The organism is Paenibacillus phytorum (genome assembly GCF_013141715.1).
GTDB classification, from domain to species: Bacteria; Bacillota; Bacilli; order Paenibacillales; family NBRC-103111; genus Paenibacillus_E; species Paenibacillus_E phytorum.
In genome coordinates, this window is record NZ_WHOA01000248.1 from 1 (window position 1) to 115,343 (window position 115,343).

General features: G+C 45.2%; 88 protein-coding genes and 3 pseudogenes (1 of these 91 running past the window's edge). 13 read left to right on the forward strand and 78 right to left on the reverse strand.

The window, feature by feature from the left end; all coding sequences use genetic code 11:
- Positions 1 to 251 precede the first annotated feature (251 nt).
- The 15 genes and pseudogenes from GC098_RS37185 to GC098_RS37255 form a co-directional block, all read right to left on the reverse strand.
- Positions 252 to 2,030 (reverse strand): glycoside hydrolase family 36 protein, encoded by a 1,779-nt coding sequence (locus GC098_RS37185; RefSeq protein WP_171649358.1) that lies wholly within the window; start codon positions 2,028 to 2,030, stop codon positions 252 to 254.
- 51 nt (positions 2,031 to 2,081) lie between these two features.
- Entirely contained in the window at positions 2,082 to 3,071 is a 990-nt protein-coding gene (locus GC098_RS37190; protein ID WP_171649359.1) for a Gfo/Idh/MocA family protein, read from the reverse strand.
- Between the two features lie 15 nt (positions 3,072 to 3,086).
- Positions 3,087 to 3,449, reverse strand: coding sequence for a cupin domain-containing protein (locus GC098_RS37195; RefSeq protein WP_171649360.1), 363 nt, complete (start codon positions 3,447 to 3,449; stop codon positions 3,087 to 3,089).
- A 27-nt stretch (positions 3,450 to 3,476) separates the two neighbouring features.
- A complete protein-coding gene (locus GC098_RS37200; protein ID WP_171649361.1) occupies positions 3,477 to 5,087 on the reverse strand; it encodes an extracellular solute-binding protein in 1,611 nt (536 codons plus the stop codon).
- 52 nt (positions 5,088 to 5,139) lie between these two features.
- Positions 5,140 to 6,015: a carbohydrate ABC transporter permease gene (locus GC098_RS37205; protein ID WP_171649362.1), complete on the reverse strand. Its 876-nt coding sequence runs from the start codon at positions 6,013 to 6,015 to the stop codon at positions 5,140 to 5,142.
- Between the two features lie 24 nt (positions 6,016 to 6,039).
- Complete coding sequence (locus GC098_RS37210; RefSeq protein WP_171649363.1) at positions 6,040 to 6,936, reverse strand: ABC transporter permease; 897 nt, start codon at positions 6,934 to 6,936, stop codon at positions 6,040 to 6,042.
- Positions 6,937 to 7,116: 180 nt separating this feature from the next.
- The gene (locus tag GC098_RS37215; RefSeq protein WP_171649364.1) at positions 7,117 to 8,826 is read right to left on the reverse strand and encodes a sensor histidine kinase; all 1,710 of its coding nucleotides are present in this window, start codon (positions 8,824 to 8,826) and stop codon (positions 7,117 to 7,119) included.
- Positions 8,823 to 10,373, reverse strand: a complete 1,551-nt coding sequence (locus GC098_RS37220) for a response regulator transcription factor (protein ID WP_171649365.1) — start codon at positions 10,371 to 10,373, stop codon at positions 8,823 to 8,825. The genes GC098_RS37215 and GC098_RS37220 overlap by 4 nt, the downstream gene beginning before the upstream one ends.
- Before the next feature lie 394 nt (positions 10,374 to 10,767).
- Positions 10,768 to 11,553 carry a YheC/YheD family protein gene (locus GC098_RS37225; protein WP_171649366.1) on the reverse strand — a complete coding sequence of 262 codons (786 nt, stop codon included), beginning with the start codon at positions 11,551 to 11,553 and terminating at the stop codon, positions 10,768 to 10,770.
- A 345-nt stretch (positions 11,554 to 11,898) separates the two neighbouring features.
- Complete coding sequence (locus GC098_RS37230) at positions 11,899 to 12,222, reverse strand: GNAT family N-acetyltransferase (RefSeq protein ID WP_312880588.1); 324 nt, start codon at positions 12,220 to 12,222, stop codon at positions 11,899 to 11,901.
- A gap of 113 nt (positions 12,223 to 12,335) precedes the next feature.
- The gene (locus tag GC098_RS37235; protein ID WP_171649367.1) at positions 12,336 to 13,814 is read right to left on the reverse strand and encodes a serine hydrolase domain-containing protein; all 1,479 of its coding nucleotides are present in this window, start codon (positions 13,812 to 13,814) and stop codon (positions 12,336 to 12,338) included.
- 47 nt (positions 13,815 to 13,861) lie between these two features.
- Entirely contained in the window at positions 13,862 to 14,971 is a 1,110-nt protein-coding gene (locus GC098_RS37240; protein ID WP_171649368.1) for a HAMP domain-containing sensor histidine kinase, read from the reverse strand.
- On the reverse strand, positions 14,956 to 15,636 hold the full coding sequence (locus tag GC098_RS37245) for a response regulator transcription factor (protein WP_171649369.1): 681 nt from the start codon (positions 15,634 to 15,636) through the stop codon (positions 14,956 to 14,958). Before GC098_RS37245 ends, GC098_RS37240 begins: the two co-directional genes overlap by 16 nt.
- A 401-nt stretch (positions 15,637 to 16,037) precedes the next feature.
- Positions 16,038 to 16,289: pseudogene (locus GC098_RS37250) on the reverse strand (SAM-dependent methyltransferase); the annotation flags it as partial.
- 382 nt (positions 16,290 to 16,671) lie between these two features.
- Complete coding sequence (locus GC098_RS37255; RefSeq protein WP_246359195.1) at positions 16,672 to 17,580, reverse strand: helix-turn-helix transcriptional regulator; 909 nt, start codon at positions 17,578 to 17,580, stop codon at positions 16,672 to 16,674.
- 383 nt (positions 17,581 to 17,963) lie between these two features.
- Between GC098_RS37255 and GC098_RS37260 the strand changes: the two genes are divergently transcribed.
- Positions 17,964 to 19,169, forward strand: a complete 1,206-nt coding sequence (locus GC098_RS37260) for a COG4705 family protein (protein WP_171649371.1) — start codon at positions 17,964 to 17,966, stop codon at positions 19,167 to 19,169.
- A gap of 125 nt (positions 19,170 to 19,294) precedes the next feature.
- Here the strand turns inward: GC098_RS37260 and kynB are convergent, their stop codons facing one another.
- From kynB to kynU, 4 genes are all read right to left on the reverse strand, one after another.
- Positions 19,295 to 19,915, reverse strand: coding sequence for an arylformamidase (kynB, locus tag GC098_RS37265; protein WP_171649372.1), 621 nt, complete (start codon positions 19,913 to 19,915; stop codon positions 19,295 to 19,297).
- A 215-nt stretch (positions 19,916 to 20,130) separates the two neighbouring features.
- Positions 20,131 to 20,979, reverse strand: a complete 849-nt coding sequence (gene kynA / locus GC098_RS37270) for a tryptophan 2,3-dioxygenase (RefSeq protein WP_171649373.1) — start codon at positions 20,977 to 20,979, stop codon at positions 20,131 to 20,133.
- 58 nt (positions 20,980 to 21,037) lie between these two features.
- Entirely contained in the window at positions 21,038 to 22,417 is a 1,380-nt protein-coding gene (locus GC098_RS37275; RefSeq protein WP_171649374.1) for an amino acid permease, read from the reverse strand.
- A gap of 33 nt (positions 22,418 to 22,450) precedes the next feature.
- Positions 22,451 to 23,737 (reverse strand): kynureninase, encoded by a 1,287-nt coding sequence (gene kynU, locus GC098_RS37280; protein ID WP_171649375.1) that lies wholly within the window; start codon positions 23,735 to 23,737, stop codon positions 22,451 to 22,453.
- A gap of 172 nt (positions 23,738 to 23,909) precedes the next feature.
- On the opposite strand from kynU, the gene GC098_RS37285 reads away from it, so the two are divergent.
- On the forward strand, positions 23,910 to 24,524 hold the full coding sequence (locus GC098_RS37285) for a TetR/AcrR family transcriptional regulator (RefSeq protein WP_171649376.1): 615 nt from the start codon (positions 23,910 to 23,912) through the stop codon (positions 24,522 to 24,524).
- Between the two features lie 73 nt (positions 24,525 to 24,597).
- Here the strand turns inward: GC098_RS37285 and GC098_RS37290 are convergent, their stop codons facing one another.
- The 3 genes from GC098_RS37290 to GC098_RS37300 form a co-directional block, all read right to left on the reverse strand.
- Positions 24,598 to 25,476 carry a hypothetical protein gene (locus GC098_RS37290; protein ID WP_246359185.1) on the reverse strand — a complete coding sequence of 293 codons (879 nt, stop codon included), beginning with the start codon at positions 25,474 to 25,476 and terminating at the stop codon, positions 24,598 to 24,600.
- 289 nt (positions 25,477 to 25,765) lie between these two features.
- Positions 25,766 to 25,879: a GrpB family protein gene (locus GC098_RS37295; protein WP_171649377.1), complete on the reverse strand. Its 114-nt coding sequence runs from the start codon at positions 25,877 to 25,879 to the stop codon at positions 25,766 to 25,768.
- Between the two features lie 65 nt (positions 25,880 to 25,944).
- The gene (locus GC098_RS37300; protein WP_171649378.1) at positions 25,945 to 28,173 is read right to left on the reverse strand and encodes an AraC family transcriptional regulator; all 2,229 of its coding nucleotides are present in this window, start codon (positions 28,171 to 28,173) and stop codon (positions 25,945 to 25,947) included.
- Between the two features lie 251 nt (positions 28,174 to 28,424).
- On the opposite strand from GC098_RS37300, the gene GC098_RS37305 reads away from it, so the two are divergent.
- From GC098_RS37305 to GC098_RS37315, 3 genes are read left to right on the forward strand one after another with little or no spacing between them, the layout of a single operon-like run.
- On the forward strand, positions 28,425 to 29,390 hold the full coding sequence (locus tag GC098_RS37305) for an ABC transporter permease (protein WP_246359186.1): 966 nt from the start codon (positions 28,425 to 28,427) through the stop codon (positions 29,388 to 29,390).
- Between the two features lie 12 nt (positions 29,391 to 29,402).
- Entirely contained in the window at positions 29,403 to 30,284 is an 882-nt protein-coding gene (locus tag GC098_RS37310) for a carbohydrate ABC transporter permease (RefSeq protein WP_171649380.1), read from the forward strand.
- Between the two features lie 24 nt (positions 30,285 to 30,308).
- The gene (locus tag GC098_RS37315; protein ID WP_171649381.1) at positions 30,309 to 31,943 is read left to right on the forward strand and encodes a type 2 periplasmic-binding domain-containing protein; all 1,635 of its coding nucleotides are present in this window, start codon (positions 30,309 to 30,311) and stop codon (positions 31,941 to 31,943) included.
- Between the two features lie 103 nt (positions 31,944 to 32,046).
- Here GC098_RS37315 and GC098_RS41900 read toward each other — a convergent pair whose 3' ends face one another.
- From GC098_RS41900 to GC098_RS37420, 22 genes and pseudogenes are all read right to left on the reverse strand, one after another.
- Entirely contained in the window at positions 32,047 to 32,232 is a 186-nt protein-coding gene (locus tag GC098_RS41900; RefSeq protein WP_376774066.1) for a YncE family protein, read from the reverse strand.
- Positions 32,229 to 32,957 carry a YVTN family beta-propeller repeat protein gene (locus GC098_RS41045; RefSeq protein WP_171649383.1) on the reverse strand — a complete coding sequence of 243 codons (729 nt, stop codon included), beginning with the start codon at positions 32,955 to 32,957 and terminating at the stop codon, positions 32,229 to 32,231. Before GC098_RS41045 ends, GC098_RS41900 begins: the two co-directional genes overlap by 4 nt.
- Before the next feature lie 88 nt (positions 32,958 to 33,045).
- Positions 33,046 to 33,393 (reverse strand): alpha-hydroxy-acid oxidizing protein, encoded by a 348-nt coding sequence (locus GC098_RS37330; RefSeq protein WP_216625571.1) that lies wholly within the window; start codon positions 33,391 to 33,393, stop codon positions 33,046 to 33,048.
- Between the two features lie 9 nt (positions 33,394 to 33,402).
- A pseudogene (locus tag GC098_RS42045) lies at positions 33,403 to 33,519 on the reverse strand (hypothetical protein); the annotation flags it as partial.
- Positions 33,520 to 33,581: 62 nt separating this feature from the next.
- Positions 33,582 to 34,553, reverse strand: coding sequence for a formylglycine-generating enzyme family protein (locus GC098_RS37335; RefSeq protein WP_376774069.1), 972 nt, complete (start codon positions 34,551 to 34,553; stop codon positions 33,582 to 33,584).
- A gap of 33 nt (positions 34,554 to 34,586) precedes the next feature.
- Positions 34,587 to 34,841: a chromate transporter gene (locus tag GC098_RS37340; protein ID WP_171649385.1), complete on the reverse strand. Its 255-nt coding sequence runs from the start codon at positions 34,839 to 34,841 to the stop codon at positions 34,587 to 34,589.
- Between the two features lie 181 nt (positions 34,842 to 35,022).
- Positions 35,023 to 36,657: a sulfatase family protein gene (locus tag GC098_RS37345; RefSeq protein ID WP_171649386.1), complete on the reverse strand. Its 1,635-nt coding sequence runs from the start codon at positions 36,655 to 36,657 to the stop codon at positions 35,023 to 35,025.
- A 42-nt stretch (positions 36,658 to 36,699) separates the two neighbouring features.
- Positions 36,700 to 38,460: a sulfatase gene (locus GC098_RS37350; RefSeq protein WP_171649387.1), complete on the reverse strand. Its 1,761-nt coding sequence runs from the start codon at positions 38,458 to 38,460 to the stop codon at positions 36,700 to 36,702.
- 25 nt (positions 38,461 to 38,485) lie between these two features.
- A complete protein-coding gene (locus tag GC098_RS37355) occupies positions 38,486 to 39,373 on the reverse strand; it encodes a carbohydrate ABC transporter permease (RefSeq protein WP_171649388.1) in 888 nt (295 codons plus the stop codon).
- 15 nt (positions 39,374 to 39,388) lie between these two features.
- The gene (locus tag GC098_RS37360; protein WP_171649389.1) at positions 39,389 to 40,336 is read right to left on the reverse strand and encodes an ABC transporter permease; all 948 of its coding nucleotides are present in this window, start codon (positions 40,334 to 40,336) and stop codon (positions 39,389 to 39,391) included.
- A gap of 121 nt (positions 40,337 to 40,457) precedes the next feature.
- The gene (locus GC098_RS37365; protein WP_171649390.1) at positions 40,458 to 41,141 is read right to left on the reverse strand and encodes an MgtC/SapB family protein; all 684 of its coding nucleotides are present in this window, start codon (positions 41,139 to 41,141) and stop codon (positions 40,458 to 40,460) included.
- Positions 41,142 to 41,228: 87 nt separating this feature from the next.
- On the reverse strand, positions 41,229 to 41,873 hold the full coding sequence (gene pgmB, locus GC098_RS37370; protein ID WP_171649391.1) for a beta-phosphoglucomutase: 645 nt from the start codon (positions 41,871 to 41,873) through the stop codon (positions 41,229 to 41,231).
- A 40-nt stretch (positions 41,874 to 41,913) separates the two neighbouring features.
- Entirely contained in the window at positions 41,914 to 43,614 is a 1,701-nt protein-coding gene (locus GC098_RS37375) for a glycoside hydrolase family 3 protein (RefSeq protein WP_171649392.1), read from the reverse strand.
- A 42-nt stretch (positions 43,615 to 43,656) separates the two neighbouring features.
- Positions 43,657 to 44,439: a tyrosine-protein phosphatase gene (locus tag GC098_RS37380; RefSeq protein WP_171649393.1), complete on the reverse strand. Its 783-nt coding sequence runs from the start codon at positions 44,437 to 44,439 to the stop codon at positions 43,657 to 43,659.
- 31 nt (positions 44,440 to 44,470) lie between these two features.
- Positions 44,471 to 45,976 carry an ABC transporter substrate-binding protein gene (locus GC098_RS37385; RefSeq protein WP_171649394.1) on the reverse strand — a complete coding sequence of 502 codons (1,506 nt, stop codon included), beginning with the start codon at positions 45,974 to 45,976 and terminating at the stop codon, positions 44,471 to 44,473.
- Between the two features lie 64 nt (positions 45,977 to 46,040).
- The gene (locus tag GC098_RS37390) at positions 46,041 to 47,666 is read right to left on the reverse strand and encodes a response regulator transcription factor (protein ID WP_216625572.1); all 1,626 of its coding nucleotides are present in this window, start codon (positions 47,664 to 47,666) and stop codon (positions 46,041 to 46,043) included.
- Complete coding sequence (locus GC098_RS37395; protein WP_171649395.1) at positions 47,666 to 49,417, reverse strand: sensor histidine kinase; 1,752 nt, start codon at positions 49,415 to 49,417, stop codon at positions 47,666 to 47,668. The genes GC098_RS37390 and GC098_RS37395 overlap by 1 nt, the downstream gene beginning before the upstream one ends.
- A gap of 243 nt (positions 49,418 to 49,660) precedes the next feature.
- The gene (locus GC098_RS37400; protein WP_171649396.1) at positions 49,661 to 50,605 is read right to left on the reverse strand and encodes a metallophosphoesterase family protein; all 945 of its coding nucleotides are present in this window, start codon (positions 50,603 to 50,605) and stop codon (positions 49,661 to 49,663) included.
- A gap of 30 nt (positions 50,606 to 50,635) precedes the next feature.
- Complete coding sequence (locus tag GC098_RS37405) at positions 50,636 to 51,943, reverse strand: ABC transporter substrate-binding protein (RefSeq protein ID WP_171649397.1); 1,308 nt, start codon at positions 51,941 to 51,943, stop codon at positions 50,636 to 50,638.
- A 28-nt stretch (positions 51,944 to 51,971) separates the two neighbouring features.
- Positions 51,972 to 52,805, reverse strand: coding sequence for a carbohydrate ABC transporter permease (locus GC098_RS37410; RefSeq protein ID WP_171649398.1), 834 nt, complete (start codon positions 52,803 to 52,805; stop codon positions 51,972 to 51,974).
- A gap of 20 nt (positions 52,806 to 52,825) precedes the next feature.
- A complete protein-coding gene (locus GC098_RS37415) occupies positions 52,826 to 53,701 on the reverse strand; it encodes a carbohydrate ABC transporter permease (RefSeq protein ID WP_171649399.1) in 876 nt (291 codons plus the stop codon).
- A gap of 35 nt (positions 53,702 to 53,736) precedes the next feature.
- Positions 53,737 to 54,714 (reverse strand): tyrosine-protein phosphatase, encoded by a 978-nt coding sequence (locus GC098_RS37420; RefSeq protein ID WP_171649400.1) that lies wholly within the window; start codon positions 54,712 to 54,714, stop codon positions 53,737 to 53,739.
- A gap of 189 nt (positions 54,715 to 54,903) precedes the next feature.
- Between GC098_RS37420 and GC098_RS37425 the strand changes: the two genes are divergently transcribed.
- Entirely contained in the window at positions 54,904 to 55,542 is a 639-nt protein-coding gene (locus GC098_RS37425) for a GntR family transcriptional regulator (RefSeq protein ID WP_171649401.1), read from the forward strand.
- Positions 55,543 to 55,786: 244 nt separating this feature from the next.
- Here GC098_RS37425 and GC098_RS37430 read toward each other — a convergent pair whose 3' ends face one another.
- The 8 genes from GC098_RS37430 to GC098_RS37465 form a co-directional block, all read right to left on the reverse strand.
- Positions 55,787 to 57,397 (reverse strand): extracellular solute-binding protein, encoded by a 1,611-nt coding sequence (locus tag GC098_RS37430; protein WP_171649402.1) that lies wholly within the window; start codon positions 57,395 to 57,397, stop codon positions 55,787 to 55,789.
- A gap of 29 nt (positions 57,398 to 57,426) precedes the next feature.
- Positions 57,427 to 58,323: a carbohydrate ABC transporter permease gene (locus GC098_RS37435; RefSeq protein ID WP_171649403.1), complete on the reverse strand. Its 897-nt coding sequence runs from the start codon at positions 58,321 to 58,323 to the stop codon at positions 57,427 to 57,429.
- Positions 58,324 to 58,337: 14 nt separating this feature from the next.
- A complete protein-coding gene (locus GC098_RS37440; protein WP_246359198.1) occupies positions 58,338 to 59,246 on the reverse strand; it encodes an ABC transporter permease in 909 nt (302 codons plus the stop codon).
- A 159-nt stretch (positions 59,247 to 59,405) separates the two neighbouring features.
- Positions 59,406 to 61,673 (reverse strand): helix-turn-helix domain-containing protein, encoded by a 2,268-nt coding sequence (locus GC098_RS37445; RefSeq protein WP_171649405.1) that lies wholly within the window; start codon positions 61,671 to 61,673, stop codon positions 59,406 to 59,408.
- 168 nt (positions 61,674 to 61,841) lie between these two features.
- Positions 61,842 to 65,306, reverse strand: coding sequence for a beta-galactosidase (locus GC098_RS41400; RefSeq protein WP_171649406.1), 3,465 nt, complete (start codon positions 65,304 to 65,306; stop codon positions 61,842 to 61,844).
- Between the two features lie 196 nt (positions 65,307 to 65,502).
- Positions 65,503 to 67,983, reverse strand: a complete 2,481-nt coding sequence (locus tag GC098_RS37455; RefSeq protein ID WP_171649407.1) for a hypothetical protein — start codon at positions 67,981 to 67,983, stop codon at positions 65,503 to 65,505.
- 376 nt (positions 67,984 to 68,359) lie between these two features.
- Positions 68,360 to 68,560, reverse strand: a complete 201-nt coding sequence (locus GC098_RS37460; RefSeq protein ID WP_171649408.1) for a hypothetical protein — start codon at positions 68,558 to 68,560, stop codon at positions 68,360 to 68,362.
- Between the two features lie 94 nt (positions 68,561 to 68,654).
- Positions 68,655 to 69,422, reverse strand: a complete 768-nt coding sequence (locus GC098_RS37465) for a sugar phosphate isomerase/epimerase family protein (RefSeq protein ID WP_246359200.1) — start codon at positions 69,420 to 69,422, stop codon at positions 68,655 to 68,657.
- A 206-nt stretch (positions 69,423 to 69,628) separates the two neighbouring features.
- On the opposite strand from GC098_RS37465, the gene GC098_RS37470 reads away from it, so the two are divergent.
- On the forward strand, positions 69,629 to 70,432 hold the full coding sequence (locus GC098_RS37470) for a helix-turn-helix domain-containing protein (protein WP_171649410.1): 804 nt from the start codon (positions 69,629 to 69,631) through the stop codon (positions 70,430 to 70,432).
- 168 nt (positions 70,433 to 70,600) lie between these two features.
- Here the strand turns inward: GC098_RS37470 and GC098_RS37475 are convergent, their stop codons facing one another.
- From GC098_RS37475 to GC098_RS37485, 3 genes are read right to left on the reverse strand one after another with little or no spacing between them, the layout of a single operon-like run.
- The gene (locus tag GC098_RS37475) at positions 70,601 to 71,881 is read right to left on the reverse strand and encodes an extracellular solute-binding protein (RefSeq protein ID WP_171649411.1); all 1,281 of its coding nucleotides are present in this window, start codon (positions 71,879 to 71,881) and stop codon (positions 70,601 to 70,603) included.
- A gap of 16 nt (positions 71,882 to 71,897) precedes the next feature.
- Positions 71,898 to 73,475: a response regulator gene (locus GC098_RS37480; protein WP_171649412.1), complete on the reverse strand. Its 1,578-nt coding sequence runs from the start codon at positions 73,473 to 73,475 to the stop codon at positions 71,898 to 71,900.
- The gene (locus GC098_RS37485; RefSeq protein WP_171649413.1) at positions 73,475 to 75,277 is read right to left on the reverse strand and encodes a sensor histidine kinase; all 1,803 of its coding nucleotides are present in this window, start codon (positions 75,275 to 75,277) and stop codon (positions 73,475 to 73,477) included. Before GC098_RS37485 ends, GC098_RS37480 begins: the two co-directional genes overlap by 1 nt.
- An 832-nt stretch (positions 75,278 to 76,109) precedes the next feature.
- On the opposite strand from GC098_RS37485, the gene GC098_RS37490 reads away from it, so the two are divergent.
- Positions 76,110 to 78,659, forward strand: a complete 2,550-nt coding sequence (locus GC098_RS37490; protein ID WP_246359187.1) for a glycoside hydrolase family 31 protein — start codon at positions 76,110 to 76,112, stop codon at positions 78,657 to 78,659.
- 280 nt (positions 78,660 to 78,939) lie between these two features.
- Here the strand turns inward: GC098_RS37490 and GC098_RS37495 are convergent, their stop codons facing one another.
- The gene (locus GC098_RS37495; protein WP_171649414.1) at positions 78,940 to 80,748 is read right to left on the reverse strand and encodes a glycoside hydrolase family 66 protein; all 1,809 of its coding nucleotides are present in this window, start codon (positions 80,746 to 80,748) and stop codon (positions 78,940 to 78,942) included.
- Between the two features lie 121 nt (positions 80,749 to 80,869).
- Here GC098_RS37495 and GC098_RS40620 point away from each other — a divergent pair.
- Positions 80,870 to 81,191, forward strand: a pseudogene (locus GC098_RS40620) (transposase domain-containing protein); the annotation flags it as partial.
- A 346-nt stretch (positions 81,192 to 81,537) separates the two neighbouring features.
- Here the strand turns inward: GC098_RS40620 and GC098_RS40625 are convergent.
- The 3 genes from GC098_RS40625 to GC098_RS37510 are packed head-to-tail and all read right to left on the reverse strand — an operon-like array spanning position 81,538 to position 83,200.
- Entirely contained in the window at positions 81,538 to 81,933 is a 396-nt protein-coding gene (locus GC098_RS40625; protein ID WP_246359188.1) for an MFS transporter, read from the reverse strand.
- Entirely contained in the window at positions 81,930 to 83,066 is a 1,137-nt protein-coding gene (locus GC098_RS37505; RefSeq protein WP_312880592.1) for an MFS transporter, read from the reverse strand. Before GC098_RS37505 ends, GC098_RS40625 begins: the two co-directional genes overlap by 4 nt.
- On the reverse strand, positions 83,063 to 83,200 hold the full coding sequence (locus GC098_RS37510; RefSeq protein WP_171649415.1) for a hypothetical protein: 138 nt from the start codon (positions 83,198 to 83,200) through the stop codon (positions 83,063 to 83,065). Before GC098_RS37510 ends, GC098_RS37505 begins: the two co-directional genes overlap by 4 nt.
- A gap of 174 nt (positions 83,201 to 83,374) precedes the next feature.
- Between GC098_RS37510 and GC098_RS37515 the strand changes: the two genes are divergently transcribed.
- A complete protein-coding gene (locus GC098_RS37515; RefSeq protein WP_171649416.1) occupies positions 83,375 to 83,827 on the forward strand; it encodes an Lrp/AsnC family transcriptional regulator in 453 nt (150 codons plus the stop codon).
- A gap of 345 nt (positions 83,828 to 84,172) precedes the next feature.
- Here GC098_RS37515 and GC098_RS37520 read toward each other — a convergent pair whose 3' ends face one another.
- From GC098_RS37520 to GC098_RS37565, 10 genes are all read right to left on the reverse strand, one after another.
- Complete coding sequence (locus GC098_RS37520) at positions 84,173 to 84,874, reverse strand: FadR/GntR family transcriptional regulator (RefSeq protein ID WP_171649417.1); 702 nt, start codon at positions 84,872 to 84,874, stop codon at positions 84,173 to 84,175.
- A 90-nt stretch (positions 84,875 to 84,964) separates the two neighbouring features.
- Complete coding sequence (locus GC098_RS37525) at positions 84,965 to 86,107, reverse strand: glycerate kinase (protein WP_171649418.1); 1,143 nt, start codon at positions 86,105 to 86,107, stop codon at positions 84,965 to 84,967.
- 106 nt (positions 86,108 to 86,213) lie between these two features.
- Positions 86,214 to 87,101, reverse strand: coding sequence for a 2-hydroxy-3-oxopropionate reductase (gene garR / locus GC098_RS37530; protein WP_171649419.1), 888 nt, complete (start codon positions 87,099 to 87,101; stop codon positions 86,214 to 86,216).
- Positions 87,098 to 87,991, reverse strand: a complete 894-nt coding sequence (dapA, locus tag GC098_RS37535) for a 4-hydroxy-tetrahydrodipicolinate synthase (RefSeq protein WP_171649420.1) — start codon at positions 87,989 to 87,991, stop codon at positions 87,098 to 87,100. Before dapA ends, garR begins: the two co-directional genes overlap by 4 nt.
- A gap of 35 nt (positions 87,992 to 88,026) precedes the next feature.
- Positions 88,027 to 89,382: a glucarate dehydratase gene (gene gudD, locus GC098_RS37540; RefSeq protein WP_171649421.1), complete on the reverse strand. Its 1,356-nt coding sequence runs from the start codon at positions 89,380 to 89,382 to the stop codon at positions 88,027 to 88,029.
- Positions 89,383 to 89,643: 261 nt separating this feature from the next.
- The gene (locus GC098_RS37545; protein WP_171649422.1) at positions 89,644 to 90,672 is read right to left on the reverse strand and encodes a mannonate dehydratase; all 1,029 of its coding nucleotides are present in this window, start codon (positions 90,670 to 90,672) and stop codon (positions 89,644 to 89,646) included.
- Positions 90,673 to 90,701: 29 nt separating this feature from the next.
- Positions 90,702 to 91,541, reverse strand: a complete 840-nt coding sequence (locus tag GC098_RS37550) for a carbohydrate ABC transporter permease (protein ID WP_171649423.1) — start codon at positions 91,539 to 91,541, stop codon at positions 90,702 to 90,704.
- Between the two features lie 11 nt (positions 91,542 to 91,552).
- A complete protein-coding gene (locus tag GC098_RS37555; protein WP_216625574.1) occupies positions 91,553 to 92,431 on the reverse strand; it encodes a carbohydrate ABC transporter permease in 879 nt (292 codons plus the stop codon).
- A gap of 39 nt (positions 92,432 to 92,470) precedes the next feature.
- The gene (locus tag GC098_RS37560) at positions 92,471 to 93,808 is read right to left on the reverse strand and encodes an ABC transporter substrate-binding protein (RefSeq protein ID WP_171649424.1); all 1,338 of its coding nucleotides are present in this window, start codon (positions 93,806 to 93,808) and stop codon (positions 92,471 to 92,473) included.
- 29 nt (positions 93,809 to 93,837) lie between these two features.
- Positions 93,838 to 94,839 carry a mannonate dehydratase gene (locus tag GC098_RS37565; protein WP_171649425.1) on the reverse strand — a complete coding sequence of 334 codons (1,002 nt, stop codon included), beginning with the start codon at positions 94,837 to 94,839 and terminating at the stop codon, positions 93,838 to 93,840.
- Between the two features lie 249 nt (positions 94,840 to 95,088).
- On the opposite strand from GC098_RS37565, the gene GC098_RS41405 reads away from it, so the two are divergent.
- On the forward strand, positions 95,089 to 95,814 hold the full coding sequence (locus GC098_RS41405; RefSeq protein ID WP_171649426.1) for a response regulator transcription factor: 726 nt from the start codon (positions 95,089 to 95,091) through the stop codon (positions 95,812 to 95,814).
- Between the two features lie 78 nt (positions 95,815 to 95,892).
- Positions 95,893 to 97,599, forward strand: a complete 1,707-nt coding sequence (locus tag GC098_RS37575) for a sensor histidine kinase (RefSeq protein WP_171649427.1) — start codon at positions 95,893 to 95,895, stop codon at positions 97,597 to 97,599.
- A 107-nt stretch (positions 97,600 to 97,706) separates the two neighbouring features.
- On the opposite strand, the gene GC098_RS37580 is transcribed toward GC098_RS37575, so the two are convergent.
- The 9 genes from GC098_RS37580 to GC098_RS37620 all read right to left on the reverse strand — a co-directional run bounded on the left by GC098_RS37580 (position 97,707) and on the right by GC098_RS37620 (position 115,196).
- Entirely contained in the window at positions 97,707 to 102,638 is a 4,932-nt protein-coding gene (locus GC098_RS37580; protein WP_246359203.1) for a chondroitinase-B domain-containing protein, read from the reverse strand.
- Between the two features lie 214 nt (positions 102,639 to 102,852).
- Positions 102,853 to 104,382 (reverse strand): polysaccharide lyase 6 family protein, encoded by a 1,530-nt coding sequence (locus tag GC098_RS37585; protein ID WP_171649429.1) that lies wholly within the window; start codon positions 104,380 to 104,382, stop codon positions 102,853 to 102,855.
- Positions 104,383 to 104,423: 41 nt separating this feature from the next.
- A complete protein-coding gene (locus GC098_RS37590; protein WP_171649430.1) occupies positions 104,424 to 105,548 on the reverse strand; it encodes a glycoside hydrolase family 88 protein in 1,125 nt (374 codons plus the stop codon).
- A gap of 19 nt (positions 105,549 to 105,567) precedes the next feature.
- On the reverse strand, positions 105,568 to 106,446 hold the full coding sequence (locus GC098_RS37595) for a carbohydrate ABC transporter permease (protein ID WP_171649431.1): 879 nt from the start codon (positions 106,444 to 106,446) through the stop codon (positions 105,568 to 105,570).
- A 13-nt stretch (positions 106,447 to 106,459) separates the two neighbouring features.
- Complete coding sequence (locus GC098_RS37600; RefSeq protein ID WP_171649453.1) at positions 106,460 to 107,353, reverse strand: ABC transporter permease; 894 nt, start codon at positions 107,351 to 107,353, stop codon at positions 106,460 to 106,462.
- 45 nt (positions 107,354 to 107,398) lie between these two features.
- Positions 107,399 to 108,781 carry an extracellular solute-binding protein gene (locus GC098_RS37605; protein ID WP_246359190.1) on the reverse strand — a complete coding sequence of 461 codons (1,383 nt, stop codon included), beginning with the start codon at positions 108,779 to 108,781 and terminating at the stop codon, positions 107,399 to 107,401.
- Between the two features lie 158 nt (positions 108,782 to 108,939).
- Positions 108,940 to 110,820, reverse strand: a complete 1,881-nt coding sequence (locus tag GC098_RS37610; RefSeq protein WP_246359191.1) for a chondroitinase-B domain-containing protein — start codon at positions 110,818 to 110,820, stop codon at positions 108,940 to 108,942.
- A 308-nt stretch (positions 110,821 to 111,128) separates the two neighbouring features.
- Positions 111,129 to 113,453, reverse strand: a complete 2,325-nt coding sequence (locus GC098_RS37615) for a helix-turn-helix domain-containing protein (RefSeq protein WP_171649434.1) — start codon at positions 113,451 to 113,453, stop codon at positions 111,129 to 111,131.
- Between the two features lie 474 nt (positions 113,454 to 113,927).
- Positions 113,928 to 115,196: a hypothetical protein gene (locus GC098_RS37620; RefSeq protein ID WP_171649435.1), complete on the reverse strand. Its 1,269-nt coding sequence runs from the start codon at positions 115,194 to 115,196 to the stop codon at positions 113,928 to 113,930.
- Between the two features lie 85 nt (positions 115,197 to 115,281).
- On the opposite strand from GC098_RS37620, the gene GC098_RS37625 reads away from it, so the two are divergent.
- Positions 115,282 to 115,343, forward strand: the start of a protein-coding gene (locus tag GC098_RS37625) for a helix-turn-helix domain-containing protein (protein ID WP_216625576.1). The gene runs 883 nt beyond the window's last position; 62 of the gene's 945 nt are visible here — the first part of the coding sequence; it begins with the start codon at positions 115,282 to 115,284; the stop codon falls past the right edge of the window.

The following is a 115,343-nucleotide window of genomic DNA, read 5'->3' on the forward strand; positions in this document are numbered from 1 at the left end:
TTCCAATGGAAGTATTCATTTCAAGCAGAATACGTTTCGAATGTTCCTGAAGGTCAAAAGAACTTAATGGGGCTGTCCTATAAGTAGAAATCTACTTATAGGACAGCCCCATTTCTGCAATGACACATCGTACTTCCACAAAACGAAAAGACATGGATCTTGTTGTTTGGATACTGACACCACGATACCTGACGGAACTGATACCGCACAACCGTGTTTGTCATGCGGACTCTCGAAACCTTTACATACATTTATAAGTTCCCATGTACCTCATAATACAATACTTTGGCACAATGAGGTTCTAAGCTTTTAAGTTTCATCGCGTTCGTGAAGTAACCAACTTCCTCTTCCGTACAGAAATCATAAACCCGATAGCTCCCATCCAAGCTTATCTCGATATCTTTAGGCCGATCGTCAAAATTGAAGATGCAAATGAGATAACGATCCTCCAATTTTATTCGTCCAATCGTATAAGTATCATCGTCAAAGCGGGCGGCTTTACCGGTTGGAGGCAAGAGCTTCTTCAATGCCCGAATATTTTCCTCGGACAGAGATGGAATTAAGTCTCCGCTCAGGATCATCCCTCCGGATGCTAGGATAACGGCTTTATGAAATTCGAACTCTTGATCCGAAATATCCGATTTCTTCTCAATGACTTCACCGCTAATCGTCTGGTTATGGAACGTTACTCTTTCGAGGACTATGACATCCGGGTCGTTATACCACAAAGTGTCGTTTTGCCAGTTCCGAGGAAATAGCTCCTTCGCATTGCCGCTGACGTGTTTCCAGTCCCTTGCAATATCGTTAGTCACTCGGTTCCCGTGAACTAATCCAAGAAGCGGCCAGAAAGGAGCATTGCACCCAAGAATAAAGCTATCGTGCCCGACTTCATCAATAATCGCCTTCATTCCACTGCGAAATGCTTCGATTCTAGTCGCTTGTTTGTCGTAACGGCATCCTGGCAAGGCACCATATTGCAGAAAATCCAGCTTAAAATACCGCCAACCCCACTCATCATGCATAACCCTAACAGCTGACCTCAAATAGTTTTGGGCTTCAGGATGCGTTCCGTCCAGCATATACCATTGCTTTTCCGGCAGCTTCTTTTTCTGACCGATTCCATTGAATGGTTTGCCTTCCTGATCTTGAACCAGCCAATCCGGTTGCTCAAGCATCAGCTTCGACCCTGGTTCTACAATAAAGGGAGATAGGTAGCCTGCAGCTTCAATCCCGGTTGCTCGGATACCTTCACTAATTGTTTTGACGTCTGCTCCAAGCGTGACACTTGGAATTAAGAAGTCGCCATCAGCTGCTGCATAGCCCCCATCAATTTGAATTCGCTTCAGTTCAGGTATTCGCTGGACCATACTGCGTGCATTCTCGTAAAGTCCCTCTGCAGTTATTGGACGAAGACAATAATAGGAACACCATCCCGTAGGAATTTCAGGATAAAGCATACGCGGGTGGTTCCTATTGAGGCATTCAGCCAATTCTTGAAAGAGCAGATCGCGGTTCGATCCGGAAGCAAACATGAATTGTTCTAACTCCCACGACTGGCCAGGCCCCAGCTCTAAATCTTCTGTATCCATAATCACTTCTATATAGGAATTTCTAAATCGAAACTCGCCGGAAAAGCGATTGCATGAAGTAAAGGCCATCAGCAGGTGCTCCTCATTATAGGGAGACAATGCCAATAGATTGTAAACCGTCCATAAGTTCTCATGAAACGGAGTTTCAGGGATTCGAAAGAAGTCCCGATCTTTCCCGTAAGCCCCGATCACATAGGGTGAAGAAAGCGTACCTCCGTATTGAGTAAGCATTTGAAAGCCTTCACCGTAAAATGGCGTATCGGGGTCGAGAGGCATATCCCCAGAAAAAAGCACGACCTCTTTAATCCGCAGTGAATGATCAGATCGATTGACAACTCTAGCGTTTAAAAGATTATTCGCCCATGATTTCTCTACAGTAACCTCACGGTCAGCAGCTGTTGTGAAATCGGAAAGTCTAACACTAGGTTTGATTTTTTTCATATCGTCCAAATTCAGCATATTGAGCCTCTCTCTTTCAAATGATTCATAAGCTTACACTTCTTTCATTGCTTCTTCCACGGAAAGCATTTTTCCTGTTCTCGACGATACAGCAGCAGCATGCACCAAGCTTTGCGACTTCAAATAATCTCTTCCGTTTGGTCTTGGCTCCCGCTTTTCCTTCAATGCTGTTAGAAATTCATCGATCGACAACACGTTTCCTACCCCGTCGAAGGTGTACACTTCATCGGCCTTTCCTTCCTTCATAAGCTGCACTCGATTGCTCGTTATCACAATCGCTCCATCCGTACCTTCGAAACGCCAATCACCATACCATTCAGACAGTTTTCCCTTGGCCATCATGCTGCCGTGATAATCCACAACCGTTCCTCCGTCAAGCTCCATCCAAGCGCTAAGGTGGACCGTCGTCGTCTCCGTCCAACTTCCGGGCGGATTGCTGTTCATAGCGAACAATTTCACCGCTTCCTGACCGGTAAAATAACGGATCATATCGAAATGATGAATCGTGACATCTTCCAGCAATCCATTTGCCAACCGACCAAAATAAGGAACGGGTACGACATGATAGCGGTCGAATTCGATATGTACGGATGACAAATGTCCGATAACGCCGCTGTCTAAAAGCTCCTTCGCCTTCAGTACCGGGGCGAAGAAACGGTAATTCTCAGAAATCATGAACGGGATGTTTTTCAGTTCGGCCTGGCCGACAATATATTGTGCATCCTTAATATCGTTCGAAATCGGCTTCTCGCAGAGCACAGGCAGGCCATGCGCGAACGCAATCTCGTTAATCGAAGTGTGAATGTGTGGAGGTGTAACATTAATGACGAAATCGGGGCACTCGCTGATGATCGCATCTTCCAAAGACGAGTAAAACGGAGTTTCCGGATCAATCGTTTCGCGCAGCTGAACGTTCGCTTCAACAACGCATACCGCATCTACGCCAGCATGACGTCTCAATCTCTTGTACCACCCTGAACCGAAGTTTCCTAAACCAACCAGAACCGCCTTCATATTGCTCATCCTCTCTTCGCTTCTTTACATTTGATTTTTATTTCGGGATGGTCCAGCATGACACCAGACAACGACAATAGGATCTTCCACGCTTGAAATGAGATGATGGTCCTCTCCCGGCTCAATAATGACGACATCTCCCGTCTTTACGGGGTACATGTGCTCTTTGTTGATTTCAACCTCGCCTTTGCCCTGCAGGATAAGAAAAGCTTCGCAATCTTCGTGCACATGATAGTCGATGCCGCCCGGACCGTCGTTCGTATGAGCGCGTGCGCCCGGTTTCTCGAAGGCAAGCCCACCGTAAGAGAGGTAATCCCCCGGCATAATGTCTTTCAAAATATGTCCTTCCGTAACATCGGCCAACTGCTGTAAACGATAAGTTCTCATTTAAAATCACTCCTTCTTTTTATTAACTTACTTCTTGAACAATTCTTCGTATTTTTGCTCAGCTTCCTTCATCACTTGATCGCCGCCCATTTTCTTCCATTCCGCAACGAATGCGTCAAACTCGCTGATCGGACGTTTCCCGGTAATGAAGTCAATGAATGCTTTGACGGCAAATTGATCGAGACGATCTTTATTCTCGTTGAACACGGGTCTGGATACGGGCTCCAGAATATCATATTTCCCTCTGCCGATATGCTCGACTTTTTTCCTCAAATCCCGATATTTCGCGTCGGTCATGAATGGAGTCTGGAAATCATAATCGTTAAAGCTGCCCATAAACGGATATTGCGGCCCGATCCCAAACTTGATTCGTTCGCTTTCTTGGTCATATGGAGGTATAAATTGATAGTCGCCCTCCGGCGAAACGTTATACGTTTTTCCCTTTTCCCCGTAGGTGACCGAGGCGCGAACATCCGTGTTAAAGCTGTAGGCATCCATAATCTCAAGGTACTTTTTCAGTTTCCCCTGATCTTTTTCCATTTTTTTGGAAAACTGTTGACCGGAATTGCCTACCGGATTTTTCTGGAGTGCCCCGTAATCTCCATTCGGGCCTTTGGGTCCGGCAAAAAGCGCCCAATCTACGCCGGGTATTTTCTCAAAATATTTGCCTCCGGAGAACGCTCTTGCGGGAAGAAAGTTCCACCAGTTGCTTTCGATGACGCCATATTTCCCGGAAATGATTTTATCATCTATGTTCGCTTTTTTGTTCACGGCAAACTCGAGATCAATGAGATCCTGTTTATACCATTTATTTAATATGGTTAATGCATCCTTGGCGCCGGGCTGAATTTCTCCTTTGATAATTTTCCCGTTTTCTTCGGTGAATGCACCAGGATACACGCCGAATGCCGCGAAGATTGAAGTAAATATATCCGAAAACGGTACCACCCCAGGCTGCAGCTCGGCTTTTGCGGTCATGCCGAACGTATCTTTCTTACCGTTCTTATCGGGGTCGTCGTTTCTGAATTTGATTAACGCTTCTTCCAACTCACCGAGGGTTTCCGGCACTTTGGTAATCCCTACATTTTTCAACCAGTCGTTCCGGATGCCGACTACGGTGGCATCGCTGCCGAGTGTCCAAATAATCGGCATGGAGTAGATTTTGCCGTCCCGGCGTTGATACTTGAACGGATCTTGGCCCAAATTTTTGACCAGCCAATTATAATAATTTGGAGAGTTCTGCTTGATGAAATCCTCTGAAAGCTCGGCCGGAATGCCCTGTGCGACAAATTTATCGTAGTCAGGCATTTTCAAATCCACCCAATAATCGGGCACCTTTCCCGAAGCGATATCCAAAAGCAGCTGCTGCTGATACGTTTCCGCCTTTTCCGGGTCAATGGTGATGTCTACGTTAAACTTGTCCTGTATCACTTTGACTGCATAAGGCTGATCCGTCATTTTGTCACTGGCCCAGCTTAAGAAAGTCAGCTTGTATCGTTCTTCCTTACCTGGGCTACTTGCCGTCGCCACCGCATCTCCTTTGGAGCTTTGATTGCCCTGACCGGTGCATGCGGTCATGACCACAAGCGTAATTGCCATCATACTGCCTGCTAACACTTTCTTCTTCAATTGAATCACACCCTTTTATATAGTGTATGTATCGATAAAGGCTCCCCTGTCCTACAACGGATTAACCTTTAACAGCCCCCAGCATGATACCTTGAACGAAAAATTTTTGCACGAACGGATAAATGATCAGCATAGGCAATATGGACAAGATCACGATAGTCGCATACAATTCTCTGCCCAAATGCTTCGTTGTATCCGTCCTGTTGACCAAAGCTTGCATGGAATCGAGGTTGTTTTCGAGCACGATTTTACGAAGCACGATTTGCAGTACCTGCTTGCCAGGATCCTTGATATAAATCATGGCGTCGAACCATGCATTCCAATGATAAACCGCTACCCATAGCGCAACCGTTGCCAGCACAGGCTTCGACAAGGGGAGCGTGATCCTGCAGAAAATCATAAAATAACCCGCCCCGTCTACCTTCGCTGACTCTTCCAGACTTTCCGGCAACGACCGAAAAAAATTTCTCATAATGAGAACGTTGTACGTACCGACCAAAGACGGCAGCACTAATGCCCACATCGTGTCCAACAGACCTAAATTTTTGATTAGCAGAAATGAAGGAATTAAGCCGCCGCTAAAGATCATGGTAAACAAGATGAGCATCGTGATCGTTCTGTTAAGCGGCAGATCCAACTTGGAAAGAGGATAAGCCAACATCGAAGTAAATAGGAGGCTTAAGGTTACTCCGAGTACCGTCCGCAGCAGCGTGTTTCCATAACCGATCCACAAGCCTGTGAATTCCAGAGCAAGCTTATAAGCGGCTAAAGAAAAATTCTGAGGCACCAACATCAGCCCGGATGAATAAGCTCCCTTGCCTGAAGATAAGGAGATGACAATCTGATTCCAGAACGGCAGTAAAGTAACCACTAGGATCCCCGATACGAGCGCATACAGCAGGATATCAAACCATTTTTCACTTTTCGTTTTCTTCATAAGCCCCTCCGCCAGATGCCGGTTTTACCATAATGCATGTTCTTTTCCACCCATCGTCTTGATGACCTGATTAACAGTTACGATCATGATCAAGGCAACGACCGATTTGAATAATCCAACCGCTGTTGCATAGCTGTACTTCATCTCGACCATGCCTTTTCTGTACACATACGTATCGATAATGTCCGATACCCTGTATACGTTAACACTATACATATTGAAAATTTGATCGAACCCGGCATCCAGAATTCCCGCCATCGACAAAATTAACAGGATGGCCATGACTGGAGCGAGCATGGGGATCGTAATATAAATAACCCTTTTGAATCTGCCTGCGCCGTCGATAATGGCCGCTTCATATAATTCGCCGTTAATGCCCGAAATGGCTGCGAAATAAACGATCGCTCCCCAGCCGAAGCTTTTATAAATTTCCGTCAATACGAGAATGAGCCGGAAATACTGTTCATTTCCCATAAACAAGACAGGATCCATCCCGAACAGCTTGATAACGGAATTAACGAGACCGTCGATCGAGAGGATACTCATGAAGATCCCCGCCATCACCACCCACGAGATAAAATGCGGCAAATACGATATCGTTTGAGCTAATTTTTTAAACTTTGCACTGGCTACTTCATTCAACAGCAGGGCAAACACGACCGGAACAGGGAAGCCGAATATTAATTTGTAAAAGCTGATGATGATCGTATTTTTCAACACTTGCAAAAAAACCGGATCTGAAAACGCATACATAAAATGGTGCATGCCAATCCAAGGACTGTTCCAAATCCCCTTCATAAGCTGAAAATCCTTAAATGCCAGCACAGCACCGTACATCGGAACATAATGGAAAAGGATGTAATAAGCTATTGCTGGCAGCATCATCACATACAGCACTTTATACTTCTTGAGGCTCCTCATACTGCTCTCCAGAACACCCACCTCCTTGTATTTATTATAGGAGTTTCCGTTCTCGCCAACAATTTCAGATTCTTTAGATATGCTTCAATAAATTTCGAACTTTATCCATTCCAATGCAAAAAACACGCACCCGCAGTGACGTTCCAGGCATACGTGTTTTTCATATGATCGTGTTTCGATTCACATGTCAGGCAATAGCTCCTCTCTTTTCGGAAGGCGAATGGTCATTACAGTGCCTTTCCCCAAGACGCTTTCAATCGAGATCCCATACCCCTCTCCGAAGAAGAGCTTCAGCCGGTCATTTACATTTTTCAACCCGTAGCCTCTGGATTCTCGAGACAACACCTCGCGGGCTTTCTCCTCCGTCATGCCGACTCCGTTATCCTCTACTGTGATCTCGATATACCCGTCACGGCTTCGTCCCGTTATGGCGATCTTTCCCCGCCCGTCCGTTTTGCCCGCGATCCCATGCTCGATACAATTTTCCACTACGGGTTGCAAAATCAAATTAATGGTCACATAAAGAAATATGTCTTCATCAAAATCGTAATGAACGTCGAAGCTGCTTTCACTCATAATCAGCATGATCTCCACATAGGATTTCATATTGACGACTTCTTCACGTACAGGAATGATATTGTCCCCTTTGTTCAAAGCCGTTCGATAAAATTTGGAGAGCGAGGTGACGATTTTGCTGATTTCCTCCTGTCCAGCCTGAACGGACTTCCACTTAATCGCCGACAGCGTATTATAAAGGAAATGAGGGTTGATTTGGGATTGGAGAGCCTTAAATTCCGCTTTCTGTTGATCGATCTTGTTCTGATAACCGACCAAAATCAACTCGTTTATTTTTTGCAGCATCTGTCCGAATCGGTTGGTCAGTATTCCAAATTCGTCTATTGAATTGGAAGAGACGACAACATCCAAATTCCCGTTTTCGATCAGTTTCATTTTATGGATCAACCGTTTGATCGGTACAGTAAACATGTTGGAAAACATCCAAATCATCAGAAGCAATATTGAAAAACATACGAGTACGATAATGACAGTCGCTTTAATAATGCTCGTTGCATTGATAGATACCTCATTAAGCGGAATATAATACGATAATGTCCAGCTCGGATGCTGAATTTGCTCGTCGATAATGAAGTATTCATGATTTCCGCTCTTGGAGGATTTGCCCATAGCATCAAAAAGGAGGCGTTGATTTAGGTAGTCGGAATTGCTGTAAACCACATTTGAATTCTTATCTCTTACGACGATGCCGAAATTGTTCATTTCTTTGCTCTGCAAACCTTCGAACATTTTGCTATAAGTAAGATTCATAGAGACAGTGCTCGGATTTCGAAGCTGGAAAATGTCCGGTATTTTCCTGGCTACGATCAAGTTTCCATCTTCCCAATACCATTCCGTATTGACGTTGGCCGAAGCGCTCCGGTACCAATTCGTTTCCGCGACACGGCTGCTGTTTTGAATGAAATCGCCGTATTCCGGCAGTTTGTTTTGCGTGTAAACGGTAAGCTGCATAATTTCCTTGTTCATTCCCTTAATCGTGTTGAACGTAGGATCCAGGTAGCTTCTTAAATCATAAGATAAATTGGATACGTCCGTATAATCGTTATTGAATATTTTGAGGATGCCAGTATTGTACACAATAGAATCCATAATCCTGTTATATTGATCTGCCTTATAGTCCATATTGTCCGAAATCGTTCGAATCGTCTCTCGTATTCCCTGTAGCGCCTGCTTTTGGAGCAATAACTTGGACTGATAATAAGAATACAAGCCCAATACCACAATCGGGATCACGATTAGTAATATATAAGATAAGAACAGCTTTTGCCTAATAGAAGTGAATTGAAATGCATGAATCCGGTTGGCCCGCTTCATTCTACTCTCTCCCTATACTTTGCAGGGGTAAGACCGTAATAGTTCTTGAATAAGGTGCAGAAGTAAGGCAAATTGGAGAATCCCACTTCTTTGCTGATGTCAACGATCTTCATATTCGTATTCCTCAAGTAATGGCTTGCTTCCTTAAGTCTTATGCTTGTAATATATTTGACCATATTTTCACCTGTTTCTTTCTTAAACAGATGACTTAAATAGCTTGGGGACAAGTGAACGCCGGAAGCGATCGTGTCCAAGCAAATATCCTGATTGTACTGTTTGGCGATAAGGTCAACAACTTCCTGGATCACTTTACGATTCTGGTCGATATTGTCATTAGTCGTATCGGAATCCTCATTTTCGAGTAATGTGTAAATTATCTTCTTGATATCTGCGGGCGTCCGAATTAAATAAACGTCTCGAATCACACTTTGAAATTTATGAGCATGAATGGGGTAATTTGCGCAAATTTCTTTTATAATCTCCACGCACAAATGCTTGACGTAAATACTGGAGAAATGATTGCCTTCCTGAAGCTCGTCAAAGAACATGGAGATACGCCGCTTTCCTTCTTTGAGGTTTCGAAATCGAATCAAGCCCTTTATATCCTCCAAATCCCGGTTCATGATCGAGGAAGGCTGCTCTTCCTTGACATAGAACTGATCCACGAACAATAAACTGCCTTCACCATGACCGAAGAGATGGTAATCAAGCATCGTCTCCATATCCATATATGCATCATGAAGATCCTCGATGTTGTTCACCGATCTGCCGAATACGATCCAGGCGGCGGTAAGGTCATTATTAGTAAAAAACTGCTGTATCCGGTTGCCAATCTCCAACAATTCGGAATGTGCGAGCATATAGTGTGATTTTAACAAGATCACGCTTTGATATTCATTCAGATTGACATGGTCATATTGCGTTTGAATCATGATGCGCAAATCATTTTCCAACCGATATGCCACCAAATCAAATATTTTGAAGTTCACTTGGATCAAGATCAATTGGAAACAGTTATATTGGTAATCGAAATCGGATTGCCGCATTCTTGTCTTCATCGGTACATCGACACTTGCCCTATGGATGAGATCCAGCATTATTTTTTCCTTCTCGTATTTGATGCTTCGATGATATCCCGCGAGCAGCTTCTCTCTTCTTTCTTTCTCCATTCTTCCGGCTTCACACGAGCTGAACACTTTTCGAATGACGTCTATAAATTCTTCGATATCGACAGGTTTTAATATATAATGCTCTACCCCAAGCTCGATGGCTTTCTTTGCATATTCGAATTCGCCGTATGCGCTGGAAATGACGATTTTCAACGATTCGTTATGCTTTCTAAGCGATTTCACCAAGCTTATTCCATCCATGATCGGCATTCTAATATCCGTTATCAGAACATCTACTTCATGATGAAGAAGATAATCAAGCGCCTCTTTGCCATTCTGCGCTTCGGTAACGATTACATTAAAGTTGTATTTGGATAGCAAATATTTGATCCCGTCACGTTCAAATTTTTCGTCGTCCACGATCAACACGTTAAACATTGGAATCCTCCCGGCAATAGTTATATGGACTTGTCCTCTTACATTTTTCGGTCATTGATATAGAAAAAGTGGCTGCCTCAATGGCAGCCGCTCCAAGTCAGTGAGAGTAAAAGCATCCGCCAATCCAGGTCGGATGCTTTTGTGCATGTGTTGTACGATGTTGTATTATTTATTTAGGGTATGAAGGCCAAGCTTGCCGGCAAACGCTTTCAACTATCATTATAATGAATTGATGAAATTTCCAGTATAGATTAATTTATGATCCCCATGTCATTTTTTACGGCTTGCTTACTTCGATTATGTGATCAAGGTTGGAACAATGCACGTCATCTCTTTGTAGAGAATGAGATGACGATATGAAAAAGCCCTTCTACATCCAAGTAGAAAGGCTTTTTCATATCAGTCGTTTATTATGTTTTCTGTAATCCGTATATAAATGACCAATTCTTTTAAAGGATGATTTGTTTTTTTGTTTATTAAACAAACCATGCGACGGATTATGAAGATTGACCTCAATGATCCAAATACGTCCATTTTTATCTACTGCAAGATCTATTCCACATTGAAATGAGTAGAAAGGAAACTTCTGAGAGTAGTCCATAATTATATAACTTAATGAGATAAGTTGTTTCTTGATACTTTCGATACGCTCATTATTGAAGAGAAGCGATTGCTTTAACGCATCTTCAATACTTGTTACATAACCTCCACCTCGTTGAACGTTTGAAACAACACTTCCCTGACCAGCTACCTTTACAACCATCCCTGCGTAATTCCACTTACATTGACCATCTCTCATCATCATAACCCGAATGTCAAAAGGCCGACTATTAATCTCAGCTAAATCTATCGCTTTTTGAACAATGTATGTTGTTTGAGGGCTAGTATTTTTTATATGTTGATGGATATCTTCGATGGATGAAGCAAAGGTTGTTTTGCCGCGCACCTTCACAAACTGATAACCCTTTGTTGTTTTCCACGCTTTAATGATGCCTTTACCTGTATGTTGTGTATTCGCTTTGATATAGATGGTTTTATATTTTTGCAAAAATGAAGATAAAGTTTCACGAGTATAAAAAGTTGTAGGCGGTAGATGTTTTGCTATCCATGAATTTTTTGAATAAAAACGATGTAGATTCCATTTTGCTAATCTTGCCAAACTTGGGTGCATTTCATCCATCCTTTAGCTCTGTTTATTAGACATCATATTATGCTTCATGCAAGATGGATACGGCATTCGTGGAGCCCGAAAATTCTTATTTAGTTCTCAAAATAGAATGGATTATTTTGGTGAGATAACCAGATCATTTTCTGTTCTGGTGCATTAACTGGTTATTAATGTGAACTTATGCCATACGGTTAGCCAGGGCTATCCGTGAGGAAGAAGGCAATATCGATCGAATCATTCAAGAAACGGTTCCATCGGCTACACCTGAATCCCATCGAAGTCGAAGACGTCGGATTTTTTATTTGTTTCGGTCCAATAGTTTCTGGAGTTTAAGTTTAAGTATCGTTCTAAGTTAGATCAATAAAGATAGCCTAAAAAATCTAGCTCTCCCTCGCTCCAATCAATCTTTCCTACTTTCTTAATCATTAATTCATCAATTACCTCAAACCCTATGCCATTTGTAATCTGAGTTTCATTATCAACTTTTAACCATTTACATTGGTTCTTTACTAATTTATAACCATTTCTCAAATACAAGGTCATGTTATCTGCAAATAAAAGTATAAAGTCAATATTTCGTCCCACAGAAAACTTATCGATTTCTACAAGCAGCGTTGAAGCAACTCCCTGTGAGCGAGTGTTTTGTGAAACACATAAATCAATTACACCCAGTATTTTCACAGGTTTCCCATATATCATATTCAAATACTTTATCTATCTTCAAATTATGTCTCCAATACTAATATATTTGTTTTAAGCCATTGAAACTCTCGTTTTCCGTTAGTTTAACCCGCCTATCGGGCGTCAGTTTCAAAATTCCTCCTCTTCTTAGTACGGTAATACAATTTGAAACGGCATACCAAAATCGTTATATTTACCAGCGATAATACAACAAGCCATATAATTAGAGATGACATGGTAGTCCATAGTCCAAACCAAGGTAAAACTCGCCCAGCGCCAATAAATGTAGTTAGTGGTGACAGAAACAAGAGAATCAAGATAGGAAGCAGTCTCCCAACCGATGAAAAAATCAATTTTCCGGTCGTGATGCCCTTTTTGCTCCTATTCATACGAATGTGTGTATATAAACCCCAAAGAAACGTCGTAATCACCAGCAGAATCATAACCCTCTCCATGTTTCTGCTGTTAAAAATAGAAGTTTCGGACTTTTCGCCCTTTATAATCCGTGCGATCTCGTCGACAAAAGCTGAATAATCGATAAATGCGTTTAAACCAGAGTTAAACATCATCGTGATGCCCAGATGTTGATCCAAATATATCGTTTCTTCCGCCTTATACGTCCAGAAAATCCCACTATGGGAAATCGTCCGGCCCCCATGTTCATCCTCATCTGCAAGCCACCCCATTCCATACGGGCCGCTCTGTCCGGCTTTATGGTATTGCTCCATCAGCTCTGGGGCTAGAAGGCGACCATTATATTGGGCAAGCATCCATTTTGTCATGTCTTCTGCAGTTGACATAATACCGGCCGGACCGTCAATAAACCAGAAGGGTTCGGCTTGGTTTACAGGATAGCCAAATAATAGATAGTGTCCCCGCGGAATGGCAGGATTCTCATTGATTTGCTGTGTGGTACTGACATTGAAGGTATGGCCCATCCCTAAAGGCTCAAATATATTCTTTTCCAGGTAAGCAAAGAAACTCTGTCCGCTTACTTTCTCCACAAGAAGAGCCAAATATTGATAGTTAGGATTGTGGTAGCTAAAGGCTGTTCCAGGATCAATGGCAAGCTTAACCGTGTTCAACGATTGGTTAATCTCTTGCAGCGATTGATATTGAGGGGAATTTGTCATGTCGGGATTCACTTTGTCATTAAGACCGCTTGTCTGATTCAGCAAATTCCGGACCGTAATATCGTGAACACGTTCGTCCTCAGGTGAGAGGTCGGGAAAGTAAGATGTGTATGGCGCATCAAGGTCGATTAGTCCTTTTTCCACCATCTGCAGGACGGCTAGTGCCGTAAAAGATTTGCTTAATGAAGCAATGGGAAAGGGGGTACTGCCAGTAATATCGCGACCATCTGAAAATGCACCGTAACCTTGTGCATAGAACACCTCTTCGTTATTGGCTATTGCAAGAGCCGCGCCCTTAATATGATTGACTTTCATGTTTTTTATGACGTAATCATCTATTTCATTTTGTATTTCAGTTTTGTTTCGGACTTCAAATGCGGAAACAGGTTTAGCTAAGATTGACAACATTAGCAGTAAACAACTCAAGTATAGACCTATTTTCTTTGGCGCGATTGTCATAGTAGCACTCCTTAATCACATGATAAGGAAATGCTAATGGATAATTATCAACTATTTATCAACCCCGTAAAGAAACTTGCTGTTACGTTTCCGCCACCATCGGAGCCGTTTTCTACATGCAGACTCCCCTCATGCTTTTCGCACAGTACTTTGCTTATATAAAGTCCCAGTCCATGATGCGCATTCGCATCCCATACCTCTCCGCGATAAAAAGGAAGCACGGCCTTTTGAAGCGCTGCCTCAGAAAAACCGGCGCCGTCATCCGTGACTGTTATGGAAAAAAAGCCCTTGCAGACGCTATAATGAATATTCACATAGCTGGAAGCATAACGCGCTCCATTAGCCATCAAATTCTCAAAAACCTGCATCACCAAATGTATATCGACAGCTATTTTTTTCGAATCCGCAGCAATGGACGAGTCGAAAGTTTTGCCGCATTGTCCGGTTATTTGTCGGGCGATGTCATTCAGCAAGGAGGTCAGAAGATCCATTTCAACCGCATGGCTGTGTACCGGCATGTCCTCCAGCTTCTGAATCGAATTCATGGCTTCCGTGTAGCTTTCAAGACGTACAATATGGACTTTCATGGTTTGAATCGTGTCCAGGAGTTTTTCCTCGGAAATGTTGTTTTGGGGCAGATAGGTGGTCAGAAACTCGGAATATCCTTTCAGGACAGATAAGGGCGTTCTTAGGTCATGGGCAAAAATAGCATTAAGTTGTTTGCGTTCCTCAACCGATCGCCAAAGAGCTTTATAATTTTTTTCCAATTGTCCGCGCATTTTTTCAAATACACGGCATAGCTCGCCCATCTCATCCTTGCCATCATAAGAAATATGAAACCCCAAATCATTCGCCGATATTTTCTCCGATGCCTTCATCAGTATTTCAAGCGGCTTTTTCAGTTTCCATCTATAAAAGAGGCTGGCCATCAGGACAATAGCGCCGGCAACAGTAAACAGCACCATCGCAACGAGGGTAGGCAACACCCAATCGTTTACGGAAGAATGGTCGGCAAATCGTAGCCGTATGCTTTCCGCCCATCTAAACTCTAATACGATGACGACTAGAACGGTGATGAGCGTAAGACAGCATAAAAAGATGAATGATTGCAGCAAGGTCATATGCTTCAGTCGCAGCCAGCTTATGATTTTCGCCATTTGTATCCTACTCCCCAGACGGTTTCTATCCTGTTTTCGCAGCCATGCTCTTTCAATTTGAAACGAATTCGCCTGATATGTTCCGCTATCACAGTGCTGTCGCCTTCATCGTCCAAACCCCATACTTTTTCATAAATCCGCTCTTTATCAAACACCATTCCGGGATGTGTCGACAACAGCTCTATAATATCGAACTCCTTTTTAGCCAGGGAAATTTGTACGTCAAGGATGTAAAGCGCACGAGCCGAATAATCAATGACCAAATCTTCACTAAACTTTATCGACGTTTTATTTTGACTTCGCATTTCCCTGCGTAAATGCGCCTCTACTCTTGCGCCCAGTTCATGGATACTGAACGGCTTTAGAATATAATCATCCCCTCCTGCCTGAAACCCTGATATTTTATCCGCATCCTCAACGCGAGCTGTTAGAAATAAAATAGGGCAGGACACAAAGTGCCGGATTTTCCTGCATAATTCAAGACCATTAAGTTCAGGCATATTGATATCCAGCAAAACAAGGTCCGGTTGATTTTCAATTTGCCGCAATGCCTCATTGCCGTTCTTCGCCGTCATAACGAAATACCCATTAATTTCAAAGTAGTCCGTCAGCAGTTTTCGAAGATCGGCTTCATCATCTATGATCAGTATCTTTTCATATGGCATTCCCTGCTCCCCATTTCAAATCATCTATATCCAGCATAACAAAAATTGTTTGGCATCCCAAGCGGTGTATAACGGAGCCTACTCCGATTACTTCGCGGGGACCCCGATGTTCGAGCTACGCTCCCCCCTGCGGTCTGACCTCATCGCTGCCAGCGATGCGATTCCCAGCTGCTCAAAGTATTAATCTTATTTAAAATACCAGTACGTTTTGAAATAATTAATTCTAATTCTTGATCTATTTTATATAATTCTAGCTCTGTATTTGTAGATATTCGAACTTTCCTTATCTTCCCATTAGCTTTTAGTACTGCCCGTTAACGTAACGAGGCTACCGATCGATTCCGCGGTAGCCTCGTGTTGTATTTTATTGAGCTCTTGTTCTGCATTGGCTTAACAACCCATTATTTCCTTGCCACTATCATGAAGCGTTTCGTGTTAGTCTTGATTCCCTTCACTGTTTGATTTGATTCAATAAACTTTTGAAGTATTTCGAAATCATGATCATTTTGCCCGAAGTTAGGAATAACAGGGGTGTATTTCAAAAAGAAGACCAAATCTTCGTAAGTTTGGAAATACTGAGTTGCATCATATTCAAAAGACTGAATATCGGTAAAACCAGCTTGAGCTAGTTCTGTAAGGTATTTATCTTTTAAGATCTCTCTGTCAGTTCCAAAACCCTCAAAAATAAAATGCGGTCGTGTGAGCCTTTTTCCTGTTTTACGAGGAGTCAATGACGCCTTCGTGAGGGGAAATGGAGGGTCCCTTTTGTTCTTGATTTGGGGAGGTGCTGTTCATCATTTCAATCCGATAAGTGCCAAAAGGACAGATAAAATAGTGGGTTTAGATTTCTTCGAGACAGATCGAGCCCACTTCCAGGCGTTACTTTCAATCTCTTTGAGCTCCTGATTATGTTCTCTTATCTTTTCCTCAAAAAAATAAGGATAATTGTGCATGGTGTGTACCTCCAATTCCTTGAAAAGCTGACTTGCCTTCTCTTTGAGCTCATTATAATAAAAAAAGTATGACAACAGTCTGTCATACTTGAAGATATCGATTTAACATTTTTTCAATCTTATCTTTGAGTAATTGCCTTAACGCGAGTGGTTCAAGAACCTCCACATCTTCACCAAAACTTAAAATCGTTTCAACTATCCATTCAACTTCAGAAGGATTGATAATGGTAACCGTAAGCGTGCCATCTTCATTGAAATATTTATCCTCCGCGTAAAAACAATCCAGGGCATGTGCCAAGGATCTGCCTGAGAAATGAAGAACAGCACCCACGATTTCTTCTTTCTGATAGTCCAAAGAAATATCTTGTAGAAGTGTTGGGTGGCTACGCTGGTATAATTCAGGCAAAGTAACCAAATCTAACATTCTTGTAAGTTTAAATACGCGATAATCGTTACGAGCCCTACAGTACCCATGTAAATACCAAGAATAATATTTAAAGAGAAGGCTGACTGGTTCAACTATCCTATTGGCTCTCTCATTCTTAGAATTCATGTATTCAAATCGAATGACATGGCGAGCCGTTATGGCTGCTCGAAGTGTATGGAGAGTTGCGTTGTTGGCTCGCCAGCTTCCAAGATCCATGGTCAAGCTTGGCATCTTATCGCTTTGAATGGTCTGAAGCCTATGCATAGTCTCCGTTGCTCGGTCATCCTTGAACACCGTTGCCGTGCTGTTAAGAAGCGTGATTAATGTCTCAATGTCGCTTGCGTGCAATAAACTTTTCTCCATTTTATATTCTTTAATAATCCCATATCCGCCGTTGACGCCTTGAAAGGATACAACAGGGATTCCAGCCGCACAAATAGCCTCTATATCACGGTAAATGGTTCGTTGGGATACATGATATTTGTTCGCAAGCTCTGAAGCAGAAATGACTTCGTTATTTAAAAGCGCATAAGTAATCGATATTAACCGTTCTAGTTTCATCATAATCACCCATAAAGTTTCTATAGAAATTGCTGTACCACCAGCCGGAATCCTTCGGATCCGCCAAATGTCGTTACTTTCTTAGCAAAGAACATGCGTTTGCGTTTATTACACCATAATTACCCAATAGTATCAAGCGTTTTATTCCGCTATCCTGCCCGCCCTAAAACTGATTGTGCATAACACATCACTGGTAAATCACAGCATTCGTTTGGACGTTTCCAGGTGAACTGTCTTTCAGAAATCTTTAATAAAATACATTCTCATTATTTTTTAATGTGAAGCATGTACTATAAAAAGTATGGGGAGATAAAAGGATTATTAAATAGATAAGCTAAATCTCACTATAACTTGTGGGAAACCACTGCAAAGAAAGGAAGTTATGTATGGAAGCGAACCAAAATAGATTGAATATCTTACTTAACAAGGTGCCCGAACTTACTATTTTCTTCTGGATAGTCAAGGTTTTATGCACAACTGTCGGTGAAACATTTGCTGATTTCCTAAATTTCAGTCTCGGATTTGGTTTAACTCTCACTACAATAATTATGGGAATAGCGTTTTTCATCGTATTGATTCTTCAATTCAAAGCAACTAAATATGTTCCAGGCATTTATTGGCTAACGGTTGTGCTTATTAGCGTATTTGGGACGTTGGTAACTGATAATTTGACAGACAATATCGGAATACCTCTTGAAGCTAGTACCGTCGTTTTTGCCGTGCTCCTAGGATTAACTTTTCTTTTTTGGTATCTTAGTGAAAAAACGCTCTCGATACACTCGATTTATACAAGAAAAAGAGAAGTTTTCTATTGGCTTACCATTCTTTTCACATTTGCACTTGGAACAGCAGTCGGCGATTTATTTTCCGAACAACTCGGTCTTGGTTATCTTCTAACAGGAACAACAGTCGTTATTATAATCGCTTGCGTATTCTTAGCATGGAAGTTTTTAAAACTTGATGGGATATTAGCGTTTTGGATTGCGTATATTCTTACTCGTCCTCTCGGAGCGTCATTAGGAGATTACCTATCTCAACCAAAAACGAATGGCGCGTTAGGTTTGGGGACAACAGTAACTAGTGTAATTTTTCTTATAGCTATTTTAGCGATAATCGTTTTTCTTGCTGTTACAAAATTTGATGCAACGGCAAAAAGTGAACCAGCAAAAACAAACCAAGCAAATGGAAGCAAGAAAAATGTTTTGACGCAAACCGTTGTGGTACTGTGTATTTTCTTACTTGTGGGTATAGGCGGTTATGTTGGGTTAAGCAATAAGATAGCATCGCAAACCGATTCTACACAAGCTACATTAACTGGACAATTAACAGATTTTGTTAAAATCGAAAGTGATATGCTAAACTTTGTAAACTCAAATGACTTTGCTTCAGCGAAAAAAGGGGCTGACGATTTGGAACACCAATGGGATACATCGGAGCCTAAGCTTAGAAAAATAGATAGCACAACATGGACCCAAATTGATGGAACGATTGACGCTGTATTGGCAGCAGTTCGTTCAGGAAAGCCTGATGCCAGCCAGTCCAAATCTGCACTTAACAATTCGCTTAGTATCTTAAACGGAGCAAATAAATAAAAAAGTCTTGGCAATAGTTCTCTATAATGGCAAAAGCCCGTTTTTAGCCTGTGAAATGGCTTTAAACGGGCTTTAGTTATTTTTCAGTCGCCTGTACTACCATCGCCAGAGGCTCACCGTATTTATTATTTTTTCAACACGGCACGCACCGGACTTCCATCTGCTTCAACTAATGGTAGTGGGAGGGCTATCAATTCATAATCCCCTGGTAAAACATCATCTAAGACAAGCCCTTCCAAGATGTGAATGCCATGACTGGCAAGTTCATGATGGGCTAATAGTTCTTTACTATCTAATGGATCTACGGACGGCAAATCAAGCCCAATAAGACGAACACCGCGTTCTGAAAGATAAGCCGCTAATTCTGGTTGGATGTGAGGAATTGTTTGTGGGAACACACGCCGATCCTTCCATGCATCTGTACGAATTAACAGACGGGTAATCCCGTTTAGATCTATACCGGATATTTCACCCACTCCGATGGATGTATAGTTTGGCAAATAGATGACACGGGCACTTCCAATATATAAATTGAGATCCAGTTCAATAACTCTTTTTCCATCATTATCAAAATGAAAAGGTGCATCAATATGAGTACCGGTGTGTATACTCATGGTGATTTGGCCTACATTGACAGACCCACTCTCTTCTTTACTCCAATTAACTTTGTATGAGAAGGGTGTGTCTCCTGGCCAGACTGCGACCTTTTCGTCTAGAGGCTGTGAAATATCAATCCATGTTCCCAAGTATCTTGCCTCCGTTTCTTCCGATTTCTTCTTATAGAGGTTGTTTAAAAAGTCCACTTTGATAACGAAGTCATTCTAGAAGTAAAATCGGCATCGAATCTTGAACGAATCCGGGAAGTCCGGTACTCACGTAGCAAATCTCTACGCTCCGTTCCTCCTTCTCCGGAAATCGTCCAACCTTCTCGGTTCTGAAAGCGGACTTTTTAAACACGAACTTATAGCTTCGCTCTTAGGCTCCATAGTTCCGGGAAGAAGTGTTGGTCCAGAGCTCTTTTTAAATAAGTAACACCTGATGAGCCACCTGTTCCTTGTTTATGACCAATAATTCTTTCCACTGTAGTCATATGATTAAAACGCCACAATTGCTGCTGGCTTCCAATGTCCACTAGTTTCTCTGCTAACTCATATAAATCCCAATATTGATCGACATTGCGGTAAACTGTCAGCCACGCCTCTTCTACACTGGCATTTGGTTGATAGCTTTGCGACCAATCCCTATGAAGAGCTTCTTGATCAATAGGTAATCCACGCACCGCAAGAGCATTGATTGCCGCATCATAAATACTTGGCTCATGAAGAGATTGCTGCATTTGCTCGTATAGATCGATCTGATGTTGAAAAACGGATAACGTATGAACATTCTTGTTGCCTAGCGCAAATTCAATCAAACGATTCTGATGAGACTGGAACCCGGAAGATTGGCCCAATTTATCCCTAAACTCCATGTATTCCGCCGGCGTCAAAGTGGCGAGGACGTTCCATGACTGTATCAATTGCTGCTGAATTCTCGAAACGCGCGACAACATTTTAAATGATGGTTCCAAATCGTTATTGCGTATACTCTCGGTAGAAGCTTTCACCTCATGTAAAATGAGCTTCATCCATAACTCACTCGCCTGATGGATAATGATAAAAAGCATTTCATCGTGGTGATCAGAACATCTATGTTGACTAGATAAAATCTTATCCAGATGGAGATAATCTCCGTAAGACATCGCTTTGCTAAAATCTGTTTGAATTTCTTTTTCGAGCCCCATACTTTTGTTTTCTTCATTATTATTCATTCTGTAACGCCCCTCTCCTCGTAAGAGAAATCCAACAGTTTGCTGCACTGCATGATGTTTAATTGTTCCTTTTTTTCCAAACGAAATAAGCAGCAGACAGAAACAGTAACCATGGAATCCCGAATTGAAGCATAATTTTAAAACCTGTAAACCATGTAGAAATCATTAAACTAAGTAGAAGAACCGCTCCCAAAATTGTTAAATATGGAAAACCAAGCATTCTCACTGGCAATTGGCGACCACCCATTTTCTCCCACTTTCTTCTGAAAAATAAATGAGAAATGAACACCATAAGCCAAGTGAATATAGCCCCGAACATGGAAATTCCCATCATCAATGCATAGGATGAATCTGGGAGTATCGCATTAATTGCTGCGGCAATAAAAATCCCAAGTGTAGAAACAGCTAGGGCACTGACAGGAACGCCTTTATTATTAATTTTCCCCAAAAAGGCAGGGGCATGATTACCGCGTGATAATGAAAACATCATACGTGTTGAAGCATAAAGTTGACTGTTCATTGCCGATAAAGCAGCCGTTAAAATGATAAAATTCATGATTCCAGATGCTCCTGGAATATTCAAGATTTCCATTACTTTAACGAATGGACTTTTATCGATCCCCGCTGATTTCCATGGAACAATCATTAGCATGATACCAATTGTCAAAACATAGAAAGTAGACAAACGGAATACGGTTGATTTCAATGCTTTTGGTACGGCTACATCGGGGTCCTTTGACTCCCCAGCTGTAACCGCTATCATTTCTGTTCCCAAAAAGCTGAATAAAGAAATAAAGATAGCAACCCACATGCCCCACCAGCCAAAGGGTAAAAAACCTCCATCATTCACTAAGTTTCCGGGTCCGATATTTGACTGTCCGGATGTTCCAAATAGGATATAAGATCCAAGAAGAATGAAACCGACAATTGCACTTATTTTTATCATAGAGAACCAATACTCAACAGTACCAAATATATGAACACTCTTGGCATTTATATAAATTAGCAAAGTGGCAAACAATAAAATCCATACGAGTTCCGGCACAGTCGGAAACCAGTATTTCATATAAACAGCTATTGCACTTACCTCTACCCCAATAGCAAGAACATTGGCTATCCAATACGAATAACGAACAAGAAAGCCTGCCATGGGGTTGATGTATTTTTCAGAAATCGTTCCAAAAGATCCCGAAGTAGGATGAGCGACCGTCATTTCCGCTAAACATCCCATTAACAGCAATACGATAAATGCGCCTATCCCATAACTCAACAATACACTTGGACCTGCTGTTTTAATGGCTAGCCCGCTGCCTAGAAACAATCCCGTCCCGATGGCACAACCCATTGCAATCATCGTAAGCTGGTTTGTTTTTAAATCACGCTTTAACCCATTCTCTAGTCCAAGTCCATTATTCGATTCCGTATTTTTATTTATCATATTTCATCCCCCTTTTTAGTTAAAAAAGGCTATCTATGCAACGATTTCACGTTCATTATGAAATAATTTGTATTGTTCTTCTATCATGATTTTTTTGAGAATTTGTATGACTTCCCAAACTTCTGCGTAGGAAGTATACAGCGCAACCGGAGCAAGACGAATGATGTTTGGTGCTCGGAAATCCGGAATCACGCCGTTTTTTTTCAATGCCTTGCAAATGCGCGCAGCTTCTTCATGCTCAAGACTCACGTGACCTCCGCGACGCACGTCTTCTCTGGGACTTCCAATCATGAATCCATAATCTGCTAACTCATGTTCAATTAAATTCATTAAATATTGATTGATTTGAAGAGACTTTTGGCGAATATGTTCAATACCGGCTTCTGCAAAAATTTCTAAAGATCCTAGTAAAGGTGCAAGGCTTAATACGTGGGGTGTTCCAATTTGATAGGCTCCCGCTGATTCAGCTGGTGTTAACTTATGCTCCATGTCGAATTGTTTATCTTTTCTGGAACCGAACCATCCAGCCAATCCAGGGCTAGTTCCAAAATGTTTACGATTCACAAATAAACCGCCAACACCGCCAGGACCGCCGTTTAAATGTTTGTAGTTGCACCAATACGCAAAGTCAACATCCCATTCGCTAAACGAATGCGGGATCGCCCCAATCGAATGACATCCGTCAAATCCGATTAGAATGCCTCTTCTATGAGCTTCTGCCGTTAATCGCTTCATGTCCAATATTTGGCCGCTCCGATACAGAACGGTAGGCAAGATGATCAAAGCAATGTCATCGGTCATAGCCTCGATCATATCGTCTTCTTCTAAAAATCGGCCATCCCGGCTTTTCACACGGATGAGATGGGTATCTGGATCATATCCATGGGTGCGAAGTTGGCTTTGAAGAGCATAAATATCAGATGGAAACGTTAATTCATCTGCCAAAATTTTGGTACGTGTCCCTTGAGGCTTATAAAAAGTAGCTATAAGTTGATGTAAATTTACAGTCGTGGAACCGGTTACAATAACTTCATTAGGAAAAGCTCCTACTAACGGTGCACTCATCTCGCCTAATTTCTCCGATAAGGTAAACCATGGATGATTCCCTTGTGTCCATCCATCGATGCCATGTTCTTTCCAATCGGCTAAAGATTCCAAAAGTGTACGTTCAGCTCTTCGCGAAAGCAGCCCCAATGAATTCCCATCCATATAGATGGAATCAGGCTGTAAATAAAATTCTTCCCGAAAATGCGAAAGGTTATCCTCTTTGTCCAATTGTTTTGCGAAATCTAATGTAGGTTGAAAGAAATTTGAAAGCACCGTATCATCCCCTTCTTCATTTAAAATTACTCTTTACTCTTTCTAGCGACATCATATCAATGAATATGACACGATGTCAATATTATTATCCTGACGATTTTATCTAAACAAATCTTTCCTTTTCAGAGAAATCCTTATATCCTAGAAGATAATTAATAGGGGAGGAATTGGAATGGGTAATGATAAAATAGGGGATAAACGACATTTACGCTCAGCAGTGACACGTCAAAAGTTACTGGAAGCTGCAAAGGAAGTATTTCTAGAAGAAGGTTTTCAAAAAGCGACGATTTCTCAAATGATCAAAAAAGCAAGCATCGGGTACGGAACAGCCTATGTTCATTTTGAAGGAAAAGAGGATCTTTTATGCGTATTAATGGAGAATGTCATGGCACAATTTTATGAAATTGCCGAGATCTCATTCTTCCCAAAATCGAAAGACGAAGCAGAGCAAATCATTAAAAAACAAACCTATGATTTTTTAAAAATGGCAGAGGCAGAACGTAATATGATGCAAATCTTCGAGCAGGCCATTGGGGTATCATCTGTTATTTCGGATAAATGGAAAGCAATTCGTGAAAAGTTTATTCATCGAATCTCCATGGACATTGCCTATTCACAGCAAAATGGGCTAGCTAGAGCTAAACTAAAGCATGAGCTTGTTGCACGAGGCTGGTTTTTTACAAATGAAATGTATCTTTGGGAAATTGTTCGAAATGAACATCATAATTCTGTTGAAGAGATTGCTAATACAATTACAACTCTTTATACTACAGGCCTTTATCTCTAAAGGCATTTCCATAAAATGAAAATAACAAATCATTATTGGCGAAAGAGCCGTTACCGTTTTTCTTACCTCCCCATCAAATATTAGCCTTTATTGTTCCCAATGGCGTTTTACGCAGCACTTGCACCCCTGTCGCTAATGAGATCAGGAAACAGCTGCAGATGAGAAGCGAGAGTACAGACCATTCGAAGATGCTGCGGCCAAGATATGTCTGCCAGCCAATTGCGATTAAACCGAGTAAATAGGTGATACCTGTTAAATGAGTCCATTTGCTGCGAGCATTTGCCGTAAATGAAGTGCGGTCAGACAGCCAAGCGACAACCGGTAAAGCTTGCAGCGCGTGGAAGCCAAGGCCGTGCAGAACAATAATATTCCCGTGAACGCCGACGATTCGGCCGTTGTTGACGGAAATCCAAATACCAGCCATAAACGAGAACATGACTGCGATCATTGCATATCGGATACCTACAACCAGCGCTGGACGGCGCATGTACGATTTTTTGCGGAAATATTGAATGGCTAAGAACAGGTAACACAGAATCAAAAACAGAGCTACGAAAGCGAAAATATCACCGACCATGTCGTCAAAGGGCATACCACTCTTCACAAACCTTGGGTTGACGCCGCGAAAATTTTGCACGGTTTCCGCGAAGTAGGAATAAAGAGCCAGTAGGATATAAGACCATCGGAAGAAAGCTCTGCCTTTCACACCCATTGCGGAAAATGGCGCGATCGCTGCCGTTGATAGCAGAAATATTCCCAGTGCCGCATTAAAAGAGAATGCGTTGGAGACATTCCCATCAGGCGATACAGGATATAACAATACCCACACTGCACATATCCCCGCAAGAAGAAAGCCGAGTAACCCGGTAAGTACTAACCATTTCTCTCCTTCAAAAAACTTAACTGACGACTTGGTTTTTTCACCCGTGCTCTTCATTCCCTCAATAACCATCGTGTCTCCTCCTTTTTGTATCGTTCGACTTTGATGTTTTTATTGTACAACGAGGGAGATGAAGCGAGATCTTGCTCAAGTCCAGATATTTGCCTAGACTTTAGTCGAAATTGTTGCTAGCCCCCTAGGAGTAGCCGGTCATTGCAAAAAGAGCCTGCAGTCATAACAAATAAAATTAATTCCTTACTTTGGTATTCCAACTTAGGTCTATCGTTATTGAATTAATCTGTCCTTTCCTTGAATAGTAAAAAAAGGACCCACAGCAACGGGCTGAGGGTCTTACATTTACTTAACTCTTTTCTATAAACGAGTCTGCTTCACCAAGATGGTTCACCCCAACAGCGATATCCAATATTGGTTTGGAGGGCAACCCAACTATTGAAGTACTTCCTATGCCCATCATGTAATCTCTTATTCATAACTTCTTCCCTTTTGCAGCACCCTAACGATGCAAAAACAAATATAAATTTAAACCGTCTGGCAGCGTCGGAACTCTCCGGGCGTTTCTCCGGTTATTTTCTTGAACATCCTTATGAACGAAGTGCCGTTGCGGTAGCCGATTTGTTCCCCGATGTTCTGAATGCTGAGACTGGAACCGACAAGCAACTCCTTTGCCTTCTGAATCCGCATCCGATTCATATGCTCGCTGAAATTCGCCCCCGTCTTCTCCTTTATGTATACAGACAAGTAAGCACTGGACAAGTCCAGTTTCTCCGCGATCTGATCTAGTGATATGTCCTCCGAATATTGGGTCTCCATGGTTTTCATCACAAATTCGATAACTTCGTCTTTCTCCTCCTTCTTCAAGCGCACCCAATCTGCATAGATAGGAACAAGCGTGTCAAAGATTTGCTTAAACTCCGTCAAGGTAAAACTGATATCCAATTCCTTCCGCAGTCTTACGGCCTGGTCTCTCACTGCGTTATCCGCTCTATTTTGCTCCAATGTTTTCACGATACGAGAAGCCCATGCCTCACTGAATTGGCGAAACTGGGCCAATGTCGCCTGACTTCGCTCCATCGCTTCAAGCATACGATGTAAGGCATGGAGGCACATTTTTTCATTGCCGGTTTGAAGATGAGCGTACAATTCCTGCTCCTGTTCCTTGGTAAAAACAAATAAGAATGCAGCGGGCTCTTGCTTGACGATCATTTGTGTTTCATCCAGCGGACGGGCCTGCTTAAGCATTCCCGACACCTGCTCATAGGCCGTATTCAGCTCGGCGCTCTGTTCAAACACAGAGCTGACTGCCATCATAATCAGACAGGTTTGACGGTCTTTATCCAGTGTTTCCTTGACCTGCTGAAGTGCTTCCGTCATCCGGTCCGTCTTATCCTTCCGGAAAACGACGGAGATGATCTGATCGTTCTCAATTTGGAACGTATAGGCATTCAGCTCATACTCGGAGAGGACGATTTCAATGTATTCCCCGATATAACGTTTGATATCCTCACTTAGCCTTTCCGTACTTCTTGCATTCAGCTGATACAGAATCAAAGAGAAGGGGCCCTCCGCCTGTGCAAATTCGCGCCACTCCGAGATGCCAACATGCAGCGATTTAAGCTTAGCGATATAACCGTAGTTGGTCAGCAGCGAGTTACTACTCTTCAGCTCGTCATGAATCCTTGTCCGCTCTTCCGACAGCTTATCAATGTGATTGCTGATCATTTCAAACTCATGAATGGCGGAATCCATCCGCAGATGTTGTCCTTCCGGATGCTGCAGGGAGGCGATAATACGTTTCACCGGTGACTGAAGACGACGGCTGAACCAGTAAGACATGCCAAGAGCGATTGCTATGGAAGTAAACAAAACGACGATCTGAGTGACCCTAAGCTTGGAGATTTGTGCTGCGATGTTAGCATAAGGTACAGCTGTCACGTAACGAAGGTGATTTTCCGAATCCTCATGGATAAAGAAATATTGGTTTTGGAATAGTTTGTACGATTCGCCTGTAGCGAAGACGGGAATTTCTTCTATGGATGCAGAGGAATTTGAACGATAGATATTCTCTCCCTCCTCGGTTTGAATGATAAAAGGTACATCGCCCAGCAGTGTCTGGTTCAGCTTGTCTGCGTCCAGCATAGCGATTAATTCGTAATTAGCATTGGGCAGCTTAAAGGAGAATGGAATGTAAGTTTTGTTCTCCTTACTAAAGTGATCGAGCGGGTAATCCTGCGCTGGATGTATGTAATAGTTCCTTGGACGCTCAAATTCCTTCTCCCAATAAGACAGGTCGTATGGGGCATGAAAGTTCGTTAGGGAATCCAGAGCGACTTCTGTGCTGCTGCCTTCCTTGTCCGCCATAAACAGATTTGAGCGGTACAGCACCATAAGATTATCTAAGTAGAATAACGGATTATTGGCAGTTTCCCTCAGCCTTCGCACCATATCGACTACAAGAAAATAATTGGCGTTTCCGTTTTCGCCCGAAATCAACTGCCCGTTAAATTTGGTAATCGTATTGTCGTGATACATCTGGAACAGTACGGTTCTCAGACGGTTAAAATGAGTGTTGTAATGCTCCGCAGCCTGACTCAGCATACGCTCATTGGAACGAATGATCTCCTGCTTGATATTCTGTTGAAAAAAAGAAAATAATACAAAATTAAAGAAGGACAACAGCATAATGATGGTTAAAAAGCTGATAAATATTCGGACGAGAAACGATTTGCGCTTCTGATTCACGAGTTCCATGATGCCCCTCCCTATCCTCTAAATCTCCTATACTCATGCTAGCAGGTCGTAAAAGCAACAAGCAACACATTTACAAAACCTTATCATACTCCTGTAAAACCTCATCATGACCATGTACCGTAAGGACTTAGCCCATTTCTCCCACATTGGAAATCAAAGAAAATGTCTATCGACTAAAAAAGAGTCAATTTCTTTTCTACCGGCCACCAACTATGATCAACCTTGAAAACGAAGAAAGGAGGTGTAACTTCTTGGAGCAAATAGTACCGGGCGGCAAAACGTATCCGGAAAAAAAGCTTAACGGACAGCATTGGAGAAATCGCTGGAAGGGAATTAAGCGGAACTGGGATTTATATGTGCTAATCTTTCCGGTGATTGTCTTCTTCATCCTATTTGAATATGTGCCCATGTACGGATTACAGATTGCTTTCAAACAGTTTTTCGTGACCAAAGGAATTTGGGGGAGCCCGTGGATCGGCTTCGATCATTTCACACGCTTTTTTGAAAGCTTCTATTTTTTGAGAATTCTTACCAATACCTTGTCCATCGGGGTTTATCAGATAGCCGCAGGATTCCCTGTACCTATATTATTGGCGCTGATGGTAAATGAGATCGGGCGGAAAAAATTCCAGAAATGGATTCAAACCATCCTGTATGCCCCTCATTTTCTCTCTACCGTAATCGTAGTTGGGTTAATGATAATCTTCCTTTCGCAGGAAAACGGTCTCGTCAATCATGTTCTTGTTTGGATGGGCATTAAACCGATTGCCTTTTTGACAAATCCGGGCTGGTTCAAAAGCATGTTCGTTACTTCCGGCGTATGGCAGCAAATGGGCTGGAATTCCATCATATATCTCGCTGCCTTGGCCGGCATCGATCCCCATCTGCACGAATCCGCTCAAATGGACGGTGCCAGCAGACTTCGGCGTATCTGGCATATTAATTTGCCGGGTCTAAGGCCCACCATCATTATTTTACTCATTCTGAATATGGGTACGGTGCTCGGCGTCGGATTCGAGAAAATTTATTTGCTGCAAAACTCGCTGAATATGCAGGCTTCCGACGTGATTTCCACGCATGTATACCGGAGCGGGATTCTCGGAGCGGAATATGGTTTCTCTGCGGCAATCGGCCTGTTTAACTCGTTGATAAATTTTGTGATGCTGGTTGTGGTTAACGCCATCGCCCGCAAAGTAAGCGAGACCAGCCTATGGTAAGGGAGACACTCGATGAAGCAAAGCTTGATGGACCGAATTTTTATCATTTTCATATATACCCTCTTAATAATTATAATGCTGATGGTGCTGTACCCTTTGTATTTTGTGCTAATTGCCTCCTTCAGCAGCCCACAGCTGGTACTGAACGGAGACGTCTGGCTTTGGCCGAAGGAACTATCCTGGAGGGGCTATGAGAAGCTGTTTCAGAACAAGGAGATCATGCAGGGCTACGGCAATACGATTCTGTATACGGTGAGCGGAACAGCCATCAATGTTGCGCTTACTGTAGCAGCTGCTTTTCCTCTGTCACGGCGGAATTTGCTCGGCAGACATTGGATCTCGGGCTTCATGGTGTTTACAATGTTCTTCAGCGGCGGACTGATCCCGACCTATCTGTTAATCAAACAGCTCGGGTTGTTGAATACATACTGGGTCATGGTTCTTCCAGGCGCAGTTTCCGTATGGAACATTATGCTGATGCGGACCTTTTTTCAAAGCGGACTGCCCTTTGAGCTGCAGGAGGCTGCTGCCATCGACGGCTGCTCGAATCTAAGAATTTTATGGAGAGTTGTGCTTCCCCTATCAGCGCCCATCTTGGCCGTTATGGTACTCTTTTATAGTGTGGGGCACTGGAATGCTTACTTCAATGCGCTGATCTATTTGTCGGATCGGGATAAGTACCCGTTGCAGCTCATTTTACGGGAGATTCTGGTACAGGGGGAAACCAAGGATATGGTTGACGTATCTGAAGGGTCTCTGTCCAGTTCCGTGCTCGACGTGGAATCCATCAAGTATGCTATTGTAATTGTAGCGAATCTGCCCATTCTCATTTTATATCCGTTCCTGCAAAAATATTTTAACAAAGGCGTGATGGTCGGCGCCCTCAAAGGATAAAATTATAACGGAGGTCTATTTATTATGAAAACAATCAAAACGACAGCCTTGGCGCTGTCCGTCGTACTTACTCTTGGAGTGATGAGCGGCTGCGGAGTCACGAAAGATAAAGGAAATACCGCCAAATCAGATGAAAAAGCATCGCAGAATCTTAATGCCACCGGTTTTCCTATTGTGAATGAGAAGATTAAGCTCAAATTGTTTACGGGCAAATCACCGCAAAACGGCAACAAATTCGAGGATACGACAGTTTGGAAAGAGTATGCCAAGATGTCCAACATTGACGCAGAATTCCAGCTGGTTCCTTTTGAAAGTCTTACAGAGAAACGAAATCTGGCGCTGGCAAGCGGAGATTATCCCGATGCCTTCTATTCAGCAAGGGTACCTGTCGCGGACTTGATGAAGTACGGCAGCCAAGGCGTCTTCCTTAAGCTGAATGATCTGATCGAGAAGAATGCCCCTAACTTTAAGAAGCTTTTGGACAAGTATCCTGATCTGAAAAAGGGATTGACGATGCCGGACGGCGGCATCTACTCCATGCCTTCCATATATAGTCCCGAATATTTGCCTATGCTGATCGGCACGCCGCTATGGATCAACAAGAACTGGCTGGATAAGCTTAATATGAAAGAACCTGAAACCACACAGGAATTTTACAATTATTTGAAGGCTGTAAAAGATTCGGACATGAACGGCAACGGTCAGAAGGACGAGGTCCCGTTAAGCGGTATGTCCGGCATTGGAACGATACAACGCTACATCGGCGGTGGCTGGGGATTCGGCAACAGGGGAGCTGTCGCCCATCAGTACGTGGACATGGATCCGTCTTCCAACAATCTGAGGTTCTACCGGACCGATCCAAAGTATAAAGAAGTGCTGCAGTATATGAACAAGCTATATTCGGAGGGACTAATTGATAAAGAGATCTTCACGTTGAAGGATACGGCGCTTTATGCCAAAGGCGAGAAAGGTCTGCTGGGAGCGGCATTCGTCCCTCATCCCCAAGCGGTCATGAACCAGAAGGGCTATGTAGGACTTGGTGCGCTTAAAGGTCCTCATGGGGATCAGTTATTTGTATCTGTGAAGAATCCTATCGCATGGCCAGGGGCCTTCGTCATTACGGATAAAAACAAAAATCCGGAAGCTACACTACGCTGGATGGATTATTTCTATGGAGATGAAGGGGCTACCTTCTACTTTATGGGACAAAAGGATGTCACTTATACGCAAAAGCCAGACGGAAAGCTGGAGTTTACAGACGAAGTGAAAAATAATCCAAACGGACTGACCCTCGATCAGGCGGTAGCCAAATTCACAACATGGCCTGGAGGCAGTTATCCGGGATATGTACAGGAGAAATATTTCAAAGGCTCTGAAAGCCTGCCGGAATCAATCGATGCGGGTAAGAAAGCGTCCAAAAACCTCATTAAAGAGATGTGGTACAGCTTTAACTATACGGAATCGGAAACGGCATTTATGAGCTCCAAGGGTGCCGACATTCACAAGTTCATCACCGAGACCGAGGCTAACCTTATCAACGGCACAGCATCCTTCGACGACTGGGACAAGTATGTGGCGAATGTACAAAAAATGGGCTTAGACCAATACTTGTCCATCTATAAAGCTGCATACGAAAGATATTCCGGCGGTACTCGTTAGAGAAAGCCGATCTGGAAGTATTAAGAACAATCGGGGCACCCTGCGCATTCGTTCCCGCCAGAGGTGCCCCGATACGTTTCCCCGATACGATACTCAATAACTTCTATAAAGGGATAATAGCAAGCCCAGATGCTGCATTCCCTACTGTTATCGTGTCAATAACCTTATTATCCCTGATTCTTATAACAGAAACTGTATTTTCTCCAAAATTGGCAACATAAGCATATTTACTATTTTGTGTAATGGCTACAATGCCGGGTTTGATCCCCACCGGTATGGTAGCTATCACCTGGTTTTTAAAAGCTTTATGACGGAAACTGTGTTATCCCCTTCATTACCAACGTAGGCAAATTTGTTGTTAGGGGTTATGGCTACACCGATTGGTTTAACTCCTACTTTAATCTTCTTTAGAATCCTTCGGCTATGAATACCTATAACCAATACATTATCATTCGTGGTGACATAAGCTAATTTACGGTTCGTCGTGAAAGCAATTTGATCCGGGCCAACGCCGGCTTTTATCGTGTCTATAACCCTATTGTGTTTCACATCGAAAATAGAAATCGTATTGCTGTCGTGATTACTTACAAATCCTAAAGTTTTAATGCCCATCTTCTCAGGCGTAATGGTTACTCCTACCGGTTTTTTTCCGACCTTTATCGTTTCAACGACTCTTTGTTTCTTTATACATATTACTGAAACAGTATTATCAGCCGAATTCGTAACATAGACGAACTTTCGCGATGTACCTACATCCGATGGACTTTTTCCGACCCGGATGGTTCGGATAATTGTATTTGTTTTTCTTTTGATTACTTGAGCGGTGTTATCACGTTTATTGACAACGTAAGCATACTTCCCATCCGGTGTAACGGCAATCTCAAAAGGTCCTTTACCTGTCTTGATTGTTGCCTTGACCTTTCTTGTTCGGGTATCAATCACCGACACGGTATCATCGTTGTAGTTCGTGATATAAGCGAAATGAAATGATGGCGAAGGTCTACACGTGGTCACAAGAAATACCCCTCCTTCATTTAATAACTTAATCTAAGTTATTAATTTCCTTAAAGGAGTGGCACGGCCATTTTATAGATATTTGGCCCTAAGCTTGAGCGCGGGGTTGGTAATTCTGCGGATGTTGGACGAGGTCGGCTATTCCTAGATTCAAATCAAAGTCAGCCACTATATTTTCAATGACATGTCGAACACCTGTTTCGCCAGCGAGAGTCAGACCATAGAGGTATGGTCGTCCGATAAATATCATTTTTGCCCCTAAGGCCAGAGCTTTAAATATATCCGCCCAGCACCGAATACCGCTGTCGAACATAACGGGAACGCGTGCTCCAACCACATCCGCAATGGATAGTGTGTGTCCGTATTTTTGCCTTACGATCGGGTCCGAGACGAAATTTCCAAGCCCGTAATGGAACATAAATGGGGAAACGCACAACGATAAATTCTGGGCTCTCCCCCCTTCCTCCGGCCGGTCAAGCGAGATCACAATGGCGGAAAACCCGGCTTTTTCCGCGCGCAGCACCAAACTTTTCAACACATCGCGATCGCGCCCAATAAACAACTGAGAGTGAACGCCATTGTACCAAATTGGTTTCAGTTGCTATTGGCGACATGGATGCTTAATTAAGCATCAGCAGCACAACGAAAACCTATATTTCCCGCAGAACTGTCAGGTGTATTCCTACTCCGTGCCGCCACACGATATCGATTGCAATAGGAGGCATGGCACAAGTACGAACCTCCCCTTAGAACCCTGTTGTCTCCAGATGGAGGGCCAGTGGGGTTATCCTTTGCGCCATTAATATGATAGGTATGGCTAAACCAATCCGAGCACCATTCCCACACGTTACCAGCTACATTGTAAAGGCCGTATCCGTTTGGTTCAAAGGATCTGGCAGGCGCCGTGCCCGCATACCCATCGCTAGCATGATTTTTCTCTGGGAACTTTCCTTGCCAAATGTTGCACATATGCCGTCCGTCCGGTTTCAATATATCCCCCCAAGGGTATCTCTTCTGCACCAGTCCGCCTCGGGCAGCAAACTCCCATTCAGCCTCTGTTAATAGTCTTTTCCCAGCCCATCGGCAATACGCAGCTGCATCATTCCAGGATACATGGATGACCGGATGGTCCATCCGATCTTGGATCCCTGAATCAGGACCTTCGGGATGAAGCCAATCAGCACCATGTACCACCCACCACCATGGTGTTTGTTGTGCCGAATCTTTCACTTGCAACGTAGTTGCTTCAGAAACAAAAAGATGAAAAACATAGGACCACCCAAAGGTTTCAGCTTCTGTTTGAAAGCCTATATCATCAACAAATCTCTTGAATTCTTCATTCGTTATCGTCGTAGCATCGATGTAAAAAGGGTTAACAGAAATTTCTCTGACAGGCCCCTCACCATCAGATGGGAATCCTTCTTGATCGTCAGTCCCCATTAAAAACTTCCCACCTGGTATATAAATCATACGTTCTGTTTGGCAATTTGACTTTGCTTGAACCTGTGTAAGATCCATTAAACGCTCTGGGCTTGCGTCTGTTTGATGAATAGCGCTCCGACTTGCTGAGCAGCATGAAGGTTTATTGGTATCTATTGGAGATCACCCCTTACTTTTATGTAAACGTAACTAACTGAACAAAGCAATGCCGACTAGGCCTGATAGTAAGATAGCCGTTAATGGGTATAATTTGTATTTCAATACTGCAACGAAAACTCCTGCAGCCATTACTGCGATACTCACATTTTTCCAAGTAAATAAACTCTCAGCTTGGCCCTCGAAACCAAAATGTATCGCTGCATAAATAATCAAACCCGTCACGACAGGCTTCAGCCCATAGAAGATGGAGCGAATTTTGTTTGCCTTATTAATTGCTCTATTCATCGTATCTCAAACGATTTCTGTTTACAATTGAAAAGAAGACTATGGCACTTGGAGTGAAGCTCCCCTTACCATAGTCTATAACACGAACGATGTACTATTGAATCCACTTAAAAATAGCCTTCTCAGGCGAAATGGTCAAATATTACGTTACATAACATTATATTCAGGTCCCCGAGCAACCTTATTCAACAATAAACGTAGACTCAGCCTCCTCACTATCCTTATAACCGATGCGTACCGCAATCGATCGAATGCGCACAAAACCATCGGTTACGATGATTGGACCTGTGTACAGCTTCCAACGAGGATTCAAGTCTTCATCGGTCGTATAAGCGATGGAAGCACCCTGTGTTGCTGAATGAAGCATGACCGCTGTTGGTTCTTTGAAGGTTCCTTCATCCACCGCATTCTTACCCTGCAACCGGCTATTGATCGGGATGAAGAGCGGTTTAGCTGTTTGTGGTTGAATGCCATTCGGCCACATGGTCGCAACCATTTGCGCCTCAGGAATATCTCCCCAAACGTCGTATTTACCGCACCAATCGTCAAGCTCCTTGCGCAAACGAATCTTTACATCCCGATATGTTAGATCGTCCGCCAAATTATTCAGCTCATGAGGATCGTTTAAACAGTCATACAATTCCTCCGGAGGACGCTTATTTTGCATGAGTACTTGCTTATCACCCTCTAATTCGCCCGCCAATTGTAATCTCCACAGCTCCTGGAATATCGGATGAAGATGACTAAACGGGATCCACTGAAGGTAAGGCTGATCGGGATAATCATTACGAATGTATTTGAATTGCGCATCTCTTACAGCGCGAACCTTATCATAAGCCTCGTCATAACGGTCCCGCGTGGCAAATACATAGTCTCTCGATTCGGCAAGCTCTCCCATGAACGGCTGACCTTGGATATGCCGGGGAACGGGTATCCCAGCCAAAGAGAGCACCGTTGGTCCCAAGTCGATCATACTGACCAGTTGTTCGCTGACTTGGCCTATTCCCGCCTTTTCGGGGCACCTGACGATAAGCGGCACGCGGATTCCCGCATCATACGTCCACCGTTTGGCACGCGGCAGTCCTTCTCCGTGGTCGCTCCATAACATGACGATCGTATTGTCCGTCAAACCATCTTCCTCAAGCTGTTGAAGAATGCGACCTACGTACTCATCTGCATTGGCTAGATTATCATAATGTCTGGCAAGCGCTGCTCGCGATTTCGGCGTATTCGGCAAGTAAGGTGGAAGAACAACCTGATCCGGGTCAGTCGTGAGCGGTCTCTCTTCGTAGTTAGGCATAAATTGCCTCATTGACTCAGCCGGCCACATGCCGCTTTCATGCGTAGCGTCATAATTGAATACGGCGAAGAAGGGCTGACCGTCTTCCCGTTTGCGGAAGTGGGCTTCCTTGCCGTTCTCGTCCCATGCCGTTAGAGGCGCCTGAAACTGATAATCTGTTTTAGCATTATTCGTGCAATAATATCCGTTCGCCCGCATGATTTCGGAAATCGTTTTGACATGAGCGGGGGGTACTGCAAAATAAGGTGTCGGCAGCTCCGGAGTATGCATATTGGTATGTGCGGTTCGCATATGATGCGTGCCTATCGCCGTTTGATACATACCCGTAATGACCGCGGATCGGCTGGGAGCGCATACTCCCGCCGTGGCAAATGCGTTCCGATACAAAGTTCCCTCTCGGGCTAAGCTGTCTATGTGAGGTGTACGCGCCAAAGGATCCCCGTAGCAGCCCATTCTCGGGCTCGTATCCTCCAATGTAATCCATAAGAAGTTAGGTTTTTGTCCTGCATCCTTCATGACTGCAAACTCCTTTATATGTTTTATCCGCTCCGCTATCCCTTACACCAAGAGCATTTTCAGAAAACCGACAAGCCGCGGCGCGTGATTGCCAAACAAGCTCGTCGCAAGATGGACAACGTCATCTTCACTCACTTCCGGCGATGGTTTGCTTTGCACCATCATAGCCAGCTTCGCTTTCAGCATGGATCGCATCGGATTCGGCGTCAGGCAGCTCAAGGTGAATAATGCTTCTTTCGACTTCCCGATCCAGCGTTCGTTCAACCCCAAATCAACTTCGTTTTGCTTCCGCTTCGTTTCTTTTTCCCGCTCGAGCTCTTCTGTCGTCACCCTGCCGTCCTTCGGAATGCCGATTCGCTCATACTGCTCGGCCGGAGCATCATGCTCTCGCATCAGCCTGGCGATATGGTCGATCATGGTCGCCTCCACTTCCGGATCTGCTATGACAGTCTCCTGTGAAGGATCGGTTTCAAGATCAAACAACAAATCACCGTAAAGGTACGGGTTCAAAAAGTTTGCGGCCTGAAGCCTCATCACAGAGCAGCCTTTGGTGAATGAAAAAGGAGCGGCGAGTTCCATTCCGGCAAACTCTTTCGGATCGAACATTGTATGCATGTGCGTCGGCATCAGCGTATATTCATGCAGCGGTCCATTGTTTATGTCCTTCGGCCCCCGCATGTATACGTATCTTCCATCGGTGCAATTGATGTGACCGCCATGTATGCCAAATAAAGCGGCTTCACGAATGGTTCGATTCGATTCGATGATCGGGCGGATAGAGCTGCCCTGCATATCAGCAGGAATGTCTACTCCAAAAAACTCGAGCAGCGTTGGCGGAAGATCGATCGTTTGAACTAGAGCTTCCGTTCTCTTATCTTTCACAGCGTATCTGGGATCCCAAATAAATAAGGGGAGGTTCGTGATCTCTTGATAGAGCGGTTGGATGTTTTTCCCCCACCAGCGATGTTCACCTAGCAAAAATCCATGATCGGTATTCACGATTAACAGGGTATCTTTCCAAAGATCGTACTGATCGAATGCGTCCAGCACTTTACCCAAATATTCGTCACACATGCTGACAAGCGCCGCATATTCGTATTTCATATGCTGCACTTCCTCCGGCTGCTGCGTGACTTTCGAATAATCCGGCCAGTCATAATGTTTGCCTTCATAATCATGCGGATATAAATCCTTATATTTTTGCTGGGTAAAAAATGGCTCATGTGGATCGAAAGCTTCGATTTGCAAAAACCAACGGTCTTGATCGTGGTTTCTTTCGATGAATTCAATGCCCCGATTGACTGTTACCGCCAGCGGCATCTTCTCTTCGCTATCCAAATATGGCCGGTTCACCCAATCCTGTCTCCATAAATCACCCTGCTTTGGACCGCTCAAGCTTTCCGGAATGTGCGGATCCTCGACGTTTCCTTTCCACGGATCTCCCTCTTGACCGCGGGCAAACTCCCACGAATTGTACTTGGTGTGATACGTAGCTCCCCCGGCCTCGAAGTAATGATTGTGATCGGTCGTTAGATGCGTATATACACCGCTTTTCCGAAGCAAATCGATCATCGAATCGTCATATGGCTCAAGCGGCCCCCAGCTTCGATGCAAAAAGTTATAACGTCCTGTATGAATCTCGCGCCGTGACGGCATACAGGGCAAGCTGCCCGCATAGCATTTGTCGAACGTCATCGTCCGCTCAGACAGACGTTGAAAGTTAGGAGCGTGAATCCAGTCGCAGCCGTAACTCGGCAGCATATGCTTATTTAAAGAATCGAACATGATCATGACTGCTCTCATAGCCGTATCCTCCCGATATTTCCCACTATTTCACAGAACCAATTGTAATCCCTTTGATGAAGTACTTTTGGAAGAACGGATACGCCACCAAAATCGGAAGTACACCGACGACTGCAATCGCCATTTTTACCGATGTGCTCGGAAGCTCTGCGACCTTCGCCCCAGCGCCCGATCCCATGTCGGAGTTGCTGCTCAAAAATTGGACATCTTGAATGAGCCGATTCAAAATATTTTGAATGCTAAACAGCTTCGGGTTGGTCACATAAGTTAATCCGTTAAACCAATCGTTCCAATACAAGATGGCTTCGAAAAGACCGATAGTCGCCATGATCGGAACCGACAGCGGGAGAACGATTTTGTAGAATGTTTTAATCTCACCCGCCCCATCGATTTTGGCCGCTTCGATAAGCGCTGGCGGAATGGACGTCATGAAGAAGGTGCGAACGAGAAGGACGTTAAATCCGTTCATGAGCAGTCCAGGAATAAGCAGCGCCCAAATCGTATTTTTCACATGCAAAACCTGCGTATAAATCAAGTACGTAGGGACAAGACCCCCATTAAATAAAAGTGTAAAGAAAACAAAGAATGCCCAAAATTTATGCCACGGCAGATCTTGACGGGAAATCGGATACGCCAGCATCGTCGTGATGGCTAAGCTGGCAGTGGTGCCCACTACTGTAATGAACACGGTAATCCCATACGCGCGGCCCAACTCTTGCCAGTGATCCAGTAAATACACATACGCTTTGGAACTAAATTCTTGCGGAAACAGAGAGTATCCATGTTGAATAATGCTTGTCTCACTTGAAATGGAGGACATGATGAGCAGTAAAAAAGGCAGAAGGCTTGCAACGGATAATGCGATCAGAACAATATGAGTAGTCCACTGCAGCGTTTTACTATCTTGTGCCATGAATCTTTTCCCCCTCTAAAATAAGGCATTGTCTTTGCTGAATTTGCGCACCGCATAGTTGGATACGATAACCAATACGAATCCGACAAGCGATTGGTACAAACCGGCTGCCGATGACATCCCGATATCCCCGAGGTTCATCAGACCTCTATACACGTAGGTGTCAATGACATTTGTCGTTTTGGACAACGCGCCCGAGTCCATTGGCACTTGATAAAACAAGCCGAAATCCGAATAAAAAATGCGTCCGATCGCCAGCATGGTCATCATAATAATGACAGGCATGATCAAAGGAATGGTAATGGAGCGAATCTGATACCATCTTGAAGCGCCATCCAGTGTCGCTGCCTCGTAATACTCCGTGTCGATGCTGATGATGGATGCTAAATAAACGACGCATAGGAATCCGACACCTTTCCAGATGTGCACCAACGTGAGAATGTACGGCCAATACTTCGCTTCCGAATACCAAGAAATACTGTCAATTCCGAACAGCGGAAGAATGGCCTTGTTCATCAAGCCTGATTCGACACTTAACATGGAATAGACGAGATAGCTGACAATGACCATCGAAATCAGATATGGAAGCAGAATGACACTTTGATAAAAACGGGATAAAAATTTCTTCTTCACTTCATTCAGCAAAATCGCCACAAAAATAGCTATTACCGTGTGTACAACGATAAAAAGTGAATTGTACAGTATCGTATTGCGTGTAATGATTAAGGCATCTTTCGTCTTGAACAAGTATTCAAAATTTTTAAAGCCAATCCAATCGCTGCCGAGAATGCCTGCCTGATAATTGATATCTTTAAATGCGATGACAACACCGAACATCGGTACATAATTGTTAATGAGCAAGTAAAGCACGCCTGGGATCATCAAAAGGTAAAGCGGAAAATAATTTTTCCACCTACTACGCCTTTTACTGGTTGAGGATTTATTCGTTATTGCTTGTGTCATAATACTCACTTCCTCCACTTCATGGCATCAATTGTTTGCTTACACTTTCATTATAGGAACTAGGCGGGTCACTCACTACTCCGTTTTCGACTTCCCGTTTGTACGATTCCGACCTGCCGTTCTAAAGCGTCTCCACTTCGGCGATCTCGATGTACGGCATGCTTTTCAGCTCATCGTACACTTCAGAAGCATACTTTCGGTCGATGAACACGATGAAATTAAGCTCCTGCTGTTCGCCGTTCAGCTCCTTAATATGAACGCTGTTCATTTTGTACCCTTTTGCAATAATCGCTTTAATAATACCGGTTAAATTCGCATCATGGGAAACGATGAGCTTTACACGCAGATCTTTCATAATCAATGGCTTCGGGCCGACCTTTTTAATAAAATAAGGCAGCACAATGACACAGAACATAATAAGCGCAAGTCCGAAAAAAGCTTCTACGAAAAATCCCGCTCCAATCGCTATCCCTAGCCCTGCCGTCCCCCAAATCATCGCAGCGGTCGTTAGACCAATAATGACATCGTTATGCTTCCTTAGAATAACCCCTGCTCCGATAAAACCGATTCCACTGACGATTTGTGCCGCTAGCCGCATGGGGTCCATCACATGTAAGCCTGGGACTGCAAATTTATTCGCGGATTCGATAGAAACAATAGTTAGCAAGCAACTGCTTAAGCAGATGACCAGGGAAGTTTTCAGCCCTAGCGGCTTATTGCGAACTTCGCGTTCCAGACCGATAATTAACCCGAGTACAGCCGAAAGACCTAATTTGATCAAAATATGAACGTCTATGCTTAGCATTATGAAAGATCTCCCCTTATGTAAAATTGAGACATTTAATATAAAAAAAAGAAGGAGCCACCGTCTGCTCCTTCTTCATATGTTTATTTAACCCCAAATGACAGCTGTCAGCTCTTCCAAACGATGAAGCCGATAGTCAGCAGCAGTCAGGCTGTTTATCACAGTACCAATGGCGGCCGACTTCATACCGGCACGCTTAGCAGCGATAAGACCAGCCTCGGCGTCTTCTACGACGAGACAACATTCAGGATCAATGGCAAGCTTTTTCGCTGCGAGCAGAAATACTTCAGGATCCGGCTTACTGTTAACGATCTCATTACCATCCGCCACAGCTTCAAACAAGTGCAAAAGGCCAAGCCTTTCCAGAATGACTGGCGTATTCCGGCTGGATGATCCGATCGCCACTTTAGTCCCCTGCTGCTTGCAGGCAGCAATGACCTCGCAAGAACCAGGCGCCGCATCTTCTGGAGTCAATCTGTCAAGCAGTTCGCGGTAGTAGCCGTTCTTCTTCTCAGCCAAAGCTTCTTTTTCCACGCTTGTATACGTTCTGCTGCTCTTCTCAAGGATGACTTCCAAGCTCTCCATCCGGCTAACGCCACGCAGTCGGTCACCCGCGGACTCATCGAATACAATACCTTCTTCGTCCGCCATTCGCTTCCATGCTTGGTAGTGATACTGATCTGTATGCACAAGCACACCGTCCAAATCAAAAATGACTGCAAGTATTGACATGTTGAAATTTCCCTTTCATAGTCCAGCTTGCATGTATCGCTTACAGACGTGCATCCCAATAGCCGCAAAATGGGTCTACAGGGTTAATTCCCTTGAAGGAGGAACGTCCCAGCAGCTTCTCGATAATCGCGTCCACGACCTGCTCGCTGGCTGAATACGCATTAATAAACGTTGGTATACGCGGTACATCCAGCAGATGGTAAGGGTTAGCCACGGAAATAAACATCGTTGGCAGCTCCTGAATGAACCACGGCATATCTAGACCAAAAGGAGGCGCCCAGTTAATGCGGACAACGGTTTGGTTGCTGTGGGTCTCCATATTGGAGAAGTAGATAGCAGCATCATACTGATCCGTCATCGCCTTCACCCCAGCAAACATCGCCCTTAAATCGAAATTTTTCGTATCAAATATCTTGACCTCGAAACCCTCCGCTTCCAGTTTGGAAATAAAGTAAGGCGCAATGTTCGTTGATTTGAACAAGCCATCCTCGCCACCGAGCGATAAGAGTAGAATACGCTTGTGACGCTCTGGGCTGATGGGCAGCAATTGCTGCGTGTCCTTCACGAGCGTAACGGATTGATCCGCGCATTCTCCGGTCCATCTCATATGCTCGTCGCATTTCAGAACGGATAGCGCCTCTACGCCCGGCACAAGGGTCCCTTCCCGCTTCTTCGTATGCAGACCAAGCGATGCTTTAACACCGAGAATACGTGTCACCGCTTCATCCAGCCGCTCCACGGTCAGGATGCCCGCCTCGATCCCTTTCATCATAAAGAAAAAGTCTTCCTCGATACTCTTATTAAACAAGAACATGTCACAACCTGCAGCGATCGAAGCCGGAACGGCTGTCTCCCGCCTCATCGCCATCATAAAACCGGCCATAGGCGTAGCATCGGTCGTAATAAGTCCATTAAATCCGAGCTTCCCACGCAGCAGATCGTTCAACAACTCCGGTGCCAAAGTCGCAGGCATAATGTCCGTATCTTTGTGCTCAGGACGAAGTTGCTTGCTGTAAGCAGGATGAGCAATATGTCCGACCATCACGCTCATGGCTCCGGCGTCAATGCATTCTTGATACACCTTGCCGAACGTAGCGTCCCACTCTTCTACCGACAACGAGTTGATCGACGTTAACAAATGCTGATCGCGCTCATCCACGCCGTCACCTGGGAAATGCTTTATCGATACAGCCATGCCATGTTCCTGAACCGCAGTCGTATAAGCTTTGCTCATGCGAGCAACGCGCTCTGGGTCGGAACCAAACGTTCTCACATTCGTGATTGGATTGCGGAAGTTGAAGTCAATATCCACAACTGGCGCGAACGCCCAGTTTACACCAATGGCGCTGCCTTCCCGAGCAGCAATAACACCGAGCCTGCGAACCATCTCCGTATTGTCCGTCGCTGCGAGTTGCAGTTGCTTGCCGTAAAAAGTACCATCCACTGCGGAGCCGTTGCCCCCTGCTTCCAAATTAGCGGCAATAAGCAGCGGGATTTCCGAAGTTTCCTGCAAATAGCGATGCGCTTCCTGTACTTTCTCCCCGGGACCAGGACGATACAGAATGCCGCCGATTCTCAGCTTTTGCGTCAGCTTCGCTAGATGCTCCTTGTCGTCCGTGAATCCGATCGGACAAAACAGCTGTCCCACCTTGGCGGCAAGATCCATGGAGGCTAAGGTGGCCTTGACCCACTCAATCCCCTCATCGTCTAGGTGAAAAGGTTTTGCTTGCAAATCAACCATGTATCGTTCCTCATCTCTTATGACTATTTGGAGCTTTCACCTTTACTCTAAATACAAGCTTTTCAGTTTTTCGCGCGCCTCGGAGGTCAAGCCGAGCACTTCTTCCATATAAGATTCCATCGTCCCATAGTTCTTTTTGATTTCGTTTAGTGCCGTAGTCAAGTACTCCTGTTTGACAGCCATCATTTCTCTAACCTTGGCAAGCTTGTCATTTCCTAGCTTCTCTTGGATCGAGCTAAGCACGTGCTCTATCGCTTCTTTCCGGTTGTTATTGCTTCTTAGGAAATCCTCCATAACGGTTTCCATCGGCACTTCTAGCGCAAGAAGCAAGATGGCTCCAGCAAATCCCGTTCGGTCTTTACCTGCTGCACAGTGCCAGAGCAGCGGACTGCCTTCTGCCTGCAGCACTAGATCAAAAAATCGACGAAAAGCATCCTGAGCCACTGGATCAGAGACAAACTGTATATACACGTTTTCCAGCCAATCTCCCTTGAACTCAGATATGTCCATTTTCATAATCATTGCAAACATTTCCTGTGGATTGACAACTCCACCAAATACGGAAAAATGGATGTCTTCCGCACCAGCAACGACTGGATTCGGCTTTACCTCTTGTTCACCTTCCGAACGGAAATCGCAAATATATCGCAAACCGTTTTCTTGCAGGTAAGCAATATCCTCTTCAGTCATTTCCGCCAGCTCTGCGGAACGGAACAATAGGTTGTGCTTGACTGTCCTTCCATCTGCCGTGCGATATCCACCTAAATTACGCAAGTTCGTTCTACGCTCGATTTCCTCTACTCTTTGTTTGTATGTCGTTTCCATGGTATCCTCCTGAATTTCTCCGATATTCCGCTTACTTCACGTTATTTTCCTTAGCCCAAACATCCAACTGTTTTTGCTTTTCGGCAATAATTTTGTCGATTCCAGCAGCTTTTAACTCAGCAAGGAACTTAGGCAGTTCTTTATCCGGATCGAAGGCTCCGTCCTCCAGCCCCAATCGGTACTGACTCACGACGTTGCTAACCGCGGCAACTTCTGTCTTCACCGAAGTGTTATCATACGTAAACCCAAGCGCTTTCGATCGGGTTGCACTCTCGTTGAACTTCTTCGTTTCCTGCCATACATTCTTGTCATTACCTTCCCATATATCGGCAAGGAACGAATTACCGAACATAAACCCTTGGTTCAAAGCGAAACCTGTATTATTCTCATCCACTCCAGCAGGGTAGCCGATAAAACCATCCTGCTTTTTGACATAATGCTTGCCTTCGATACCCCAAGAGAATAAGTTAACAATATCTTTGTCAGCGTACATCAGATTAAGGAACTGCATAGCTTTCTCGGGATTTTTCGAACCTTGGGAAATGCCCCACATCACGCTATTTACCGTACTTGTATTCGCGGCTGCTGGCGCAAGTTTGACCGCGGTCATTTCAGTTCCGACTATTTTCGACTGCTGTTCAGCAAAGCCCGGTTTCATGTGCGTGAGATTCCCAACTGCTTTGCCTGCTTTAATAATGATGTTTTCACTTTCTTTGTTTGTCACAACATCTTTAAGCATATATCCCGCTTGGTTCCATTTTCTCATGAGCTTTACCATGCTGGCGTATTCTGGAGTATCGTACCAGTTCACGACTTTCAGCTCGCCTTGACCATTATTCAGAAGCACACCTAAATCGTCGCCCAAAGAATCTCTAGTGCTAAAGGTACCGTATATGGAAGTAGTCCCCTTATTCGTCATAGGAGCTATGCTCGGCTCGTTTTCTTTGAGTGTCTTTAGTACACTTTCAAGATCGTCTAATTTTTTCACATTACTCAAGTCTATGTTGTACTTGGTTACTAAGTCTTTTCTCATAATAAAGCCGTAATCTTGCGCTAAATCACGAATGGTCGGCACGCCGTAAAGCTTACCCTTTACTTTAGGAGAATTTAGAAATACAGGCCCCAACGATTCTGAAACATCTTTGCCATACTTGTTAAGCAAATCATCAAGCGCAAGCAATTGTCCTTTTGCGATATAGCTGGAGTAAAACGCTCCCCACTCCACCATTAAATCGAGCTTTTCACCGCTAGTCATCATCAAATTCATTTGATTCACATAGGCACTGTAACTGATAGGCAGCAGCTTAACGGTGGCGTTGATTTTCTCTTTGGCAATTTTGTTAATCTCGTCATTTACCAACTGCATGTCTTTCGGAATTGCGCCTTTAACAGGAAATGCTACCGTGAGCTCAACTGGCGCTTCGGTCTTCTTCTCGTCCTGCTTCTTGGAGCTTGCTGAACCATTCTCGGAACCGCAACCTGAAACAATAACCGTCAATGCAACAATTGAACTTAAGAAACTCAATCTTTTCTTCATGGTTCTCTCCTTTTAATTGTTCTGTCCGACACAACTTCATTATAAGTACCGGGCAGAACTGTCACTACTCCGTTTTCGACTTTCCGCTTGTACCATTCCGACCATGCTGTTGTCGATAATCATTCGGGTTCATACCTGTCACGCTTTTGAATCGTTTGGAAAAATGCGCAAGATTCGAGTACCCGACATGTGCAGCAATGCTGCTGATCGACATGCCGCTTTTGGACAATAGCTCCTTGGCCATTCCCATTCGCTCCTGAACCAAATATTCAGTAACCGATATACCGGTTTCTTTCTTGAAGATGCGATCCAGATAATCCGGATTCAAATAGACATGATTAGCAATCTCCTCGCGTGACAGCTCTTGTTCATTCAAGTGGAGAGCAATATGATTTCTGACACGCTCCGCGACGGATTGCGTTTGTTCAACCGTATTCACGTATTGAAGAGATCTCTCCATAATGTGCTTGATCCATGCAATCGTATCCGTTACAGAACGCGTAGCACGCGGGGCAAGCTCCATCGATACGGCATCACTTAACAGTTCGCGTGCCTGAATGCCTTTCAGCATGATGACGTGATACAGCATTTGCAGAAAATCGTGATGAAACTGATGCAATACCCTCGCATCTAATTCCCCTGAATGCATCATGCTCTCCAAGTATCGCTCAACCTCTGACAACACTTTCGTCATTGAACCTTCTTTCAACATGACCGACCATACAGGCAGATCCGGCATTGCAACAGGCTTGGAGGATTGTTTTTTTCCGGATAGCATGAAAACTGTATTGTTGTAAGCAACATTGTTTTTCTCGAGACGAGACAGCTCGTGAACCATCGATGGCAGTTCGTGTACGAACGCTCGATTCCCAATGTAGCAGGAAATATCGCAATAGAAAAATGGTCTACAGGACGAGATGAAGGCTTCGCACTTTTGTTTCAATAGCTTCATCTCTGGCTCCGCTTCTTGATCCCAGGATACGATCGCTAGCAGGTTTCGGCTGCCCAGCAGCAGCACTTGTCCCTTCTCTTTGTGTTCAACGATCATTTCCTCAGCGCTATTTTGAATGGCATATTCCATAATCTTCTCATCGCGCAAACTCAACTCTTTATAAAAGCGCTGCACGCTGATCAGAACAGGCAAAAACCTCATTTCCTCTGAAAAAGGGATATTGCGTTCCGCGGCAGACTCTCGAATAGCTTCCAAATTTGAAGGAATGGTTTCATGCAAAATATCGAGCCAAAAGCGTTCTATCAGGATCGGCTGGTGCTGAACCCAGAATTGACCGTATCGGCTGTATTGCTGAAGCTCGCTCTCTTTATTGATCTTTGCCCCTGCTTTCACAATCACCTCTTCTAGTTGAGCAAGAGCAACAGGTTTCAACAAATAATCGAAGCAGCCAAGCTGAATGGCTTGCTGCGCAAACTTGAAATCGGCATGACACGTTAAGAAAATCGATTCCGTTTTCGGATAATGCTCCCGTACCCACGTCAAGAGCTCTAGGCCGCTGCCTTGCGGCATTTCAATGTCACAAAGCATGATATCGATGGGATGAGCTTCAAAAATCTCCTTCGCTTGCCTAATATTATAAGCCGTGTGGACGGTTGAAACCCCAAACGTCTCCCAGTTCAAATCTGATTTGAGTCCTTCCACGAACAGAATTTCATCATCCACAATGAGCATTTGCATTATAATCGCTCTCCTTTTCCCATATCCGGCTGTAATGGCAGCGTAATGACAATGACAGCACCTCCAGAAGCATGATTGGCAAATGTGATGTCAGATCGGCTCTGGTACAACAGCAACAGCCTTTGTTGAACATTCCAAATTCCGATATGCTCGCCTTGCGTACTCGTCATCTGTGTTCCGCTGCGAAATCCTTCCAGCATGTCCTCCGGAAAACCTGGTCCTGTATCTTGAATGGTTATTTTGAGTGAAGGGGCCGCGGCCGCATCATCAAGTTCCATATCGATCGTCAAAAGAACCGGTTCGTCCATCGTTACCGCATGCTTGATCGCATTTTCCACAAACGTTTGAACGACAAGCGGCGGGATCGGGGTACGCAGCAAATAGTCAGGAACATGAATCGTACACTGTAAATGATTCGGGAATCGCAGCTCCTGAATGCGCAAATAATTTCGAACGTGCTGTAATTCTTCTTGCACAGAGACGAAAGTCAAATTACTTCGGAACATATAGCGGAAATAGCCAACCAAACATTGCGCCATCTCTTCAATCAGTGCATAATTTTTGGCGCGCGCGAGCGTGTGCATAATATTAAGCGAATTCAAATAAAAGTGCGGATTGATTTGCAGCTGCAAATGCTGGAGCTCCGCCTTTTGCTTGTTCATCTGCTCTTCATAGACATGGATCCGCAATTCTTGAATTTGTGTCATCATCGTATTAAAGGTTTCATAAACAAGCTGAAACTCATCAGATGTCCTAAACGATGGAATCCGCATGTCCAAATTGCCGTCCTTTATCCGTTTCATCGCTGAAATCAGGCGATTGATCGGAATGAGCAACGTTTTTCGGAGAAGCAGCAAACAGACGGGCAACAGGATGAGAACTCCGATGAGAATGAAATTGACAATGTTTCGGAGGATCGGAAGATTTCTTAATATTTGTTCATCCGGTATGAGCGCAATCAGATTGAAATTCCCTACAGCCGACTTTTCGCCGACTACCAGATAACGATGATCGTCCCCGGTTAAATAATAGTGTTGAAGATTTTTATTTACATCGAGCCGGTTATCTTTGACAATTTCCGCATTCACCAAAGGCACGCCGTCATTCGTCGTAAATAAGGCTGCCCCTTTTTCACCTAGTCCGATGAGATTTAGCGGCATCATTAAATTGTCGAATAAAATCCATGTACCGACATACGTATCGCTCACCTTGATCGTACGCAGCAAGTAATATTTTTCTCCGATTTCCTGCACGTACCAACGATTGATCGGTAAATTAGGCGTTGCCTTTCCGGTTTCATCCTCAATAAAGTTTCTGACCGATTCTCGTTCCGCATAATTTGTAACTTCCCGAAATGCATTCATGTAAGATTGAGTGGGAGCCGAATAAATAAAAAAGCCGTCCACAGATTTGAAATTCAACATATTTTCGGTAATCCGGTTAGACAGTCTTCTTAAAGCGAAGTAGCGATCACTTTCCGAAACTTTGTTCTCAATGCCGGTAAAGTCGGCTTCGGCGATAGTTAAGCCCATTAAATACGATTCCGCGAACCGTAATTGTTCATCGATTTGTCCCATATACAAAGACATCATTTTTTTGTTGGAATCGGCCACTTGGCTCCGAACAACACCGATCGCATAGTAGTTGGTATAAATGAGCAGCAAGCTTAACGGTACTGTGATCAGCACCACGCCGACGATCAGCTTGAAACGAATGGAATTGAAAGGAATTCGAAAAAATCGGCCTGTCATGATTGCTCCCCCTTTTCATATTCTTCTCTAATCATTATTGACTGAATGAACGAATTAAAAAAGCCAGCAGTCTGCTGGCTTCTCCTATTTACTTGAATAATATATTTATTATAGTGACTGGACCGCAGAATCACTACTCCGTTTTTGACTTCCTGCTTGTACGATTTCGACCACTGCAATGCAAAAGGCTGCCAATGAGCGGAATCGCTGCGCCACAAATCCAACGCTGTTCAGCAAGCCTTTTCATGCTTTCCTAAAAGACTCCAATGTCGAAAGCTGTTCCAGTTTTATGACTTGAAAGCTTGGAGTTCCATCCTCTACATGTACCCAGAGAATGTGTTGAAAATCATGCAGATGCTCCCGATGCTTGCAGGCGCCTGTTCTACCCATTTGAATCCGATAGCTTTCTTGGCTTCCTGTGACCTCAAGATCGTGCAAATGCCCTGCAAACACTGTATGCCTGCGATCCTTCAATAGAGAGTCCAACCGACTGTAATTCGGATCATTGGTTTTCCATAACGGTCTGTGCATAATAACGAACGTCCAATCTACATCGATATGTTGCTCCAGCATTTGATGAATAAACTCAAACTGTCGTTCATCGATATGTGAAGTGTTTCCACCAGCTTCCTGCTCAGCATCAACCGGTTCTATAAGCTGAGCAAAGAAAGCTTGAATTTCAGCTTCCCCATTTACTGGATCATGTTGGACGAGCTGCTCCAAGTCTCTCATGATGGAAACATACTTATCTGCGATTGGAACAGGGGGGTCTTCCGTATTGACTATCAGAAATAGCATATTCGCGTAGCGAAAAGCATAATACTCTAGGCCGTAACGTTCCCTCCACACATCCATCATCAATTCGCTGCCACAGTCATGATTGCCGATGGCGCGGAAAAACGGAAGACGAAGCTGCTCAATATGCCGGTCGATCTCATCCCATTCCTGATGTGCCGTATTTTTATCCGACCTGTAGCCCTCAATTAGATCTCCCACGGAGAGAACGAAATCGGGAGCAAGCTGCTTCACCATGTCTAGTGCACCCTCAAATTCACCCTCCAATGCAAAGCCCGTGCGATCGCCGATTACAGCGAATTTGAACGATTTCTTTTGGGTGAGTTCGTTAAATTCCCCATGCCAAGGCCGCTTATCGGTCCTAAACCGTTCCTGATCATAATACTCTTTCATCCGCATTAACTCCTCTCTTTCGATAACACCTTATGGTTTCGAGTCAATGATTTGTTGTACTTGTGAGGCCATAGACTTGATCGCTTGATCGGGTGCAATCGAAGGGTCCATAAGCGCTTTTTTAAATTCATCCTGAATTTTGTTAGCAATTTCTGTGTAGCCCTTCATGACGGGTCTTGCCTTCGCATATTTAAGCTGTTCGTAGGCTGTGCGGTATTGAGGGGTTTTGGTCCAGAGCTGTTTGATTTGCTCGGAATCGACGGCTTCTTTCGTATTCGGGATATATCCAGTTCCTGCGCTCATTTGAGCTGCGTTGTCTTTTTGCAGCAAATATTTGATGAATTCGACCGAGGCCTTCTTTTGGTCTTCCGGCGCCTTGGCTAGCACAGTCAGGTTATATCCGTTCGTCGAAGCACCATATTGGGTACCTGCAGGCAGCATGGCGACGCCTAGCTCGAACTTGTCCTTAGCCGATTCCAACATTGTCGTCGTCACTGCGGAAGTCGAGACAATCATCGCTGTTTTCTGGTTTAAGAAATCATTATGCGCGGACGTATAGGAAGCCGTTCCCGTTCCTGCCGGCACCTTCATGTAACCGTTTTTGACCATATCCTGATAATACTTAATGACATCGATACCAGAAGTACTGTCGAATGCTACCTTCTTATGGTCGTCTGAGAACATCTTACCTCCCTGCTGCAAAACGCTCGTTTCGAATAAAATGACATCCATCGGCATCTGGAACCCGTAATTACCTGTGTTCTTGTCGGATAATTTAGTGGAAAACTGACGCAGTTCCTCCCAGGTTTTTGGTCCTTCTTCATTCAAACCGGCCTTACGAAGCATGTCTTTATTATAATACATCACCATCGTGCTGCGGTTATAAGGGATTCCAGCCAGCTTATCGCCAATCAGTGCGTTCCCGAAGAGACCTTCATGAATTTGGTCCAGTTCGTTTTTCTTAAAATACTTGTTCAAATCCTCCAACGTGTTCGCCAAAGCATACTCCCCGGTTTGGGTCGTAGCGAGCATTGCAAGAGCAGGTTGGTTCCCGGCTACAATGGAAGCCTGGAGCTTGGTGGACAAGGCCCCCGCATCAGAAAGATTGACACCCTTTACTTCAATGCCCTGCTGACTGCTATTGAAGCTATCCACAAGCTTCTGTAACTGGTTGCCGATAACGGTCTGCTGGGAATACCAGAACTCGATTGTCACCTTATTCCCTACTGCTGGCTTTGGACTAACTTGAATACTCGACGTGCTTGAATTTCCTTGTGCACAAGCAGTTAGACATACCATGACGATGGCAAGACAGAGAATCGACAACTTTTTCATCATTTTTTCATTCCTCTCCTAGATCCATTTATTATTTCAAGCCGCCATGAGTAAAAGCGGATTTGATTTGTTGATTTGCCGCAATATATAGCAATAATATCGGTGCGACAAGCAGCACATTACCGGCCATTAAAGTATTCCATTGCAGTCCGTCGGCGTCTTTTAATTTCATAATTCCTGCGGTTAGCGTTTGGAGATTTTCGCTGCTCGTCATAACCAGCACCCAGAATAGATCGTTCCAGTGAGCAATAAATACTAGTAAGGCGATTGTAACCAGGGTTGGTTTTGCATAAGGCAGCACTATGCTCCATACGATTCGCCACTCCGGTGCCCGGTCGATTTTGGCCGCTTCCAATAGCTCGTTCGGAATTTGTTTGAACGATTCCGTCAGTAGAAATATGGCCATCGACGAAGAGAGGAAGGGCACGATCAGCGCCGCGTAAGTATTGATCCATCCCAGCTTGCTGAGCAATAAATAGGTCGGTACAACCGTAACCTGCATCGGAATCATCATCCCGGACAAAATCAAAGCATACATCACTTTCGAGCCAGGAACCCGTTTCTTAGCAAACGTATAAGCAGCAGAAATAGAAACGATTAATTCCATTAGGACAATCCCTACAGAGACAAAAAAACTATTAAGGGCATATCGATCGAAGGGGCCTGTCCGCCAGACGTCAGCGAAATTTTTAACCATCCATTCCCTTGGCAGCCAGGTAGGTGGAAACGCCACGGTCTCGGGAATTGTTTTGAACGCTGTGATCACCATCCAGTTCAATGGAAAAATATAAATCAGACCCAACGCCAGCAATATCGGCATAATAATCCACCGAGCAGTGCCCCTTTTCACTGTGGCATCATTCAACTTGATTCACCTCGCATCTTTTATTGGTAATGGACTTTCGAATGCAATATCCCGAAATTCAAAAAGGTTATCGTCGAAACTAGTACAAACAAGACGACAGCTCCTGCCGAAGCATCCCCGAATCGATAAAATTCGAAGCCAGTTTGGTAAATCCAGTGCACCAAGACATTGGAGGAATTGCCTGGTCCTCCCCCAGTCATCACCTTGACGGAGTCGAACACCTGAAACGAACCGATAATATTCACAGTGAGCATAAAAAAGATCGTAGGCGACAGCTGAGGAATGATAATTTTATAGAACATAATGAAGGGACCCCCATTTTCGAGACGTGCCGCCTCCAACGTTTCACGAGGAATGGAACGCATTCCAGCAATGATCAGAATAATGTTGAAGCCTAGACTTTTCCAGATGGCCACTAAAATAAGTGACATCAGCGCTGTGTCCGGACTATCGATCCAAAGCAATTTAGGCAGTCCTAACGATTGCAGCCCCATATTGAGCAGTCCGGCGTCTTTGTCCATTAACCATTGCCAGAGCAAAGAGACGGACACAAGTGGAATAATGTGGGGTGAAAATACTGCCGTTTGAATGAAGCTATGGAACCAACCCGGACGGTCCAACATCACGGCCAATACCAGCGATAAGCTGCAGGATATAACGACTGTAAACGTCATGTAGATAAATGTATTGCCCAGCATCTGTAAAAAATCCTCTGAGCCAAACAATCGCACATAATTGTCAATCGAAACGAATGTCGAGGTTCCGCTTAACAAATCCACCTGATGCAGACTGAGATATAACACATAAAAAACCGGATAAACGGTAAATGCGAGACTTCCTATTAAAGCCGGTAGTAAGCATAAATATGCAGTGAAGTCTATCTTACGAAAGGACATCCGACCCCTCCTCTATTTTCGCCCCAAGGGACCTATTATTCATGGGTCAACAACAAATTTCGAAGATTTTGCTTCTTAACGGCCGTTAAACCAAGCCCCTTCTCCAGGAATCCTTCTATCGTTCCATATTGAAGGTGAATCTCATCGAAAGCTGCTTGCAAATATTCGGGACGAACCTCAAAAAGAAACATAAGCGAGTCGTCTTGGTTTGTTAGATTCGGCTGTACGGTACGGATCAGCTTCTTATACAGGCTATCTTTATATAGATTTGTCAGCAGATAATCTTCCATAATCGTCTGTTCCGGCACGCCTAACGCCATCAATAAAATGGCAGAACCGAACCCTGTACGGTCTTTCCCGGCAACACAATGCTGTACGACAGGAACTCCTCTCTCACTGAGGAGCTGTTGGAACAAGGTGGCAAACTCCTTTGTATGATTTAAGACATAATTTCTGTTTGCCAGAATCAATCTTTCACTGGGTTCAAGTGATTCGGTGGTAACGATTGGGATGCGGACTCTGCGAACGTTACCCCATTCCGGATAGGAGAACATACTTTCTACTTCATCACCTCGATAATCGCAGATCAATTGAATGCCGCATTGCTTCAAATAAACGTGATCGCGCTCTGTTAATTCAGAGGGGATGCATTGTTCCGAACGAAATAACAAACCCCATTTGGTATAGCGTCCGTCTTCCGTCCTATAACCCCCTAAATCGCGAAGATTAGCCATTCCATCAAGCGGCAAACGGCGTTCCGCTACCGTGCGAACCGCACCATGCTGAGACTTCAGATGGTAGTACGTTCTTTGTCCGGGATTCGGATCTTGAAAAACCAGCGATGCCGCTAAAGCAGATTCATCCGTTAACTTTGAACCCAGTTGTTGAAAATGTTCCGGTGACGGGCTCCAAAATACTTCCACGCGTCCGAGTTCTTGGGTGCTTCGCCAAGATAGTTTCAGCTTTTTGTTATCGATTCGATCGAGTTGCACTTGTAAGAATGGGTTTTCCATGAATAAATTTAACTCCTCTTTTATATGTGTACAACGTTGTATACATGTAACTATACATGCTATTTGTAAAACAGGTGTTAACTCTAATTAAAGAAAATATGAAGAAAGGAAGACCTATCCATTTCAGTTGCAAAAGGGGAACCCTGCGGTGTACAATTTCAATAGCCGCGAAGGAAAGAGGAATTTTTCATGTCCAAAAAATCACTAGAGTCTATCGCCTATCAATTAATTCGAGAGAAGATCGTTAACTGCGAATACTTACCTGGTACCATGCTATCCGAGAATGAACTAGCAAACATATTGAATATGAGCCGCACTCCTATTCGCTCCGCTCTATCCCATTTGGAGTCCGAAGGATTAATCGTCTCCTTCCAAAAACGCGGTATTCAAGTGAAAGAAATTTCATATAAAGAAGTCATCGATATGTATGAGGTCGTGCTCTCCATGCTAACGCATACATTGGATCAAGTAGTCTTACGAGGTTATTCTTTTCCTGTGGAATTATTAGAAGATTTGTTGAATCAGCAAATACAAGCCAGCAAGACTAACGATTATCGTAAATATATAGAATACTCCCTTCTGTTTCGACGAGCGGTCATTTCCGCCTGTAATAATGAAGCGATGCTGCAAACCATGGATTCAATTCGTGATAAAATGATCATGAAGTCAGTCGCTCATTGGACACAAACTCCTCATCTGGAGCACTATTCAGCGAACCAAATTAACGAGTCGGCGTTTAAAGCCATTCGATTAGGACATATCGAGGAGGCAAAACGGATATTTATCGATGCCTTTGACCGCTTGAGAGGTAGGACTATGCTGGAGTGAGAAGAGTTTAACATTATAGCCCACACAAAAAGCATCGCGTGAATCGCGGTGCTTTTTGTGTGGGCTATTTACCAAAATAATTTGCTACATCCACGGATACGTTAACTTTAGATTCTAACGTCGAATTTCACTCTTCCACTCCCCTTTATTTGTTCTACCATCACTTTGAAGGATTGCATACCCGTTGGCCAGGTTCATCCGTCTAAAAGTTACAGTTGTGCTTGGGGGAGAATTAGAAATCGAGTTATTTTACTTGTTTCCAACGGTCATAGGCCGCCTGATAGATGCCAACTGCTTCGTCCATTTTCATTTTCTTAATCGTATCTACATACTTATCCCAGTTCTGCAGCGGCTCGTTTCCTAAAATGAATTTCGCTTCCATCTGATCGATATACGTATTCAAATCAGCTTCGAGCGTGGACAGACGCTTCTGCTCCTCCTGCGTAAAGTAAACCGACGGATAGCCGTTTCTTAGGTAAGGCGTGTAGGACTGCTTCACTTCTTTGTCCAGATTGGATACGTGCGCCAGGTCAAGCTTTAAAATAAAGTCCGAATCGACGATGCCCGGAAGCACAGTGCCGGCGCTTGGGGTTATTTTACCACCGCGGAATTCTTCCGTGTTCTTGTATCCTTCCGGGAGAATTTTGCTCCATTTCGTCTTGCCGGCATCGCTCCACTTCCAGCCGACGCCCTCCAGTCCTTGAGAAGCGAACGCACCGCCCTCCGGGGAATACAAGTAATCGACCCATCGCATCGTCGCTTCCTGATGTTTATTCTTATTCGTAATCGCGAATGTTCCTCGGGTGATACCGGGGCTCTTCGGCCACATCTTGGTCGAGTTCGTGCTGCTCGTGAGCGGTGGCAGCGCCATATAATTATAGCTGTCTTCTACCGTGGAGACGAGATACGCCCCAGCATTGGAGAAAACCCCGATCCTCCCACCGTTTCCTTTTGCCACCATCTGCTGATTCGTCTGCGTAAAAGCTTCCTCGTCCAACAACTTATCCTTCGTCAGCTTGTTCATAAAGGTAAGGTATTGCTTATACCCTTCCTGAACGGCTACATAGACGACTTTGTCCTGAATGACATCGACTCTGTTGTTGACAAAGCCAAACGAGCTTAACAGGCTTATCCGCAGCATCGGAAGCGTCGCTTTATCGAAAGACAGCGGGATTTCGTCCGCTTTGCCGTTCTTATTCGGGTCCTTATCTTTGAAGTCTTTCAACACCTGATACAGGCCGTCGATCGTCGTCGGAGGCTGCAGGCCTAAGTTGCTCAGCCATTGCTTATTCAGCCACAGCTTCGCCAACGCCTGATCCCTGGGCACGTTGTTGATTTGCGGCAGCGCATAAATATGCCCGTCGATCGTCGTGATCGAGCGCTTCAAATCCGGATTCGTATCGATCAGCTTCTTGACGTTTGGCGCATATTTCTCGATCAAGCTTTCAAGCGGAATAAGCACGCCCTGCCCGCCGTAAGTAATTTCGTCATTAACGGTGAGATTGCCTCCGAAAAACAGATCGGGGACTTCCCCGCTCGCGAATGCCAGATTTTTCTTCTCGTTATAGCTGTCCGACGACGGCGTGTCGAATTTGAAGCCGATGTTCGTCAATTTTTCCATTTCCTGAAAAAATTGCAGTTGATCCCACGAGCCTTGAATAGCCGCTTTGGAGCCAAGCAGATTTAAGGTAATTTTCTCTTTGACCACGGGAAAACCCGAGGCATTCAAATTGACAGGCGCACTAGCCTTCCCTTGATTTCCTTCGCCCGTAGGAGCCACCTGTTCCTTGGAGCAAGCTGTTAGCAGTGTACCAACTAACGTCAGTGACAAACCGATCATGACATGTTTTTGCATGAAGATCCCCCTATTTATTCATCATTGGATTATCCTTTAATCGATCCGATCAGAACGCCCTTCACGAAATACCGTTGAACAAATGGATATACGATAATAACTGGCAGCGTCGAAACCATAATAACTGCATATTTGACGATTTCCGCAATTCGCGCCTGAACCGCCAGCGCATCGAGATCTCCGCCCCCGCCTGTCATCATATCCGTGCTGACCTGCTGTTGGACTAATATTTCTTTGAGAATTAATTGCAGTGGAAACAAGGTCCGATCGGATAAATAGATCAAGGCATTGAAGAAAGCATTCCAGTGCCCGACACCATAAAATAAGGCCATTACAGCTATAATAGGAGCCGATAAGGGCAGTACGATGCGCACGAATAAGCGTGTATTGGAGCATCCGTCTATTTCCGCTGATTCCTGAAGCTCTTTGGGAATATTCATCTGAAAAAATGTTCTACATACAATGATATTCCAGATCGTCGCTGCGTTCGGGATCAGCAAAGCCCAAACTGTGTTAATCATCCCGAGGTTCTTGATCAGCAAATAGGTCGGGATCAAACCCCCGCCGAAAAACATCGTAAAGACGAAAGCGGCCATGATCGCATTGCGCCCCACCATATCCCCCCGGGAAAGCGCATATGCGCATGGCAGCGTCACAAGCAAATTGATAGCGGTTCCAATAATGGTGTACAGGATCGTGTTTCGATAGCCTACCCACAACTCCTTGTTATGAAACACCCGCTCGAAGCCTTCGAACGTGATTCCCTGCGGCCACAGCCACAGCTTGCCCTGGTTGACCAGAATCGGGTCGCTGATGGAAGCGCTGATGATATAGATCAAAGGATAACAAACCAAAAGTAAAACGATAGCCAAAAACAGCTTATTGCAAACCGTGAATAATACGTCCGTCCACGAATCTCGAATCATTGCCTACCCTCTTTTCACCACAAGCTCGTCTGGCTTGTCCTTTTCGCGATTTTATTCACGGTCATCAGCAGCACGAAATTGATTATCGCATTGAATAAGCCCACCGCCGCCGAGAAGCTGTACTGCCCTTGGAGCAATCCGCTGCGGTAAACGAAGGTCGAAATGACATCCGAAGACTCCATATTGATTGGATTTTGCAGCAAAAACACTTTCTCGAAGCCTACAGCCATAAAGCTTCCTACGTTTAAAATAAGTAAAATGATAATAGTGGGCATAATGCCCGGAATGTTAATGTGCCGAACGCGCTGCAAGCGATTAGCCCCGTCGATTACGGCTGCCTCATGCTGCTGGGGATCAATCCCCGCAAGTGCCGCCAGATAAATGATCGTCCCCCAGCCCATGTTCTGCCATACGCCAGAAAGGACAAAAATCGTTTTAAACCATCCCGGCTCCATCAAAAAAGCGATTGGCTCTCCACCGAGGACCTTCATCACTTGATTGATAATGCCTGTAGTCGGCGATAAGAAAGAAATAATAATACCTGCCATAACTACGACCGATATGAAGTGCGGCATATAGGTCACCGTCTGCACAAGCTTCTTGAAAAAACCATTCTTCAGCTCGTTCATCGCGAGCGCAAGAATGATCGGTATTGGAAACCCTACCGCCAGCTCGTACAGGCTGATGCCGATCGTATTTCGGATGAGTGACCAAAAATAATAGCTGGCGAAGAAGTGCCGGAAATGTTCGAGGCCTACCCACTCGCTTCCCCAAATCCCTTTTACTGCTGTGAAATCCTTGAACGCGATTTGAATTCCGTATAAAGGAATATAGTGAAAAATAATAAAGTAAGCGATTGCGGGTAAGGCGAATACATAAAGCTCCCAGTTTTTCCATATGCGCTTCATGGATTTGGATTTCATTTTTACTCTTGTTGTCGGCGTAATCACATGATCCGCAATGACCTTTCCCATGTTTGACTTGCACCTCCTTTCCGCTCTGATAGGCTTAAATCTAACCGGAGCGAGCTTACCCGTAAAGAAGGCGGTTTTTGCAAGGGGGGCGACATTTGTTTCCTTGATTTACTGCGAGTTTTTGGCATATAAACTGCGATATTGTGCTGGCGTTACCCCCTCCAGCTTCTTGAATTTCCTGCGAAACTGCGAAATATCCTCATAGCCGACATCCTGAATGATTGCCTGAATGGATTTATTGGTTTGCAGCAGCTCGCGCTTCACTTCCTCAATTCTCAAATCCGATATGTACTCCGTAAAATTCGAGCCCATTTGCTCCTTGAAATATCGACTTAGCGATGAAGCGGATAGATGGAATCGTACGGCCACCTGATCTAGGCCCAGATCATAATTTCGAAAATGCTCATGGACGAACTGAACGATATCGTCACGCAAAGCCATATTTTTGTTTTCATTCAAGGATTGTACCGCGCCGCAAATTTCGGAGACTAATTCCGTCAGTCTGTTTTCGAGCTCCTGCAGGGATTGAAATTCAAGCAAGCCTCTGATCCGATGCGAGTAATCGCCTACGTTCATTTGGCTGATCGTCTTGAATACCGCATTGATGATGTCAAAACACATACAGCGGACGAGTAGGATGGATACTGATTTGTCATATATGCTCTGAAGCATGGCCGCAAGCGCTTCCTGTGCGACCGTTTCGTTCCCCTGCTTCAAGCTCTGCATGAATCGGACCTGTTCCTCGACAGAATAATAAAAGGCATGCTCCTGCAGCGCCATGATGTCCTCGAAAAAGATAATGCTGCCGACTCCCGCTTTCATTTTGTACTCCATCGCAGCGGAAGCTTCGATAAAGGAAATGCCGATTTGTTCTGGCTCGGCGCATGGCGTTCCGATTCCTATTGTCGCCTGTACACCTTGCTTGTCCTCAAGCGACTTATGTAGTTCCTTTGCAAAGCTCTGGACTTTATGATGTATGTCATTTCCCTCGTTCATGACGACAACAAGCGCTAGTGCGCCTTCATGTATAAGCTCCACCGCATAGGCTTCTCCGCCCGCAAAAGAAAGCTGTGTCGATCCAGTAAATACTGCCCGCTGACCGTCTTCTCCCCGCTCCTTCTCCATCGCAAGCAGCATGACGATATAAGAGGAATCGCTCGCTATAAATTCCTGATAAAACGGATTTTTCTGAAGCTCCTCCTTGCTTTTGAAGCTGCCCTTCAACAGATCCGTCAGGAAACGCTCGCGTAATACAGGAAGCTGCGCGTCGACCTGCTCCCTTAACTGCTGATTGCTATCGAACGTGGTAACGAGCGTATCGTGAATAAGCTCCAGCTCGTTTTTTGTCGACTTCCCCGCTTCGCCAGACCAATTAAGCTGAATATACTGCATCAAACCGCGAATCGGTTTGTACTGCCTAATGGACAACAGTATGATAAGCGTCAAACCGACGGATGTCAGAGACAACAGCACATAAAACAGCAAGGTTTTCGTTTCCACGACTCGGGCTAGAAATTGAGACGTCGGCATGGACACTACGTAAGACCATCCATTCAACTCCGACCTAAGGTATACGACCGACTGCTCTTCTCCGTTGATGTGGAAATTGTATACGCCAGTATCCTGGATATTGTGCAAGGAATCTGCCACTTCACGGAAGACTAAGCTTGTTTTTTTGCTTTTGGTAGCCAATAATTTTTTATTTTCATCCAAAATGAACACGCTGCCGCTCTTCTCTCCCAGCACATGTTCAAACAGATTCGTTAGCAAGGTTTCGTTGATCATGAACAGGACCGTGCTGAATGGAACGTCCTGATTGAACGGAATCGGAACAACGTAGGTTAAATATCGCTTTTCTTCATAATTATTGATCTCCACCTTCTCAGAAGGTCTCATAATGGGCCTGGGCGTACCATTGATATCCTGAATAAACGTATCGGAGCCCCAGTTCTCGAATTTATAATAGCGGTCGAGGAATGTTGCTAAGGATGTCAGCCCTCTTGATGAATAGATCGTGGAATCCCCCCGAAAAAATAAAAATAAATCATCGATGATGCCGCTGCTCTCTTTGTAGCGGTCTAGCTCTGTAATGGCTTCCTTGGCTGTGTATATGTCGTTTCTCACCATATAGGAAGTAAGCCTAGGATCATAAGAAATTTTCGCGGCGATATGCTGCAGTACCTTCATCTGTCCTTCGACGGCTTCCTTAACCTGCTGCAGCTTGTCCATGTTCGCAGCTTCGATTTCCTTCTTTACATTCATAACCATGTTTTTATACATCAGACCACCCATGATGAGAAGCGGAATTGAAAAAATTAAAGAAAAGGAAAGTATGTATTTGACAAGCGTCATGGAAAAAACCTTTTTTGCAGCCATCATAATCCCCCTTCAAACCAAGCCATTATAAAGCCGTGCTGCATCCTATTATAATTGCTTTACCGGATTTCGTAAAAGCAGGCCGGGCAAAGAAGAAAAAAAGGCGATTGCGATGAATCGCCCCCGCCAAGAAAAAGATAATCATTCCGAATAAGCTGCCTAAGGCCATTAATTCAACGTTATTTTTCCGTAGAGAGAAGGATCCTTGGATTTGCCTATCCCGCTTCCCCATTCCAGCCAGCCGATCCGCCCAGCTCCGTCATTCGTATTGACGAGCACAGACATATAGATCGGGACTCCCGCCTGAGGAACATAGGGATAAAGCTCCGACCAGTCGAGATGGATCTTATAAAGCGTTTGGGTTCCCGTACGGTCGATATGGATTTGTCCATGCTGGACGAATTGCTGCTGCTGCGTCCAATTGTATGGAAGATCGCCTCCGATATAAGGCGTCGTTTCCTTCCAAAGCCTGGGCCCCTCTGCTGTCAAGGCCGCCTGAAAATCCATGCGCGCTTCCGCTGGCGCACCCAGCCCGTATGTATCGATAGCGAATTGCAGGCTGTCGCCCCGCCAGTACAAACCGGCCGTCTCATTTTGTACAAAAACGGCATCTGCTACATCGACGGTAAGATCAATGCCATCCTCCGTATAGCCAAGTGCGAACTTAGCATCCAATCCGGATGGCCGTGTTTGCCCCGTCTCCGAATCGAACACCCAATCGTTTTCAATCCATGTAATCGGCTCCGTGCGCAGCTCCCCGGTTTCATGATCAAACAGCTCACCTGCTTGACCAGCACCAACTGGAATCGTCGCGCTGCGCCTTACCTTGTCGTAATCCGAGAGCAATACCTCGTCTGATAAAGGCAGCTCGCCTAACTTGGTTTCGTCCAACTGCTCGATATAATACATTCGTCCAGGCTTCAGTACCAAGGAAGCGTCCGCCAAATATGATCGTCCCGTCCAATCCCTAATCTTTGTTTGCGGCGTAAAAGCGTCTGCCAGGCGCGAATCAATGACCTGCTCGTTCTCGCCACTAAGCCAGAGAACAGTTAGCGGCGTCCCACCGTTATCGAGGTATACCGCATTTTGAACACTGGACAGCGCATACTCTCCGCGGTACGATACCGTTTGGCCGGCCGTTTCCAAGAAGCGGTGCAGCGCGACGGCTCCAAGCCTTGGCTCGATTTGCGGCTTTTTGCGGAATAAGCCGGATGCATGCGTATGCCAGCCGTCGGCCTTCGCGAAAGTTAGGGCTTCGGTCTCCACTTGGTTCATTATCTCAAAATAAGCAATTTGTTCTGACCCGTGCTTGATTTGATACAAGTAATCGAGCAAGATTTTGAACGCGATCTCTTTTTCCGAAGGCACCGCAGTCAATCCGATCGAGCTGATCAAGCCGGCATGGCTTTCGGATGTAACCCAATCCTTGGAGGCTGCTTCGTATTGATCATCCAAATCCTTGAAATAATCGGCATTTGGAAAGGCGCCATGGAGCGCTAGCTTGTCGTAATAGCTAGTCGCGCCCAAACGAAGCAGTTCCCTGTAGAACGGAAGATAACGCCGGCCTCCCAGTCCGCCGATCCAAACCTCCGATTCTGGCTGCTCCTCTTTGATCGTTTCATAGCTCGTTTGCAACAGCTCCACAAACTTCTCCGGTGTATCCCGCCAGAAGATGCTTCCGCCAGGAAGATGCGGCTCATTCCAGACTTCCCACTTACTTATACGATCCCCGTAACGGTCGATCAACGCACGCAGGAAATCAGCCAAATCCTCCATATCAGCAGGTGCATAAGCAGCATAGCCCGGAACGGCTGTATAAATCTGAGCATCCTCCGGATGTGAGGAAGCCCACTGCGGGGTGAACAAAATATTGCCCGCCAGCTCGAAACCATACGAACGGAGCATGTCGACTTGAGCGTCGAACGCTGTCCAGTTATACGTACCGCGTGAGGGCTCAAGAGCCATCGCCGTATTCGTGAACTGTGTGCCCCACGGAACCGAATGAATTCTCGCCATGCTGAAACCGATTGTATCTGCCAGCTGAACCGCTTGCTCGCCTTCAAGCTGATAGCTGAAGCCAAACATCGGGCTCCTTTGGGACATTGCCTTCGTATCGCCGTCCGCTACGGCAACGGCGTACCGGTCCCTCACGAATTGACCCGCCGTTCCCTTCGCCGAAGTAACGGTGTATGCTTCAGTATGGGCCACTGGGGTCGTATCGCCTGTTTTGACATAATCAAACGCGATTTCGTAATACCCAGCCCGTTCAGGCTCCCAACTCCAGCCATCACTCAACATCGTCTGCCGATTGACTGTCGATTGGGCGATGACCTGACCCTCTTCGTCGTATACAGTACCCGTTACCGTGTGTACCGATTGCGGCAGCAATTGATTCTCCGGTTTAAACACGACGTCTTCTCCAAGTTTATACCAATTGGCAAATGCGCTGCTCGTCAGCGAAAAATCGTCCACCGTTTTCATTTGCACGTTATCATAATACAGAGTGCCGCCCAACGTGCCAGAAGCCCCGCCCCTCGTCGTTGCTAAGTTGATCCGCATGTAATTCGTCCCTTGCGGAAACTGGGCTCCTTTTAAGGTCAAGGATTGTTCCGACCATGCCTCCGACAACCCGCTGACAGGCACGGTTGCCGTACCGATAAATGTAGAATTGTTCCAAAAGCTGATAAATGCCCATGCCACATTGCCTACATAATTGGATGATTTCTTAATGTCAAATGTCAGTTTGACAGACTGAGGACTGCCGTAAACAGCAATCGGCTGCGAAGCCCAGCCTGCCGATCCTGCGTCGGCCGCTGCCATATATAAGGAATGATTTCCTTGTGCATACACCGTATCGGTTACGGCTGTATCGACCGGGATCGTCCGGTTCCATAGTGCGGATGTCCAGTTTAACGGGAGCAACTTGCCTTGGGAGACGTACGTCTGCTCAAAACCGGGATTCGCAATATCAATGACATCAGACAGGGTCCCGGTCTGGATCACAACGTCGTCATACCGTACAGAGCCTGCAATAGCGCCGGATTGGCCTACCCGGGAAGTCGCTAGATTGATGCGTACTTTGTTCGTGCCAGATGGAAACTGCCCCGCGTTCACTTGAAAGGAGTTTGGCGACCAGCCGGCTGTACCGGCGGTCACTGCCGCAGTTGAGGTCCCTAGATACGTGCCATCCTGCCAAAAGCTCAGGAAAACCCAAGGCACGTTGCCCGAGTAATCCGTCGTCTTCCTAGCCTTGAAAGAACCCTTAATTTCATAGACGTCCTCGGTCACGCTTAGAAATCCGGAAGTCCAACCTGCAGAGCCTTGATCGACGCTCATCACGTACAACGAATACATTCCGCTCGAAACATCGGCATCGCTCACCCCCGTTACGGCTGGGGTGGTCCTGCCCCATAACGATGACGTCCAACTCACCGGAACACGTTGCCCCCCCAGTACAGTGGTTGCTTCGAAGCTGGGATTCGCAAGTGGCATATCCTCGTACCGGAGACTTTGCGGGTAGGCGCTTGTCGGAAACAGCAACCCGAACAGCAAGGTTACCAGCAACACTCTTGTAAGCACTTTCATTTTTACATTCACCTCCGTCTTCTTTTTCGATCCGCATGTGGGCTTCACTGCTTCTCATTCCTCCTTCTTATAGCTGTGAGTTGAAATGAACTTGCAAGTAAAGTATACCGATACGGAGCGATGCGGAATAAGGAGGCGGTTTTTGCAAGGCAGGGCGATTCTTTCAAGTCGGTAACGGACGCTTGTACCACTGCGGGTCCTCTTCAGGCCCAATTTATTCCACCTGCCAGATCACCCTCTCCCTCTACCATGTAACTTCGATGGTTCCGCTGATACCTTTCAAGCGAATACAGCTAGCCGTCGCTTGGTCTTCGAGTGGAAGATAAACACGATCTGCACAAACCTCCACCCTACCCGCATGCAGCATCTCAACTGGAGGCAGGATCGTCACATCGGCTTCCTTCAAACCTGTTAAGACAATGCTTCGCGCCGTGTCTTTCTTAGGGGTGCGGATCGGGTGCCCTTCCTTGCATGCAACGATGCCCGCGTCTTTCTGCTTAACAAGGAACCGGCATTCCCGGTGAAAGGAGGTATCCATCGTATAGGTAGCGCAGCCTTCACTAATGATCGCCGACTGTCCAATCAACAAAGGCGCACCATCCGGGAAGGCGAGCTGCATCGTAGCCGTCGCATCCTGCTTATAGCCACTGAACCAATAGGCGTTATCTTGGCGAGAAACAAAACAGTAGATCGGTTTGGCAAACTCCTGGTACCTCGTCCCAGGGTATAGGAGAGTCGTTTCATCATAGCGATTCTGCAAAAAGACGTAGCCCAAATCAGCCAGTAGATAGCGAATGAAAATAGAAGAATCGACGTAGTCCGTACTTTGTCTGACGGGCAGATGGCTATTCGCCCCCGTTTCGAACGCCAAGGTGCCGCGTGTCCAAGCCACTGCGCCTCCGTTCCAATCGGGACGTTTGGTGACTATGGCATATGCTCTTTCCTTATCATCCTGTTTAACGCGAGCTTTCACGACGGTGTGAGGATCGGCGGTATCTGCTACGATTTCTTGAATCGCTCCCCCAGAAATAAGCGGATCATGCTTGATAAGCTGGCTGCGGGGCACTGCCAGCTGGTCTTCAGCCAGTTCGGATTCCAACCGGAACGTTCCGACAAGCCCCTCAGCCTGACGCAAATTCAGAGCCGCCAACAAATCCGGCTGGGATAATGGCCCATAGAGAAGCATTTTCCCGCCCTGCTCCAAGTGATTCATCAGATACGGAATCATCTCTTGCGTCAGCATGGACGCGGATACCAACAAGATCGTTTCTTTCAAAGACCCGATCTCGGCATCCATAACGGCCCTGAAGCTTTCCGTGCTAATGACTGTGTTAAGCGGAAGTCCCTGATTGATCGCGTTACGAACGAACCAATCGTCGAAGAAAACGAGGCTTGCAAGCTCCTGCCGCTCGGCGACAAGCCTGAAATATTCATGAAACGGATAGAGCCATGTCAGGATGCCCGGCTGGTCCGGGAAATCCTTAACTGCTTTGGTCAAATGAGGAATGATTTCGGCCGGACACGCTTCAATTAACTCCCCTTTTTCCGTGTCGATGGAAAGGATTTCGATGATGCCGGGATTTTCGATCCTTCCCGCAGCATTAACCCGTCCAACGGCCATGGGGCAATAAATATCGTAGGCTTCCCTATCGTAGGCATCCCACCAAGGATTTTGCCAAAACCAAGGATCATTGGCATAGAAACGGAATGGGAACGTCTCACCTGGCAGCACCGCAATTCGAGACATATATCCGGACATCTCCAAGCCAAAATCACGGTTCAGCGCTCCCCACGGCGAATTAGGCGGCGGCAGCTCCACAACCTTTTTGGCGTACATCTCGTCTAGCGGGACAAAATCTTTGGCCAATTCGATCCCCGTGCTAAAGTTCGTCCCCCTTACCTCCGTGCGAAAATCCGGGCATTCCGCTTTGAAATCATCCCAGAAGGACATGATGTTGGCTTTCATTTCATGAACGTCAGCTTGATTAAAGCTTGATCCGTCGAAATTACTCCCGAGATAAGTCCATGGAAAATACGAGAAACCGAACCCATTAGACAACCAAATGTAATCAAATCCAAAATCGCTTAAAAACCGTCTGGTTTGCCGTCCCAAAAACTGGCCAAACGAAGTGCCCTCCGGAATGCCATGCGGAAATTCTGCATAAGGGAGGTTATCCCCCTTTAACTGGCTCCAGCAGCAAATCACCTTGTAGTCAGGACGGAGGGAGACGAAATTTCCGCCCAATGCGGCGTCATTGATTTCACGATGCAGACTGTACTTAAAATCGGAGTAGACAAATTCAGGCCCCGGATCGAACGTTGCTCCTACTTCCATCGTCAGGCCTTGCTCAGCGGCCAATCGTTTAAACGTTGCTACAATCCTCATCAAATCTCGGTAGGTGATCCGCGACGGGTTATCCGTATACGGTCTCGCCCGCATCGGATCGTCAGGATCTGAAATGCCGAAGCATTCTTCATTAGCTAATCCGATATATTTCGCCCACTCGATCTCGGTATCCAGGTCGCCGTTCCACATTAATATTTCGCTGCCGTCAGCAATCCAGAGAAGCATCGAGCAATGCTCCGACTGATCGATCAACGGCCGCCACTGCCGTATCATTTCACCGGATACTTGTTCGACGTGATCCTGCTCCATGCTGAAGAACGGCTTCAAGCTTGTTTCCAGTGTTGCCCGGCGAAGCGGTTTAGGTGTACGTTGTTTCAAAGGAAGTTCTCTCCTCTACGATTTAGTCTTGAGTCCAAATGACTTGAGGGAATTGTCCACTCTGCATAATAGCTCATCGCTTATTAGTTTAGATTTCCCCTGTTTATTTAACAATGAACACAGCAACGATTTTTTGAACAATTCTATTATTTGCGGCGATAGCTTTAGACTCACGTATCTGGCTTTCTTTTTTGTAACCTTGCGTAGAACGATTGGCAGTCCGCAATGAAATCGTCCGTTCCTTTGCCAACATGGTGCGTCCGAACGTTCATTTTCTCATGTCAGCTCATTTTCGAAATTTTCTTTGAATAAATCAAAACAAACAAACAAACAAACAAACCGGAACCCCTTATTTGGAGTTCCGGTCTTATAAACACTAAACAACTTCATTCAACCGCCCATTCCGAAACCGCACAATCTGCTTCGCCTGCTGAGCAATTAATAAGTCATGCGTAATCAAAATAATCGTCCGACCTTGTGCATGTAATCTCTTTAAAATGTTTGAAATCTCCACACTATCTACAACATCCAAACACCCGATGATGTTCATCAGCGCCCGCTTCTCAATCCGCGACACATATCAATCCGATCATCCCAATCGAAATTAAATCCTCGAGATCTTCTCCTGTGTTGTCGATTTTTTTGAGGTTGTGAACACCACGAAACCTTCTTCAATTTGCAGCTTGCCGTTCGGCAAGCAGCTGCTTCAGATTGGTCAAGCTCGTCATTACGCAGTCCATCGGATCGCGGCGGCATGTGTCCTGCTCGACCACGTACCATTCGATTCCGCTGGCTTCGCCCCACTGTAATATCGGCCGGAAATCGATACTGCCCGTTCCGATTTCCGCGTATATTTGCTCATCATCATCGGACATGTCCTTCAGATGGATAATAGGCATTCGGCCCGCATATCTCTGAATAAATGCAGCAGGTTCCAAGCCCGCTTTCTTAACCCAATAGACGTCAATTTCAGCGAGAATCAGGTTGTCATCAGACGGATTGAGCAAATATTCTAAAGCACTTTCACCTTCGACGGCCGTTTCGAACTCAAAGGCATGGTTGTGATAGCTTAGTCGCAGTCCGTGCTGCTTCAGCTTTACTGCTGCTTCTCCCAAAAGCTGTTTGACATTACGGTAGCCAGCTTCTGTACGGCTTTCTAAAGGAATCGACGGGCATATAATATCCCGTGTTCGGAACAGGCGGGCCTCCTTAATCAACTCGTCTAGTTCGTCGGTTATTCTGCCCAAACCTACGTGCAGTCCTGCAGTTTTCAGTTTCTGTTCATGAATAACCGAAGCCAGCTCCTCAGGATCGTAATTGTGGTAACCGGCCATTTGCACACCAGCCCAACCCAATTGCTTCAGATCGCGAAGCACTTGAGGAAAGTTATGCGCGCATTCTTCGCGAAGCGTGTACAACTGAATAGCTAACTTGTTCATCAACACAGCATCACTCCTTGGCTGAAAATTCATTTCGTCAAACCAAGTATAAAGCAAAAGGTTCAATTGCGCCTTTACGTATCTTACGATTCTATTACCTGATCTTATGATCTTTAACGGGAGAAGCATTGCTTTACCAAATGAAATAAACGAATTAAACTGGTGATAGCGGTTATACTTATCTTCTTGTGAAATGGAGGAAGGAAATGAATATGATATCTGCAGGATACTCCATCCATACGCGTCCGTATTATACGAATCGCAATCAGGCCATAGAGTTCTATTTAATTCGATTGCAAATGGAGGGAGTTTGTCAATCCGTTGTCAATGGAGTTGTATATTCCATTCAACCCGGTTGCCTTTTGCTTTGTAAGCCTGGGGATTATTATAATTTAATGATTCCGCTCAATAAGCACGAACCCCCTCGAAGCGCGGATTTTTACGTTACGATCCATTCAGAAGAGCTTTGGATCAGACAATGGTGGGAGCTTAACGGGCAGCGAACGTTGATCAATATTGGTATGGATGAAGCGCTTTCCTCGATTTGGAAGCAGTTGGTCTACGAGAATAGAAGAGTGAAGGATTCCAGTCCATTAATCCTGGAGTATTTGTCGCGTGTGCTTATGCTGCATATTCAGCGAATAAGCCAATCGGGAGAACATGCCAATACATATAAGCGGTCCGTATCAAATCAGATCAAGTTGTATATCGAGCGCAACGCGACAGAAAGGCTGACCTTGAAGGACATATCAGCTTCCGTAGGTCTAAGCGTCTCAAGAGCGTCCCAGCTTTTCAAGGAGACCTTGAATCAATCGATTATGGACTACGCAATAGAAGTTCGGCTGTCGATGGCGAAAGAACGGATGCTGAACGAGGGAGTGACCTTGCACGAGGTCGCTTATTTATGCGGGTTTTCCAACTATACGCATTTCAACCGATTGTTCAAGTCCAGATTCGGCATGTCACCAAGTCAATATAACAAACTTATGAGGACAAATTCCCCATACTAATTTGTGATTTAAATCGAAATATAAGTCGGGATAGAAACGCTTGATTCTGCTTCAGGGATCTTATCTCCCCCTCTGTAAAATGGAATTAAAAAAGGGAAATAACAGGAATCCATCTCCTGCTGTTTCCCTTTTTCATTGTGCTAGTGTATCCGAAATTCGCGATGCCCATCATCCCTTATTTCCCGAATCAGATTCGGCTAACAGAATGTCGATTTCGACCGCAGCGCGGTCCAAGCCATCCTTGGCAGGCAGTTCACCCAAAAATATTTTACGCAAATATAGGGTATAGACTTCGTTAATTTTACTCCAATTCTTGACCGGAGGCCGCAAAAAGGCATGATCCAGAGCCACGATATACGGATAAATGAAGGAATCCTTATTAACCGTCAATTCTTTCGCCGCATCCATATTGGTCGGGATCAATCCGGTTCGAGACATGATCAGCTGCGCTTCCTTGCCCGTCATCCATTTTATAAAAGCCCAAGCTTCATTCCGCTGCTTACTTCCTCTCATAATAACCATGTTCTCGCCGCTTATAATGGAAGAAGGGCCGCTGCCGTTTGGAAAAGGAACAGGCATCGTCAGTTTAAGAGCCCGATCCATCTCCACATCATTCAATATACTGTAGAACCAGGGGCCTTCATCCGTCATCAGAATGTTTCCGTTCTGCACGCCGCCCCAATTGTCGCCTCCGCCTGTCACCACAGAGAGATCAATAATCTTCTCCTTGTACAGAGCGGTCAATTGCTCCACCGCCCGGATGGTTCCCTCTCCATTCAAGAACCCCGAGGCCTTCTTATAATCTCCGTCCGTAATAGCTCCTCCGAGGCTATAAATATATGGAAGCGTGCTCCAGCCGTCCCAACCGCCGAGACCGATGGTGTAGTGATTGCTCCTAGCCAGTTTCACAATTTCCTCCATGGTTTGCGGTGGCTCGGAATAGCCCGCCCGCTTTAGAAGATCGCGGTTAAAGATGGCTGCTTTCGTATTCACATTCAACGGTAGCGAGTAATATTGATTATGATAAAGGCCCACGATCATAGATTGCCGGCGGGACTTTGCACTAATTTCCTCGAAACCGCTCAGTTGGTTTAACGGTTCAAGCAGGCCATCTTGGGAGAACTCAGGTACCCAGGCGATATCCATACGCACCACATCCGGACCCCGGTTGGAGGATGCCCGCGCGATCAGGGCATTTTTCAATTCGTTATTGTTCGCTACGCGTACCGGCTTGACCCGAATGTTCGGGTTGTCCCGCTCAAAAGACGGGATCAGCTCTTGCTCAAGCAGTCTGGTTTCTTCGTCGCTATACGTATGCCAAAATGCAATCTCGGGCACTTCGTGCCTATGCAGTGTTTGGACTTCCTTCGGATCGGAGATGACGGATTGATTGCCGCAGCCTGATGCTAAACCAATAACCACTAAATGGGATAACCATCGCCACTTCAAGATAGAGCTCCCCCTCCTATGATTCGAAATACGATTCTGACACCTGATGCTTTTCTCTATATTGCAAAGGCGTTAATCCGGTCAATTTCTTGAACACCTTACTGAAATATTTCACATCGTTAAAACCTGATGAATCGGCTACGTCGTATACTTTACTGTCTTTTTGCGCTAATATCCGCTTTGCTTCCCGTATTCTCAGCTCAATTAAATAATCGATAAAGTTGCGGCCGGTTTGCTTTTTGAACAGAATACTGAAATAACTCTTGCTCAGGTGAACGATATCCGCCACACCCTGCAGTGTTAAATTCTCGGTATAATGTTCAGCCAAATATTCGAGCGCCTTCATAATTAACTGCCCTCCGTAGCCTTTGTCCGTCAAGTTCGGAAGGACAGGCTTGTGAGTTTCCTCCAGCTGGCCGATCAAATGGGCTGATAATTGTTCCAATGTCTCAGCCCGCTGCAGCAGATCAAGCCGTTCTGGAAGCAGTGTTCCCGCGTCGGCCTGAAGATGATAAACGCACGAGAGAAGTTGGCATGCCTCATGTTTCACTTGCTCCGGATCCAGAAAACCGCTTCTCCAGCGCTCAAGCGCACATTCAATCAACGAGGTGCTCGGATCGCCATTACGAATGCTTTCAATAAAAGGGGTCCAATCCTGGATAACATCTATTGCAGGTTGTGTTGTTCGCTCACTGTCCGGTCCGCTTGTCATATACAGGCCGCCCAAACCTTCGAAAAACCGCCTCTGGCAAGCAGCTCGGCTGTTGGCAAAGCCATGGAGCAGTCTGCGGATGCCATGTTCGATTGTGAACCCGGTCGAAGCGGAGATTCCGCATTTGGTTTCCAGTACCGCCCTCCACTGATGAAGCAGCTGCTCAGCTCCTCCATCATGATCCGGCAGTATGAGAAACATACTGCTTTCGGACATTAGCAATGCGACTCCTTCCTGCACGTGCATATAAAACATCTCCTGCAGTTCCTCAAGAAGCAGCTGCACATACAGATAGCCGCGATTTTCTCTCCATTCATCTGCACTATCCAGCAGGACATACATGCAGGCGTATCGTTCCTGCAGCCATGCGGGAACCCAATCGGCTTCCGTTAAAGTGGCATGTTCTTGGACGATCAGCTTTTTCAGCTCATGTTCGAGGCTTTTTCGCTCACGGTAGATCGCCCCCTGCTGATATTGATTCAGCTCGGACTCCTTCCTTCTCTCCTCCTCAAGCATGGCTATACACCGTTTGAGCACAGCGAGCAGGTCTTCCGGTTCCATGGTTGGCTTTAACAAATAATCGACTGCGCCGAGTTTAAGACCCTCTCTCACATATTCGAAATCGTTATAACTGCTGATCAAAATCACCTTAAGCGACGGGTAGAGCTGTATGGCCTGCTCCATAAGTTGAATGCCGTTCATCAGAGGCATCTTGATATCCGTTATAAGTATATCTATGGAACGGCTCTCCAAGGCAGCCAGCGCTTCTACTCCATTGGCGCAATCGTCTTCCGCCGACATCCCTTCTTGCTGCCAATCAATAAAAGAATGAATGCCGTTGCGGATCACCGGTTCGTCATCGACAATAAGTACTCGGTACATCATACCCCTCCTTCTCCCAAGATTCTATGAGGTTTGTGGAGCACGATCCGGATGGTAGCTCCCTGATCCGGTTCGGTTGTTACGGACCATTCCGACTGATTGACATAATGAAGCCTTAATGAGTCATGTATGTGTCGCAGGCCAATGCCGATTTCTCCGCTGGCAATAGAGGATTCAGGATCGTTTAGCCCCTTCAGCTTCTCTTTATCAATACCGAGACCATCATCCTTCACGATAAATTCAACCATTTCCTCCGATTGATAAACCTTAATGAAGACTTCTCCGTCCGTATTTTTCGGGACAATCCCATGGAAAATAGCGTTCTCCACCAAGGGCTGCAGGAGCATGCGGGGGATGATTATTTTCTCAGCTCCCGGCTCAACATCCAGCTTCAGGTTAAATTTCTTCTGGTAGCGGAGCTCAAGGATAACCAGATATTTGTGGATGATGTCCAGCTCCTCCTCCACAGTAACCATATTTCCGCTTTTCGCCATATTCGCTTCCAACAGCCGGGTTAGCGCCGACAGGCCTTGATAAGCACGATTATTTTGATTCGAGCGGATCAACAGCCTCAGGGTGCTTAGCGTATTATACAGGAAGTGCGGATGAACACGGTGTATGACTGCGCGAAGCTCAGCATCATGTTTCTGACTCTGCTCATCTTCTACCCGCTGCATCAAGTTTTCAATTTCATGAAGCATCTTATTGAACTGTTTGCTTAAAAGGCCAATTTCATCGGAGGAGTGAACCTCAGTCCTTACTTTCAAATCTCCATCTTGTACGAGCTGCATAACGCGGATCAGCTGGTTGATTGGCCTCGTCACTCTGCTGGCGATGAAAAGACCGATGCCAACTGCGAGCAGAGCGAAGACAGTGGAAGAAAGCAAAATCCAGGTTTGAAGCTTGTCCAAAGGACCTGTAATCTCATGTACCGGAACAGTGCCCACGATCATCCAACCATTGATAAGAAGCTGCTTGACCCCGTAATACGGCACTCCTTTTATACGAAACTCAAATTCCGCACGATCATGGTTGACGATGTTTCCGTACAAATCGGGATTCTCCACTTTCTTGTTGATCAATCTTAGATCGGGATCAATCATGACCCTACCCTCGGCATCCACGACGAAGAATTTACCTGTCTCCCCAAGCTTCAACTCCTCAATCGTATTTAGTATCGCGCGTCCGTTCAAATTCACTTGAATCAACCCGATATTGTTTAAAGAATTAAAATCCTTTAACACTCTGCCAACAGGAAGAACCAGGTCCGTATTGACACCACCGCCGCTGAAAAGGTCGTATTGAATCCCCTGCCACACGAATTCGCCGTCTTTGCTGTTGGCTTCCTTCACCCAACTCTGGCTGGATAGCTGCATCCGCTTCACTTTCCTATCGGAAAAGGTGCCGCTTCCCCACCCGCTCCCATCCTCTTTGAGCACATAAACAATTTTGACGAAAGAATTCGAATAGACAATATTATTCAGCATCGTATTCATATATTGAAACATTCGGCTCTGCTCTTCCGAATTACTGCTATTTACATTCAGTACCGCGTGCTGAATATTTAGATCGCTATAAATGAAGTCTGAGGTATCGCTCCCAACGTTTAATATGGACGAGAGTGAATCTGCTGTCTTTTTGGCGATTTGGACGGTAGACTCCCGTACGTTCTTTTTTAGTATGGAATCTGAAGCAAAGTAGAAGAATACGCTTGTAAATAGAGTCGGGATCAGAATCATGAGCAGAAAAGCCAGAATGATTTTGGTAGAAAAACGGTTAAATAAAAGTAATATTCGAGACATAGCGCCCCCCCACCTCAGGAATCTTATTTACCAATTGTATAATGATTAAGCGCACAAAACCAATGTCGGATGTTGGAATAACACATTGAAAGCGCACACAAGACGGAAGGTGTCTTTTTTAATGCAAATTGCCAAATATTAACCACCCACATGTTTAATCGTTTATGTCGAAATTTAAAGTCCTTTATTTTCATTAGTTACATTAATTTGTAAATTATTGCTCTGATAGCATTTTATTTAACTACTTCATAGAAATATAAGGGGTTGACCGTTACTATCATAATCACTCATAAGACGACAGTCCTATAGTTCCCCTGAACTGCGTTTTGCCAAATGAGTCCAACTATTTGGCTAATAAATGGATAAATAAGCGATTTTCAAATGCAGTGATTTAGAAACTTAAAATCCTGTCAAAGCTCAAGCGTACCGCTCCTTTTCTCACTTTCAAACCTATTTCCACAAACATTTCCCTCGCTTCCCACTAAACATCATTAGGTAAATTTCGACATAATTCGATAAACACTAGTCATTATTCTCCATTGATCCAACCATCGTTTTGCTGTTAGTTTTTTAGTGTGCTCCGAAAAATTCGGGGCCTCACCACTTATCGACGAGGGGAGAGAAGCTGAGGAACCATTCAATGAATAAGGATTGGTTGATGTGAAGTCTGACTTAAGTTTGTGCGTTGGATGAGATCAACGGTGCAAACGACTTGACTGTTGGGACCCAAAATCTCATTATGCTTCGAATGTTTTGCACAACAGACAATGTCATTCATGTAATGCTCACAAAGTAATGCTGCTCACAAAAAAAATGTCTGGGAGTGAATTAAATGATTAAAAAATTCAAGATGTTAAATAATTCTAAGAAGTTAGCACAAGTTGCGATATGCTTTAGCTTGCTGACAGGAACTGTCGTTAGCAATGTAATCCCTCCAATCACTGCGTTTGCGGAAACGCAGCCTGAAGCGGACACGCCTTTGAATAAAGAGAACTTGAAGCCATTATCTGTTCAATCTGTAGAAAAATTAGAAAATGGTGTCAAAATCAACTTAGGTGAGTATGTAGGCTATGTTCACCTGCTCGATAAGGATATCGCGAAAGTGTCCGTCTTGAAAAAAGGCGAAGACGAATATAATTCCCCGGGAATCGCCAAGCAGGATTGGGATACACCGCGCTTTAAAACAGAAGAAACGAAGGACGAGTACATCCTCTCGACCGACGAGATTACCGTACAAATTCGCAAAGATAAGTTCGGCATCAAATTTCTGGACAAGCAAGGCAATGTCATCAACGAAGACGCCGAGCAAGGTGTAGGCTATGAAAACGGCAAGCCTTACGTGTTCAAGAAAACAGACAAGAACGAAAACTTCTATGGCTTCGGCGAGCAGTCCGGCGGACTGAACAAACGCGGCAAAAGCATCGGCATGTGGAACACGGACGCTTACTCTTATAACAAAAACACCAAATATTTATATACAACGATCCCTTTCTTCATCGGGCTGAAAGATCAAAAAGCTTATGGTATTTTCTTCGATAATACAAACCGCTCTTACTACGAAATGGCAAGCGAGAAAGACGACTACTACTACTTCTATGCCAACGGCGGAAAACTGACGTATTACTTTATCAACGGGCCGAAAATCGGCGACGTTATCGATAAATACACCGAGCTTACCGGTAAAATCAACATGCCTCCGCAATGGTCATTAGGCTTCCATCAAAGTAAATGGGGATACTCGCCAGATGATCTTGTCAATGTAGCTCAAACGTACCGCGATAAAAAGATTCCATTGGATACGATGCACTTTGACATTGACTATATGGACGGCTACCGTGTATTCACTTGGGATGAAAAATTCAAAAAAGCGCTTAGCACTTTGAAAAACAACGGTTTCCACGCCATTGCGATCAATGACCCTGCAGTCAAGCAAGACGAAAACTACAGCGTCTATCAAGAAGGAACGAAAGGAAATTTCTGGGCGAAAAATCCTGATGGCTCTACCTTCATCGGAGCTGTATGGCCGGGACCTTCCGCATTCCCGAATTTCCATAAAAAGGACGTTCGCGATTGGTGGGGCAACAGCCTTTCTACCTTGTTTAACGCAGGCATCGACGGCATTTGGAACGATATGAACGAACCGGCCGTATTTGACGGCCCGTACCATACAATGCCGCTGGATATTAAGTTTGAAGGTGACAAGGGTGACGACTTGCTGCATACGGAATATCACAATCTGTACGGGCACGATGAAGCGGATGCGACCTATAACGGCTTCTTGAAGAATAAGCCGAATACTCGTCCGTTCGTCTTGACGCGTGACATGTATGCAGGAACGCAGCGTTATGCGGCTCTTTGGACTGGAGATAACGTAAGTAATTGGGAACATTTGCAAATGTCGATCCCGATGAACTCCAATATCGGCTTGTCCGGCGTTCCGTTCGTGGGCAACGATATCGGCGGGTTTGCCAAACAAGATGAATTCACGACACCTGAATTATTTGCCCGTTGGATTGAAGTAGGCGCATTCCTTCCATTTGCCCGCGATCACTATGACAGCAGCTCGAAAAACGGTACTGCGAAAGGTCAAGAGCCTTGGCAATTCGGTAAAGATGTCGAAGACATCAGCCGTAAATACATTTCCATGCGTTATGAACTGATGCCTTACCTGTACAACCAATTCAAGAAATCTGCAGACAACGGACAGCCGGTTCAACAGCCGCTTGTATACCAATTCCAGAACGATATGAACACGTACAATATCGAGGATCAATTCATGTTTGGCGATTCCTTGATGCTGGCGCCTGTTGTAACGCAAGGACAAACAAGACGTCAAGTATACCTGCCTGCTGGCGAGAAGTGGGTTGACTACTGGACTGGTAAAGAGTTTGATGGCAATCAAACAATTACAGTAAATGCCGATCTTGGTACGCTGCCCATCTTTGTGAAGAAAGATACCATTATCCCTCGTCAGGAAGTTGAGCAGTATACGGGTGAGAAGAAACTGGAGAACTTGATTCTTGACACTTACTTGGACAAAGAAGCAAGCTACAGCTTCTACGAGGACGATGCTAGTACATTGGATTACGAAAAAGGCGAATACAATGTAACCAACTTCAAGGTAGAAAAGAAAGGCAATCATATCGAATTCGAGCAGGACAAAAAGACTCAAAAGTTCGCATCTGATATTAAGTCCTACACGCTAAAGCTGCATGATGCGGAAGATCCGAAGAAAGTACAAGCCGGAAACAACAAGTACGATAAAGTCGGCAGCGCGGAAGAACTGAACAAACAACAGACAGGTTACTATTTCGATGCTGCTGAAAAAGTTCTTTATGTCAAAATCCCTGTAAACGAGAAGCATAAAGTAAACATTCAATAATAAAAAGACTATGTAAACCTTAATTATCTTTCACTTCAAACCATTTTTCACAACAAAAAACAAGCTTGCCGTTCCCTCGAAAGAGGAATAGCAAGCTTGTTTTTAGTTCTTAAGATTTATCTACATACTGATCGGTTTCAGTTCCAGATAGTCCATGTTAAATGCGCCTGTAACATTCGAATTTCTCACAATCGTAATCAGGTTAAGACCCTTGGTTAAAGTAACCGTCTGGCTGACGATTGACCAATGATCCCAGTCTTGTTCATTTTCATTGCCTGATCTATCCTTCCTTATATTCGATAACCACCATATCCCAATATTTCAGCTTGGGCAGCTTTAATTCAAGCTTCCCGTTCTGCTGCTGGAAATCCACAGGGATCGCTGACCCGCCGTAATAGTCTGGTGAAGCGAACCATATTTTTGCAACCGGTTTATCTGTCTTCACCGACACCATGACGTTTTGCTTTTCGGCCGGTTCGGTCTGCGTGCCGTTGGTGTCGTTCCAGTCCATCGTGGAAGCGTCCGTGAAGTTAATGAAGTGAAGAATGTCTTTCCCGTCCTTCTGTTTAGCAAAGCTCCATACCTTACCCTTCTCCGCATGATCGGATATAGCCAAGCTATCGGTTCCTTCTGCACGCAAAGCTGATTCATCGGGCTTGTCCCGAAGCAGATTTTGATAGGCTACCAGAAAATCGTAATAGACTAAGAGCTTGTTATCCAAGACTGGCGAAATTTCAAGGTTTTTGTGCGGAAAATATTCTTTGGACAGCATATTCTCTCCGAGTTCCAGATGGGAGCCGCCTGAGGCAAAAATCACTGCATCCGTGAACAGGATGCCAGGCGTGTTGAATTGTCCTGGATTGTTGGAGAATTGATAGTTCATATAAGCGGCCAGAACCGTGTTCAGCCGGTTCTCACTGAGCTTCCCGTTCTGATCGATCACTTCTTTCAACTGTTGGTAGCCCGGATGATCCTTCCATACTTCGGTATAAAGGAACTTGACGGGCGCTTGACGGGCGATGTAACCCTGGCCGTATTGACCGACCGCATTCATGACATAATCGATATTCAGCTTCTCTTTGGCTTTCTTGAGAAATTCCGGGAAAGTCGCAGCCAGATTGACGCTTTTGCCGTCGTATGTCCAGAGCGGTCCACGTTCACCTAACTGGTCAACCTGCCAGCCGTCAAAAGGGAGCGATTCAAATGCCTTTTTTTCCTTGTCCACTAAATACAACTGCCAATCCGGATTGGATGGGTCGTACAAGAAAATGTCGCTGGCCCAATCTTTGGGCAGCATGTGTTTGTCCTGGTCATTGTGCTGCGAATCCTTATATAGTCCCCATTCCTTCTTCACTCCGTCCTGTTCCGCATCGTCATATGCTCCAAACAGCAAATTGTAGCTCATGGCTTTCATGCCGTGATTGTGAACAAGATCAATATAGTTTTTCAATGTACTGAAATTCACGGGACGATTAGCAATATCCTTCCACTGCCCAGCAGGCTTGGTCCCATCGTAAGGAACAGGATCATGGTGCTTAAACTGCCAATCGTAAAACTGAATCCCGTTGATATGAAATCGGTTCAAACGGTCGATTACAGCAGACATTTCTTCTTGACTCATAGCGGGGAAGTCCGCCAAATAGCCGTAACGGGGAAACTTCCCCCAGTCGGAGGAAACGTCCACGGCGATGTTCATGTGGCCGATAAACATGCCTTCTTTTTCAAGAACCACTTCGGCCAAATAGCCTTCATTGTCGACCTCCGGCGGGTTCCAGCTCCAAGACAGCTTGTCGCTTTTTGCCGTCTTCGTTTCTTGTCCGATAATTTGATCCATATGTTTATAACGGATATGAAACGTGCCGCCTGCAGCCGTCCCATCCTGTAAGGTTAAATTGAAATGAACGTCTTCACCCGGCTTATAGGATGCTTTATCCGTGGACAGCACTTTGAGCTGAGAGCCCATCTGAATCTGGTCCATCATCTTGATGTCCGGGCTGCTGTCACAAGCCGTGGTCATAACAATGGCTGTGCCTGCAACAAAAGCCGCTGCCGTCCGCAGGATTCTTGCCTTACTTGATTTGTCAGTCATACTAAACCTCCTGATTCTATTTGGCGTACCTTCATTATCAGGAAGATTAGCATTAAAATAAACAGACTGCGTTATGATCTTGGTGTCATATATTTCTGTATGTCAGCCTTTTCATCCGATTTTACGCGTCTTCGTGTTTTATCGAGATGTAGTTGAAATGATGAGCGAGCGAGAATTAAAGAGTTCCCATACGACGATCATGAGATAGGTCCATGAATTTGGACCTGAAATCCACAAACGAATCCGCCCAAAGTCAAAGGTCAATGGAAGTATTTATATCGGGGAGTTGATTCTAGGGGTAAAACCATTATCCACCAGCCATACAAGAATTAATAAATGAAAAATTCCTACCAAAAGAAACCTTGATTAGACAGACAAAGTATCTAAATAACATTGTGAAGCAAGATCATCGATTCATAAAGAAAATTACAAAACCGATGCTGAGCCCTTCCATTTTAGTAAAACTGAGCACCCACATGTGTCGAATGCTTATTATTGAGACTTATTATTGATAAAATGTAAGGGGCAATTTATGCCCCCTGCTAACAACGGATTTGGATTGTCACCAAAAACGGGACAAAAATTTACGAGGGCACTTTTCTAGCTTGTACAAGCGTGAGGTAGCCGAGGTCACCGTGGATGGATGATGATTAAACCAGTGGGCATCGTCCACGCAGCCCGAACAACCCGTGATCCCTGACTCGTCTTTCGCGGGTAACAACATCTCACGCTCGCCCAACGAAAAGCTGATGTATTACTACAAGTAACCACCTGCAGGCGCGATGCCCTTCACACTCTAGCTACTCTCTTTGATCCAAAAATCATAAAACTGATCGCGGCCAAAACCCACACGCCAATGCCACCATAGAGCATCACTAAGCCAAAGCCGTGCACAAGAGCTGCATGGACCACGGTTCCGGACGCATCCAGAGAGGTCAGTTCTAGCAAACCCTGCTTGAGAGATGTAGTGTTTCCAGCGGCTATTTTCTCGGCCAAAGTCCGCAATTGCGTTGTATCGAGAGTCCCAGGAAGGACCCGCTTCAAATAAGACAGGATGCCTTCCTGCAAAATGAATCCCATCACAGCGATGTTTATGGCTAGACTGATTAATCTGGCACTCGTGTCTATGCCGGAAGCCATGCCTGCACGGGTACTCGGAACCGAGCCGGTGGTCGTGTTGGTCACAGGCGTGTGGTTAAGCCAAGCCCAATACCAGCCAACAGGGAACCGGGGAGCATGGTCAACCAGCTGGCGTGATCGCCGTCGCTGCCAAATTTCATCAAAATGAAGCCCATGCCGATGATGAACAGACCCGATGGGATGACTATGCGCGGCTGATAGCGGAGCGAAAGGCGCTCTGCCAGAGGCGGAATCACCAAGGTGGGCAGCGTATAAGCCAAGAGAGACAGCCCAGCTGCCACGATGCCGTAACCAAGGCCGCTCTGGAAATAGATCGGCAGATAGATCATGAACGGCCAGAAACTGAAATTCATGCCGACGGAGCCAAAGAGAGCGACGGAAAAATTACGTATCCTAAATACGGAAAAGTCGAACATCGGATGGGTGCTGAGCTTTTCCACAATCAGAAAAATAATGAAACATGTTGCCGTTGCAACAAGGGTGCTGATGGCGGCTATGCTGGTAAAGCCGAGTTCCGGCCCTTGCGTGATAAAGTATGCCAGCCCAAAAACCGTCAACGAAAGCGTGACGATGCCGATAATGTCAAGCTTTTTCGCCTGCGGATCGCTGGACTCCTCCACGCTGCCTAAGACAAAGATCAAAGTGAGGATGGTCAGCGGGACGTGGACTAGGAAAACCCAATGCCAGTTCGACACGGCCACGATCATGCCGCCGATGATGGGTCCAAAACCGAGACCGATACCGAACACGATCCCCCATGCGCCAAAGGCTTTGCTGCGTTCTTTTCCTTCCTGAAACTGATGCGAAAGAATTGCTATCTGGCAAATCAGCATCGCGCCAGCACTCACGCCTTGAAGAAACCGGCTGACGATCAGAACTGACGTGCTTTGTGCCAAGCCACAAATCAAGGATGTAATGCCGAACAAGACGAGGCTGATAATAAAAATACGCCTCCTTCCATACCGGTCGGCCAGCGTTCCAACAGCCATCAGAACTGTCGTACTAGCAATGGTGTAGGCGTTCATAATCCATTGCATATCCTTGAGATTGCCATGCAATACCTTTTCCAAGGTTGGCAGTATCACTGGCACACTGGAAATTTCTAGGCCGAACATTAGCGCGGACAAACATATAGCGGCCAATGCGATTATATTTTTGCTGGAGTGAGAGAGGCTCATTGATAGTTCCCTCCAGACTTAGATTTGGTAACAGCACCAGCCAGCTTTTTTTCGTCAATCGTACAATCAATAACCTCATCAATACGTGCCTGTAAATCTTTTGTACCTGCCTTATTTAAACCGTATTTGCTCATTGCTTGCCAATCCTCTCTGACTTCTCATGTGTGAATCACCCTTATTCATGTAAGTCTTATTATATAATTTAAATCGTTCATTTTACATAACACATCAAATCAAATATGATGATTATACAAAGAAATAAAAGTTATTTTATTAAAATACCTTAAATTTAAAGGAGCGCACTCAAAGTGGATCATGTAGATAAACAAATCCTCTTCTATCTTCAAAACCAGGCAAGGATTTCAATGACTGAACTGGGTAAAAGCGTGGGGTTGTCCCAACCTGCTGTAACGGAACGAGTTAAGAGAATGGAAGAAAAGGGAATAATCGAAGAGTATCGTACCGTCATTTCTCCTGAAAAAATTGGGAAGCATGCGGCCGCCTATATGTTGTTTCGGACTAGAGACTGTTTAGCTTTTCTTGATTTTGTCCATACATCTCCCCATGTTGCCGAGTGCCACCGAATTAGCGGAGAACACAGTTATTTATTAAAAGTAGTGACGGAATCCACACGCACGCTCGAAGAGTTTGGCAATCAGTGCGATAAATATGGAACCTATACAATGCTGGTTGTCATGTCTTCACCGATCGATCATAGTCTTCTCATTCATTCTCTCGAAGAAGCAAATGGAGTTGACTAATACCAAGCAGAAATTCCAATAAACGCTGCATACAATCCATTAAGAAGCTGCGAAATGAATGTATCCCTGTCGCGGAATTCAAATATCATTCGGGATAGACATTCACCCAATAGTACTGATCGAACCATCTAAATTCTCAGTGAAATTGCAGCTTATAGGTTAAATTGGACCCTAGTTACCATTCTTTTCAGTTGCATCGTACTGTCTTAGCCTCTGCCCTTAATAGAATTGAAGCGTATATACATATAAATGGTGGATAGAGTTGCACGAAAAAAGTCTGCTTGATCTCTGTATCGCAGTCGCGAGAGATTGGGCAGACTTTTTAAATGGACCGTCATGGGCCGCTTATTCGTTTTTGTATACCTGCAAAAGCTTATTTCGGACATAACTAAGATGTCGGTACATATGAGTAAACGCTTCTTGTGGATCCCGATTAACGAGCGCATTATAGATATCTGTATGGAATTGGACCGTTACATCACGTTCACGTTCCCTAATTTGTCTGTCCATTTTGTCATGGGTGATAAGCAGCGGATCTATCATCCCTTCAATGATCGGATTGTTCGCACTCAATGCAATAATCCGATGAAATTCCTTGTCCGATTCCCCATAGTTGTTATCAACACTGCCAGCGATTTCATCTATAGTTTCCCTTAATCGTTTCAACTCCTCGTTCGTAATCTTCTCTGCCGCCATGGCCACAAGTCCCAATTCTAATGCCATCCGTGCTTCGATGATCGCTGGAAGGTTGCCAATGGACAGAGCCAGCATTACCGAGAACGGATTGCTGCCGATTTTATTATTAAAATGGGTACCTCCACGGGTTTTTCTCGTAATCACTTCAAGTGCTTCGAGTGAACTTAATGCTTCTCGCAGAACTGGCCGACTCACGCCTAACATGTCGATCAGTTCCATCTCGGACGGCAGTTTATCTCCAGGTTTAAGCTGACCGCTGATAAGCAGCTGAACAATGCTGTCAACGACTTGCTTGGGCAGCGTGTTTCGTTTAACAGTCTCCAATTCAACGCTTCCTTTAAGTTCTACCATATTTACCCTTCTCTCTTAGCTGACTAATACGCATAATCATATTGTAAGACGAATTAGATGAAATAACAATGCAGCCCCATAGTCATGATTTTATTTCATCTTGATTCCAATGCTAATCAATCTGCATATTCTAGCTGTGGCTGTTTGAATAAGCTCTTCAGCCGATTCTATACATTGCTCTAATTCCATGGGCCGGGGCACAATACTCATCAGTCCGTCGATCCCATGTTGAAGTACATCATCAGCACCTGTACCTAACCCGCCGGATAAGCAGATCGTCGGGATGCCCGCCTGTTTGGCGATCTTAGCCACACCAACAGGGGCTTTACCGTGCGCGGTTTGAAAGTCGGTGGAGCCTTCACCGGTTATGACCAGGTCCGCTTGCTTAAGCTTTTCAGCGAAATCTGCAGCTTCCAACACAATTTGAATGCCTGGGATCAGCTTCGCATTCGTGAAAAACAACAGTCCTGCCCCTACACCGCCGGCTGCACCGGCACCCGGAATAAGTGCAACGTCTCTGCGTGTTGCCAATTGGGCAACAACCGAATAATTCTTAAGCGCATGATCTAATTGAGCCACCATATCTGATGTGGCACCTTTTTGCGGACCATAAACCGCGGATGCACCTAACGGCCCGCACAGCGGGTTATCAACGTCGCATGCGACCTTAATATCCGTTTCGGCAATATGCTTATCTAATTCGGATAAATCGATTCGTGCGAGATTGGCAAGAGCCACTCCACCTTGGGGTAGCTCGTTGTTGTCCGAATCCAGGAATTTGACTCCTAAGGCCTGTGCCATTCCCGCTCCGCCGTCATTAGTTGCGCTGCCTCCGATACCTATAATTAGCTTTCGCAGTCCGTAATCAAGAGCTGCTTTGATTAATTGTCCGGTCCCATAAGTCGTCGTCAACAGTGGGTTCCTTTGTTCCCTCGGTACCAATGGTAATCCGGAAGCAGCCGCAAGCTCGATCACCCCGGTTTCTCCATCGCCGAGAATCCCCCAATAGGAGTCGATTTCTTCACCCAAAGGTCCTACTATTTTTTGATGGATCATTTGACCGCCGGTAGACATAATAAGCGATTCTACCGTACCTTCACCACCATCAGCAATAGGTACCTTGCTCACTGCAGCATGAGGGAATACGTCCCGAATCCCTCGTTCCATCGCATCAGCAACAGCAAGGGCAGATAAGCTCCCTTTATATGAATCGGGTGCCAATAATATACGCATGGTGCTTCTCTCCTCTCTTTCTTTCACACATAAATCTGATACCTCTATACTTAACAAAGAAAACCCCTTATAGGTGATAAGAGGTTTTCTTCGGATTCTTGGATTCTTACCTATTAACTTCAACCTTTGCCATTTTCTCATAGTAACGAATCAAGCTGCCATGGTCGCAATCACCCATTCCATCCACCTTCAAAGCCTGCATCATCTCCATAACGGCAGCCGTCAGCGGTAGAGGCACGCCTACTTCATGGGAGGTTTCCAAGACGTTACTCAAGTCCTTTATGTGCAGGTTGATACGGAATCCCGGGTCAAAATTGCGGTCCATCACCAGAGGTGCTTTCGCATCTAAGACGGTGCTGCCGGCCAGACCGCCACGAATCGCCTGATAAACGAGCTCTGGCTGAACGCCAGCCTTGCTGGCAAGCACGAACGCTTCGGACATTGCGGCAATATTAATGGCTACCACGATCTGATTGGCTAGCTTCGTCACATTCCCTGCTCCGATGTCTCCTGTACGTATGACAGAGGCAGCCATTGCTTTTAACACATCATAGCATTGATCGAATACTTCTTTCTTTCCGCCAACCATCACGGAAAGAGTCCCCGCGATCGCCTTAGGCTCTCCCCCACTCACTGGTGCGTCAAGCATTTCTATCCCTTTTTCCGCCAGCTTCCGGCCGATTTCCTGGCTTGTCAGAGGCGCGATCGAACTCATATCGATAACAACGGTTCCTGATTTAGCCCCTTCTATGACGCCATTCGGGCCCAAAACCACTTCATTCACCTGTGGTGAATTCGGGAGCATAGTGATAATGACATCCACCTGCTCAGCCAAAGCTTTAGCTGTTGAGGTCGTCTTGGCTCCCGCCGCTGCAAGCTCCGAACCATTCTTACTTGTATCGAGAACAACTAGCTCATAACCCGCTTTCAACAAGTTTTTACTCATGGGCTTACCCATAATACCCAACCCAATGAATCCTACTTTCATTTTCATTTTAGAGCTCCCATCTGCTTCAATATGTCAGCGAGCTTATTTCTATTGATTTCGGAGCAGCTCGTGTTCGGCAAGATCGAGCCTCCCACTTCAAGACCGATGAGGTTCATGGCCTCCTTGGTCACCACCGGAAAACTTGCGAGATTAGAAGCCATGCGAAGAGGAGCCAGCTTAAACTGGGCTTCCAATGCTCCCTGTAGATCACCGGCTATAAACTTCTCATAAATCTCAACGACCAATGCCGGTACAATATTCGCCGTTGAAGCGACACAACCTACAGCGCCGTAAACCAATGAGCCTAAGATCATGACATCCCTTCCCGCCATGACCTTAAATCCTTTTTCTCGTGTTCTGCGGATATACTCGGAAGTCAAAGTTAGATCGCCGCTGCTATCTTTCACTCCAACGATATTGGGAATATCGGCAAGCCGTTCGATCAAATTAACGGAAATATTATTCCCCACGCGATCCGGATTGTTATAAAGCAGTACTGGCAAGGCAGTCGCTTCAGCTACTTTACGGAAATGTTGATATAACTCTTCTTCCGAAGGCGTAAGAAACATAGGAGGCAAGATCGTAAGCGCTTGAGCATTTAGAGTATCGCCAAGTCTGGCTAACTTCACACACTCTTTGGTCGATATGGCCCCGATTCCCATATAAACGGGTACACGCCCTGCTACCTGCTCGATTGTAATCTGAACCGCACGCTCCTGCTGCTCATGATCCAGTCCGTAAAACTCTCCGTTACTTCCTAATGAAAGGATACCGTGCACTCCTCCTGCGATAACGTGCTCGACTACCCTTCGTAGTCCCTGCTCTTCCACGCATTCATCAGCATCAACGGGTGTAACGATAGGCGGTATGACTCCGCGAATAAGACTAAAGTCCAAAGTGATCTCTCCTTCATTTCATTTGGTTATCTCGCTTACCGTACAAGGCAAGGTTGTTTATGATCGAATTTCCAGCCAGGAATCAAATACTGCATAGCCATCGCATCATCACGTGCTCCAAGCCCTTTCTCATTATAAAGCTGGTGCGCTTTCTCAATTTCAACCATATCAATCTCAATGCCCAAACCTGGCTTGTTCGGAACTTCCACCATGCCTCCGACAATTTGGAAAGGCTCTTTGGTCAGACGCTGCCCGTCCTGCCAAATCCAATGGGTATCGATAGCTGTGATTTTTCCCGGTGCAGCAGCAGCGACATGGGTAAACATGGCCAGCGAAATATCAAAATGATTGTTAGAATGCGATCCCCACGTCAGACCCCATTCATGACACATTTGAGCTACTCGGACAGAGCCCTGCATCGTCCAGAAGTGCGGATCGGCAAGTGGAATATCCACCGCGTTCATTTGAATCGTGTGTCCCATCTGGCGCCAATCCGTGGCGATCATGTTCGTAGCTGTCGGCAGCCCGGTAGCACGGCGAAACTCTGCCATGACCTCACGTCCAGAATAACCATTTTCAGCTCCGCAAGGATCTTCGGCATAAGCCAGTACATGGTGTTGATCACGGCAAAGACGAATTGCTTCAGACAAAGACCATGCGCCGTTAGGATCCAGCGTTATTCTTGCTTGCGGAAAACGTTCGGCTAGCGCGGTGACGGCCTCGATCTCCTCTTCTCCGCGAAGCACGCCGCCCTTCAGCTTGAAGTCATTAAAGCCATATCGCTTGTAGGCCGCTTCAGCCAGTTTCACGACAGCTCCTGGTGTAATCGCTTCCTCATTACGCAATTGTGTCCAGTCATCCTCACTATCCTGCCCACTCAAGTAAGGTAGCTTCGTTTTATTACGGTCGCCGATATAGAACAAGTAACCTAACATCTCTACGCGGTCACGCTGCTGGCCTTCTCCAAGAAGCGCAGCAACAGGAACACCGAGGAATTTCCCCAGAAGATCTAACAGCGCAGCTTCCAAAGCAGTAACAGCGTGAATTGTGATGCGTAGATCGAAGGTCTGCAAACCGCGTCCTCCAGCATCTCGATCACCAAACAGCTTGCGTGCTGTGTTCAGAATGTTATTGTATTGACCTATGGATTGACCAATGACGAGCGCCCGTGCATCCTCTAATGTTTGACGAATCTTTTCACCGCCCGGGACCTCACCAACACCCGTATGACCTGCATTATCTTTAAGAATGATGATATTGCGTGTAAAGAAAGGAGCATGTGCACCGCTGAGATTAAGCAGCATACTGTCGTACCCAGCCACAGGAATGACCTGCATGTCAGTAATGATTGGCGTGCCTGAAAAACGGTTATTCAGTTGCTCATGCTTCATATCCTGCATCAGATTGTTCTCTTCCCTTCATTAAAAAATAATATAAAATAAGGAAATAGTTATTTATAAGTCATATTGTAAGACAAATTAAATTATACGTCAATTTATACTTTATGATCTGCGAACTTTGCGTGCTTGGTCCCATTGTTCGGCAAAAACAACTCGATCGCTTTGATCATATGAAACTAAGTTATTGAGGCAAGAAATAGCCAGCGTTTCTCTTGTTTAGGAGATCCCCTGGCGGTATTTATGCAATGAAAACTAGTGTCCATAACGTTTGCCCTCAAACTCCGCCAATGCGGTCAGCAAAGCCCTTACATAACCGATGGAATGGCCCCAACCTATGCTGGACGATTTCCAACCGATGCCCGAATGCGCCCAATTTTGATCTAAATCGATACTGTCGCCTTCCAACTGTGTAATATGATCAGGATTGATACAGCCCTCGTATCCAACCTTCCGCAGTTCGAGTAAAATTTTGAATACATTCAAATCACCATCATCCAGAAGCGCTTCTTCAAAAGCTCCCGCTGTTGGAAGGCTGCCCCTCACATTGCGAAGATGTACCAAACATATTTTTCCTTTGCGCCCATAATGATTAATTTCATCCATGATCAAAGCGCTTCCGCCTTCTTCGGCGCGCGTTCCCACGCAGTAAACGAATCCCACGTTTTTACTCGGGAAAGCATCGATAATCCGATGGAAACCTAGCCCGCCGAAAGGGGTTCCATGGTTTGGCGTATCAGATGGATGAACTGTCAACTTCACGTTATAATCCTCGGCTAAGGGAACCAATGTGCGGAACGCTTCCATAAAGCGGCTCCAAAAGCGCTCCCGCTCCTTCAAACCAGGCATTTCAGGCTTATTCTTCATCAAGCCAAGACTTTCTCCCCGAGCTACAGCTCCCCCCCGCTGCACGGCTTTATAGCCGGTCGTCAAAACAGGTGCGGTATCCCCTGCGAAACGCTGCCTTACAATCGGCAAGCCCGCTTCGCCGAATACCTTTACAGCAAGAGATGAGTTCTCAAGTTCCTTTTCACAACCTGGCAAATTGTTCATAAACCGATCTGTGAAGTCCGGGAGCGTAACCCGGTTCATATCAAGCCCAAAGGAACGAACACGCCTGCGCAGCTGAAGTAACATATCCAAATCCGGATAACCCTGCTCTTGTACCCCGGGAAAGGAAGATCCCTTGCCGAAATCTACATAATCGATGCCCAACTGGCACATTTGCTTCAAATCGCGGTCCGTTAAATCGCACGTGTTAACCGTGACCGATATCTTCATCATCGTTTAGCCTCCTACTCGCTGGATTACACTCACTTAACGCCGCCAGCGGCCAATCCGCTTTTTAAAAACCGTTGAGCCAGGAAATACAGGAAAATAGCTGGCAAGGATGCAATGACAGACGAGCCCATCAGGAGTCCCCAAACTGCCTGATCTGAAAACTTAAAGCTTGAAATTCCGATATTGACGGTCTGCTGACCCGGGCTGGTCGTCAAAACCAACGCATACAAATATTCGTTCCATGCTAGCGTAAAGGCAAAGGTAGATACGACTGCTATTCCGGGAGCCGCAATGGGCAGTATGATTCTGAACAAGGCTTGAAGACTGCTGCATCCGTCGATCAAAGCTGCCTCTTCCAGCTCTTTGGGAATTGCCTTGAAGTAGCTGATCAGCATGTAGCAGCAATAAGGAACGATGATGGTCGGGTAAACAAGTAACAAGGCATTTTTATTGTCACTCAGTCCTAGCTTGCTCACCGCCACGTACATCGGGATAAACAAAACAGCCGTTGGCAGCAGATACGTGTAAATGATACTTTGCGAAAAAAAGATTCTCCCCCGATAACGTAGCCGGGTCATACTGTAGGAACCCAAAATACTGATGCTGACCGAGATGACGGTAACAAGCGAAGCCACATAAAGGCTGTTTTTCACAAAATTCATAAACTTGGTTTTATGGAACAAATCCTTGTAATGGGATAATGTCCACGTATCTGGAACCAAACCGGGATTCGGTGTATACATGAGATCGTTAGGGGTAAAGGAGGATTTAACCATCCAATACACCGGAAATAACGTCCAGATGGTAAAAATGAAGACAATCGCGTAAATGATGGTCATCTTTCTTATCTTTATCACAGTAGATCGTTTCATCCTAGTTCCTCCTAATCATCCGTTTTCAGTTTTCTCATGGAGACTACAATCATGACGACTAGAATAGGAACCACGGAACCGGCCACAGCTAGCGCCCGACCCAATAAATTTTGTTGGAAGGCTACTTCATACGTATAAGTGGAAATAACCGCCGATGCATTTAAGGGACCTCCGCCCGTAATCAAATACACACTCTCAAAATTGTTAAATGTCCAGATGCAAGAAAGCAGCGTAGTAATGGTAATGACTGGCATGATCGAAGGAACTGTAATCGCGAAAAACTGTCGTATCCAGCCCGCTCCGTCAATGGTAGCCGCCTCATACATCTGTGAATCGATGGTCTGTAAGCCGCCGAGCAAACTGAAGATGAAAAAGGGAAGTCCCTTCCAAATGTTCACGATGATGACGGAAACCAGTGCCATATGGAGTCCAGAGGTCCATAAAATAGGTGTATCTATGATGTGAAAACGAAGCAGCAGGGAATTGATAATGCCGTAGGTATCATCATACATCCACCGCCAGGTGATGGCGGCCACCATACCGGAGAGAGCCCATGGAATAAGCAGGATCATACGAAAAATTCCACGACCGAAGAAAGTCTCATTGACCACGACCGCTAGCATCAAACCAACGACTAATTTAATGCCTACACTGAAGATCATATAGATGAAGGTGTTTTTAAGTACCTTCCAATACTCTCTATCCGTGAAAATGTGGAGATAATTGTCAAATCCGATAAATTTGGGGTTCACACCTACCACTTTGTCCGTAAAGCTTAAATAAATGGCATTGATGAATGGGAAACCGATGACCACAAAGATGACAAAAGCCACCGGTATAATTAATAGGTATCCGAGCGTTCTATCATATTTTCTGCTTAACTGTCCCACGCAAGAAATCACCGCCTGACTGCGTATAGTATGACCCCGTTACTTTTTGCCGTATAACTGCTTGAGCTCTTGTTCAAGCTGATTAAGAGATTTCTGCGGATCCATCTTCTCCACAACAATTCTTTGCACCGCTCTTGTCGCAAGCTGCATGGATTTGGCCTTGGATCCGAGATCATCCTCAGGACCCGGATAGTTACTTGAGCCAACAACATCATTAATCATTTTCATCCAGCCTGCGGCTTTATTGTTCGGATCCTTCCAGAATGCCATCTCTTCGGAGCCCTTGAGTACAGGCTGGAATTTCCCGCCCATGACTTCAACAAATTTATTGTAGAAATCTTTATCATAAAATTCGGTAACAAACTTCTTCGCCCACTTGGTGCCTTTGGCATTTTTGAATATGGCGAAGACGTTGCCGCTGCCTAGAATAAAATCACCCTTAGGGCCGGCAAGCTTTGGAATGAGAAGCGTATTTTTCTCAAGCTCTGGTTTATCCTTCTTGGCCTGATCGTAGATGCTTCCGCTGTTGATGACGAAACCGACCGTACCTGCTAGATAGGCATTGTTATTGCCGTTATCGTCCCATGTCACAGAAGATGGCGGCGTTAGGCCTTCTTGCCAAAATTTCGCGAGAAATGTAATCGCCTCCAGCGTCTCTTTGGAATTGACCGTGATATTATTGTCCTTATCGACAATAGCTCCGCCATACGCTAGTATGACATCCCGAACAAAACTCTCGGCATCTCCGCCTCCTGATTGGCCTAACGGAAGACCTACGGCATATATGCCGTTTTTCGGATCGTTGACAATTTTGGCCTGCTCGTAAAGCTCCTGCCACGTTTTCGGTACTGGTAATTTGTGCTTCTCCCAAAGATCTTTGCGCAAGTAGGCTCCGCCCATTTGGAAGGATTGAGGTACCATGAAATATTTATCTGCCACTACGGAAAATTTTTTGGCTCCATCCGTAAAATTGATTTTCGTAATGATGTCCGAAGTGTCCACGAGCTGTTCGGAGGTGACAAACTGCTTGGCAACCGGGTCGTTAGCCACAATAAGATCCGGTGGATTCTTCGCTTCGATCGAGGCCAACAGCTTCGTTTTCAAATCGTTCTGAGCAATGACCACGTATTCAGTATCGACATTGTTCGCCTTTCCGAACTCCTCCACCCGCTGCTTCATAAGGTCGTTATAAGCTTGGGTATATTCCCCTTTATCCCAGAAGATAAGTTTCTCTTTTGGACCATTAGAAGTGCTTGGCGATGCAGCTTTATCAATAGATGAAGAAGTATCCGCATTATTACTTGTCGAACATCCTGCAGCAATCGTTCCCAACAAAGTAGTTGCTGCTAATACAGAGCTCACTCTATTCCATTTCATAGTCTCACCTCATAATGTAGTATTGTCATTTATATGGCGTACATCGCGCAAAGTAGCGCTTTGAGATACCCGATCGAATAAGCCAGTCCGATTCCGCATTCTGTACGATTGTCGCCCCTGTGCCGCTCCCGATCGTCCCCTTCAAGAAAAGGAATGTGATCCGGATTGATACAACCGTCATAGCCTACCTTTTTCAATGCCATTAAAACCTTGAACATATTCAAGTCCCCATCATCCAGCAGCGTTTCTTCAAACCCTCCCGAAGTCGGCAGGCTCCCGCGAACATTTCTCATATGAATAAGATGAATGCGTCCTTGTCTTCCATAATGGTTGATTTCATCAAGCACGAGCGATGATCCGCCCGCTTCGGCGCGGGTGCCGATGCAATACAGATAGCCTACCTGCTTGCTCGGAAAAGCATCGGTAATGCGATGATATCCCAGACCGCCGAAAGGCGTGTCCGTGTTTGGCGTATCCGAAGGATGCATCGACAACTTCACCTTGTAGTCCTCGGCGATCGGAACCAGTTGACCATAGACGGTTAAGAAACGCTCCCACCAGGCTTGAAGCTCTTCATAAGTCGGAGTCTCGTGCTGCTGCTTGGTAAGTCCTAAGCTCTCTCCACGGGAGATATACCCTCCACGCAGCACCGCATCGTAACGAGTCATCAACTGATCGAACGTATCCCCAGCAAACCGCTGTCGTACGATGGGTACTCCTGCTTCGCCGAATACCTTCATGGCGTTAACGGTATTATCCAGTTCCTTTTCCGAGCCAGGAAGGTTCCTCATGAATCTTTCCGACATATTCGGCAGTGTCACACGGTTGATATCCAGCCCGAAGGAACGGAGTCTGCGTCTAAGCTTTAGCAGTTCATCTAAATCAGGATACCCTTGCTCCTTCACTCCAACGAAGCTGGAGCCATTCCCGAAATCGAGACAATCCGCCCCCAACTGTACAAGCTGCTTCAAATAACTATCAGGGTGATCCACTCTTGCTGTTGTTATGGATATTCTGATCAATCTCCTCATCCTTTCATTAGGAAACGCTTTCATATATTGATTATAAAGGATACAGGAAGAATAAAAAGGCGGTTGGTTCCTCTTTTGGTATCATATATTGGCTCAATAAGGACAAGCTGGACTAAGAAGTATCATCTTTTAACAAAAAGGAATCATTACATACTCATTTGACAAATTGAGGTACTACAGCCACCGATCAATGCTATAATGTGCCTATAAGAAGGTTGTTGATTTTTCCGAATAGAGAGGCGGGTCGCTGTGTATAAGCTCCTTATTGCTGATGACGAATATGAAATCAGAAATGGCTTAAGCAACTACTTTCCCTGGGGAGACGTTGGCTTCAAGGTCGTGAGTCAGGCTGATGATGGCATTCAAGTAATGGCATATACGGAGAGACATGAGGTGGATGTTATTCTCTGCGATATCCGAATGCCGATTATGACCGGAATCGATGTGGCAAGAGAGCTCTACCTAAAAAAATCACCGATTAAAGTCATCTTTTTAAGCGGTTACAAAGATTTTGAATTCGCCCAACAGGCACTGATTTACGGCGTGAAAAATTATATCGTCAAGCCGACCAAATATGATGAATTAATGAATATTTTTTTGAGTATCCGAGAGGAATTAGATCAAGAAAAGAAAAAAGATGCAGCGCAAGAAGGGGCTGTTTCCGATAAAGTGATTTCGGTTATCAAAAATTACGTGAAAGAGTGCTACCGAGATGCTGCCCTAGAGGGCGCTGCGGATTTAGTTCACATGAGCCCTTACTATATTAGCAAGTATTTTAAGCAAAAGACGGGAGAGAATTTTTCGGATTACGTCATTTCCGTCAAGATGGAGAAGGCCGCACAATTTTTAAAAGAAATCGATTATAAAACCTATGAAATCAGCGAAATGATCGGTTACAGCAACCCTAAAAATTTCACCCGCACCTTCAAAAAATATTTTGGCAAAAGCCCGCGTGAATTCAGAAATGCGGAATAAAAATAAAGGACTATACGAAATCGGATGAAAACCTACCACGCATTTTTCCTTAAAAATTTATTCACTTTTTTGATCCCCATGCTTGTACCTATTCTGATCCTAGGCACAATGTCCACGGTCATTATTAAGAGATATGTAACGGAAGAAATTAATCACAACACGACCAATATGCTAAAGCAAACCAAGGAAAATATCGAATTGATCTTTAAACAGCTTGATTCGCTGAACATCCATTTTATGGGCAATTCTATCGAATTTGCGAATTTAAAGAGCCTAATGCTCAAGCCGTCTCTGGAGCTCGATGACTATAAAGTACTTGCAACCATCAAAAATCTGATTGATGCGCCTGCCATGGCGATGCCTTATATCGATTCTGTCTACGTTTATTTAAATAATGACAAAAATCGTATACTTTCCACGACCTCCGGCGGACTGATTGATTTAAATGAATTTTATGATAAAGCCTGGTTCGACAGCTATATAAGGCATCAACACAGCGACGATTTGGTATGGACGGAAAACCGCACCATTAAGAAATATAACTTTGAGAATTCTGCCGTAGAGCTTATCAGTCTTTACCGCAAACTGTCCCGCGATCAGGGAGACGGTCTCATCGTGCTCAACATTGACGCCAAATATATCGAGAACCATTTGTCCAATTTGTCCACACTGCAGGATCAAACCCTGCTCATATTAGGCCCGAACGGGGATGTTATGTTTAAAAACAAAAAACTCCCCTATTTTGATCATTTGATTTTTAAAGATCTCGTTTCCGATGGGCGTCCCTTCTATGAGACGAACCTGAACGGCCAGCCATTTATCGTTTCCAAGCTGAACTCTGATAAGTACGGTTGGACCTACTTATCTATTGCCCCCAAAACATCGCTATATGAAGTTCCCGATGGTTTGAACCTGACCAGCCAGCTGCTCCTGATGTTCTCCTTTTTATTTGGAAGCGGATTAACGTATTATTTGACCAGAAAAAATTACCGAGATGTGAAAACGATTGTTACGATTTTGGAATCCGCCGAAAACAGCAAGCCGCTGCCTGCTCTACCTTCACGTGTTAAAGACGTTTACAGCTATATCATTCATAGCATCCTGAAAAATTTTATAGAGCAGAACTATTTAAGCATCCAACTGTCAGAACGAAAGTATAAAGCCCAAGCGATGGAATTGATCGCCCTACAGTCACAGCTGAACCCTCATTTTCTATATAATACGCTTGAGACAATCAATTGGAAAATCGCTAGCCTTACCGGCAAGCCTGGGAATTTGAACAAAATGGTAGAAAATTTAGCAGATATTTTGCGATATTCCTTGGAAGGGCATAACAAACCGGTCATCCTTCAAAAAGAAATCGCTTATACCTTAAGCTATATCGACATACAGAAGGTTAGATATCACGATAAATTTGATGTTGTCTGGGAATATGAGGAGCATGTCAACAAGTACAATGTGCCAAAGCTCATTTTGCAACCGCTTATTGAAAATTGTATCTACCATGGCATCAAAGTGAAGGAAGGAACCTACCGAATCAAAATTAAAATCTGGCAGACAGAAGAGATGCTTCATTTGGCTGTGATTGATAACGGAATCGGAATTGACAAAGAAAGACTTGACCAAATTAAGTACGAACTCAAACAGGATATCGGCGAAACGGATCATATTGGTCTATACAATACACACAAAAGATTGAAATTGCTTTACGGTGAATCATTCGGCATTATAATCCGGAGTAAATACGGTTGGGGAACGGCGGTCTACTTAACCATTCCCATATAAATTATCCGGATCATAGGTAGTATAACTTAAGCAACCGTGCTTCGTTGTATAAGCAGGAAATGCAACAAGGCCGGCCCCCGTAAGAGGCTAACCTGCTGCATAGAACCTTAGTGATCCAACATACGCATAACAACCGTGACTGCTTCCGCTCTCGTCGCCACGTCAAACGGTTTAAAAGCATTATTCTCCCGACCCTGAACTAGCCCTAGTGAGTTAGCTCGCAAGACTAACGGCAATGCCCATGAGGGGATCTGAGAACTGTCGCTAAATGAAGCCGCAGCAGATGTTCCCTCGCTTTGTGGAAATGCCCTTACTAACATTGCAACCATTTCGATTCGATTTATTGCATCATTAGGGCGCAGAGACTGGTCTTCATATCCCTGGATAATGCCTGCTTTCAGCGCAGCGCTTAGTTCTCCCGCCGCCCATACCGGAATACTCGCCTCATCAGTGAATTCAGTCTTCGTTGGTTCCGGCTTCAAGCCCAGAGCTCGAACTAGCATGGCAGCGAATTGAAGCCTCGTCATCGGTTCGTCAGGCTTAAAGCTGCCATCTGAATAGCCGTTCACGATGCCTTTGGCAGCAGCCTGGCTGATGGCTTCCGATGCCCAATGTTTCGGCACATCTACAAAAGTCTCAGGCAGTGGTGCTGATGTTGAGGGATCCGTTGGTTTCGAAGGCTGTGGGATCGTCGGTTCAGGAACCGGCTTAGGCAAAGGCACTGGATTATACACAGATGAAGAATCCGATGAAGACGAATTGTTTATCTGTGGACGTTTTATCATCATGGTATACGTTTTATGAACGCCGGACGGCATCGTCACATCAATCAGAACAACACTGCCGCTTGCTGCAATGGCTAGCGGTCCGCTTTCGTTGCCGCTTCTTACCAATTGCGTCGAAGCGCCGTCTACGTTTACCTGAATGTCAGCCCTCTGACTTAAGGAAACCGGCGTAATTGTTATGTTGCCGATTCCAGTCGGAGCCATCACCGTATAATACGTAATATCCGAGCGGAAGACTGGTGTAAGTGTCAGATTCTGGCTGATCTGAAGGCTGCTTAACTCCGGCTTGCCCTCTTCCTCTGGCATGTTCCTGCCTGCAGATGGCCCGACATCGGCAGCCGTAAGCGGCTTAAGTGTAGGAACGGCTGCCTGGTCGTACTCATCTGCACCAGCGTCGGGCGTATGTGTACGCCTTTGACCGTCCATATCGTCCAACGGAACATATGGACCTTGGGCGCTATCCACCGCGGGACTTAGCGGCGACAAGCGAATCAGACCGTCGCTGCCATGGACCAGCTTCAGATCACCTTTGTAAGTGGCGCTAACGACAGTAGCATTCGCCGCCACAGCAGCGAGACCATCGACCATGTTGCCGACATAAGCCGGTCGGCCTGCGGGTGTGATATCTTTCGATTCATTGAATATCGTCCCTACGTTACTGAAAATGACATTATTATAAATTTGCGTTCCCGTCGGTTGGAACGTGCGCTCAGCAATTTTGACGGCCGATGCTTTATTGCTTAAGTTTACGATTGTATTATTGAAAATTTGCACATTATATTGCCGCCAATGCCCTCGCAGCAACTCCTGCTGCCTATCTGGGGAAAGGCTCCTAAGTTCCGCGAAGTCGTTCGGCCCAGTGCCCCAACGTATAATTGGGTTCGTGCCTCCCTCCGGCCCCGCATCTTCCGTTCCGCCATCAAGCTGAATGGCATCATCCGTAAGTCCTTCCATGTAATTATTATAAATCTTGTGATCATTCCCATAGAGACGGAAACCGCTCGTTCCAGGTTTCTTGCCATCCGCGATAATGAAATTGCCGTAAAAGCTGTTGCGATGACCGTGCCGGGCTACCATTCCTCCATAGGAATTCAAGACGGTGTTGTACCGGATAGTATTATCGCTGCTCTTCACCGAAACGATCTCGTCCTCGCCGTTCAATCCGTCGAACAAATTGTATTGAATCGTAACATGTCCGGGGGCCAAAGATAGACCAGAAAGCCCGAGGCGGATCGCTTCCAATCCGTTGCTTACCCGTGGACCGATATCATGGAAGTGATTATATTCAATCACATCGTACTGCGAAACCGAATCCTTGCCGTCATATGTCATCACTGCGCCGAAGCCGGTTTTCGGACCGATGTCATTGTAAGCGATCCGATTGTGGCTGCTGGTGCCTTCCACTCGAATATAATGCCGGTCGGTTCCGCTGTCCGTAAGCAGCGCCGAGTTCGGGGAATGCGACGTTTCGCCCGTATAAACAGCTCCGTTCGGATCATAGGTGCTGCCATAACGGCAGCTATTTTCAACGCCAATCACACACCAAATTGGTTTGTTGACGCTGTTCTCAGCCTTCGTAAAGCGATATTTCTGCCCCGTTTCATCCAAGGCAAAGGTATTGCGCACAAGGGAGACATTGCTGGAGTCATACAATTCCACACCCGGGTGCAGTCCCTTCAACGTTGCGATCCTGTCTTCCGGCACGCCTCGGCTCCGCAGCGTATCCTCCCCAAGATCCGATCCGCCACCGGAGTGGAACGTAAGTCCTTCAACCTCAATATAGTTTGCATTTTCCAAATGCATGTAGCTGTCGCCAGCGATAACGGCCTTCCCCAGTTCGGCAGCGACAATACGAATCGGAAGCGCAGCCGTGCCTGACTTATCTTTGATAACGAATGGGCCGTTTTGTTGATACGTACCATTTTGCAATTCAATCGTCGTCCCTTTAGCAGCTTGATCCAGCGCATTTTGCAGTTCTTCCGCGGAATTGACCTTCACCACCCGTACCGGAGGGAGGGGTTCCACGGGTTTATCGCCTGCTTGCGGAGGGCCGCTTGGCTCAGTAGGTTCATCCACTTTGGGTGCGGTGCCCGTATAAAGTTCAACTTCGGTAATACTATTCCAACTGCCTGAGCTGCCCGAAGCCGTATTTCCATATCCGACCAGCCGCACATAACGAACTTCTGCTGGAGTCGTCAGCACATAAGGCTGCATAATGTCATCTTCGGCTTTGAGTAATCTACTTTTTCGTTTAGGAAGCAGCACGGTCGGATTCTGGAAATCCGCTTGATTGGAGCCTATAATTTCGAAATTGCTTTGACGGTCGATCGCGCTCAGGAAAGCAATATTCAAGTAAGTAACCTGCTCAGGTTGACCCATATCGAACTGCAGCCACTCCCCTTGTCCAGAAGCCGACCAACGGACATCATTATTCCAAACACCGTCCACGACATTCGCTGGAATATTCGTCGTGTTCGGCTGATAGGAACTAGCGGTAACCGTACTTGCGTTCATCGGCACTTGGCCATTCGTTCCTTTGGCCGATAGCCGATAGGCTTGCAGCGTGTACGTATTCATCGCATCGCCGTTTGATAATCGGATCGTGAGCTTGTTATTGCCCGGCGCGAGATGAACCCTGGCAACATCGCTTATGGGCTGATTCACCCCTTCAAGGTTCGTCAAGGTCACCGCCGTTGAAATACCGCCGCTGACTTGCATGGCTAAACGGATGGAATCGGCTGCTTGTGGAACGATAACCTCATACCCGTCCATCTTGGAAGACACGAAGGGGATATTCATCCCGATCTTTTGGCTGCCGTTCCAAACATCGAGCGCAGATAACTGGATGGCTGGCATTTTCTCCGCAAAGGTGAAAAAGGATCCGTCAGCCAGCTCTGTATCCGCAGCGTAGTAAGCTTCGCCATGCACCTCCACAGGAGTTAATGACAGTGGAACCGCGTGGCTGAAATCGCTGCTTCTGCTCGTTAACAGCAAGCCGCCTAGCGGAAGCTTCGCCGCTGGAAAGGCAACTTGTACAGTTCCGACATTGCCCGTATTTCGGACTTTCCATGTCCGCGCTGACTGCTTGAAGTCCGCACCGTAGGGCACAGAAGGAGCCAAACTTCCGTTATCGCCCCAGAGCAGGTACTGCTTGTCCGCCAAAGCTTGTTTAGCGGTAATGATGACCTGCGAAGAGGCTTGTCCTTCGCTGCTCCGGCTTGTTGCTTGCGCCAATGCTCCTTGCTGATCGCGGGCGATACCTGCAATGTTATTGCTATAAGCCATATTGGAATCCGTTGGCCAAACGACCATCGGCGAAGGGCCTGCCGATACATAATCTTTCCCCTTCAGCGGCGTTCCGAACTTAAGCGCCATATATGTTTGCACTTGATTCTGCTGCACTTCTGTAAGCGTATCGCCAAACACGATCATCTCGCCAATTTGTCCATCATAGCCGGATCCTCCCTTGACAGCAGAACCGAGAGACATCGGGTTACTTCCGTTTCCAACCATTGCGAGGCGGGCCTGTGTTGATTTGGCTATCGTGTGCCCATCTAGCGTAATCGCTTGGTAAACAGCACTGGAAACGGGAGGATGCGATTCATATTGAAACCCCCAACTATTGTATTGAAGAGGAGGGATTGAATAGCCTGTCGTGAGTCGTGGATTTCCAGATAGGGTAGCTCCCGAATCCCACAAGACTTGCGAAGTGCCGGAATAAAAGGGGATATACGCGCCGAATACTCCGTTTCCTTGCAAATTTTCATAAAAAATTTGCGACGTCTGATTCGATAACGTTATCCCGCCAGTAACCATATATACACTGGCATGTTCAACAGACTCATTCTGGTTGAATAACCCATTTTTGTCCAATAAAAGACTTCCATTGCCTGAACTGGCTGAACGAATAAATTGCACCGAAGGCTGGAAATTCAGTGCAGGATTGGACGGAGTATACTTCGGCTTTGCCCTCGGACTCTTGTCCCCAACCGTCCCGTCATTGATGAAATCATTGCCTTGCGGACTGCTGTCCTTCCATACCGTAATTTCGCCGTTCCCACTACGGGTCACGCTGTCGGGATCCGCTTTCAGCCACAATTTCAGCATGTTGGCATCCACACCGCCTGGTGTTCCTGCCACTGTGCTATCTGCATGTACTTTGGATACCCCTAGCGGCAACCACGTCAATGTTAATGCTGCTGCGAGCAGCAAGCTGACTCCCTGTTTCGAACGCACTCTGAATTCTTTGGACATCTTGCTCAAATTCTCATCACCTCTTCTGTATCATGAAGCTTTTAGGCAACATTGCTGAAAACCGTAAAAGCAGCTAAATTCATCATAAGAAAGCCCTTACAAATAATACATCTTCAAAACCTTAAACTCATCTTCAAAATCTCAAATTCCACTAATCAATATCTAAATCAACCTTTAATTTTGAAAGACGCGCACTTTGATTTCATACAAATTTCTAAACTTGATTAGCTCGAGGTCCTACATCATCTACTGTGAGCGGTTTTACTGGTGGAACATGACCGGAATCGTATTCGTCAGCGCCAATGGTGATACTTTGCTCGCTTGCCGCTGCCTGATGTACAGCACTTGTCTCAAAAATCACCGTTCCAGCATGGCTGACAATCAAGTTGTTATACACCTTCGTACCCACGGGTTGGTAGGTTTTTCCGCCCAGAGCAAGGAAATTTGTATAATTTCCCGTGTTCACCAGCGTATTATTGAACACCTGGACATTATATTGCCTCCAATGCCCACGCAGAAGCGCTGTTCGCTCCTCTTGCGAAAGATCCTCCAGAACAGCAGACTTTTCCTCATCTCCACTTATCCACTTTACAGTAGGATTTAAGGTTCCATCAGCTCCTCCATCATGTGATCCGCCATCAAGTCTTATCACCTGATCCGTCAGGCCTTCCATATAGTTGTCATAAATTTTGTGATCGTTACCATAGATGCGAAAGCCGCTCATCCCCGGCTTTTCGCCGTCCCCGAAGAAGTAGTTGCCATAAAAGCTATTGCGATTACCGTGTCGAGCGACGAATCCCCCGTACGAATTCCGAATCGTATTGTAGCGGATGATGTTGTCGCTGCTTTTCACAGAAATAATTTCATCCTCGCCATCAAAACCGTCAAACAAATTATACTGGATCGTTACGTACCCAGGTGCTAATGAAAGGCTTGATAAACCGAGCCGGATCGCCTCTAATCCGTTCGTAACACGCGGGCCAATGCCATGGAAATGATTATATTCAATCACATCATGCTGCGAGATCGTTCGTCCGCCATGCCCCTCTCCATCATAAATAAGAACGGCGCCAAAGCCTCTCTTGGGCCCAATTTCATTGTAAGCAATCCGATTGTAGCTGCTCACTCCCTCCACTCGGATATAATGGCGGTGCGTTCCATTGTCGGTGATCAGTTTAGAATCTTCATATGGGGTCGGACCGCCATACACAGCTCCATTCGGATCGTAGCTGCTGCCATAACGGCAGCTGTCTTCGACGCCATACAACCCCCATACTGGACCCTTATTCGTGAGGAAGCGATAAGGCTGGCCGGTCTCATTCAAGGCAAATGTATTGCGAAGAATCGAAATTCGGCTAGAGCTCTGCAGTTGGATGCCTGGATGTACACCTTGCAAGCTACGGTGCGATAGACCTCTATCTCTAAGCGACTGTTCGCTAGAGGTAAAGCCGATCCCACTATGGATCATAAGCCCCGATACTTCGATATAGCTTGAATCCTCTATGTGCAAATAGCTGTCGCCTGAGATAATAGCCATTCCCAGGTTAGCAGCCTCAATCCGAATCGGCATGCCGTCCGAACCATGCTTATCCTTTACAACGAATGGGCCGCTTTGTTCATATATACCGTTTTTTAGCTCAATGACGCTTCCTGCGACTGCTTTATCCAATGCCATCTGCAATTCTGCAGCCGTGCTAACCTTTATATATGTCAGCTTCGGCCGCACATCCATATGATCCCCCATATCCTAACCCCTCCATAATCCACTGACATTCGCTTGAATTCTTAGAACACACGATGCTTCCACCCTTGCAGCTTGGCAAGAGCTTCAACATAATAGTAGTCACCGTAAATCAACGATACATTCACATTCGTCTCAGCAGGTTTATGCCCCGTTCCCCCACGGAGAATGCCCTCATGCTGTGGTTCATCGAAGGCGGTATATCTCTCCGATAAGGATTTCAAGATGCGCTCGGCAGCCGAGCGGTACTTATTGGCATCCTCAGCTTGAACGACTTCGGCAAGCTCAAGCAAACCCGACGCCGCAATACTTGCAGCGGAAGTATCCCGGGGCGCCCCACTTGCATCCGGTACCCGGAAGTCCCAAGGAGGCACCATTTCTTCTGGCAGCGAACTAATGAAATGATGAGCTACCTGCTGAGCTGCATGCAGGTACTTCTCCTTCTTGGTATAACGATATGTGTTTGTCATACCGTATAACGCCCAAGCATTCCCCCTGGACCAGCAGGAATCCTGTGCAAAGCCTTGCCCACCCATGTACTCCAGCAATTCCCCAGTTATCGGATCGAATACAGCAATATGACAAGTGGATCCATCACCACGAATCATATGCTTGATAACCGTATCTGCATGGGCACACGCGATTTGTGAAAATCGCGGATCTTGCAGCTCTTCCGAAGCCCAGAACAAAATTGACAAGTTCATCATGCAATCGATGATGGCCCATCCAGTCAAATCACGATTCCAAGCCCTAAGAAACTGCCCAGCCAGATTAAATCGGCCAGCTAGGAAATTGGCTGCCGCAAGTCCCCGGCGTCGTCCGTCCATATCTCCAGTCAGTTTGTACTTAAGTACAGATGTGGGCAAATACTGAAACCCCACATCATGATGAAAATGGTTGTCTTCCAGCAGATGACGTTCCATCCGTGCATCCCACTCCCAGGCTGCAAGCTTATAGCGTTCTTCGGCGGTTAAATCGTAAAGAATCCACAGCATCCCCGGCCAGAATCCGGAGATCCACTGATCAAGCTTTAGGCCATCATATGCCCCTGATTGGGCTACATGCGGCGCTAGTTCAATACCGCGGCTCAGCATGACATCAACCTTGTTCTGTACGCCTTTCCACCAAAGATCGATAGATGCAGGATCAATTATTGTTGGCTTTTCCATGAATGTGATCTTCTCCTTTTTATCCTTTAATAGCCCCAATTAAAGCGCCTTTCACGAAATATTTCTGCAGGAAGGGATAGACCATAAGAATCGGCATTGTGGCAACGATAATGGTAGCATGCTTCAGGGTTTCCCCTAATATCGCCACATCCGCACCGCTTGATCCGCTCGCCATCGAGCCTGCTTCGTTCATCAGCAGAAGCTCTCTGAGTACAAGCTGAAGCGGGTATAGCGATCGGTCCTGCAAAAATATTAGCGCGTTAAACCAAGCGTTCCAGTGACTCACCCCATAGTAGAGCAGCATAACAGCGACAACAGGCATACAGAGCGGGAGCATAATCCGAAACAAAATAATAAACTCATTGGCCCCATCTATTTTCGCCGATTCTTCCAGACTATCCGGTATCGCTTCAAATGCTGTTTTCATCAAAATAAGATTAAACGCTGAAATCGCTTGCGGAATAATTAATGCCCACAATGTATTCGCCAAGCCCAGCCCCTTGACAGTAAAATAAAAGGGGATCATACCACCGCTGAAAAACATCGTAAAAACGATATACAGCATGAGGGGCTTACGATAGCCCAAGCATTTCCTCGACAAAGCATACGCGCCCAGAGACGTGAGAAAAATGTTAAGAGTTAATCCTACGACAACAATGATCATCGTATTGACATAGCCGTTCATGATCGTTCCATTTTCGAACACAAGCTTATATGCATGAAGATTAAAATGAAGCGGTTTCCAGAGAATTCCGCTATGCTGCATATAGAGGGTAGGATCGCTTAGAGATGCAAACAAGACATACACAATAGGATATATAGTAGCTACAGCGAGCAGTGACAATAACACATAGTTTCCGATATCGAAAGTCCACTCACCGACTGATTTGCGATACATATTCATCCCCCCTCTACCACAGGCTGGTATCGTTCAGCTTGCGGCTCAACCAGTTGGACCCCACAACAAGGGTGAAGTTAATGGCCGAATTGAATAAACCGACGGCCGAGCTGAAGCTGTAATTGAATTCCTGAAGCCCCACTCGATATACATAGGAGCTAATAACATCAGCGGTATCATAAATGGTAGGATTATAAAGCAAAATAATTTTTTCTGTCCCTACACTCAGCATACGGCCCATCTCAAGAATCAATAAAATGACAATCGTAGGCATGATTCCTGGCAGCGTGACATGCCGCATTTGCTTCCATCGTCCTGCGCCATCGATCTTCGCAGCCTCATACTGCTCTGTATCAATGCCAGCCAATGCCGCTAGATAAATAATCGTGCCCCATCCAATATGCTGCCACACACCCGACGAGACATAAATCGTACGGAAAAACTGGGATTCAAGCAGCAGGGAGAGCCTCTCCCCGCCTAAAAAAGCTATAAAATCATTGATTAATCCCCCGCTTACGGTGAATTCCTTGATCATTCCGCATACGACAACGAGTGAGACGAAATGCGGCATATAGGTAATCGTTTGGATAGATCGCTTGAAGATCGTCTTCTTCACTTCGTTAAGCAGCAGAGCCAGGATAATCGGCGCAGGAAATCCAAAAACGAGATCATACAAGCTGATAAGAACCGTATTTTTAAGCGTGCGCCAGAAATAAATACCTTCAAAAAAAACTTTAAAATGCTCGAATCCAGCCCACGGGCTTCCTATAATGCCAAGTCTTGGGGAGAAGTCCTTAAAGGCAATGATTGCGCCATACATGGGAATATAGTGAAAAAGTGAAAAGAATAAAATTACAGGTGCCAGCATGAGATATAGCAGCTTATTTTTGCGAATGTCATACAACATCCCCCAACCTGGGAATGAATTTGATTTCACTGAGATACCACCTCTCTATCTCTTGTTATACCGATCCAGCGAATTCTGATAAATTACTACGGCGCGATCAATGCCTAGCTTTTTAATTTGTTCCACATATTTGCCATAATTCTCAAGTGGTTCCTTGCCCATAATAAATTTTGCAAACATTTCTTCCTTATAATTGCTTACATCGTTAATGATTTTACCGAGCTCCTTGCTTTCTTCCGCGGTTGGTGTAAGAAACGCTGGTATTGTATGTTTAGCCGCATCGGTATTTGACCATATTTTGACCGCCTCATCTTGCTGAGGAAACGTATTCCAGTTTCGGCGTTCATCTGCTTCATAAGGACCGTTTGGCTTTGTAAACTGAGCGACCATTTGCTGCAAGCTGTACTTATCATTTTTCACGATCTGATCTGTATACGCAGGCTTTCCGTCTTTCATGACATAGCTTTCGCCCTCGACGCCAAAATTGAACAATAGACTGCCTTTTGTGCTGTAAGCATAATCCAGCCAGCGAACAGCCAGTTCCGGATTTTTCGTAGTTGCCGAAACCGCTTTGCTAGGACCAGGATTATACTTAAAATCTCTCTGTCCTGTAAAAGGCTTCTCCCCTTTTTTAAGGGTTGGGTAAGGCGAGCCTACTAAATTATACTTCGGATCCTTCGATTTCATGGCATCCATCCATTTTCCCATTCCTCCGCTCAGCAAGGAAACGGTTGCGCCTGTTTGACCGCCAAGCATTTTCGTATCCAGCACTTTCCCGTCCGTCAATGCAAAATCTTTATCAAACAAGCCTTCTGCATACCACTTACGGAATAAGGTTAAGAAATCCTTATATTGGGGGTCGACAGGTCCATACTTTACTTTGCCTGAGTCATCGAGATAGAAGTTGTTTGAAGTATGATAAGCACCGATAAAGGCATCGCGAATCTCAAAATTCCCATTGACATAGGTCACACTAAGCGGTGCTTTTGCACCCTTTTTGTCACGGAATGCTATTAACGTCTTTTCCCAATCATCAATCGTCTCAGGTACGGGCAATTGAAGCTCATCTAACCAGTCTTTACGAATAATGGGTCCACGGAATACAAGTCCGGAAGGGTTACGGATCATCGGAAATACGTAGTATTTGCCGCTATCCGTTTTGATCATCTTGTCGAGCTCTTTATCTTCCTGCAGCTTCTTCTTCAAGTTCGGCGCATATTTATCAATCAAACCATTCAGTTCCAGAATGACTTTATCGTTTATGGCCTTCTCAGGTCCTCCGGGGTAAGACCCCGAGCTTCGTCCCGTCCAATCGTATTCAATGACATCCGGCAATTTCTCCGAGACAATCATGAGATTGAACATGAGGACACTTAATCCCGCAGCGCCATACTTGCGATGCTTTCCTTGTAATCTTAAGCTTTCCATGTTGGTTCCCCCCATTCAATAGTTAAACAGATCCATACAGTTCAACGGTTTGCATGTTTCATTTTGCTTAAAAGATTAGAAAAAGTATATATTCAAAAACTAAACCCGTACGTTAAAACCGGAAATACGAGGTTTTGAGTACGGGTTTAGTTTTTACATTATGGGCTGTCAGGCCCTACATTCGAAGCATCAAGCGGTTCACGGACAATGGCAGTAGAAGAACTAAAATATTCATCTGCCCCAATATCATTCGTTGAACGCGTTTGACCATCCATATCCTCTGTAACGTAAGGATAGCTGCCGACAGCGGCATTAACGGCTGCGCTTCCGGAGGTTAACTTCTGCAATCCATTTACCGTTGTGAACGAAGGCGTTATATTAAGGATTTCCGACGATGATCTTGAACGATTATTTAATGTACTGCCAAAGCCAATATTCCCTTCAAACACAGCGTTCGATGTTTTCACTTCCTCATAAAGCGTTCCTGTACTATTGCGAACGATGTTGTTGGCTATTCGACTATCTACAGGTGCTGAGGTATAACTTCTACCGATGATGATGCCGAATGTGCTGTTAACGATCGTGTTGTTCGCAACTTGTGCTCGGTACACTCTCCAATGCTTGCTTAAATCCCCACTGCCGTAGTTTGTGGAGTTGGGTCCACCATCCCAATCTCCGCCATCGAGATTAATAGCGTCTGTGGTTAGACCTTCGAAGTAGTTATTATAAATGCGATGATCCGTCCCATAGATTCGGAACCCGCCCACTCCGGTTTTAGTTCCATTACCCAGGAAGAAATTCCCATAGAATTGATTATTATTCCCATGTCTTGCCGTTATTTGTCCTTGCGAGTTGCGAATTGTATTGTAACGAATCGTGTTATTGCTGCTTTTCACCGAAATAACTTCCGGGTCCCCATCGCTGTTCTCAAATAAATTATTCTCAACTGTCGAATTCCCGTTTAATAAGGAAACACCGGATAAGCCAAGACGAATGCTCTCTTTCCCGTTGGTGATCCTCGGCCCGCTGTCATAGAAATAGTTGAGGTCAATAATCGTATATCGCGACATATAGTTGCTTCCATTTCCATCTACTGCGATGATAGGCCCTGGATCAGCTTTGGATCTGAATTCATTCCGATCAATCCGGTTATTATCGCTATTGATGCCTCTGATATTCACCCAATTGTTAGTAGCCCCGGTTTCGGTCAGATTGAATTCGTTGCGTGTCAAACGAATATGGTTGGATTCATCCATTTTCACTGCATTGTTGCTTGTGCTGGTCGTAGTTGTAAACTTCAAGCCCGAAATCGTCACATAGGACGACTGATAAAGATAGAAATAGGCGCCACCGGCCAGAATGGCTTGCCCGCGATTAACGGCTTTAATTGTAATTTCATTGCCATCCGCACCGTGAATCCCATTAATATTGATAGGGCCTGTTTGCGAATAGGTGCCGTTTTCCAAATAAATGACCCTGCCTGGAATGGCTTGGTTAATCGCAGTCTGCAGCTGTCTGGGGGTGGAAACCGTTACTGAATCTTCAACGGGGGTCCCACTTCCATTTCCATAAATCTCTACCTCCGTATAGCTATTCCAAGCGTTCAGCGAATTGCCATGCCCGACGATTCGCACATACCTAACAGAGGCAACATCAGGAAAATTAAATGTTTGCAGGCCTTCTACCAAGCTGCTTGTTACATTTGCTTGAATGGTCGTAAAGGTCGTGTTGTCCGGAGAAGTCTGAATATCAAAAGTTGAGGTGCGTGTCGAACCATTTAAGAAAGCAATTTTGAGATAAGCTACTGTTGCGCTAGAACCAAGATCAAATTTAATCCATTGGCCATCACCGCTGGCTGACCAGCGGGTTCCTGTATTTCCATCTACCGTATTGGCAGGAACATTCCCATCATTGGAACTTGCCGTTACATTGAACCCTGAAATTGTAAATTTGGTGTCTGCAGCAGCAACTACTCCAGGAATCAAGCTCATGAACACGAATGCGCATAACAGCAGCTGTAAAGCATTCTTAAGTGACATTTTCATATAACTAACACCATCCTTTTCGTCTAATCTGATCGATCACCGTGCCGTGAAAGTGCTTACAAAAAATTGTTGTCCTACGAAATGTTCCTGATCATCACTTCCTTTCCGCATTATCCAACGCTATTTTATTGCGTGTTACAAGGTTATTGAACCTCATTTGGCTACATTTGTTTATTGGCAAAAGCAAGTATGATACGTAAAAAGCAAACTCAATCGATCGTATTTTGTAAACAAGTATGTGAAATAAAAAAAACATAACTACAGAACGAGAAAAAGAGCCCCTTCCGGACTCTTCAACAAAGTTAGATCTTCTGATACTTTCCAGGAGTCATCCCTTCAAATCTTTTGAATATACGCAAAAACGTGCTTACATCTGCATAGCCAACACGTCCGGCAATTTCGTTAACGGTTAGTTTTTGCTCGGAAAGAAGTGCCTTTGCCGCTGTCAATCGCGTTTGGTTGATGAGATCGAGCAGTGTTTCTCCTGTATGTTCTTTGAATATTTTGGACACGTAGGATGGCGTTAACGAAAATGATTCTCCGATCATCGAAATATTTAAATTCACATCTCGAAAATGATTCTCAATATATTCTCGTATATCATTAATTAAATACACGTGATGATTTTTCTTTTCTGTTTGAATCCATTCACATATCTGCATGAGCACCCGATTCATATGCATCATCATTTCCTGAATCGTGTCACAGTTCAACAAACACTCCACGTCTTTGACATGAGCCTCAAAATTTCGCCTGCTGATCGTACTCACCTCATCCAGCGTTTTGAGCATTGTACTTGCCAGATTAAACAAAAGACATTTGGCAAGTGCAACCGAAACAGGATGGACCTTGAAATTCGCCTCATAGATCTCTGCTAACAACATCTGCGATTTGGGCAAGTTGCCCGTCTTCACATAGTAAATGAGCTGTTGTTCAACGCTTAAAGGATAATAATAATTCCGCTGAGATTGAGCAGATTCCACACTTCTTTCCTTGTACGGTATCAGTTGCCCACTCCCAAGTACGATTCTATACTCTATCGCTTCCAATGCCTCATGATACGACTGTGAAATTCCATAAACGTCACTGTGAACTCCGCTCACAGCAATCGTCATTTCGGCATGAATATGTTCCTTCATGAAGGCTTGCGTTTGAGAGGCCATTCGATTTAATTCCTTGACCTCTTCTTCTTCACTTAAAGATGACTTCAAATTTATGATACACGCTATCAGTTCGTTCACTTCCGTTGTATAAACCGTCGCGTTCTTTCCGGCCAACTCCTCCATCACATTGCTTAGAATGAAGTGGAGCATCTGCGTCTTTTGCCCGAAAGAATCTCGGCCTTCATCTGCTTGCAGCTTGCCATAAGCATCCACGCTGAAAAGCAGTACCGCAAACCGATCCGAATGGAATTGAACGTTGTGAGCGATGAAGGATTCCTGAAGCGGAATTTTCTTCTCCAATTGTCCTTTCAATAAACGTGTCAAGAAATGAGCCCTAATCGTATTATTATGTAGCTTTAATCGGTCACTGATGGCATCTTTCTCAACAAATGTATGCTGAAGTGCGTTCTGTAAAAATGAATATTCATTTGATTTCCCATCGAAACGATACCCTGATTTTTGCGTCATGTTCTGCAGCAGCATCTGGATTGGCATATAATTCTTTCGCAAGAAAATAATAGTGACAATGATGCCAATCAACAAGCCTAAAGCAATACTCAATCTTGTCATATCTTTCAAATATTCCATCTTTTCATTAAAAATGTTTGCCGGCAAAACCGATACATATTTCCAACCCGTAAGCTCAGATGTAAGGTAAGACAATGCCGCTTTGTCTTGATTCATTTCTGCATAAACCAAACCCTTTTTCCCAAACAAACGCTCAGAAGGCAAATGATCTTGAAGCTTCTCTTTATCTTTGGACGATGCAATGAAGTGGTTATCTTTATCCAGAATCAAAACTCTTGAATCATTGTATTGCGGGAGGCTTTCAAGCAGCTTATTCACATTAATCAGGAAAATTAAAATGGGATGGGGCTGTATCGGATTATTAAAGATGAGCGATCGGGCAAACATTACCGTAGACGTGGGCTTTCCTTCGTTCCAAAGCAACATGGGGGAATACTTGTTTACATATTTACCATCAAATAGCTGGGTCCATTCCTCAAAGGTAGTCTCTTGGCCCTGCCTCATCATGGCATGCAGACCACGGGAATCGATGTGGTTAAACGTAGATATTACGGTATCGCTATTAGGGTACATCACGTAGATTTGCTCAATATAGTCATTTGCATTCTGATATGTTCTTAAATTTTCAGCGATGTTGAACAGTTGAAAATATTGATCGTCGGATAATGGCTTTTCTACATTCGTGAAAGAGACTATATTTTTGTTTAAAGCAGCTTCCAAACTTAATTGTTCCAAGCCTTTTAACTTACTGTCAATGGATAGCTCGATTTGCGTGAGAAGCAACTCATTTGCCCGATTAATTTCTTTCTCCACCAGACTGTGCGTGGCAGAGTAAAGAATTATACTAATTACAATAGGAACCAACAATACAGATAAGTAAGAGAATATCCATGTTACAATTACACTCCTATTATATTTTCGGAGCTGCAGCAGCATACGATTGACCTCCTGACAATATATTCCTGCACCTATTATACATGGCTTATGAGAGCGATTACAAAACTTTAATAGTTTCCTCGCCTATCGTATACTAATTACTGGCTTTCTCGATATGGATTAACGACATAACCTTCACCTCCATTGGAGCACCGTTATCTAGCAATTGACAGGCATAGGTGTGACGGAATCGATGAGAATATACATTGGCAGTAAAACATAATATAAACCCTCCCAATTGGAGGGTTTATATTATGTTTTACTTATTGTCGTGCTAGAGTTCCTCTTTAGTTGAATAAAACTTTTTTTATTTGCCAGTTTTTCGTTAACAATTGCGGATGTTTGTCTTCGTATAAAATCATAAAACCTCGTGCTCGCAACTTTTTGGTGAAGTCAACTTGCTGATGGGATTCTGCGTGGAAAGCCAAATGGGTCTGCCCTTCACGACACCATTTGGCTATTGTTTGACAATCTCTATATTTCATCTTCGGCAGCAGCTATCTCTTCTGCCTTTCGAACTTCACTGAAAAAATGATCTAACTCATGCTTAGCAACTTCACGTATAAATCCTAGTTCTTCACCAAATAGCTCCGGAGTCCATGTACGGCCAAAGGAAGCATGGACCACCTCATCTGCCCAATCGTAATCCTGGAACTGCGTCATTAATGGATGCTTCACTTGATCTCTACAGAATTCAAATTCCCCTACTTTCCCCGGTCGCTTCATCGCCCCTTCTTCGATTCCAATACTAAGCCACGCGTATTGCGCACTCGGGATTTTTTCTATATTGATATCATAATCAGACGTATATTGCGGGCGTGAACGCCAATTCAACCCTTCAGCCTCCAGTGCTGCTTGACCAAACAACGCATGTCGAACCTCATCCCACAAGTGCCTTGCTAAGTCCCGATAAAATGCCCACGGCATTCCTTTTTGTGACCATAACACAGCCGCAATCAGTTCCGCCGCCGTCATCTCTTCCTGACGTACTCTCATCATACCGACAAGTCTGTCCTCATTCGGCTTCTCGAATTTCATTCCCATGCTTGTACGGTAAAGGGTTGTTTCACCCATACGTGCTTCTCGTTGCGATTTTTTGGGCAATTGATAGACCTGGAATGATCTTATACGTTCTGGTATTTCAGAAGACCTTTTCATTTCGTTGCTCATTCCACCTGCTGCAAGGATGCATCGCTTTAATAACGTACACAGTTCTTCAGAACCAGCCTCTTCCCACTCCCCCTCGTTCTTCAGGTGAGCAATTACCGCTTCCCCCCAATTTACTTGTTCCTCCAGATCGAGAAGGATTGAGCGTAATATACGAATAGTCGGTTGATCTACAATTTGTTGTGTACGTTGTATATGGCTCCTATAGGCTTCAATTAGCGCTGGTTTAATCACTGTATACACGCCAGCTAACCATTCGGAATCTGTATGAGCATGAAGAATTTCGTCCATAAGCAGCGTTAAAGCTGGATCTGGTTCCTGCCCAACGTTAGCAAGAGGCGTACGCAGATGGCTCACACGTGTACGAAGCTGATCCGCTGCTTCTGCATCCTCATAGATGTGTCGTCCCATCGCAGTTTTGACATCCCAGTTATGTCGTGCAGGCAGCTGAGCTGCACTTATAAACATAAGACGCTCATGAATGAACCTATATCTCTGCAGTATCTTAGCGTTCGCATCAACACCAAAAGCACCAATTGAATGTGGATTAGCAATTCCTGTAAATGAAATTTCCAACTTTATTCCCTCCTATAACGAGTGCTGAATAATTTCATTTTCTCTTAATATGAATTCGTTTACAATAGATAAAGAAAGGATTTCAATGGATTTATTTGATCAGAAAGGGTGCCTCCAATTGAATGAAAAATTGCCTACTTTACACTA

Bases quoted from the DNA above. Each gene is read 5' to 3' on its own strand.
- GC098_RS37385 (WP_171649394.1), bottom strand. From the start codon at position 45,976: ATGAAGAAAAGATTGAGTTTCTTAAGTTCAATTGTTGCATTGACGGTT.
- GC098_RS37580 (WP_246359203.1), bottom strand. From the start codon at position 102,638: ATGTCCAAAGAATTCAGAGTGCGTTCGAAACAGGGAGTCAGCTTGCTG.
- GC098_RS37610 (WP_246359191.1), bottom strand. From the start codon at position 110,820: ATGTCACTTAAGAATGCTTTACAGCTGCTGTTATGCGCATTCGTGTTC.
- GC098_RS37235 (WP_171649367.1), bottom strand. From the start codon at position 13,814: ATGACAATCGCGCCAAAGAAAATAGGTCTATACTTGAGTTGTTTACTG.
- GC098_RS37185 (WP_171649358.1), bottom strand. From the start codon at position 2,030: ATGAAAAAAATCAAACCTAGTGTTAGACTTTCCGATTTCACAACAGCT.
- GC098_RS37480 (WP_171649412.1), bottom strand. From the start codon at position 73,475: ATGTACCGAGTACTTATTGTCGATGACGAACCGGTGATCCGCAACGGC.
- GC098_RS37365 (WP_171649390.1), bottom strand. From the start codon at position 41,141: ATGCTAAGCATAGACGTTCATATTTTGATCAAATTAGGTCTTTCGGCT.
- GC098_RS37255 (WP_246359195.1), bottom strand. From the start codon at position 17,580: ATGATGAAACTAGAACGGTTAATATCGATTACTTATGCGCTTTTAAAT.
- GC098_RS37525 (WP_171649418.1), bottom strand. From the start codon at position 86,107: ATGCGTATATTATTGGCACCCGATTCATATAAAGGGAGCTTATCTGCC.
- GC098_RS37355 (WP_171649388.1), bottom strand. From the start codon at position 39,373: ATGGCACAAGATAGTAAAACGCTGCAGTGGACTACTCATATTGTTCTG.
- GC098_RS37360 (WP_171649389.1), bottom strand. From the start codon at position 40,336: ATGACACAAGCAATAACGAATAAATCCTCAACCAGTAAAAGGCGTAGT.
- GC098_RS37395 (WP_171649395.1), bottom strand. From the start codon at position 49,417: ATGACAGGCCGATTTTTTCGAATTCCTTTCAATTCCATTCGTTTCAAG.
- kynA (WP_171649373.1), bottom strand. From the start codon at position 20,979: ATGAATAATAATGAAGAAAACAAAAGTATGGGGCTCGAAAAAGAAATT.
- GC098_RS37425 (WP_171649401.1), top strand. From the start codon at position 54,904: ATGTCCAAAAAATCACTAGAGTCTATCGCCTATCAATTAATTCGAGAG.
- GC098_RS37205 (WP_171649362.1), bottom strand. From the start codon at position 6,015: ATGAAGAAAACGAAAAGTGAAAAATGGTTTGATATCCTGCTGTATGCG.
- GC098_RS37405 (WP_171649397.1), bottom strand. From the start codon at position 51,943: ATGATGAAAAAGTTGTCGATTCTCTGTCTTGCCATCGTCATGGTATGT.
- GC098_RS37350 (WP_171649387.1), bottom strand. From the start codon at position 38,460: ATGAGAGCAGTCATGATCATGTTCGATTCTTTAAATAAGCATATGCTG.
- GC098_RS37510 (WP_171649415.1), bottom strand. From the start codon at position 83,200: ATGAGCAAATACGGTTTAAATAAGGCAGGTACAAAAGATTTACAGGCA.
- gudD (WP_171649421.1), bottom strand. From the start codon at position 89,382: ATGAAGCATGAGCAACTGAATAACCGTTTTTCAGGCACGCCAATCATT.
- GC098_RS37605 (WP_246359190.1), bottom strand. From the start codon at position 108,781: ATGGAAAGCTTAAGATTACAAGGAAAGCATCGCAAGTATGGCGCTGCG.
- GC098_RS37430 (WP_171649402.1), bottom strand. From the start codon at position 57,397: ATGCAAAAACATGTCATGATCGGTTTGTCACTGACGTTAGTTGGTACA.
- GC098_RS37560 (WP_171649424.1), bottom strand. From the start codon at position 93,808: ATGAAATGGAATAGAGTGAGCTCTGTATTAGCAGCAACTACTTTGTTG.
- GC098_RS37285 (WP_171649376.1), top strand. From the start codon at position 23,910: ATGGGTAATGATAAAATAGGGGATAAACGACATTTACGCTCAGCAGTG.
- GC098_RS37445 (WP_171649405.1), bottom strand. From the start codon at position 61,673: ATGGCTGCAAAAAAGGTTTTTTCCATGACGCTTGTCAAATACATACTT.
- GC098_RS37245 (WP_171649369.1), bottom strand. From the start codon at position 15,636: ATGCCATATGAAAAGATACTGATCATAGATGATGAAGCCGATCTTCGA.
- GC098_RS37505 (WP_312880592.1), bottom strand. From the start codon at position 83,066: ATGAGCCTCTCTCACTCCAGCAAAAATATAATCGCATTGGCCGCTATA.
- GC098_RS37310 (WP_171649380.1), top strand. From the start codon at position 29,403: ATGAAGCAAAGCTTGATGGACCGAATTTTTATCATTTTCATATATACC.
- GC098_RS37225 (WP_171649366.1), bottom strand. From the start codon at position 11,553: ATGGATGAAATGCACCCAAGTTTGGCAAGATTAGCAAAATGGAATCTA.
- GC098_RS37575 (WP_171649427.1), top strand. From the start codon at position 95,893: ATGCTTGTACCTATTCTGATCCTAGGCACAATGTCCACGGTCATTATT.
- GC098_RS37260 (WP_171649371.1), top strand. From the start codon at position 17,964: ATGGAAGCGAACCAAAATAGATTGAATATCTTACTTAACAAGGTGCCC.
- GC098_RS37565 (WP_171649425.1), bottom strand. From the start codon at position 94,839: ATGAGGAGATTGATCAGAATATCCATAACAACAGCAAGAGTGGATCAC.
- GC098_RS37215 (WP_171649364.1), bottom strand. From the start codon at position 8,826: ATGAAGCGGGCCAACCGGATTCATGCATTTCAATTCACTTCTATTAGG.
- GC098_RS37400 (WP_171649396.1), bottom strand. From the start codon at position 50,605: ATGAAAGAGTATTATGATCAGGAACGGTTTAGGACCGATAAGCGGCCT.
- GC098_RS37550 (WP_171649423.1), bottom strand. From the start codon at position 91,541: ATGAAACGATCTACTGTGATAAAGATAAGAAAGATGACCATCATTTAC.
- garR (WP_171649419.1), bottom strand. From the start codon at position 87,101: ATGAAAATGAAAGTAGGATTCATTGGGTTGGGTATTATGGGTAAGCCC.
- GC098_RS37595 (WP_171649431.1), bottom strand. From the start codon at position 106,446: ATGTATCGCAAATCAGTCGGTGAGTGGACTTTCGATATCGGAAACTAT.
- GC098_RS37380 (WP_171649393.1), bottom strand. From the start codon at position 44,439: ATGGAAACGACATACAAACAAAGAGTAGAGGAAATCGAGCGTAGAACG.
- GC098_RS37340 (WP_171649385.1), bottom strand. From the start codon at position 34,841: ATGAATAGAGCAATTAATAAGGCAAACAAAATTCGCTCCATCTTCTAT.
- GC098_RS37300 (WP_171649378.1), bottom strand. From the start codon at position 28,173: ATGGAACTCGTGAATCAGAAGCGCAAATCGTTTCTCGTCCGAATATTT.
- GC098_RS37390 (WP_216625572.1), bottom strand. From the start codon at position 47,666: ATGCAAATGCTCATTGTGGATGATGAAATTCTGTTCGTGGAAGGACTC.
- GC098_RS37585 (WP_171649429.1), bottom strand. From the start codon at position 104,382: ATGGGGGATCATATGGATGTGCGGCCGAAGCTGACATATATAAAGGTT.
- GC098_RS37345 (WP_171649386.1), bottom strand. From the start codon at position 36,657: ATGAAGGATGCAGGACAAAAACCTAACTTCTTATGGATTACATTGGAG.
- GC098_RS37240 (WP_171649368.1), bottom strand. From the start codon at position 14,971: ATGGCGAAAATCATAAGCTGGCTGCGACTGAAGCATATGACCTTGCTG.
- GC098_RS37590 (WP_171649430.1), bottom strand. From the start codon at position 105,548: ATGGAAAAGCCAACAATAATTGATCCTGCATCTATCGATCTTTGGTGG.
- GC098_RS37190 (WP_171649359.1), bottom strand. From the start codon at position 3,071: ATGAGCAATATGAAGGCGGTTCTGGTTGGTTTAGGAAACTTCGGTTCA.
- GC098_RS37210 (WP_171649363.1), bottom strand. From the start codon at position 6,936: ATGAGGAGCCTCAAGAAGTATAAAGTGCTGTATGTGATGATGCTGCCA.
- pgmB (WP_171649391.1), bottom strand. From the start codon at position 41,873: ATGTCAATACTTGCAGTCATTTTTGATTTGGACGGTGTGCTTGTGCAT.
- GC098_RS37415 (WP_171649399.1), bottom strand. From the start codon at position 53,701: ATGTCCTTTCGTAAGATAGACTTCACTGCATATTTATGCTTACTACCG.
- GC098_RS37485 (WP_171649413.1), bottom strand. From the start codon at position 75,277: ATGTCTCGAATATTACTTTTATTTAACCGTTTTTCTACCAAAATCATT.
- GC098_RS37435 (WP_171649403.1), bottom strand. From the start codon at position 58,323: ATGATTCGAGATTCGTGGACGGACGTATTATTCACGGTTTGCAATAAG.
- GC098_RS37470 (WP_171649410.1), top strand. From the start codon at position 69,629: ATGAATATGATATCTGCAGGATACTCCATCCATACGCGTCCGTATTAT.
- GC098_RS37490 (WP_246359187.1), top strand. From the start codon at position 76,110: ATGATTAAAAAATTCAAGATGTTAAATAATTCTAAGAAGTTAGCACAA.
- GC098_RS37315 (WP_171649381.1), top strand. From the start codon at position 30,309: ATGAAAACAATCAAAACGACAGCCTTGGCGCTGTCCGTCGTACTTACT.
- GC098_RS37220 (WP_171649365.1), bottom strand. From the start codon at position 10,373: ATGTTTAACGTGTTGATCGTGGACGACGAAAAATTTGAACGTGACGGG.
- GC098_RS37545 (WP_171649422.1), bottom strand. From the start codon at position 90,672: ATGATGAAGATATCGGTCACGGTTAACACGTGCGATTTAACGGACCGC.
- GC098_RS37420 (WP_171649400.1), bottom strand. From the start codon at position 54,714: ATGGAAAACCCATTCTTACAAGTGCAACTCGATCGAATCGATAACAAA.
- GC098_RS37465 (WP_246359200.1), bottom strand. From the start codon at position 69,422: ATGAACAAGTTAGCTATTCAGTTGTACACGCTTCGCGAAGAATGCGCG.
- GC098_RS37195 (WP_171649360.1), bottom strand. From the start codon at position 3,449: ATGAGAACTTATCGTTTACAGCAGTTGGCCGATGTTACGGAAGGACAT.
- GC098_RS37295 (WP_171649377.1), bottom strand. From the start codon at position 25,879: ATGATGGGCATAGGAAGTACTTCAATAGTTGGGTTGCCCTCCAAACCA.
- GC098_RS37290 (WP_246359185.1), bottom strand. From the start codon at position 25,476: ATGGTTATTGAGGGAATGAAGAGCACGGGTGAAAAAACCAAGTCGTCA.
- GC098_RS37275 (WP_171649374.1), bottom strand. From the start codon at position 22,417: ATGATAAATAAAAATACGGAATCGAATAATGGACTTGGACTAGAGAAT.
- GC098_RS37615 (WP_171649434.1), bottom strand. From the start codon at position 113,453: ATGCTGCTGCAGCTCCGAAAATATAATAGGAGTGTAATTGTAACATGG.
- GC098_RS37520 (WP_171649417.1), bottom strand. From the start codon at position 84,874: ATGGTAGAACTTAAAGGAAGCGTTGAATTGGAGACTGTTAAACGAAAC.
- GC098_RS37375 (WP_171649392.1), bottom strand. From the start codon at position 43,614: ATGGTTGATTTGCAAGCAAAACCTTTTCACCTAGACGATGAGGGGATT.
- GC098_RS37600 (WP_171649453.1), bottom strand. From the start codon at position 107,353: ATGTTGTATGACATTCGCAAAAATAAGCTGCTATATCTCATGCTGGCA.
- GC098_RS37495 (WP_171649414.1), bottom strand. From the start codon at position 80,748: ATGACTGACAAATCAAGTAAGGCAAGAATCCTGCGGACGGCAGCGGCT.
- GC098_RS37440 (WP_246359198.1), bottom strand. From the start codon at position 59,246: ATGAAATCCAAATCCATGAAGCGCATATGGAAAAACTGGGAGCTTTAT.